Annotated in this window: 124 protein-coding genes, 1 tRNA gene, 1 pseudogene and 1 riboswitch (1 of these 127 running past the window's edge); of the genes and pseudogenes, 64 read left to right on the top strand and 62 right to left on the bottom strand. The window is 68.1% G+C overall.

Going from position 1 to position 110,435, the window contains the following annotated elements:
- From FV560_RS15975 to FV560_RS15960, 4 genes are all read left to right on the top strand, one after another.
- Positions 1-379 carry the 3' end of a phosphoglycerate kinase gene (locus tag FV560_RS15975; protein ID WP_159622554.1) on the top strand. The gene continues 821 nt to the left of window position 1, outside the view, so only the last 379 of its 1,200 coding nucleotides appear in the window; its start codon lies beyond the left edge, outside the window; the stop codon is at positions 377-379.
- A gap of 34 nt (positions 380-413) precedes the next feature.
- Positions 414-1,208, top strand: a complete 795-nt coding sequence (gene tpiA, locus FV560_RS15970) for a triose-phosphate isomerase (protein ID WP_159622553.1) — start codon at positions 414-416, stop codon at positions 1,206-1,208.
- Positions 1,209-1,353: 145 nt separating this feature from the next.
- Positions 1,354-1,599 (top strand): preprotein translocase subunit SecG, encoded by a 246-nt coding sequence (gene secG / locus FV560_RS15965; RefSeq protein WP_159622552.1) that lies wholly within the window; start codon positions 1,354-1,356, stop codon positions 1,597-1,599.
- Between the two features lie 18 nt (positions 1,600-1,617).
- Complete coding sequence (locus tag FV560_RS15960; protein WP_159622551.1) at positions 1,618-1,968, top strand: RNA polymerase-binding protein RbpA; 351 nt, start codon at positions 1,618-1,620, stop codon at positions 1,966-1,968.
- Between the two features lie 218 nt (positions 1,969-2,186).
- Here FV560_RS15960 and FV560_RS15955 read toward each other — a convergent pair whose 3' ends face one another.
- From FV560_RS15955 to tkt, 6 genes are all read right to left on the bottom strand, one after another.
- A complete protein-coding gene (locus tag FV560_RS15955; protein WP_200837742.1) occupies positions 2,187-2,618 on the bottom strand; it encodes an SRPBCC family protein in 432 nt (143 codons plus the stop codon).
- A gap of 8 nt (positions 2,619-2,626) precedes the next feature.
- The gene (gene pgl, locus FV560_RS15950) at positions 2,627-3,394 is read right to left on the bottom strand and encodes a 6-phosphogluconolactonase (RefSeq protein ID WP_159622549.1); all 768 of its coding nucleotides are present in this window, start codon (positions 3,392-3,394) and stop codon (positions 2,627-2,629) included.
- Complete coding sequence (locus tag FV560_RS15945; protein ID WP_235020172.1) at positions 3,391-4,308, bottom strand: glucose-6-phosphate dehydrogenase assembly protein OpcA; 918 nt, start codon at positions 4,306-4,308, stop codon at positions 3,391-3,393. Before FV560_RS15945 ends, pgl begins: the two co-directional genes overlap by 4 nt.
- Positions 4,309-4,316: 8 nt before the next feature.
- Positions 4,317-5,843 carry a glucose-6-phosphate dehydrogenase gene (gene zwf, locus FV560_RS15940; protein ID WP_159622547.1) on the bottom strand — a complete coding sequence of 509 codons (1,527 nt, stop codon included), beginning with the start codon at positions 5,841-5,843 and terminating at the stop codon, positions 4,317-4,319.
- A 10-nt stretch (positions 5,844-5,853) separates the two neighbouring features.
- Positions 5,854-6,996: a transaldolase gene (gene tal, locus FV560_RS15935; RefSeq protein WP_159622546.1), complete on the bottom strand. Its 1,143-nt coding sequence runs from the start codon at positions 6,994-6,996 to the stop codon at positions 5,854-5,856.
- Between the two features lie 84 nt (positions 6,997-7,080).
- Complete coding sequence (gene tkt / locus FV560_RS15930) at positions 7,081-9,207, bottom strand: transketolase (protein WP_235020171.1); 2,127 nt, start codon at positions 9,205-9,207, stop codon at positions 7,081-7,083.
- Between the two features lie 357 nt (positions 9,208-9,564).
- Between tkt and FV560_RS15925 the strand changes: the two genes are divergently transcribed.
- On the top strand, positions 9,565-10,401 hold the full coding sequence (locus tag FV560_RS15925; RefSeq protein WP_420853380.1) for a heme o synthase: 837 nt from the start codon (positions 9,565-9,567) through the stop codon (positions 10,399-10,401).
- A gap of 4 nt (positions 10,402-10,405) precedes the next feature.
- A complete protein-coding gene (xerD, locus tag FV560_RS15920; RefSeq protein ID WP_159622543.1) occupies positions 10,406-11,365 on the top strand; it encodes a site-specific tyrosine recombinase XerD in 960 nt (319 codons plus the stop codon).
- Between the two features lie 68 nt (positions 11,366-11,433).
- Here the strand turns inward: xerD and FV560_RS15915 are convergent, their stop codons facing one another.
- Positions 11,434-12,897: a flotillin family protein gene (locus FV560_RS15915; protein ID WP_159622542.1), complete on the bottom strand. Its 1,464-nt coding sequence runs from the start codon at positions 12,895-12,897 to the stop codon at positions 11,434-11,436.
- Positions 12,898-12,978: 81 nt separating this feature from the next.
- Here FV560_RS15915 and FV560_RS15910 point away from each other — a divergent pair, with 81 nt between their 5' ends.
- The 11 genes from FV560_RS15910 (at position 12,979) to der (ending at position 22,673) form a co-directional block, all read left to right on the top strand.
- Complete coding sequence (locus FV560_RS15910) at positions 12,979-13,263, top strand: Rdx family protein (RefSeq protein ID WP_159622541.1); 285 nt, start codon at positions 12,979-12,981, stop codon at positions 13,261-13,263.
- Between the two features lie 47 nt (positions 13,264-13,310).
- Complete coding sequence (locus FV560_RS15905; RefSeq protein WP_235020169.1) at positions 13,311-14,156, top strand: ParA family protein; 846 nt, start codon at positions 13,311-13,313, stop codon at positions 14,154-14,156.
- On the top strand, positions 14,140-15,060 hold the full coding sequence (locus tag FV560_RS15900; RefSeq protein ID WP_159622540.1) for a segregation and condensation protein A: 921 nt from the start codon (positions 14,140-14,142) through the stop codon (positions 15,058-15,060). The genes FV560_RS15905 and FV560_RS15900 overlap by 17 nt, the downstream gene beginning before the upstream one ends.
- Positions 15,057-15,677: an SMC-Scp complex subunit ScpB gene (gene scpB / locus FV560_RS15895; RefSeq protein ID WP_159622539.1), complete on the top strand. Its 621-nt coding sequence runs from the start codon at positions 15,057-15,059 to the stop codon at positions 15,675-15,677. Before FV560_RS15900 ends, scpB begins: the two co-directional genes overlap by 4 nt.
- Complete coding sequence (locus FV560_RS15890) at positions 15,674-16,450, top strand: pseudouridine synthase (RefSeq protein ID WP_159622538.1); 777 nt, start codon at positions 15,674-15,676, stop codon at positions 16,448-16,450. Before scpB ends, FV560_RS15890 begins: the two co-directional genes overlap by 4 nt.
- A 2-nt stretch (positions 16,451-16,452) precedes the next feature.
- Positions 16,453-17,472: a DUF2332 domain-containing protein gene (locus FV560_RS15885; protein ID WP_159622537.1), complete on the top strand. Its 1,020-nt coding sequence runs from the start codon at positions 16,453-16,455 to the stop codon at positions 17,470-17,472.
- A gap of 58 nt (positions 17,473-17,530) precedes the next feature.
- Positions 17,531-18,376 (top strand): endonuclease/exonuclease/phosphatase family protein, encoded by an 846-nt coding sequence (locus tag FV560_RS15880; protein ID WP_200837741.1) that lies wholly within the window; start codon positions 17,531-17,533, stop codon positions 18,374-18,376.
- Between the two features lie 134 nt (positions 18,377-18,510).
- Positions 18,511-19,635: a prephenate dehydrogenase gene (locus FV560_RS15875; RefSeq protein WP_159622535.1), complete on the top strand. Its 1,125-nt coding sequence runs from the start codon at positions 18,511-18,513 to the stop codon at positions 19,633-19,635.
- On the top strand, positions 19,632-20,366 hold the full coding sequence (gene cmk / locus FV560_RS15870; RefSeq protein ID WP_159622534.1) for a (d)CMP kinase: 735 nt from the start codon (positions 19,632-19,634) through the stop codon (positions 20,364-20,366). Before FV560_RS15875 ends, cmk begins: the two co-directional genes overlap by 4 nt.
- Positions 20,363-21,067 carry a lysophospholipid acyltransferase family protein gene (locus FV560_RS15865; protein WP_159622533.1) on the top strand — a complete coding sequence of 235 codons (705 nt, stop codon included), beginning with the start codon at positions 20,363-20,365 and terminating at the stop codon, positions 21,065-21,067. Before cmk ends, FV560_RS15865 begins: the two co-directional genes overlap by 4 nt.
- Before the next feature lie 55 nt (positions 21,068-21,122).
- Positions 21,123-22,673, top strand: a complete 1,551-nt coding sequence (gene der / locus FV560_RS15860; RefSeq protein ID WP_159622532.1) for a ribosome biogenesis GTPase Der — start codon at positions 21,123-21,125, stop codon at positions 22,671-22,673.
- Between the two features lie 25 nt (positions 22,674-22,698).
- On the opposite strand, the gene FV560_RS15855 is transcribed toward der, so the two are convergent.
- Genes FV560_RS15855 through FV560_RS15845 form a run of 3 tightly spaced genes read right to left on the bottom strand, consistent with a single transcriptional unit; the run spans position 22,699 to position 24,739 of the window.
- The gene (locus FV560_RS15855; protein WP_159622531.1) at positions 22,699-23,082 is read right to left on the bottom strand and encodes a hypothetical protein; all 384 of its coding nucleotides are present in this window, start codon (positions 23,080-23,082) and stop codon (positions 22,699-22,701) included.
- Positions 23,083-23,117: 35 nt separating this feature from the next.
- On the bottom strand, positions 23,118-23,852 hold the full coding sequence (locus FV560_RS15850) for a PIG-L deacetylase family protein (RefSeq protein ID WP_159622530.1): 735 nt from the start codon (positions 23,850-23,852) through the stop codon (positions 23,118-23,120).
- A complete protein-coding gene (locus FV560_RS15845; RefSeq protein WP_235020168.1) occupies positions 23,849-24,739 on the bottom strand; it encodes an oxygenase MpaB family protein in 891 nt (296 codons plus the stop codon). The genes FV560_RS15850 and FV560_RS15845 overlap by 4 nt, the downstream gene beginning before the upstream one ends.
- Positions 24,740-24,838: 99 nt before the next feature.
- Here FV560_RS15845 and FV560_RS15840 point away from each other — a divergent pair.
- Positions 24,839-24,912 (top strand) — tRNA-Pro (locus FV560_RS15840).
- 187 nt (positions 24,913-25,099) lie between these two features.
- The gene (locus tag FV560_RS15835; protein WP_159622529.1) at positions 25,100-25,939 is read left to right on the top strand and encodes a universal stress protein; all 840 of its coding nucleotides are present in this window, start codon (positions 25,100-25,102) and stop codon (positions 25,937-25,939) included.
- Here FV560_RS15835 and FV560_RS15830 read toward each other — a convergent pair.
- The gene (locus tag FV560_RS15830) at positions 25,920-27,845 is read right to left on the bottom strand and encodes a heavy metal translocating P-type ATPase (RefSeq protein ID WP_235020167.1); all 1,926 of its coding nucleotides are present in this window, start codon (positions 27,843-27,845) and stop codon (positions 25,920-25,922) included. The genes FV560_RS15835 and FV560_RS15830 overlap by 20 nt on opposite strands.
- A gap of 268 nt (positions 27,846-28,113) precedes the next feature.
- Here FV560_RS15830 and FV560_RS15825 point away from each other — a divergent pair, with 268 nt between their 5' ends.
- A complete protein-coding gene (locus tag FV560_RS15825) occupies positions 28,114-28,581 on the top strand; it encodes a universal stress protein (RefSeq protein ID WP_159622528.1) in 468 nt (155 codons plus the stop codon).
- 53 nt (positions 28,582-28,634) lie between these two features.
- Here the strand turns inward: FV560_RS15825 and FV560_RS15820 are convergent, their stop codons facing one another.
- Complete coding sequence (locus FV560_RS15820; protein ID WP_159622527.1) at positions 28,635-29,474, bottom strand: universal stress protein; 840 nt, start codon at positions 29,472-29,474, stop codon at positions 28,635-28,637.
- 76 nt (positions 29,475-29,550) lie between these two features.
- Here FV560_RS15820 and FV560_RS15815 point away from each other — a divergent pair, with 76 nt between their 5' ends.
- Both FV560_RS15815 and FV560_RS15810 read left to right on the top strand, forming a co-directional pair.
- Entirely contained in the window at positions 29,551-31,254 is a 1,704-nt protein-coding gene (locus FV560_RS15815) for a GAF domain-containing sensor histidine kinase (protein WP_159622526.1), read from the top strand.
- A complete protein-coding gene (locus FV560_RS15810) occupies positions 31,251-31,910 on the top strand; it encodes a response regulator transcription factor (RefSeq protein WP_159622525.1) in 660 nt (219 codons plus the stop codon). Before FV560_RS15815 ends, FV560_RS15810 begins: the two co-directional genes overlap by 4 nt.
- Before the next feature lie 14 nt (positions 31,911-31,924).
- On the opposite strand, the gene FV560_RS15805 is transcribed toward FV560_RS15810, so the two are convergent.
- Positions 31,925-33,097 (bottom strand): AI-2E family transporter, encoded by a 1,173-nt coding sequence (locus tag FV560_RS15805; RefSeq protein ID WP_159622524.1) that lies wholly within the window; start codon positions 33,095-33,097, stop codon positions 31,925-31,927.
- A 301-nt stretch (positions 33,098-33,398) separates the two neighbouring features.
- Here FV560_RS15805 and FV560_RS15800 point away from each other — a divergent pair, with 301 nt between their 5' ends.
- From FV560_RS15800 to FV560_RS15755, 10 genes are all read left to right on the top strand, one after another.
- Positions 33,399-34,472: an ABC transporter substrate-binding protein gene (locus tag FV560_RS15800; RefSeq protein WP_159622523.1), complete on the top strand. Its 1,074-nt coding sequence runs from the start codon at positions 33,399-33,401 to the stop codon at positions 34,470-34,472.
- On the top strand, positions 34,469-36,289 hold the full coding sequence (locus FV560_RS15795) for an ABC transporter permease (protein WP_159622522.1): 1,821 nt from the start codon (positions 34,469-34,471) through the stop codon (positions 36,287-36,289). The genes FV560_RS15800 and FV560_RS15795 overlap by 4 nt, the downstream gene beginning before the upstream one ends.
- On the top strand, positions 36,286-37,539 hold the full coding sequence (locus tag FV560_RS15790) for an ABC transporter ATP-binding protein (RefSeq protein ID WP_159622521.1): 1,254 nt from the start codon (positions 36,286-36,288) through the stop codon (positions 37,537-37,539). Before FV560_RS15795 ends, FV560_RS15790 begins: the two co-directional genes overlap by 4 nt.
- A complete protein-coding gene (locus FV560_RS15785) occupies positions 37,478-37,999 on the top strand; it encodes a cob(I)yrinic acid a,c-diamide adenosyltransferase (RefSeq protein WP_159622520.1) in 522 nt (173 codons plus the stop codon). The genes FV560_RS15790 and FV560_RS15785 overlap by 62 nt, the downstream gene beginning before the upstream one ends.
- The gene (locus tag FV560_RS15780) at positions 37,996-38,409 is read left to right on the top strand and encodes an NUDIX hydrolase (RefSeq protein WP_159622519.1); all 414 of its coding nucleotides are present in this window, start codon (positions 37,996-37,998) and stop codon (positions 38,407-38,409) included. The genes FV560_RS15785 and FV560_RS15780 overlap by 4 nt, the downstream gene beginning before the upstream one ends.
- A 103-nt stretch (positions 38,410-38,512) precedes the next feature.
- Entirely contained in the window at positions 38,513-38,845 is a 333-nt protein-coding gene (locus FV560_RS15775; protein WP_159622518.1) for a PadR family transcriptional regulator, read from the top strand.
- Positions 38,842-39,204, top strand: a complete 363-nt coding sequence (locus FV560_RS15770) for a DUF1048 domain-containing protein (protein WP_159622517.1) — start codon at positions 38,842-38,844, stop codon at positions 39,202-39,204. Before FV560_RS15775 ends, FV560_RS15770 begins: the two co-directional genes overlap by 4 nt.
- Positions 39,201-40,019 carry an ABC transporter ATP-binding protein gene (locus FV560_RS15765; protein WP_275401912.1) on the top strand — a complete coding sequence of 273 codons (819 nt, stop codon included), beginning with the start codon at positions 39,201-39,203 and terminating at the stop codon, positions 40,017-40,019. Before FV560_RS15770 ends, FV560_RS15765 begins: the two co-directional genes overlap by 4 nt.
- The gene (locus tag FV560_RS15760; RefSeq protein WP_159622516.1) at positions 40,016-40,789 is read left to right on the top strand and encodes an ABC transporter permease; all 774 of its coding nucleotides are present in this window, start codon (positions 40,016-40,018) and stop codon (positions 40,787-40,789) included. The genes FV560_RS15765 and FV560_RS15760 overlap by 4 nt, the downstream gene beginning before the upstream one ends.
- 62 nt (positions 40,790-40,851) lie before the next feature.
- Positions 40,852-41,844: an aldo/keto reductase gene (locus tag FV560_RS15755; RefSeq protein WP_159622515.1), complete on the top strand. Its 993-nt coding sequence runs from the start codon at positions 40,852-40,854 to the stop codon at positions 41,842-41,844.
- Positions 41,845-41,850: 6 nt separating this feature from the next.
- On the opposite strand, the gene FV560_RS15750 is transcribed toward FV560_RS15755, so the two are convergent.
- Complete coding sequence (locus FV560_RS15750) at positions 41,851-42,783, bottom strand: Rossmann-fold NAD(P)-binding domain-containing protein (RefSeq protein ID WP_159622514.1); 933 nt, start codon at positions 42,781-42,783, stop codon at positions 41,851-41,853.
- A 134-nt stretch (positions 42,784-42,917) separates the two neighbouring features.
- Between FV560_RS15750 and FV560_RS15745 the strand changes: the two genes are divergently transcribed.
- Together FV560_RS15745 and FV560_RS15740 are read left to right on the top strand one after the other, a co-directional pair.
- Positions 42,918-43,502, top strand: coding sequence for a TetR/AcrR family transcriptional regulator (locus tag FV560_RS15745; protein ID WP_159622513.1), 585 nt, complete (start codon positions 42,918-42,920; stop codon positions 43,500-43,502).
- Positions 43,503-43,618: 116 nt separating this feature from the next.
- Positions 43,619-44,440 carry a DUF427 domain-containing protein gene (locus FV560_RS15740; protein WP_159622512.1) on the top strand — a complete coding sequence of 274 codons (822 nt, stop codon included), beginning with the start codon at positions 43,619-43,621 and terminating at the stop codon, positions 44,438-44,440.
- Here FV560_RS15740 and FV560_RS15735 read toward each other — a convergent pair.
- Positions 44,423-45,871, bottom strand: coding sequence for a lipase maturation factor family protein (locus FV560_RS15735; protein ID WP_159622511.1), 1,449 nt, complete (start codon positions 45,869-45,871; stop codon positions 44,423-44,425). The two genes, FV560_RS15740 and FV560_RS15735, sit on opposite strands and share 18 nt — an antisense overlap.
- Positions 45,872-46,042: 171 nt before the next feature.
- On the opposite strand from FV560_RS15735, the gene FV560_RS15730 reads away from it, so the two are divergent.
- Genes FV560_RS15730 through FV560_RS15720 form a run of 3 tightly spaced genes read left to right on the top strand, consistent with a single transcriptional unit; the run spans position 46,043 to position 47,891 of the window.
- Complete coding sequence (locus FV560_RS15730; RefSeq protein WP_159622510.1) at positions 46,043-46,702, top strand: hypothetical protein; 660 nt, start codon at positions 46,043-46,045, stop codon at positions 46,700-46,702.
- A complete protein-coding gene (locus FV560_RS15725) occupies positions 46,699-47,175 on the top strand; it encodes a hypothetical protein (protein WP_159622509.1) in 477 nt (158 codons plus the stop codon). The genes FV560_RS15730 and FV560_RS15725 overlap by 4 nt, the downstream gene beginning before the upstream one ends.
- Positions 47,172-47,891 carry a hypothetical protein gene (locus tag FV560_RS15720; protein ID WP_159622508.1) on the top strand — a complete coding sequence of 240 codons (720 nt, stop codon included), beginning with the start codon at positions 47,172-47,174 and terminating at the stop codon, positions 47,889-47,891. The genes FV560_RS15725 and FV560_RS15720 overlap by 4 nt, the downstream gene beginning before the upstream one ends.
- Before the next feature lie 11 nt (positions 47,892-47,902).
- Here the strand turns inward: FV560_RS15720 and FV560_RS15715 are convergent, their stop codons facing one another.
- The 7 genes from FV560_RS15715 to gdhA all read right to left on the bottom strand — a co-directional run bounded on the left by FV560_RS15715 (position 47,903) and on the right by gdhA (position 55,667).
- Positions 47,903-49,213: an alkaline phosphatase family protein gene (locus tag FV560_RS15715; RefSeq protein WP_159622507.1), complete on the bottom strand. Its 1,311-nt coding sequence runs from the start codon at positions 49,211-49,213 to the stop codon at positions 47,903-47,905.
- Between the two features lie 31 nt (positions 49,214-49,244).
- Positions 49,245-49,970 carry a glycerophosphodiester phosphodiesterase gene (locus FV560_RS15710; RefSeq protein WP_159622506.1) on the bottom strand — a complete coding sequence of 242 codons (726 nt, stop codon included), beginning with the start codon at positions 49,968-49,970 and terminating at the stop codon, positions 49,245-49,247.
- Entirely contained in the window at positions 49,970-51,352 is a 1,383-nt protein-coding gene (locus FV560_RS15705; RefSeq protein ID WP_159622505.1) for an extracellular solute-binding protein, read from the bottom strand. The genes FV560_RS15710 and FV560_RS15705 overlap by 1 nt, the downstream gene beginning before the upstream one ends.
- A gap of 125 nt (positions 51,353-51,477) precedes the next feature.
- Complete coding sequence (locus FV560_RS15700) at positions 51,478-52,431, bottom strand: carbohydrate ABC transporter permease (protein ID WP_159622504.1); 954 nt, start codon at positions 52,429-52,431, stop codon at positions 51,478-51,480.
- On the bottom strand, positions 52,428-53,390 hold the full coding sequence (locus FV560_RS15695; RefSeq protein WP_159622503.1) for a carbohydrate ABC transporter permease: 963 nt from the start codon (positions 53,388-53,390) through the stop codon (positions 52,428-52,430). Before FV560_RS15695 ends, FV560_RS15700 begins: the two co-directional genes overlap by 4 nt.
- Positions 53,391-53,683: 293 nt before the next feature.
- Positions 53,684-54,322 (bottom strand): ASCH domain-containing protein, encoded by a 639-nt coding sequence (locus FV560_RS15690; RefSeq protein ID WP_159622502.1) that lies wholly within the window; start codon positions 54,320-54,322, stop codon positions 53,684-53,686.
- A 1-nt stretch (position 54,323) separates the two neighbouring features.
- Positions 54,324-55,667, bottom strand: a complete 1,344-nt coding sequence (gene gdhA, locus FV560_RS15685; RefSeq protein WP_159622501.1) for an NADP-specific glutamate dehydrogenase — start codon at positions 55,665-55,667, stop codon at positions 54,324-54,326.
- Between the two features lie 158 nt (positions 55,668-55,825).
- Here gdhA and FV560_RS20690 point away from each other — a divergent pair.
- A pseudogene (locus tag FV560_RS20690) lies at positions 55,826-55,924 on the top strand (DUF2510 domain-containing protein); the annotation flags it as partial.
- 303 nt (positions 55,925-56,227) lie between these two features.
- The gene (locus tag FV560_RS20415; protein WP_235020166.1) at positions 56,228-57,031 is read left to right on the top strand and encodes a PT domain-containing protein; all 804 of its coding nucleotides are present in this window, start codon (positions 56,228-56,230) and stop codon (positions 57,029-57,031) included.
- A gap of 17 nt (positions 57,032-57,048) precedes the next feature.
- Here FV560_RS20415 and FV560_RS15675 read toward each other — a convergent pair whose 3' ends face one another.
- The 4 genes from FV560_RS15675 to FV560_RS15660 form a co-directional block, all read right to left on the bottom strand.
- Complete coding sequence (locus tag FV560_RS15675) at positions 57,049-58,245, bottom strand: ABC transporter permease (RefSeq protein WP_159622499.1); 1,197 nt, start codon at positions 58,243-58,245, stop codon at positions 57,049-57,051.
- A complete protein-coding gene (locus tag FV560_RS15670; protein WP_159622498.1) occupies positions 58,242-59,126 on the bottom strand; it encodes an ABC transporter ATP-binding protein in 885 nt (294 codons plus the stop codon). Before FV560_RS15670 ends, FV560_RS15675 begins: the two co-directional genes overlap by 4 nt.
- Before the next feature lie 125 nt (positions 59,127-59,251).
- Positions 59,252-59,884 carry a response regulator gene (locus FV560_RS15665; protein WP_159622574.1) on the bottom strand — a complete coding sequence of 211 codons (633 nt, stop codon included), beginning with the start codon at positions 59,882-59,884 and terminating at the stop codon, positions 59,252-59,254.
- Between the two features lie 53 nt (positions 59,885-59,937).
- Positions 59,938-61,332, bottom strand: a complete 1,395-nt coding sequence (locus FV560_RS15660; protein ID WP_159622497.1) for a sensor histidine kinase — start codon at positions 61,330-61,332, stop codon at positions 59,938-59,940.
- Positions 61,333-61,476: 144 nt separating this feature from the next.
- On the opposite strand from FV560_RS15660, the gene FV560_RS15655 reads away from it, so the two are divergent.
- The 5 genes from FV560_RS15655 to FV560_RS15635 all read left to right on the top strand — a co-directional run bounded on the left by FV560_RS15655 (position 61,477) and on the right by FV560_RS15635 (position 65,282).
- On the top strand, positions 61,477-62,463 hold the full coding sequence (locus tag FV560_RS15655; protein WP_159622496.1) for a siderophore-interacting protein: 987 nt from the start codon (positions 61,477-61,479) through the stop codon (positions 62,461-62,463).
- Between the two features lie 194 nt (positions 62,464-62,657).
- Positions 62,658-63,479, top strand: coding sequence for a hypothetical protein (locus FV560_RS15650; RefSeq protein ID WP_159622495.1), 822 nt, complete (start codon positions 62,658-62,660; stop codon positions 63,477-63,479).
- Positions 63,476-64,360, top strand: coding sequence for a hypothetical protein (locus tag FV560_RS15645; protein WP_159622494.1), 885 nt, complete (start codon positions 63,476-63,478; stop codon positions 64,358-64,360). The genes FV560_RS15650 and FV560_RS15645 overlap by 4 nt, the downstream gene beginning before the upstream one ends.
- Before the next feature lie 56 nt (positions 64,361-64,416).
- Positions 64,417-64,839: a thioredoxin family protein gene (locus FV560_RS15640; protein WP_159622493.1), complete on the top strand. Its 423-nt coding sequence runs from the start codon at positions 64,417-64,419 to the stop codon at positions 64,837-64,839.
- Positions 64,836-65,282: a DUF4395 domain-containing protein gene (locus FV560_RS15635; protein ID WP_159622492.1), complete on the top strand. Its 447-nt coding sequence runs from the start codon at positions 64,836-64,838 to the stop codon at positions 65,280-65,282. The genes FV560_RS15640 and FV560_RS15635 overlap by 4 nt, the downstream gene beginning before the upstream one ends.
- A 4-nt stretch (positions 65,283-65,286) precedes the next feature.
- Here FV560_RS15635 and FV560_RS15630 read toward each other — a convergent pair whose 3' ends face one another.
- From FV560_RS15630 to FV560_RS15615, 4 genes are read right to left on the bottom strand one after another with little or no spacing between them, the layout of a single operon-like run.
- Positions 65,287-65,499, bottom strand: coding sequence for a hypothetical protein (locus FV560_RS15630; protein ID WP_159622491.1), 213 nt, complete (start codon positions 65,497-65,499; stop codon positions 65,287-65,289).
- Positions 65,496-66,485 (bottom strand): LLM class F420-dependent oxidoreductase, encoded by a 990-nt coding sequence (locus FV560_RS15625; RefSeq protein WP_159622490.1) that lies wholly within the window; start codon positions 66,483-66,485, stop codon positions 65,496-65,498. Before FV560_RS15625 ends, FV560_RS15630 begins: the two co-directional genes overlap by 4 nt.
- A gap of 10 nt (positions 66,486-66,495) precedes the next feature.
- Entirely contained in the window at positions 66,496-67,071 is a 576-nt protein-coding gene (locus FV560_RS15620) for a DUF4126 domain-containing protein (protein ID WP_159622489.1), read from the bottom strand.
- Positions 67,072-67,074: 3 nt separating this feature from the next.
- Positions 67,075-67,380: an MTH1187 family thiamine-binding protein gene (locus FV560_RS15615; RefSeq protein ID WP_159622488.1), complete on the bottom strand. Its 306-nt coding sequence runs from the start codon at positions 67,378-67,380 to the stop codon at positions 67,075-67,077.
- A gap of 66 nt (positions 67,381-67,446) precedes the next feature.
- Here FV560_RS15615 and FV560_RS15610 point away from each other — a divergent pair, with 66 nt between their 5' ends.
- The 9 genes from FV560_RS15610 (at position 67,447) to FV560_RS15570 (ending at position 73,582) form a co-directional block, all read left to right on the top strand.
- The gene (locus FV560_RS15610; protein WP_235020165.1) at positions 67,447-68,070 is read left to right on the top strand and encodes a CDP-alcohol phosphatidyltransferase family protein; all 624 of its coding nucleotides are present in this window, start codon (positions 67,447-67,449) and stop codon (positions 68,068-68,070) included.
- A gap of 71 nt (positions 68,071-68,141) precedes the next feature.
- Positions 68,142-68,936, top strand: coding sequence for a DUF881 domain-containing protein (locus FV560_RS15605; RefSeq protein ID WP_159622487.1), 795 nt, complete (start codon positions 68,142-68,144; stop codon positions 68,934-68,936).
- Between the two features lie 64 nt (positions 68,937-69,000).
- Positions 69,001-69,333, top strand: a complete 333-nt coding sequence (locus FV560_RS15600) for a small basic family protein (protein WP_159622486.1) — start codon at positions 69,001-69,003, stop codon at positions 69,331-69,333.
- Positions 69,330-70,106 (top strand): DUF881 domain-containing protein, encoded by a 777-nt coding sequence (locus FV560_RS15595; RefSeq protein WP_159622485.1) that lies wholly within the window; start codon positions 69,330-69,332, stop codon positions 70,104-70,106. Before FV560_RS15600 ends, FV560_RS15595 begins: the two co-directional genes overlap by 4 nt.
- 110 nt (positions 70,107-70,216) lie before the next feature.
- A complete protein-coding gene (locus FV560_RS15590; protein ID WP_159622484.1) occupies positions 70,217-70,720 on the top strand; it encodes an FHA domain-containing protein in 504 nt (167 codons plus the stop codon).
- Complete coding sequence (ftsR, locus tag FV560_RS15585) at positions 70,717-71,469, top strand: transcriptional regulator FtsR (protein ID WP_235020164.1); 753 nt, start codon at positions 70,717-70,719, stop codon at positions 71,467-71,469. Before FV560_RS15590 ends, ftsR begins: the two co-directional genes overlap by 4 nt.
- Before the next feature lie 67 nt (positions 71,470-71,536).
- Positions 71,537-72,067 (top strand): bifunctional nuclease family protein, encoded by a 531-nt coding sequence (locus FV560_RS15580; protein ID WP_235020175.1) that lies wholly within the window; start codon positions 71,537-71,539, stop codon positions 72,065-72,067.
- Between the two features lie 252 nt (positions 72,068-72,319).
- Positions 72,320-72,841, top strand: a complete 522-nt coding sequence (locus FV560_RS15575; RefSeq protein WP_235020174.1) for a MerR family transcriptional regulator — start codon at positions 72,320-72,322, stop codon at positions 72,839-72,841.
- 120 nt (positions 72,842-72,961) lie between these two features.
- Positions 72,962-73,582, top strand: coding sequence for an L-threonylcarbamoyladenylate synthase (locus tag FV560_RS15570; RefSeq protein WP_159622481.1), 621 nt, complete (start codon positions 72,962-72,964; stop codon positions 73,580-73,582).
- A 26-nt stretch (positions 73,583-73,608) separates the two neighbouring features.
- Here the strand turns inward: FV560_RS15570 and FV560_RS15565 are convergent, their stop codons facing one another.
- The 3 genes from FV560_RS15565 to FV560_RS15555 form a co-directional block, all read right to left on the bottom strand.
- Complete coding sequence (locus FV560_RS15565; RefSeq protein ID WP_159622480.1) at positions 73,609-74,757, bottom strand: sensor histidine kinase; 1,149 nt, start codon at positions 74,755-74,757, stop codon at positions 73,609-73,611.
- The gene (locus FV560_RS15560) at positions 74,754-75,485 is read right to left on the bottom strand and encodes a response regulator transcription factor (protein ID WP_159622479.1); all 732 of its coding nucleotides are present in this window, start codon (positions 75,483-75,485) and stop codon (positions 74,754-74,756) included. The genes FV560_RS15565 and FV560_RS15560 overlap by 4 nt, the downstream gene beginning before the upstream one ends.
- A 73-nt stretch (positions 75,486-75,558) precedes the next feature.
- The gene (locus FV560_RS15555) at positions 75,559-76,824 is read right to left on the bottom strand and encodes an IS1096 element passenger TnpR family protein (RefSeq protein ID WP_159622478.1); all 1,266 of its coding nucleotides are present in this window, start codon (positions 76,822-76,824) and stop codon (positions 75,559-75,561) included.
- Between the two features lie 89 nt (positions 76,825-76,913).
- Here FV560_RS15555 and FV560_RS15550 point away from each other — a divergent pair, with 89 nt between their 5' ends.
- The 4 genes from FV560_RS15550 (at position 76,914) to FV560_RS15535 (ending at position 79,824) form a co-directional block, all read left to right on the top strand.
- The gene (locus tag FV560_RS15550) at positions 76,914-77,426 is read left to right on the top strand and encodes a GNAT family N-acetyltransferase (RefSeq protein ID WP_159622477.1); all 513 of its coding nucleotides are present in this window, start codon (positions 76,914-76,916) and stop codon (positions 77,424-77,426) included.
- A gap of 174 nt (positions 77,427-77,600) precedes the next feature.
- Complete coding sequence (locus FV560_RS20620; RefSeq protein WP_338049711.1) at positions 77,601-78,578, top strand: phosphotransferase; 978 nt, start codon at positions 77,601-77,603, stop codon at positions 78,576-78,578.
- A gap of 229 nt (positions 78,579-78,807) precedes the next feature.
- The gene (locus FV560_RS15540) at positions 78,808-79,173 is read left to right on the top strand and encodes a hypothetical protein (protein ID WP_159622476.1); all 366 of its coding nucleotides are present in this window, start codon (positions 78,808-78,810) and stop codon (positions 79,171-79,173) included.
- 102 nt (positions 79,174-79,275) lie between these two features.
- Complete coding sequence (locus FV560_RS15535; protein ID WP_159622475.1) at positions 79,276-79,824, top strand: hypothetical protein; 549 nt, start codon at positions 79,276-79,278, stop codon at positions 79,822-79,824.
- A gap of 19 nt (positions 79,825-79,843) precedes the next feature.
- On the opposite strand, the gene FV560_RS15530 is transcribed toward FV560_RS15535, so the two are convergent.
- Both FV560_RS15530 and FV560_RS15525 read right to left on the bottom strand, forming a co-directional pair.
- Positions 79,844-80,245: a VOC family protein gene (locus FV560_RS15530; RefSeq protein ID WP_159622474.1), complete on the bottom strand. Its 402-nt coding sequence runs from the start codon at positions 80,243-80,245 to the stop codon at positions 79,844-79,846.
- Entirely contained in the window at positions 80,242-80,523 is a 282-nt protein-coding gene (locus FV560_RS15525; RefSeq protein ID WP_200837738.1) for an ArsR/SmtB family transcription factor, read from the bottom strand. Before FV560_RS15525 ends, FV560_RS15530 begins: the two co-directional genes overlap by 4 nt.
- Positions 80,524-80,717: 194 nt before the next feature.
- On the opposite strand from FV560_RS15525, the gene FV560_RS15520 reads away from it, so the two are divergent.
- Together FV560_RS15520 and FV560_RS15515 are read left to right on the top strand one after the other, a co-directional pair.
- Positions 80,718-80,927, top strand: coding sequence for a DUF2087 domain-containing protein (locus FV560_RS15520; protein ID WP_159622473.1), 210 nt, complete (start codon positions 80,718-80,720; stop codon positions 80,925-80,927).
- Positions 80,928-81,069: 142 nt separating this feature from the next.
- Positions 81,070-81,963, top strand: coding sequence for a phosphotransferase family protein (locus FV560_RS15515; RefSeq protein WP_159622472.1), 894 nt, complete (start codon positions 81,070-81,072; stop codon positions 81,961-81,963).
- Here the strand turns inward: FV560_RS15515 and FV560_RS15510 are convergent.
- Positions 81,915-82,910, bottom strand: a complete 996-nt coding sequence (locus tag FV560_RS15510) for a helix-turn-helix transcriptional regulator (protein ID WP_159622471.1) — start codon at positions 82,908-82,910, stop codon at positions 81,915-81,917. The two genes, FV560_RS15515 and FV560_RS15510, sit on opposite strands and share 49 nt — an antisense overlap.
- A 61-nt stretch (positions 82,911-82,971) precedes the next feature.
- Between FV560_RS15510 and FV560_RS15505 the strand changes: the two genes are divergently transcribed.
- On the top strand, positions 82,972-83,547 hold the full coding sequence (locus tag FV560_RS15505; RefSeq protein WP_159622470.1) for a DinB family protein: 576 nt from the start codon (positions 82,972-82,974) through the stop codon (positions 83,545-83,547).
- The gene (locus FV560_RS15500) at positions 83,544-84,008 is read left to right on the top strand and encodes a VOC family protein (protein ID WP_159622469.1); all 465 of its coding nucleotides are present in this window, start codon (positions 83,544-83,546) and stop codon (positions 84,006-84,008) included. The genes FV560_RS15505 and FV560_RS15500 overlap by 4 nt, the downstream gene beginning before the upstream one ends.
- A gap of 9 nt (positions 84,009-84,017) precedes the next feature.
- Here the strand turns inward: FV560_RS15500 and FV560_RS15495 are convergent, their stop codons facing one another.
- The 7 genes from FV560_RS15495 to FV560_RS15465 form a co-directional block, all read right to left on the bottom strand.
- The gene (locus tag FV560_RS15495) at positions 84,018-84,476 is read right to left on the bottom strand and encodes a hypothetical protein (RefSeq protein ID WP_159622468.1); all 459 of its coding nucleotides are present in this window, start codon (positions 84,474-84,476) and stop codon (positions 84,018-84,020) included.
- A gap of 50 nt (positions 84,477-84,526) precedes the next feature.
- On the bottom strand, positions 84,527-86,914 hold the full coding sequence (locus tag FV560_RS15490; RefSeq protein ID WP_159622467.1) for an ATP-binding cassette domain-containing protein: 2,388 nt from the start codon (positions 86,912-86,914) through the stop codon (positions 84,527-84,529).
- Positions 86,915-86,995: 81 nt separating this feature from the next.
- Positions 86,996-87,442, bottom strand: coding sequence for a pyridoxamine 5'-phosphate oxidase family protein (locus FV560_RS15485; protein WP_235020163.1), 447 nt, complete (start codon positions 87,440-87,442; stop codon positions 86,996-86,998).
- A 43-nt stretch (positions 87,443-87,485) separates the two neighbouring features.
- Positions 87,486-87,896: a VOC family protein gene (locus tag FV560_RS15480; protein ID WP_159622465.1), complete on the bottom strand. Its 411-nt coding sequence runs from the start codon at positions 87,894-87,896 to the stop codon at positions 87,486-87,488.
- Between the two features lie 23 nt (positions 87,897-87,919).
- Positions 87,920-88,363 carry a helix-turn-helix transcriptional regulator gene (locus FV560_RS15475; RefSeq protein ID WP_159622464.1) on the bottom strand — a complete coding sequence of 148 codons (444 nt, stop codon included), beginning with the start codon at positions 88,361-88,363 and terminating at the stop codon, positions 87,920-87,922.
- An 18-nt stretch (positions 88,364-88,381) separates the two neighbouring features.
- A complete protein-coding gene (locus FV560_RS15470) occupies positions 88,382-89,149 on the bottom strand; it encodes a putative protein N(5)-glutamine methyltransferase (protein WP_159622463.1) in 768 nt (255 codons plus the stop codon).
- Positions 89,146-90,081, bottom strand: a complete 936-nt coding sequence (locus tag FV560_RS15465; protein WP_159622570.1) for an aldo/keto reductase — start codon at positions 90,079-90,081, stop codon at positions 89,146-89,148. The genes FV560_RS15470 and FV560_RS15465 overlap by 4 nt, the downstream gene beginning before the upstream one ends.
- Before the next feature lie 144 nt (positions 90,082-90,225).
- Here FV560_RS15465 and FV560_RS15460 point away from each other — a divergent pair, with 144 nt between their 5' ends.
- Entirely contained in the window at positions 90,226-90,573 is a 348-nt protein-coding gene (locus tag FV560_RS15460) for an RNA polymerase-binding protein RbpA (protein WP_159622462.1), read from the top strand.
- Here FV560_RS15460 and FV560_RS15455 read toward each other — a convergent pair.
- Together FV560_RS15455 and lnt are read right to left on the bottom strand one after the other, a co-directional pair.
- Positions 90,549-91,316 (bottom strand): polyprenol monophosphomannose synthase, encoded by a 768-nt coding sequence (locus FV560_RS15455; protein ID WP_159622461.1) that lies wholly within the window; start codon positions 91,314-91,316, stop codon positions 90,549-90,551. The genes FV560_RS15460 and FV560_RS15455 overlap by 25 nt on opposite strands.
- Entirely contained in the window at positions 91,313-92,935 is a 1,623-nt protein-coding gene (gene lnt, locus FV560_RS15450; RefSeq protein ID WP_235020162.1) for an apolipoprotein N-acyltransferase, read from the bottom strand. The genes FV560_RS15455 and lnt overlap by 4 nt, the downstream gene beginning before the upstream one ends.
- A 383-nt stretch (positions 92,936-93,318) precedes the next feature.
- Between lnt and FV560_RS15445 the strand changes: the two genes are divergently transcribed.
- A complete protein-coding gene (locus tag FV560_RS15445) occupies positions 93,319-94,101 on the top strand; it encodes a DeoR/GlpR family DNA-binding transcription regulator (protein WP_235020161.1) in 783 nt (260 codons plus the stop codon).
- 6 nt (positions 94,102-94,107) lie between these two features.
- Here FV560_RS15445 and FV560_RS15440 read toward each other — a convergent pair whose 3' ends face one another.
- From FV560_RS15440 to FV560_RS15410, 7 genes are read right to left on the bottom strand one after another with little or no spacing between them, the layout of a single operon-like run.
- Positions 94,108-96,894: a DEAD/DEAH box helicase gene (locus tag FV560_RS15440; RefSeq protein WP_159622459.1), complete on the bottom strand. Its 2,787-nt coding sequence runs from the start codon at positions 96,892-96,894 to the stop codon at positions 94,108-94,110.
- Positions 96,895-96,907: 13 nt separating this feature from the next.
- Positions 96,908-97,825, bottom strand: a complete 918-nt coding sequence (locus FV560_RS15435; RefSeq protein WP_235020160.1) for a diacylglycerol/lipid kinase family protein — start codon at positions 97,823-97,825, stop codon at positions 96,908-96,910.
- 25 nt (positions 97,826-97,850) lie between these two features.
- A complete protein-coding gene (gene tatC / locus FV560_RS15430) occupies positions 97,851-98,657 on the bottom strand; it encodes a twin-arginine translocase subunit TatC (protein WP_159622457.1) in 807 nt (268 codons plus the stop codon).
- A gap of 32 nt (positions 98,658-98,689) precedes the next feature.
- Complete coding sequence (locus FV560_RS15425) at positions 98,690-98,950, bottom strand: twin-arginine translocase TatA/TatE family subunit (RefSeq protein ID WP_159622456.1); 261 nt, start codon at positions 98,948-98,950, stop codon at positions 98,690-98,692.
- Between the two features lie 46 nt (positions 98,951-98,996).
- On the bottom strand, positions 98,997-99,326 hold the full coding sequence (locus FV560_RS15420; protein WP_159622455.1) for a hypothetical protein: 330 nt from the start codon (positions 99,324-99,326) through the stop codon (positions 98,997-98,999).
- A gap of 9 nt (positions 99,327-99,335) precedes the next feature.
- Complete coding sequence (locus tag FV560_RS15415; protein WP_159622454.1) at positions 99,336-100,340, bottom strand: helix-turn-helix transcriptional regulator; 1,005 nt, start codon at positions 100,338-100,340, stop codon at positions 99,336-99,338.
- The gene (locus FV560_RS15410; protein WP_159622453.1) at positions 100,340-101,290 is read right to left on the bottom strand and encodes a helix-turn-helix transcriptional regulator; all 951 of its coding nucleotides are present in this window, start codon (positions 101,288-101,290) and stop codon (positions 100,340-100,342) included. Before FV560_RS15410 ends, FV560_RS15415 begins: the two co-directional genes overlap by 1 nt.
- A 32-nt stretch (positions 101,291-101,322) precedes the next feature.
- Here FV560_RS15410 and FV560_RS15405 point away from each other — a divergent pair, with 32 nt between their 5' ends.
- The gene (locus FV560_RS15405; RefSeq protein ID WP_159622452.1) at positions 101,323-102,453 is read left to right on the top strand and encodes a DUF3866 family protein; all 1,131 of its coding nucleotides are present in this window, start codon (positions 101,323-101,325) and stop codon (positions 102,451-102,453) included.
- On the opposite strand, the gene FV560_RS15400 is transcribed toward FV560_RS15405, so the two are convergent.
- From FV560_RS15400 to FV560_RS15355, 10 genes are all read right to left on the bottom strand, one after another.
- Positions 102,382-102,855, bottom strand: coding sequence for a PH domain-containing protein (locus FV560_RS15400; protein ID WP_159622451.1), 474 nt, complete (start codon positions 102,853-102,855; stop codon positions 102,382-102,384). The genes FV560_RS15405 and FV560_RS15400 overlap by 72 nt on opposite strands.
- A 5-nt stretch (positions 102,856-102,860) precedes the next feature.
- Complete coding sequence (hisG, locus tag FV560_RS15395) at positions 102,861-103,709, bottom strand: ATP phosphoribosyltransferase (protein WP_159622450.1); 849 nt, start codon at positions 103,707-103,709, stop codon at positions 102,861-102,863.
- Between the two features lie 52 nt (positions 103,710-103,761).
- Entirely contained in the window at positions 103,762-104,025 is a 264-nt protein-coding gene (locus tag FV560_RS15390) for a phosphoribosyl-ATP diphosphatase (RefSeq protein WP_159622449.1), read from the bottom strand.
- Between the two features lie 10 nt (positions 104,026-104,035).
- Complete coding sequence (locus tag FV560_RS15385) at positions 104,036-105,061, bottom strand: ABC transporter substrate-binding protein (protein ID WP_200837737.1); 1,026 nt, start codon at positions 105,059-105,061, stop codon at positions 104,036-104,038.
- The gene (locus FV560_RS15380) at positions 105,058-105,837 is read right to left on the bottom strand and encodes an ABC transporter permease (protein WP_159622448.1); all 780 of its coding nucleotides are present in this window, start codon (positions 105,835-105,837) and stop codon (positions 105,058-105,060) included. Before FV560_RS15380 ends, FV560_RS15385 begins: the two co-directional genes overlap by 4 nt.
- A gap of 79 nt (positions 105,838-105,916) precedes the next feature.
- Positions 105,917-106,040: riboswitch (FMN riboswitch) on the bottom strand.
- A gap of 37 nt (positions 106,041-106,077) precedes the next feature.
- Positions 106,078-106,749, bottom strand: coding sequence for a ribulose-phosphate 3-epimerase (gene rpe, locus FV560_RS15375; protein ID WP_159622447.1), 672 nt, complete (start codon positions 106,747-106,749; stop codon positions 106,078-106,080).
- Positions 106,750-106,769: 20 nt separating this feature from the next.
- Positions 106,770-108,356, bottom strand: a complete 1,587-nt coding sequence (locus FV560_RS15370; protein ID WP_159622446.1) for an RsmB/NOP family class I SAM-dependent RNA methyltransferase — start codon at positions 108,354-108,356, stop codon at positions 106,770-106,772.
- Entirely contained in the window at positions 108,353-109,327 is a 975-nt protein-coding gene (fmt, locus tag FV560_RS15365; protein ID WP_159622445.1) for a methionyl-tRNA formyltransferase, read from the bottom strand. The genes FV560_RS15370 and fmt overlap by 4 nt, the downstream gene beginning before the upstream one ends.
- A gap of 10 nt (positions 109,328-109,337) precedes the next feature.
- On the bottom strand, positions 109,338-109,616 hold the full coding sequence (locus FV560_RS20410; RefSeq protein ID WP_235020159.1) for an HAD family hydrolase: 279 nt from the start codon (positions 109,614-109,616) through the stop codon (positions 109,338-109,340).
- 295 nt (positions 109,617-109,911) lie between these two features.
- A partial coding sequence (locus FV560_RS15355) for an HNH endonuclease (protein WP_235020158.1) occupies positions 109,912-110,435 on the bottom strand: 524 nt, incomplete at its 5' end.

The following is a 110,435-nucleotide window of genomic DNA, read 5'->3' as shown; positions in this document are numbered from 1 at the left end:
GTTCGCTGCCGACTCCCCGGCAACAGTGGTGGCGGTGGATGCGATCCCCGCCGATCAGATGGGCCTGGACATCGGACCGGACGCCGCCGCTGCCTTTGCTGCCTCGATCGCCGATGCCAAGACGATCGTCTGGAACGGCCCCATGGGTGTCTTCGAGTTCCCCGCTTTCGCAGGCGGCACCAAGGCCGTCGCGCAGGCGATGATCGAGGCGACCGCGGGTGGCGCGTTCTCGATCGTCGGTGGCGGTGACTCAGCGGCAGCTGTGCGCCGGCTCGGCTTCGACGAGTCCGGCTTCAGCCACATCTCGACCGGCGGCGGTGCGTCGCTGGAGTACCTCGAGGGCAAGACGCTCCCCGGCATCGACGTTCTCGCCGACTGACCGGCCGACGACACCTCACGGAAAGGCCAGACACATGGCAGCACGTACCCCGCTGATGGCGGGCAACTGGAAGATGAATCTCGACCACCACGAGGCCACGCACCTGGTGCAGAAGCTTGCCTGGACACTCAAGGACGCCAAGCACGACTTCGCAGGCGTCGAGGTCGTCGTCTGCCCGCCGTTCACGGACCTGCGTTCGGTCCAGACGCTGGTGGACGCCGACAAGCTAGAGATCGGCTACGCTTCGCAGGACATCTCGGCCCACGAGAAGGGCGCCTACACCGGTGAGGTGTCCGCCACCATGCTCAGCAAGCTCGGGGTGAGCTACGCCGTCGTGGGCCACTCGGAGCGCCGGGAGCACCACGCCGAGGACGATGCACTCGTGGGTGCGAAGGCGAAGGCCGCCCTCGCTGGCGGCATCGTGCCGATCATCTGCGTGGGTGAGGGCCTGGACGTGCGGCAGGCCGGTGAGCAGGTGTCCTACACCCTCGCCCAGGTCGACGGCGCCCTTGCCGGCATCTCCGCCGAGGACGCCGCCAAGGTCGTCATCGCCTACGAGCCCGTCTGGGCGATCGGTACCGGTGAGGTCGCGACGCCGGAGGACGCCCAGGAAGTGTGCGCTGCTATCCGTGCCCGGCTCGCGGAACTGTACTCCGGCGACGTGGCCGACGCCGTGCGCGTGCTCTACGGCGGATCGGTCAAGTCCTCCAACGTGGCGTCGATCATGGCCCAGGCTGATGTCGACGGTGCCCTGGTGGGCGGTGCAAGCCTGCAGGCCGAGGAGTTCGCTGCCATCGTGCGCTACCAGTCGCACTCAGTCGGTCTCTGACCATCCGGCGGGCCGGCAGGCTCGCCACGAGGCGTGATCGGTGCGCGGTGACGATCGCCGCGCACCGATCACGTAGACTCGGCCCAGCCGGTCCCGGCGCAGCGGACCGGTGCTGACCCGCCCGACGAGGAAAGAACTCTCACACGTGACCGCACTGACGATCATCTTGCAGGTGCTGCTGGTGCTGACCAGTTTCATGCTGGTGCTCTCCATCCTCATGCACAAGGGAAAGGGAGGCGGGCTCTCCGACATGTTCGGCGGTGGCATCTCCTCGAGCCTGGGGTCCTCAGGCGTGGCGGAGCGCAACCTCAACCGCATCACGATCGGATCGGCGATCGTCTGGGGAATCGTGATCGTTCTCCTCGGTCTGATCCAGCGATTCACGTTCTGAGCAAGGAGTACGTTCTCGATGGCAGGTGGCGGTAGTGCAATCCGGGGCTCGCGCGTAGGCGCGGGCCCGATGGGTGAGGCAGAACGAGGCGAGTCCGCACCACGCGTGTGGGTCTCCTACTGGTGTGCGACGGGGCACGAGACTCGCCCGAGCTTTGCGCAGGAGCAAGGCCTGGCCGTCCCGGAGACGTGGGACTGTCCCCGGTGCGGGCTCCCCGCCGGGCAGGACCGGGAGAACCCTCCCGAGGCCCCCAAGAACGAGCCGTACAAGACGCACCTGGCCTATGTGAAGGAGCGGCGTACCGAGGCGGACGGCGCCGCCCTGCTGGACGAGGCACTGGCCGCTCTCCGCGCACGCCGCGGCGGCTGACCGGAGAACGCAACGGGGGCGGCGCACGCGCTTCGCGGAGGCTGTCTTCGGTGCCCCTAGAGGTCGCGCGGATAGGGCTGCCGTCGCGAGCGACGCAGCCAGTGCGTGCATCGCAAGGCGGAGGAGGGAGGCGTGGCGGAGCCACGTCGACCGAGGACAACGCAGCGAGGTGCGTGCTGGGGCGACGCGTAGCAGGCTTCGCCTATCCGTGCGATCTCTTAGTCCTCAGCGAGGTGCGCCAGCCTGGCGACTGATCTGGCGAGCGCTTCGCTCGTCGTTGCACGAGCCCTCGCCAGCCGAGCAGGGTCAGTGAGAGCCGACCAGTCGTAGGTGTGCCGGACCAGCGTGTGATCGGCCGCCAACGGCATGACCTCCCACCGCCAGAGGTGGCCCGGGCGAGGTGTGCCGATCTCCGCAGGCTGCCACGCGATCACGCGGCCCTCATCGAATTCGACCACATGGTTCTCCCGGACGGCGCCGTTGGTGAGGAGAGTCCGGAAGACGTCCCCGACGCCGCGCACCCGTTGCCCCGGCTCGGCCCGATCGAGATTGTCGTTGCCGTCCCACTCCGGCTGGCGAGCAGGATCGGCGATCAACTCGAAGATGATGTCTGCAGCTGCGCGCACTTCGCGTTCTGCGCTCACGATCATGACGCTGCTCATTGACCTGCCGCCTCGGCGTCCAGCAGCCACAGCGTGACATCGCGCCCTGAGGCTGCAGCTGCCGGAACCTCGTCCGGTTCGGCACCGCCCAATGCTCTCGCGACCGCGTCAGCCTTCGCGGCGCCTGCGGCGACCACCCACACCTGCCGTGCATGCGTGAGGGCCGGCACCGTCAGCGAGATTCGCCGCGGTGGTGGCTTGGGGGAGTCCGATACCCCGATGACACTGCGATCGGTGATGCGCACCGTCCCGTGGCCCGGGAACAGGGAAGCGATATGCCCGTCCGGGCCCATCCCGAGGAGCACGACATCGAACTCAGGCGTCCCGACGGCAGCAGACAGCTCAGCCCGGTCAGGTGAAGCGGCAGCGAACGCAGCCAGCTCAGCGGCATAGTCGGCAGCAGCGGCGTCCGGATCGCTGGCATGGTCGCTGGTGGGCATCCTGTGCACATTCGCGGCAGGGATGTCGAGTTCGCCGAGCAACGCCTCGGTTGCCTGACCCTCGTTGCGGTCCGGGTCGCCGCAAGGGACGAACCGCTCATCGACCCACCACACGTGCAGCCCGGTGAGGTCGACGTTCTCCAGCAGCGGCGACGTCGCTACCTCGGCGAGCACCTGCGTGCCGACGCTCCCGCCCGCGATCGCCAGGTGGACCGGACGCCGCAGCGCCTGGGCATCGGCGAGGGCGAGCAGCAACCGTGCAGCCGTCGCGCGCGCCAGCGCCTGTGCCGTGGGATGGACCAGGACAGCCCGCTGCCCGGTCACGAGGCCACCCGCACACGTGGCAGGCCGTACAGCACCGTACGTTGATAGGTTGCGTCGGGGTCCATACGCCGTAAGTCCTCCATCAGGCAGTCCTGCAAGGGCCGTTTCGGCATGGCTAGCTGGTGATCGGGCTGGCCGGGCTGAGTGATGGACACCACGACCTCTCCCTCGGGGCGGCGCATCGTGATGGTGCCGTCCGCGAGTTCGATGTCCAGTCCCGTGATCACCGTGGCATCCGGCTCCTCCACCAGGGTGACGTCCAGCTCGAACGCTGCCGCCAGCCAGGCGGCGAACAGGTGCGTGGAGGGGCGATGCCCGGCCCCGCGGACCGTCACGGCGCGCACCGGTGAGCTGACGTCGTCCATCGCCGCCGCCGTGATGCCTCGCCACAGGGTCGTTCGAGCCCAGGACAGGTCGGTGTCGCCCGGAGTGTACTTCTCGCCGAGACGCGCCAGCTGGGCGATCGCATCGCTCGACTCACCGACGTCGCTGATCCGCCGCTGAGCCATCCGTCCAAGCGGATCCTCACCGGGGTGCTCGGGCGGCTGTGCCGGCCACCACACCACGATCGGAGCATCTGGCAGCAGCAGCGGAATGACGAGCGTGTCGAGCTCGGCCCGGGCGTCCCCGGTGGGGTGCAGCAGCACCACCTCCGAGGCACCGGCGTCGCCACCGATCCTGATCTCCGCGTCGAGGCCGGCGTCACCGTGCTCGCCGGAGGCGTCGACCACGATCACCCGGCAGGGGTGCTCCTTGCTGGCCTGGTTCGCCGCGTCGATGAGAGCGTCGGTCCCGACCGGGGAGCCGGTGGCGACGATCACGAGCGTGAGCACCCGACCCAGGGCGACGGCCCCGCCCTCTTCTCGCAGGGCCACCAGCCGAGCACCGATCTCGGCCGTGGTCGTCTCGGACATGGTGATGATCAAGGCCGCCTCCAGGTGCGTCCGTCCTGGGCGAGCATCTCATCCGCCGACGCCGGTCCCCAGGTACCGGCGCGGTACTGGTCCGGCTGCCCGAACGTCGACCACGCGTCGATGATGGGATCGAGGATCTCCCAGGAGAGCTCGACCTCCCGCTGGTGAGGGAAGAGCGGCGGATCGCCCAGCAGGACGTCCAGCAGCAGTCGCTCGTAGGCCTCGGGGGAGGATTCGGTGAAGGAGTGCCCGTACCCGAAGTCCATCGTCACGTCGCGGACCTCCATCGCCGTGCCCGGCACCTTGGAGCCGAACCGGATCGTGACACCCTCGTCCGGCTGGACCCGGATCACCAGAGCGTTCTGCCCCAGCTCCTGGGTCTCGTTCAGGTCGAACGGCAGATGCGGCGCACGCTTGAAGACCACGGCAATCTCGGTGACGCGACGCCCGAGGCGCTTACCCGCCCGCAGGTAGAACGGCACGCCTGCCCACCGGCGAGTGTCCAGGTCGAGGCGGATAGCGGCGTAGGTCTCGGTGATCGAGTCGGCCGGCACGCCGTCCTCGGAGAGGTAGCCGCGCACCTGCTCCCCGCCCTGCCACCCGGCCGAGTACTGGCCGCGAGCGGTGTGGCGGCGCAGGTCGTTCGGGAGCCGCACCGAGGACAGCACCTTCTCCTTCTCCGTGCGCAATGCGTCGGCGTGGAAGGAGACCGGCTCTTCCATCGCGGTCAGCGCCAGCAACTGCAGCAGGTGGTTCTGGATCACGTCCCGGGCCGCGCCGATACCGTCGTAGTAACCCGCGCGCGAGCCGATACCGATGTCCTCGGCCATCGTGATCTGCACGTGGTCGACGTAGTTGGCGTTCCAGATCGGTTCGAACAGCTGATTGGCGAAGCGCATCGCCAGCAAGTTCTGCACCGTCTCCTTGCCGAGATAGTGGTCGATCCGGAAGACGGCGTCGGGCGGGAACACCTTCTCGACGACGTCGTTGAGCTCGCGGGCCGATTCCAGGTCGGAGCCGAACGGCTTCTCGATCACCACCCGGCGCCACGTCCCCGGTTGCGGGGTGGACAGGCCGGACTCGGACAACTGCTGGCACACCACCGGGAACTGGCCCGGTGGGATCGACAGGTAGAACGCGTGGTTGCCGCCGGTTCCCCGTTCGGCGTCCAGTTCATTCACTGTGCGTGCCAGGTTTGCGAAGCCCTCGGGATCGTCGAAGGTGCCCTGGACGAAGCGGAAGCCCTTGGCCAGCTGCTCCCAGACGTGCTCGTCGAACGGAGTACGGCAGTGGGCCTCGACGGCCTCCCGTGCGACACCGCGGAAGTGGTCGTGGTCCCAGTCTCGCCGACCGTAGCCGGTCAGTCCGAAACCGGGTGGCAGGAGGCCACGGTTGGCGAGGTCGTAGACGGCGGGGAGGAGCTTCTTACGGGCAAGGTCTCCCGTGACCCCGAAGAGGACCAGGCCACCGGGACCCGCGATACGCGGTAGCCGGCGATCGGCCGGATCCCGCAGCGGGTTCGTTGAGTTCGGCATGCCTCTCCGTTCAGTCCGCGTTGCCGAGGCCGGTGCGCACAGTGTCCAGCAGCTCCGCCCAGCTCTTCTCGAAGGAGGCGACGCCAGCCGTCTCGAGGTCGGCGAGGATCGACTCGTAGGGCACGCCCTGACCCGCGATGGCGTCCAGCACCTGGCGGGAGTCGTCGTAGGTCCCGTGAACGGTGTCGGCACCGGTGGAGCGCGAGTGGTCGTGCACGGCGTCGAGGGTCTTGCGCGGGACTGTGTTGACCACATCGGCCACCACCAGGTCATCGACGTACATCGTGTCCGGGTAGTCCGGATCCTTCGTGCTGGTCGAGGCCCACAGCGGCCGCTGCCGGTGCGCCCCCTCATTGGCCAGAGCCGCGAACCGCGGGGTCGCGAAGATCTCCTCGAACACCTCATAGCACAGGCGCGCACCTGCGATCGCTGCGCGGCCGCGCAGCGCCAGCGCTTCCTCGGTGCCGATCTGCTCGAGCGCGGCATCGACCTTGGAATCGATCCGGGAGAGGAAGACCGAGGCCACCGAACGGATCGTCGTCAGGTCGATACCGGCCCGGTGAGCGCGTTCGAGCCCGTCCACATATGCCTGCGCGACCGCCCGATAACGGTCCACACTAAAGATGAGGGTGACATTGATGCTGATCCCGGCGGCGATCGCCGCCGTGATGGCCGGCAAGCCCTCCTTGGTCGCGGGGATCTTCACACAGAGGTTGGGACGATCGACGGTATTCCACAACCGGTGCGCAGCCTCGACGGTGCCCTCGGTGTCATGAGCCAACCGTGGGTCGACCTCGATCGAGACCCGCCCGTCCTGACCGCCGGTCGCGTCGTAGACCGGGCGGAACACGTCACAGGCTGCCCGGACGTCGTCGGTGGTGAGGGTGAGTACGGCCTCGTCGGCGGAGGCTCCCGCGTCGGCGAGGTCACGCAATTGGATGTCGTAGGCGGAGCCGCTGGTCAGGGCGGCGGCGAAGATCGTGGGGTTCGTCGTCACGCCTACCACGTGACGTTCGGCGATCAGGGTCGCCAGCTCCCCTGTGGAGATCGCCTCTCGCGAGAGGTCATCCAGCCAGATGGACACGCCCGCCTGGCTGATCGCCGCGAGCGGGGACGGGGCCGTGGACGTGTGCTCGGGTCGTGCGTCGGTCATCATGAACTCCCGGTCGGTGCGGGTGGTGACGGGGTGGTTGCGGTGGGGTCGGGAGGGGTGGCCTGCCCGACCCCACCGGAGGTGTCAGGAGGTTGCCGGTGCCGGTGACTGCCGCACAGCCGCCAGCGACTCCTTGGCTGCCGCGACCGTGGCCTCGGCGGTGATCCCGAATTCGGTGAACAGCGTCTTGTAGTCCGCGGAGGCGCCGTAGTGCTCGAGGGAGACCGCACGGCCGGCGTCGCCCAGGTAGCGGTACCAGGGCATGGCGATGCCGGCTTCGACGCTGACGCGGGCCCGCACCGCGGCGGGCAGCACCGACTCGCGGTACTCGGCATCCTGGGCGTCGAACCACTCCAGGCACGGCGCCGAGACGACTCTGGTGCCGATGCCCTCGGCCTCGAGTGCCGTGCGGGCTTCGACAGCCAGCTGGACCTCTGAGCCGGTGCCGATGAGGATCACCTCAGGCACCGCCGTCGAGGATTCCAACAGCACGTAGGCACCCTTGGCGACTCCTGCAGTGTCGGAGAACCCGTCCTCGCCGCGCGGGAACGTCGGTACGCCCTGTCGGGTGAGGACCAGCCCGGCTGGGCCCTCACGACGTTCCAGTACGGCCTGCCACGCCGCGGCGGTCTCGTTGGCGTCGGCGGGGCGGACCACAGCTAGACCCGGGATCGCACGGCACGCCGCGAGGTGTTCGACAGGCTGGTGGGTGGGTCCGTCCTCACCCAGGCCGATCGAGTCGTGGGTCCAGACGAAGATGGACGGCGCCTGCATGACCGCCGAGAGCCGGACGGCGCCGCGCATGTAGTCGCTGAAGGTGAAGAACGTGCCACCGTACGGGCGGGTGAGGCCGTCCAGGGCGATCCCGTTCACGATCGCACCCATGGCATGCTCACGGATGCCGAAGTGCAGCGTCCGGCCATAGGGGTTGCCCTCGAACTCCTCGGTGGAGCGATGGGCCGGGATGAAGGAGGGCTCGCCCTTCATGGTGGTGTTGTTCGAGCCGGCCAGGTCAGCCGAACCACCCCAGAGTTCCGGCAGTACGGGCGCCAGTGCGCCGAGTACCTTGCCCGAGGCGGCGCGGGTGGCGAGCGCCTCGCCGGCCACGAAGGTGGGCAGCCCCTGTTCCCAGCCCTCGGGAAGGGTGTGGGTTCGCAGACGTTCGAGCAGCTGTGCGCGCTCGGGGTTCGCTGCCGCCCAGGTGGCGACCTGCTCGTCCCACTGTGTGTGCGCGGCTGCCCCACGTTCGCCGACCTTGCGGGTGTGGGCAAGCACCTCGGGGTCGACGGCGAAGTCCTGGCCGGGGTCGAATCCGAGGACCTCCTTGAGTGCTCGCACCTCGTCGGTGCCCAGCTTGGCCCCGTGCGAGTCGTGGCTTCCCTGCTTGCCGGGAGAGGGCCAGGCGATGATCGTGCGCAGAGCGATGAACGAGGGGCGATCGGTGACCTGCTTGGCTTCCTCGATCGCGGCAGCGAGAGCGTCGACGTCCTCGACGTAGCCGTCCTCGCCGGTCCAGTCGACCCGCCGAGTATGCCAGCCGTAGGCGTCGTAGCGCTGGACGACGTCCTCGGTGAACGCGACGTCGGTGTCACCTTCGATGGAGATGTGGTTGTCGTCCCAGATGACGACCAGGTTGCCCAGTTCCTGGGTGCCGGCGAGGGACGAGGCCTCGCCGCTGACACCCTCCTGCAGGTCACCGTCGGAGGCGATCACATAGACGTGGTGGTCGAACGGAGACGTCCCGGCGGGAGCGTCCGGGTCGAGCAGGCCACGGACCCGGCGCTGCGCCATCGCCATACCGACTGCTGTCGCCACACCTTGTCCGAGAGGACCGGTCGTGGTCTCCACGCCCTTGGTGTGCCCGACCTCGGGGTGGCCCGGAGTGAGAGAGTTCCACGTGCGCAGCGCGGCGATGTCCTCGAGCTCGAGGCCGTATCCGGCCAGATACAACTGGATGTACAGGGTGAGTGAGGAGTGACCGGCGGAGAGGACGAAGCGATCACGTCCGAGCCAGTCCGGGTCGGCGGGGTCGAGCTTCATGACGTTCTGGTACAGCAGGTACGCGGCGGGGGCCAGCGAGATCGCTGTACCGGGGTGGCCGCTGCCGCACTTCTCAACCGCATCGGCGGCGAGGACGCGGACGGTGTCGACCGCCTTCGCGTCCAGTTCGTTCCAACCGACGGTTCCTGACTGGGGGGCGGGGGCGTTCAACTGGACCTCATCTCTCTCGTCCGCAGTCGGTGCGAACATACTGGGGCGTGGTCTTGCGTCGGTCCGCACGGGGCCGGCTCCATGTCCGAGCGTACTCAATCCGCACCCCGCCCGGGCCGCTCATCCGCCCTCTGGACCACCTGGGGAGACCAAGCGCCTAGACTGGCAGCAGGGCAGTGACCTGCCCGGACCGCGCGCGCCTCGCCCGACCTCGACCGAAAGACCCGCTGCCTCGTGCCCGATGCCCCGTCTCCTGCCGACCTGAGCGCCCCTGACCGACCGAGAGTCGGAAGGGCCGCCGAGGGCAGCCGTGTCCGTGATCGCGTGCGCGCCTATGTTGCGTTGACGAAGCCTCGGGTGATCGAGCTGCTGCTCATCACCACCGTCCCGACCATGATCCTCGCCCAGGGCGGCTTCCCCTCGTGGTGGCTGATCGTCGCCACCCTGGTCGGTGGGAGCGCGGCCGCCGGTTCGGCGAACACACTGAACATGGTCTACGACCGGGACATCGACGCCGTCATGAACCGGACGAAGAACCGACCCCTGGTGACCGGTGAGATCACCCCACGCGCCGGACTGATGTTCGGCCTTGCGCTCGGCGCGTTCTCGGTGGTGTGGCTGTGGCTGACGGTCAACTGGGTCGCCGCTGTCCTCGCATTGGCAGCCAATCTCATGTACACGGTCGGATACACGATGCTGCTCAAGCGGCATACCTCCCAGAACATCGTCTGGGGTGGCGCGGCGGGCTGCATGCCGGTACTGATCGGCTGGGCCGCCGTCACTGGCAGCCTCGACTGGGCGCCGCTGCTGTTGTTCGGGATCATCTTCTTCTGGACTCCGCCGCACTACTGGCCGCTGTCGATGAAGTTCCGGCAGGACTACGCGAGCGCCGGAGTGCCGATGTTGCCCGTGGTGGTGGCCGACACGCGCGTGGCCCGGCAGATGATCGGCTACTGCGTGGCGATGGTCGCGTGCTCGCTCGCGCTGATCCCCGTGGCCGGCATGGGGTGGCTCTACTCGATCGCTGCGGTCGCCTCCGGCGCCTGGTTCGGGGGGGCATGTGTGGCGCTGTATCGGCGTGCGGTGGCCGGCAACGCCCGCAAGCTCGGGGCGATGAAGGTCTTCCACGCCTCGATCACTTACCTGACACTGGTGTTCGTCGCCATCTCGATCGATCCGTTCCTTCCGTTCTGAGACGATGTCCGCATCCCAGCCGTCACGAACTGAGCCTGCTCCGTTCCGGGCTGAGCTGCGGGAGTATCTGGCACACCTGGGTGTGGAGCGCGGGCTGTCCGAGCACACCCTCGCCGCCTACCGTCGGGACTTGACCCGGTACGCGGCGTTCCTGACGTCGCGGCAGCGCCGTCACGTCGCCGAGGTGACCGAGGCGGACGTGACCGACTACGTCGAGGCGTTGCGGACCGGATCCGATGGTGGCCACCCGCTGTCGGCGGCGTCGACGTCCCGAGCGGTCGTGGCCGTCCGCGGCTGGCACCGCTTCGCCACGCTGGAGGGCCGGACCGACCATGACCCGGCCGCGACCGTGCGCCCGCCGTCGGGAGTGAAACGCCTGCCGAAAGCGATCTCGGTGGACGAGGTGGACAAACTGCTGTCCGGTGCGTCGATGGCGGAGGGAGTGCTGGGGCTGCGGGACCGGGCCTTGGTCGAGGTGCTCTACGGCACCGGTGCCCGCATCTCCGAGGCTGTCGGCCTCGACGTCGACGATGTCGACCTCGATCGCTCCACACCCTCGCTGCGGTTGTTCGGCAAGGGGCGCAAGGAGCGCGTCGTGCCGATGGGGCGCTATGCGGTGGAAGCTCTCGAGGCCTACCTCGTCCGGGCGAGGCCGGTTCTGGCACAGTCGGGCCGTGGGTCGGCGAAGGTGTTCCTGAATCAGCGAGGGAATCCCCTCAGCCGCCAGAGTGCATGGGCGGTCCTGCAGGCAGCCGCCGAACGTGGGGGAGTGCAGGCACACATCTCCCCGCACACGCTGCGTCACTCCTACGCCACTCATCTGCTGAATGGTGGAGCGGACGTGCGCGTCGTGCAGGAGCTGCTCGGCCACGCCTCGGTGACCACCACCCAGATCTACACCCTGGTCACGCCTGACACCCTGAGAGAGGTCTACACCGCCAGTCACCCACGCGCGCGGGAGTGAGCCGCGGGTCCGAAAGTCAGGGTCACGGGGGAGAAGGGGTCGAATGTTCGGCCCCTGGGGGAAGGGGCTCAGCGCTCCTGATCGCTCGGCCTGTCATCGGCCGGCGCGCTGGGGGAGTCCGAGCCGCGAGTCCCAGGGTCGTCGTCGCGCGCGGAGTCCTCGGTGTGCGCAGAGTCCCCGGCGTGAGCGCCGTCGGCGAATGCACGGCCCACGGCCCGGCCCTGGATCACCTCGCCGAGATCGACTCCGGTGGCGGCGCGTACGGAGTCGAAGACACCTCGCATCGCCACGGCGCTCTCGTTCGCGAGTACCCCGCTGGCTCCGGAGTCCGATCCGCCATTGCTGACCACCGTCACCTCGCCGATCGTGGCGTAGCCCTTGGCGAACTCCGCCATGAGACCGGGGAGGGCATCCACGACCCGCTGCATCAGCAGCGCCTCCTGGTGCGTGGCCAGTGCCTCGGCCTCGGCACGGATGGACTGCCCGCGAGCCTCACCCTCGAGCCGGGTGGCCTCGGCGTCAGCGTCGGCGCGTACCCGTGTCGCCTCCGCTTCGCGCGCTGCGATGGCGGCCTGTGCCTCGGCCTGCTTGGTGACGCGGTAGGCGTCTGCGTCGGCGTCCTTGGAGGCGCGGTAGAGGTCGGCGTCGGCGACCCGCTTCACCTCGGAGTCCAGCCGTGCCTGGGTGTTCTCGGCCTCCTGCTTGAGCACCTGCTGCTCCGCCTCGGCTTTGGCGAGCGCTTCGGCCTGGAGCGCCTGGGCGTTCGCCCGGCCCACCTCCGACTTGGAGGAAGCGAGGTTCTTGTCGTACTCGGTCTGCTCGACGAGGTTGGCTTCCTCGTTCGTGATCTGCTGCTGCCGGACGGCGCGCTCGGCGTTGGTCTTCGCGATCTCGGCGGCCTGACGTTTCGATTGGATCTCCGGTGCACCCAGCGACTCGATGTAGCCGACATCGTCGGTGATCCCCTTGATCTGGAAGGAGTCGAGGATGAGCCCCTGCTCCTCCAACTCGATCGAGACGTCGGTGGCGATCTGCTCGGAGAACCGCTTGCGGTCCCGCATCAGATCGATCACCGGTAGCTTCGCGACCACGCCGCGCAGCGCACCCTCGAGCTGCTCAGTGGTGAAGACCTCGATGGCGGAGTCCTGGGAGGCGAATCGTTCGGCCGCCCGCTTCACGTAGGCCGGGTCCGAGCCGATCTTCACGATCGCCACGGCCTCCACATCGAGGGTCACGCCGTCCTCCGACTGCGCCTCGGCGTTCATGGTGACCTGCCGTGAGCGCAACGAGATCACCTCGTGGCGTTGCGTCATCGGGTTGACGACGGCTCGTCCGTTGACGACCACGCGCACCGAGCTCGCCGGCTCGCCGTCGGCACCCTTCTGCTTCACACCGGAGACGACGAGAGCCTCGTCCGCACGTGCGACCTTGACCCATGAGCGGAAGACCAGGAGCCCGATCACGAACGCGACAATGACGATGGCGACGATGAAGCCGAGGGTGACGGCTCCGATTCCTGCGACGATCTCCATCGAGTTCCCCCTCCTGTAGCAGAACGTACGAGCGACGCTATCAGCGTGGTGGTCGGGTGCGGTCTCTGCAAGCATGGGCACATGTCCCCACGGATCGTGATCACCTACTGCACCCGGTGCCAGTGGTTGCTGCGCGGGCAGTGGTATGCCGGGGAGCTGCTGACCACCTTCGCTGACGAGATCGGCGAGATGGTGCTGGTGCCGACAACCGGCGGCGTCTTCCGGATCGACGTCGACGGTGAGCACGTCTGGAACCGCAAGCGCGATGGAGGCTTCCCGGACATCGCCGACCTGAAACGGGCCGTCCGGGACCGGATCGCCCCCGGACGGGACCTGGGGCACCTTGACCGCGGGTCCGGTTCCTGACGGCGCGCATAGTTGGTTCTTGCCTGAGCCGGCAGTAGTTTGGCGGGGTGAGTACCGAGGCACCAGAGCTGCGCACCGACCGCGACTTCCCCGTCCCGGAGCCGCTGAACGGACACGGCCCGGCGCGCATCATCGCGATGTGCAATCAGAAGGGCGGCGTCGGCAAGACGACCACGACCATCAATCTGGGTGCGGCTCTGGCCGAATACGGCCGCAAGGTGCTCATCGTCGACTTCGATCCGCAGGGTGCGGCCTCGGCCGGCCTGGGGTTCTCCGCGCACGAGCTCGACCAGACGATCTACACCGAGATCATGGCGGACAAACCGGACATCCGTGAGGTCGTCCAGGAGACGGCCGTCCCCGGACTGGACCTGGTGCCGGCGAACATCGACCTGTCCGCCGCCGAGGTGCAGCTCGTCAACGAGGTGGCCCGGGAGCAGGCGCTGGGGCGAGTGCTGCGACCGGTGACCGATGACTACGACGTGATCCTCATCGACTGTCAGCCCTCGCTCGGCCTGCTGACGGTGAATGCACTGACAGCGGCGCACGGGGTGATCATCCCGCTCGAGACCGAGTTCTTCGCGTTGCGCGGTGTGGCACTGCTCGTGGAGACGATCGACAAGGTCCGCGACCGGCTCAACCCACGGCTGCACACCGACGGCATCCTGGCGACGATGGTGGATGCACGCACGCTGCACTCACGGGAGGTGCTCGCCCGCGTCCGGGAAGCGTTCGGCGACACCGTCTTCGACACTGTCATCACCCGTACGGTGAAGTTCCCCGACGCCTCGGTGGCGACCGAGCCCATCACCACCTACGCCCCGAATCACTCCGGCGCGTACAACTACCGCAAGCTCGCGCGCGAGCTCATCGCACGTGGCGACGTGGCCTGAGGGGGCTCAGACGCTCCCCGACGCCGAGGCGCCATCCGCTGATGGCGTCGCTGCTGCGAGCACCTCTGGCCGTGGCACCTTCGAGGTGCGCCTGGCGAACTTCACCGGCCCCTTCGATCTGCTGCTCTCGCTCATCGCCAAGCACAAGATGGACGTGACCGAGGTGGCGTTGGCGGTGGTCACCGACGACTTCATCGCGCACATCCGGGCTCAGGAGGAGTGGGATCTCTCGCAGGCGAGTGAGTTCCTCGTGATCGCCTCCACCCTGCTCGACCTGAAGGCAGCCCGGTTGTTGCCCCGCGGCACCGTCGAGGACGCCGAGGATCTCGAGCTCCTGGAGGCCCGGGATCTGCTCTTCGCCCGGTTGCTGCAGTACCGCGCCTTCAAGGAAGTCGCAGCGTTCCTGGGCAGCGCTTGGGAACGGGCCGGGCGGTCCCACCCGCGTGAAGCTGTGCTGGAACCACGGTTCGCGGCATTGCTGCCCGAACTCATCATGCAGATCGGTCCGACTGACCTCGCCGTGCTCGCTGCGAAGGCGCTCGCACCCAAGCCGGCTCCAGCAGGTGTGGACATCGCGCACCTGCACAACCCTGCGGTGAGCGTGCGTGAGCAGGCCGCGCACATCGTGGACCGGCTCCGTCGGTCCCGGAGCCTGAGTTTCCGCGCCCTCACCGACGACGCCGACGGCACTTCGGTGGTCGTCGCTCGCTTCCTGGCGCTGCTGGAGCTCTTCCGGGAGGGAGCGGTCGGCTTCGACCAGGCCGGGCCGCTCGGGGACCTGACGGTCCGCTGGACCGGATCCGACGATGGCGAGGTCGACGTCGACGACGACTACGAGGATCCCGAGAACTACGAAGATCTCGAGAACACTGAGCAACCGAACAGCGATGAGGACCGCGGATGACTACTCCTGAGCAGGACGGCCACCCCGGCGCGCTGCCGCCTACCCCGTCCGTCCTGGATGTGCCAGGTGGACTGCCCGCGGCGGTCGAGGCCATCCTGATGGTGGCGGAGGCTCCCGTGCCCGCCGACCGTATCGCCAGCGTCCTGAACGTCCCGACGGCGCAGGTCACCCAGACCCTTGAGACTCTCGTCGCCGAGTACGCGGGAGGCCCCAGGCCGTACGGATTTGAGTTGCGCGAGGTCGGCGGCGGGTGGCGGTTCTACTCCCATCCCGCTTTCAGCGAAGCGGTCGATGCCTTCGTGCTGGACGGGCAGACGGCGCGGCTCACACAGGCGGCGCTGGAGACCCTGGCGGTCATTGCCTACCGCCAGCCTGTCTCCCGCGGCCGGGTCTCGGCGATCCGCGGCGTGAACGTCGATTCCGTCGTGCGGACGCTGCTGACCCGCGGGCTGGTCGAGGAGGCCGGCCGGGACGAGGAAGGTGGGGCGACGTTGTACCGGACGACGTCGTATTTCTTGGAACGCCTCGGCCTGCGTACGCTGGACGATCTGCCCCCGCTGGCGCCCTACCTGCCGGACATCGACGCATTCGACGACATCGACGGAGCCACCTCATGACCGACCGCCGCCGTGACCGGACCCAAGCACGCCAGGACGTCCACGACCCCGACGGCGTCCGCCTGCAGAAGGTGCTGGCCGGTGCGGGATTCGGTTCGCGCCGGGCGTGCGAGGAGTTGATCTCCGCCGGGCGTGTGAGCGTGGACGGCGTGCAGGTCCGCGAGCTCGGTATCCGGGTCCACCCGCAACGTGCGGTGATCCATGTGAATGGCTTGCGGGTGCAGCTGGACGACTCCGTCCTCACCCTCGCGCTGCACAAACCGGCGGGCGTGTACTCCTCGATGGCCGACGAACAGGGACGTCCGGACCTGTCCCAGTTCGTGGCCGACCGCACCGAACGGCTCTTCCACGTCGGACGTCTGGACGCGGAAACGACCGGCCTGATCCTGCTCACCAACGACGGCGAACTCACGCACCGGCTCACGCACCCCTCGTTCGAGGTCCCGAAAACCTATGTGGCCGAGATCGAGGGCCGCGTGGCACGAGGACTGGGGCGTGAGCTCAAGGACGGCATCGAGCTCGACGACGGGCCGGTGCGAGTCGACGAGTTCACCGTGCTGGAGACGACGCCGCAGGCCAGCGTGGTGGAGGTGGTGCTGCACGAGGGGCGCAACCACATCGTCCGCCGACTCCTCGCCCAGGTGGGCCACCCGGTCACCCGGCTCAGCCGCACCGCCATCGGCCCGATCCGCCTCGGTCACCTGAAGGTCGGCCGCACACGCGTGATCGAAGGTCGTGAGCTGGGCCGGTTGATGAGCTCGGTCGGACTGTAGCGGTGCAGACCCAGGCGGCGGACACGGCAGAGTTCTACCGGCGATGGGCGCAGGTGGAGGCCGAGGAGTCCTCACCCCAGTACGCCGCCCTCGCCCGGGCGGTCGCGGACTCGGCTCCCACTCTCGCCTTCCTCGAGGAACTGCCGGTGCACAAGCGGCAGCCGAACCTGCTCTTCGGCGCGCTGCGCTGGATCGGCGCGCCAGTGGACGATCCGACGGCGGCCCTGGCGCTGCTCCACGAGCGGGCCACCGACATCGCTGCGCTCATGCACAGGCGCGCGACCCAGACGAACGAGGCCGCGCGTTGCGCCGTCATGCTGCCCGCACTCGGACTGCTCGATGGACCACTGGCGCTCCTCGAGCTCGGTGCCAGCGCGGGGCTGTGCCTCTTGCCGGACGTGTGGTCGTATGCGTGGACCGACGAGCAGGGACGCACGACGCGCCTCCACGCCCGCGACATGACGGCGGGAGACACGGTGCTGCTGGAGGCGGGCGTTCGTGGGGCGCCACCCTTGCCCAGCGAACATCCCGACGTCGTCGCCCGGCTCGGTCTGGACGCCCACCCCGTGGACGTGAGCGATCCGGACGAGCGCCGCTGGTTGCGGTGCCTCGTATGGCCCGAGCACACCGATCGCGCCGACCGGCTCGCGGCCGCGCTGGAGGTGGCCTCGCGGCACGAGGTGCCGATGCGTGAAGGTTTGTTCCCCGAGGACGTTCCCAACGCCGTGGCCGCGCTGCGGGCGGTCGCGGGCCCGGCGCGCATCGTGGTGACCCACAGCGCGGCTGCCGCGTATCTCGATCGGGAAAGACGCCGTCGGTTCGCCGCGGTGCTCGATGAGCTGGGGGTGCACCGGATCGGACTGGAGGGGCTGCAGGTGAGCCGCGACCTCGGTGTCGACGGTCTCGAGACCTTCGGTGCCGACGATCTCGCGCATCGATTCGTACTCAGCCTGGATGGGCGTGCACTCGGGACGGCTCACCCGCACGGACGCGATCTGGAGTGGTGGGCAACGTCCGCCTGAGCCGGGCGGAACCGGGAGGCGCCGGACCGTTGCTGCGTACTCACCGGCTCCAATAGCCTTGATCGGGTTCGCAGGCTCGTTCGCTCCGGCGTCAGCGGAGCCTCCGACCGCTCCGCCTCCCGTCGAGCTCCGTGCGGTCTCCTACAACATCGCAGCGGGTCGCGATGCGGATGGCGAGTTCAACCTCGACAGCACCATCGCGATCCTGGACGAGCTCGATGCCGATGTGATCGCGCTGCAGGAGGTCGATGTCCACTGGGGTGCAAGAAGCCTCGACCTCGATCTCGCTGCCGAGCTCGCCGATGCGCTGGACATGAATGTCGGCTTCGCACCGATCTACTCCTTCGCCCCGGGCGAGGAGGGTGGGCCCCGTGCCGAGTTTGGCGTGGCCGTCCTCTCGGAGTATCCGATCATCGAGTTCACCAACCACGATCTGACCCGGCTGTCCACGCAGTCAGACACCCCCGAGCCGGCTCCGGCACCGGGCTTCGCCGAGGCAGTCGTGCAGGCCGAAGGAGCACGCGTGCACGTGTACTCCACGCATCTCGACTACCGCGGTGATCCTACGGTGCGCGAGATGCAGGTCGCCGACACGCTGGACATCCTCGCCGACGACGGGTCCGGCGCCACCCAGATCCTGATGGGTGACTTCAATGCCCGGCCGGAGGCGCCTGAGCTCGCACCCCTGTGGACCGTGGTCACCGATGCCTGGGACGAAGCCGGCGACGGCTCCGGCTTCAGCTTCCCGGCGGATGCGCCGGACCGGCGTATCGACTACGTGACGGTCTCCGACGGAGTAACCGTGCTCGACGCGGTGGTCCCGGACACCGCACTCGCCGCCCAGGCCTCCGATCACCGACCCGTGGTGATCGACCTCGCCGTGCCGCGCGGCGTGCAGGAGTAGAGGGGCCGCGCCGGGAGTACTGAGCGACGCTCAGCAGCATTGCCCCCGTGTCACCGTCGATCTGGTGCTCCCCGGGTGTCTGCCCGGGGAGCACGGGGCCAGGTCGCGGCGTGGTGCCGGTAGGGTGTGACGTCGTGACCGCCGACGACCCGACTGCGACCCGTGGCCCGGTGCACATCGTCGGTACCGGGCTCCTGGGAACCAGTATCGGGCTGGCGCTGACCGCTCGTGGCGTCCCTGTCACGCTCGCTGACACCTCGCCATCCATGCTCGCCCTCGCGCGGGACCTGGGCGCCGGCACGATCGAATCCGCACCAGTGCCGGAGTTGGTCGTGGTCGCTGTCCCGCCCGATGTGACCTCGGATGAAGTGGCGGCCGCCCTACGCAGGTTCCCGGACGCCGTCGTGACGGACGTGGCCAGCGTGAAGTCGGTTCTCCTGGCCGAGCTGCGCATCGAGGCACAGGCGGACCCGGCACTGGATCTGAGCCGCTATGTGGGATCTCACCCGATGGCGGGCCGCGAGAAGTCCGGAGCGGCGGCTGCCTCCGCCGACATGTTCACCGGCCGCCCCTGGGTGATCGCCGCCCACTCCGGCAGCGCCGAGCGTGCCGTCCTGGCCGTGCGAGCACTCGCCTCAGATGCCGGGGCAGCCGTGGTCTCCATGGACGCGGGCGAGCATGATGAGGCCGTCGCCTTGATCTCACACGTACCGCAGCTGATGGCGTCGCTGATGGCGGCGCAGCTGGTGGAGGCACCCGACCGAGCCCTCGCGCTCGCCGGGCAAGGGGTGCGCGATGTCACCCGGATCGCTGCCTCCGACCCGCGGTTGTGGTCGGCCATCCTCACCGGCAATGCTCCCGCGGTCAGCGGGCTGCTGCGTACAGTCCGCGCTGAGCTCGACACCCTCCTCGACGCCGTCGAACGCGCCGCCTCCGAGGGGCCGCTCGCGCCGGGAGCCGTCTCCGGGATCTCGCGGCTCATCTCCGCCGGCAACGACGGCGTGGCCAGGGTTCCGGGCAAGCACGGCGGAGCCCGACGGCGCTACGCCGAGGTGATCGTGCTCGTGCCCGACGAACCCGGCGAACTCGGCCGACTCTTCTCCGAGGTGGGGGAGATCGGCGTGAACATCGAGGACTTCCAGATGGAGCACTCCCCGAAGCAGAAGGTGGGTATGGCGATCGTGTCGGTGACCCCGGAGGCGGCCCAGCCCCTGGAGCAGGCGCTGGAGGAGCGCGGCTGGCGGGTGGTGGCGCCATGACCGGCAGCGTGCCCGGGATCGTGGTGGCGATCGACGGCCCGAGCGGGTCGGGCAAGTCGACCATCAGCCGCCGTGTCGCGGCGAGCGAAGGACTGGCCTATCTGGACACCGGCGCGATGTATCGCGCCGCGACCTGGTGGTGCATCCGGCAGGGCGTGGACCTCGCCGACGTTGACGCCGTGGCGGACCTCGTGCGAGAGATGCCACTGGAGATCAGCACCGATCCTGTGAACCCGGCGTTCGTCGTCGGCGGTGAGGACGTCGGCGTGGTGATCCGCAGTACCGAGATCTCCACCCGGGTGAGCGCCGTCGCCACCAACCGGCAGGTGCGTCCAGAGCTGCAGCGCCGGCAGCGTGAGGTGATCGCGGTCGAGAGCGGACGCGGGACCGGTGGGCACGAAGCCCGCAGCGGGGGGCGCGGCGTGATCGCCGAGGGTCGGGACATCACCACCGTGGTGGCACCGGACGCGGACGTGCGGATCCTGCTCCTCGCCTCCGAGGAGGCCCGCCTCGCCAGACGGGCCCAGGAGATCCACGGCACCGCCGACGAGGCAGCCGTGGCTGCCACACGCGATCAGGTGATCCGGCGCGATGCTGACGACTCGACGGTGTCAAACTTCACCACGGCGGCTGACGGAGTGATCACCGTGGACACCTCCGCGCTGACCTTGGAGGAAGCCGTGGCCACCGTGCACCAGATCGTCTCGACCGCGCAGAGGAGCTCGTCATGAGCGAGGATCGACCGGCCTCCCCAGGGCAGAGCATCACCGCCGACCAGATCAAGCGCTGGGGCCCCACCTGGTCGCGCCGCGTCGGCCGGTTCCTGGCGCGGGGCGTCTGGAACACCCGCGTGGTCGGTGCCGACCGGATGCCGCGATCCGGCCGGTTGCTGGTGGCCGCCAACCACACCGGCATCATCGACGGTCCGTTGCTGCACGGTGTGATCCCGCGCGAATCCCACATGATCATCAAAGAGGAGATGTTCTCCGGTGTGATCGGATTCCTGATGCGCGGTGCGGGCCAGATCCCGGTGGACCGCCGCAACGGCCGGGCAGCCTTGCAGACGGCGCTGACCTTGCTGAATGAAGACCGGCTCGTCGGTGTCTTCCCGGAGGGGACGCGCGGCGGTGGCGACGTGAAGCAGACCAAGGCCGGGATCGCGTGGCTCGCGGTCCGTTCCGGCGCGCCGGTGCTGCCGGTGGCGATCCTGGGGACCAGGCCGGCGGGTCAGAAGCCCGGGTACATTCCCGGCTTCCGGAGTCGGCTGGTGGTCGAGTTCGGAGAGCCGTTCCAGGCGGTGGACCCGGGAGTGGGTGTGGGCCGGAGCGCCATCACCGAGGCGATGGGGGAGATCCAGCAGCAGCTGAGCACACACGTGCACGCTGCCTCCGAACGCCACGGTGTGGCGCTGCCGCGCAGCACAGAGATCTGAGGCGATCTGTCGACAGGGTGGGGCGAGTTGGGCAGAACCCGCCCCGGCGGGGAGAATGGCCGACGTGACCGATCAGCCGAACTCCTCCACGCCCCGCGCCAGCGACTCCGGCGAGCCCACTGACCTCGATTGGGTCGAGCGCGTCGTCCCCGACCTCGCCGAGACCGACGAGGACGCCCGCCGTGCCGAGGCGTTGCGCGCCGGTCTGAGCGACTACGACCTCGAAGATGAGGACCTGTCGTTGCTCGAGGCCTCCGAGGAGGAGCGTGCGGGCGAGACTCCTGCCGGGCCGCCTCCCGTACTGGCCGTCGTCGGCCGGCCGAACGTGGGCAAGTCGACCCTGGTCAACCGGATCCTCGGGCGGCGCGAGGCGGTGGTCCAGGACACCCCGGGCGTCACCCGGGACCGCGTCAGCTATCCGGCCGAGTGGGCGGGTCGTGACTTCACCGTGGTCGATACCGGCGGCTGGGAGCGCGACGCCAAGGGGCTGGGCAGCCGTGTGGCCGACCAGGCAGAGATCGCCATCGCACTGGCCGATGCGGTGCTCTTCGTCGTCGACGCCGTGGTCGGGCCGACGGACGAGGACGAGTACGTAGTGCGGATGCTGCGCCGGGCAGGCAAGCCCACGCTGCTGGTGGCCAACAAGGTCGACGACCAGCGGGGCGAGGCGGACGCGGCGCTGTTGTGGTCCCTCGGACTGGGCGAGCCTCATGCCATCTCGGCGCTGCACGGACGGGGCTCGGGTGACCTGCTGGACGCCGCACTCGACCTGATGCCGGCGACCTCCGCCGTCGCGGGCCGGATCCCGGAGGGAGGACCGCGGCGGGTGGCCCTCGTAGGCCGGCCGAACGTAGGCAAGTCCTCGTTGCTGAACGCGATCTCCGGTGGGGAGCGCGTCGTCGTCGACGACGTCGCGGGCACCACGCGCGACCCGGTGGACGAGCTGGTGATGCTGGGAGATCGTCCCTGGTGGTTCATCGACACCGCCGGGATCCGCCGTCGTGTGCACCAGACCTCGGGTGCCGACTTCTACGCCTCACTACGGACGCAGGGGGCGCTGGAGAAGGCGGAGGTCGGTGTGGTCCTCATCGACGCGAGCGTGCCCATGACCGAACAGGACGTCAGGGTGGTGCAGCAGGTGATCGACGCCGGACGCGCCCTGGTGATCGCCTACAACAAGTGGGACATGGTGGACGAGGACCGTCGATCGTTCCTCGAGCGCGAGATCGAGCAGCAGCTCGTCCAGGTGCCATGGGCGCCGCGCGTGAACATCGCGGCACGTACCGGATGGCACACCAACCGACTGGTACGTGCACTCGATGTGGCGCTGTCGTCGTGGGACACCCGCGTCCCCACCGGTCGCCTGAACGCCTTCCTGGGTGAGCTCACTGCCGCCAACCCGCACCCCGTGCGCAGCGGAAAGCAACCGCGTATCCTGTTCGCGACCCAGGCAAGCACCCGGCCACCGCGCTTCGTCCTGTTCACCACCGCGTTCCTTGATCCGGCCTACCGACGGTTCGTCGAGCGACGGCTGCGAGAGACGTTCGGCTTCGAGGGCACACCGATCTCGATCGGCGTCCGGGTGCGGGAGAAGCGGCGGCGCTGAGGGAGTGAACGGGCTCGCTCGTGAACTAGCCGCTGAGCCAGCCGATCAGGCCGATGATCAGCAGCACGAGTCCTGGCACGAGGCCCACGACACTGAGGACGAAGGTGCCACGGCGCCAGCCCGTCGGTGGCCGGAGCCCAGGCCCGGACGTGGGTTGATCCATCGAACCACCGAGTGCGACAGCGCCGAACACGAAGGCAGCGATCCGTAGATCGGTCACCTGGGTGATGAAGGCGCGAAATCCAGCGGGGTCGGCGATCGCGAACGCCGTCGCGCTAACTCCTGCGGCGGCACTGACGATCGCGAGCGTCGTGACCAGCCAACGGGCGCGGATGATGCCGAGCCGGTCTCGCCGACGCGGCGGGCCGGGACGGTCCCTGCTTCCCGACGTGGAACGCTCGCTTGTCATCGGAACGACAGTACCGGGCACCGTGGCCGCCCGTGTCACCCGTCCAGGTCGAGAACCTCGAAGGTCGTGGCGTACTTCACGCCGAGCGCGGGACCGGCGGCGGAGCACAGCTCATCCAGGAAGGCGACCGGATCGAACTCCCAGCTGAGCCCGTCGATGTAGGCGGCGTGCTCCTTCAGGGAGGCGACTCCATCGTCGAACGTCTCGGTCACGTCGACGGCATGGGTCGACTGCGGCGAGATGGCGAGCCAGACCTGCCGGACGCCATTCCATGGCTCGAGGCCGTCACCGAGCTGCTCGTGGAACACCCAGCGGTTCCCGGCGTCACGGACGGCGTCGAGCGTGGCACGCCCGGCCGCCATGTGGTCGGCCTGGTTGAGGAATCCGCCTGGCCAGGTGTCGCGGAAGTTGCCGGTGATGACGATCTCGGGCTGGTGCTTGCGCACCTGGGCTGCGATGGCCCGCCGCAGCGGCAGACCATACTCGAGGACGCCGTCGGGCAATCGGAGGAACTCGACCTCCTCCACACCCACCACGCGGGCCGAGGCGATCTGCTCCTGCTCACGCAGCGGGCCCGCCTCGTCCGGGTGAATGGCGTCGATACCGGCCTCACCCGAGGTCACCATGCAGTAGATGATGCGCTTGCCCTGCGCAGTCCAGCGCGCGATCGCGGCAGCGGTTCCGAACTCGAGGTCGTCAGGGTGGGCGACGACGGCGAGAGCGGTCGTCCAGTTCTCGTCGATCTCGGGAAGGCGGGGTTGATCGGTCATCGGATCTCCTCGGCGGTGGTGTGATTGGTGGGGTCGGGTGTGTGCCTGGGGGCGGCGGTGGTGATCCAGCGGACGGCGGCGGTACCGGCTCGGCCCGCCAGCAGGGAGGAGCGCCGGACCGGCCGGGGTAGCTGCAGCTGCACGCGGGCCCAGTCGGGCAAGCTGACGACGGCGCCACGCGCGAGCAGGGCGTATCCGGGCCGTGCCACGGCCGGTACGGGTGGGCGGTGCAGGAGGAACGCAGCGACCTCCCTGGCCTCCGGCGTGACGGCGAGCTCGGGCCGGTAGCGGTTCAGGGCGCCGGTCAGCTCAGCGACATTACTGGGCACCTCAGTCGCACCGAGGCGGGTGGCCACAGTGCCGGCTTGCCGGACGTACACATCCTGCTGGGCGGGGGAGAGGCGGCGGGCGCCGAACAGTCGATGAGCGGTGAGGAAGGAGTCGATCTCGGCGATGTGCACCCACGTGAGCAGGTGCGGATCGTCGGCGCGGTACGGCCGCCCGTCCGGTGCGATGCCGCGGATGCGGGCATGGACCGCCTGCACGATAGCGATCGCTTGCTCGGCGTGCTCGATTGTGGCGTAGGTGGTGGTGGCGATGTAGGTGGCAGTCCGGGCCAGGCGCCCCCACACGTCGTCGCGGTAACGCGAATGCTGGGCGACGCCCGCCATCGCCAGCGGATGCAGTGCTTGCAGGAGCAGCGCGCGGATGCCCCCGATATACATCGAGGCATCTCCGTGCACGACCCCGATCGGGGAGTCAGGTTCGAACCAGCGTGGACCCGGCGTGGCATGGATACGGTGCTGCGCCGCGGCGGGGTCGGGGCCCGCGACACGTTGCATGAGCGCCGTGTTCATCCGGCGCCGGGCTTCGTGGAGCGGGTGCACGAGACCAGTGTGACCTATGGCGCACCCCCGATGCGTCACCGATTGGGAGGAACAGCCAGGGCTGCGGTAGTGTCGTCTCCGGCTCGCTCAGCGGGCCCTCGGGCTGTGGCGCAGCTTGGTAGCGCACTTGACTGGGGGTCAAGGGGTCGTGGGTTCAAATCCCGCCAGCCCGACCGAGAGAAGTCCCGGAAACTCAACGGTTTCCGGGACTTTTTAGTTGGTGGGATGCGATCCGGTCGTGGAGGACACTACGGTGACCTCTCTGAGCCGCTGCTGCCTCGCGACCGGACTTCCGATCAACACCAGTGGTGCTAGCGGGCGACGGTACGCTCGGTTACAGCGCAGGAGGAAGGACGCGACATGGGCGAGCGGATACTGGTCGGGCTGACAGACGGTTCGGCCGCACGCAGGGCGTCGGAGTGGGCGGTCGAACGTGCCATCCGTCGCGGCGGCAGCATCGAACTGATCTCGATCGTCGGTTCCGCGTCCGGTGCGCTCAGTGAGGCGCCCGTGCTCGAGCACGCCCTCGAGCTCACGGAGGCGTTGCTCGCTCAGGAGGCAGAGCGGATCGGGGCCCGAGGTGTGCCTGTCACGACCCGCCTCGAGCGCGGAGGTTTCGTCGACTGTCTCGTCGACGCCTCTGAGAGTGTCGATCTGCTCGTGATCGGCAGCGACTATCGCGGCCCAGGGGCGCAGTCGCCGCGCGGGCCGTACGGCATTCGCATAGCGAGCGGCGCCCACTGCCCGGTCGTCGTGGTACCGGACATCGACATCACGGGCCGGGCCGGCGTTGTGGTGGGCGTCGACGGCTCCGAGCTCTCTCACAACGCGCTCCGTTTTGCTGCCGCAGAGGCGCACGCGAGTGGTGACCGGCTCACGGCCGTGAGCACCTGGACGACGGTGCCGCTCCCGTTGCACGTACGCTCCTATCCCACCGAGTACCTCGCCGGGATGCAGGAGGCGACTGAAGACCTTCTCACCGAGTCACTGGCACCGGTGCTCGTCGACTATCCGGACCTGGAGGTTCGCCGTCTCGTGCAGCGTGCATCGGCGGGACAGGCCATCAACCGCCTCGCCCAAGGGGCGAGGTTGACCGTGGTCGGATCCCATGGTCGGGGGAGGGTCGCACGGTTCATGCTCGGATCGACGAGCGAGGAGGTGCTCGCCGGCATGGGGACGGTCACGGTCGTCGTGCGCTAGCTTCGCGCGGAGTCGACGGGTGGGCCAGACCCGCGCGCAAGGCCCAGAGGATGGCGACCACGTCGACACCCTCCTGCAACCATGCGCCGATCAGGGCCGGCAGTGCGCCGAACGCCGCGATCATCATCAACGCGGCGCTGAGCGTCATGCCGACCCAGATGCTCTGCAACGCAACCGTGACCGTCTCGCGTGCGATCGTGTGAGCGTCTGCGACGGTGGAGATGTCGTCGCGCAGCAAGACCACATGCGCCGAGTCACCAGCAGCGGTCGATCCGCGCGCTCCCATCGCGATGCCGATGTCCGCGGCGGCGAGGGCGGGCGCGTCATTCACACCGTCGCCCACCATCGCGACCGGACGGTGCGGGAGGTTGGTCACCGCATCCACCTTGTCTGCTGGCAGGCAGTTCGCTCGGATGTCGTCGATCCTCAGTGGCTGGCCTACGTGGTCAGCAGTGAGACGATCATCTCCCGTCAGCATCACGATGTGCTCGACTCCGTGTTCACGCAGTCGCTCGAGCGTGTGCGGGGTTTCGCGCCGCACCTCGTCGCTGAACACGAGCGCTCCCGCGTACGAACGATCGATCGCGACATAGACAGCCATCTCACCCGGCCCGATCGTGGTGCCCTCAAGGGACACCCCCACGGCGTCAGCGACATAGGTGCGCTTTCCGACGACCACTGAGGACCCGTCCACGAGCGCGGTGACACCATGTGCGGGCACCTCCTGCGCGGTCTCGGCCCCCGAGAGGGGTAGTTCACGCGAACGTGCCGCGCCGATCACCGCCGCCGCGAGCACATGGCTGGAGTACTGCTCTGCCGAGGCAGCCAATCGCAGTACCTGATCATCGGTGAGTCCTCCAGCGGCGCGGACCTCGACCAGCGAGGGCGCGCCGCGCGTCAACGTGCCCGTCTTGTCGAAGGCAATGGTTCGCACCCGCCGTAGGCTCTCCAGCGTCGCGCTGCTCTTGACGATGATTCCCCTCCGCGCTGCGCGTCCTGTACCCGCGAGGAATGCGACCGGAGCCGCGATGATGAGCGGGCATGGTGTCGCGACCACGAGCACCTCGGCGAGTCGCGCCGGATCACCCGAGAGAGCCCACGCGCCGAGGGCGATTGCGAGCGCCACGACCGTGAATGGGATCGCTACGCGGTCGGCGAGGCGGACGATCGGAGCCCTGCTCGCGGAGGCATCCTCGACCAACGTGATGATCTGCTGGTACTGGCTGTCCCGGGCAGCGTGCGTGGTGGAGAGCACAACTGCCGTCGAGCCGTTCACCCCGCCACTGAGTACTTCCTGGCCCGCTGTCCGTTCGACTGGGAGGCTCTCTCCCGTGAGAGAGGATTCGTCGAACGTGGCTGATCCGGTCAGAAGAGAGCCGTCAACGGGCACGATCTCGAAGGGCCGCACCAGGACCTGATCACCTGGAGCGATCACGTCAACCGGGACGTCGGTGGTGGTGCCGTCGCTGGTCACCTTGTGAGCCACCCGCGGTACGTGGGACAGGAGTGCGGTCAGATCGCGCCGAGCTCGCGCGGACGCGTAGTCCTCCAATGCCTCGCCTCCGGTGAGCATGAGCACGATGACGAGGGCTGCCCATGCCTCTGCCACCGCGACGGAGGCCACGATCGCCGTGAATGCGAGGATGTCGATCCCGTACGTTCCCCGTCGCAGCTCTCGTATCATTCGCCACGCGGATCGCCCGGCCACCAGAAGGGCGTAGCCGGCGGGCAGTACCCAGGCGTACGCATGCCAGGGCGTCAATTGAGCGAATCCGCCGAGCGCTGCGATTGCGAGCGTGGCAAGGACCCACGGATACCGAACCAGATTCGCCCACCTCGATGAGGTCGAAGTCGGCATCTGCAACTCCGTCGGCCTTGCCTCGACGGCGTCATCTGTCGTGGTCATGTTCCCATCGTGGTCGCTGCCGAAGCCGTGAAGTAGGGCGAAAGTCCCGCGGTGAGGTCAAGGAGGTGCGCCGCGGGTGTGCACTTCGTCACGGGACCAATGGCTCTTCCGCTGCGCTTGCCGTGGGCGTTTCCTGGTCACGACGGCGAAAGGAGCCACCCGTGGATGAGATCCGTCTGATCGAGGCAACTGAGCAACCTGTCGCGGCGGTGCGCGCGCGAGTGCCCGTGGAAGGTTCGTGGGCGCGGACTCCGGAGAGGAGTCGATCATGACCAGCAGTGTGCCTGAGGCTCGTGACGAGGACCGGGCCCGCCGGATCGTGGTGGGTGTCGATGGTTCACGGGCCTCTCACGAGGCTCTGCGTCAGGGTGCGAGGCTCGCGCGCGAACTCGGCTACGACGTCGAAGCGATCGCCGTCTGGGCCTCCACCCCCGTAACACTGGGGGGTGTGTACCTCGATCTTCAGTGGGACCCAGCCGAGGATGCCAGCCGTGCTCTCGACACCGCGGTGGGAGCGGTCTTCCCTGCGGGCCGCCCAGCCTGGTGCAAACTCACCTTGCGCGAGGGGAGGCCGGCAGAGGAACTGGTCGAGGCAGCGCGTGGTGCCGCCATGTTGGTCGTTGGACGACGCGGGCACGGCAGCGGCCTCGCTGCGCTCCTGCTGGGATCGGTCAGTTCGGCGTGTGTCTCGCACGCTCACTGCCCAGTGCTGGTCGTACCGGCTGAGGGGCAGTAGCGACCCGAAGAGAGAGCCACGGCGGCCCGCGCAGAGGCATGGCGCGGGCCGTCTCACGCTCCAGGCACGATGATCACCGGTCCAGCGAGGTTCATGAGCACCTCAATTGCGATCCGTCCAAGCCTCGCCTCTGTCCCCGATCTTTTCCCGATCACCGTCGTGAGAGTGCTGCTCGAGAGCGCGATCAGTAGTTCGGCCGGGTCCTGCTCGGTCCACCGCGTCCGGATCTCGACCTCCGGGGCAACGGCAAGCGCCTGACGGCGCGCGTGCTCGAGCACCCGGTCGCGATCGGCCGGGGGGCTCGAACACACCACGATCAACGGCTCACCGCGCCGGGCGCTCTCGCGAGCAGCGAACGCGATCGCTGAGCCAGCGCCGCCACCCGCGCCCGCGACGACGACGCCGGAGCGGCTCCGCTCTCCGAGTCGGGGTACCACGGCCACCGGAGTCGTGGTTCGCAGGGCAAGCTGCACGCTGCGGGCACCGAGCGCCTTCCCGCGGATGTAGCCGGACTTGTGGGTGCCGACGACCAGCAGCTGCGTCCCTGCCGCCGCATCGGCGAGTCGCGGCATCGGCGCTCCGATCTGCACCCGGGCCGTGATCGTGACAGTGGGTTCGGCCAGGCGAGCCCAGTTCAGCTCGCTCTCCACGCGTGCTGAGACAGTCGAGTGCAGTTGCGTGAACAACTCCTCACTCACAGCCGCCCACTCGGCGTCCACGATGGCGACGAGCGTCAATGCCGCACCCGAGCTGCGTGCTCGTTGCAGCGCCCAGCTCAGCGCGCCACGACTCGAGGCGCTGCCATCGATGCCGACGACGTACATGGCCGGTCCCGCTGCCGTCGCCGCGATGTCGTCATGGGAATTCGAGCTGCCCCCGATGTCGTTCTGCATCACACCATCGTCAGCCGCAGCGGCGCCGGCGAGCGGGGCCTAGGTCCCGTGGTGACGTGTCGCGGGCGGTGGTACCGTGCACACTCCGGAGCCTGAAGATCGGAACGTGCAGGTGCCACCGTTGGACGAACCGTACGGCCAGATCGACCGCTCGAGTACAGACTCGGAGGCGCGCCTGCGCGCGCTGATCCGGGGGACCGACGCGGTCGTCTCCCATCTTGAGTTGCCGGAGGTGCTGCGTCGCCTGACCGAAGTCGCCGTCGAGTTGGTGGACGCTCGCTACGGTGCCCTGGGGGTCCTCGCGCCGGACGGGTGGCTGGAGGAGTTCGTGCATGTGGGCATGGATCCGGGCACAGTGGAGCGGATCGGCCGGCTGCCCGAGGGGCGCGGTGTGCTCGGCGCCCTGATCACGCACCCGGAGCCGATCCGTCTGCAGCACATCGCCGATGATCCGCGTTCGGTGGGATTCCCGGACGGGCATCCGCCGATGGCGAGCTTCCTCGGTGTCCCGATACGTATCCGCGAGGAGGTCTTCGGCAACCTCTATCTGGCCGAGAAGCGTGGTGGTGACTTCACCGATGAGGACGAGGGGCTTGTCACTGCCCTGGCGGCAACGGCTGCGATAGCCGTGGAGAACGCCCGTCTGTACTCCGCCGCACGTGACCGAGAACGATGGGCAGCGATCGCATCCCACGTCTCCGCCGTGCTGACGCAGACCGGCACTGACGGTGTGCCGGCCCTGCTCGCCGACGCCGTGTTCGAGGCGCTGAGCGTCGCCCGCGTCGCCGTACTTGCACCGGGGGAGGAACCGCTCACAGCACGGATCATCGCGGCCAGGGGTACCGATGCGGCTCGATGCGACGGCGGGCTCCTCACCACCCAGGAGACGGCCGCCGTTCTCGTGCTGGAGAGCGGTGAACCAGTGGCTCGTAGCGGTGCGACCACCGCGCTCAGCGATGCAGACGCCCTCGCAGTCCAAGACAGTTCCGGTACGGGGCCGGTGCTTTTCGTCCGGTTCGCGCCCGCTGGGATCGAGCCGCTCGTTCTCGCGGTGGGCAGGCAGCCACGAGGGCGGGCGTTCGGGCGTGCGGAGGTCGATGCCGTGACCGATGCTGCCGGCCGAATCTCTCTGGCCATGGAACTGGCACAGGCGCGTGAGCAGCACCAGCGCATGCTCCTGAGCCAGGACCGGGCCAGGATTGCGCGAGACCTGCATGATCGGGTGATCCAGCAGCTGTTCGGAGCAGGCCTTGAGCTGCACTCACTCGAAGGCTCGGTGCCGACGGCTGAGGCCGAAAGGCTGCGGACTGCCGTCGACGCGATCGACGACGCCATTTCGCAGATCCGCACGATCATCTTCGCGCTCAGGTCGGTCGCTTCGGAGCGCCAGACACTGCGCCATCGGGTGCTGGACCTGGCGATCGAAGTCTCTCGCCACCTGCCTCGGAACGTCGATGTCGAATTTGCCGGACCGGTGGACATCCTCGCTGGCAGTGAGCTGGCTGGTGAGGTCATGGCCGTCGCACGTGAATTGCTCAGCAATGTGGTCCGTCATGCGGCCGCAGAACACGTGCGCGTCGAGGTCCGAGCACGAGGCGACCTGCTGGAACTCGTGGTCGATGACGACGGGGGCGGGATGGACCTCGCGGGGCACCGTAGCGGGCTGGCGAACATCTCGGAGCGAGCGCAGCGGCGCGGTGGTGACCTTGAACTGCGTTCTGGCCCCGATGGCACGACCGCTGCGTGGCGGGTGCCGCTGGCCCCGGGCGGTGCACGATGATCCGCGTCTTCTTGGTGGATGACCACGAGGTCGTCAGGCGAGGGATCGCCGACCTGCTGGGGCGGGAGGACGACATCGAGGTTGTCGGTGAAGCTGCGAAGGTCGCTGACACGCTGCCGCGCGTGCGCGCCGTTCGTCCTGATGTCGCGGTGCTCGACCTGCGACTTCCTGATGGCGATGGGATGGATCTGTGCCGGGATATCCGGTCGGAGTTCCCCGAGACGAAGTGCCTCATCCTGACCGCCTACGACGACGACGAAGCGGCCGTGGCCGCGGTGCTGGCGGGGGCGTCGGCGTACGTCGGCAAGAGCGTCGTCGGCTCGACTCTGGTGCGCGATGTCCGCCTCGTTGCGGGAGGCCGCTCGTTGCTTGACAGACGCGTCGCCGAGCACGTCGCCGAGCACGCCAGACCGGTCACACGTGAGGATCCGCGCTATGACGCGCTCACCCTCCGCGAACGTCAGGTGCTCGCACTCATCACCGAAGGGTTGACGAACCGGCAGATCGGTGCCCGGCTCGGGCTCGCCGAGAAGACGGTCAAGAACTACGCGACGAGTCTGTTCCTCAAACTTGGGTTCGAGCGCCGTACCCAGGCGGTGGCGTTCGGCGTGCAGCAGGGCGAGACCCTGAGGAAGGCGAGGCCGCGAGACCCGTAGGCGTCCGGTGAACTCTAGGCGGGCTCGCGGTCCTTCTTCCGCGCGAACCGCGCTGGTAGATCCGGGCCGTCCCAGACCTGGATAGCGCCCCAGATGGAGGCAGCGATCGGTACCGCCAGCACCGCTCCGGTCAGCCCGGCGAGCACAGTGCCCGCAGTCAGCGCCACGAGGATCACCAGCGGATGCAGGCTCAGCGTCCTTGCCATCACGACCGGCTGGAGGAAGTTGCCCTCGAGCTGGTTGACCAGAACAACGATCCCGACCACCACGAGCGCCTGGATCGGTCCGACCGCCACGAGCGCCACCAGTGCGGCGAGTGCGCCGGCGAGCGTGGCACCCACGAGCGGGATGAAGGCGAGGAGGAACACCAGTACCGCGAGCGGAATCACCAGGGGGACGCCGACGATCGCCAGCCCGATCCCGATGAAGATCGCATCCACCGCGGCGATGATCGCTGTACCCCGGATGTACCCACCCAGTGTGCGCACCGTCGACTCGCCGATGCGCTGGCCCCGCTCGTAGCGCGCACCCTCGAGTGGCCGCAGCATGAACTGCCAGATCTGCGGTCCGTCCTTGAGGAAGAAGAACAGCACCACCACGAAGATGGCGAGACCGGCCACGAAGTCGAACGTCTGCGAGGCTCCGGCGATCGCACCGGATCCGACGGCGTCGGACTGGAGCAGTTCGAGTGCGGACTCCTGCAGCGACTGGATGTGTTCGTCGGTGATCTCGAACGGCAGGCCCTGGATGTACTCCTGCAACTGAGAGAAACCGTCGAGTGCCTGGTCGCGCAGGGTGGGCCATTGGTTGGCGACTGCAACGGTGACCAGCCACACCACTCCCGCCAGTATCGCCACCACGGTGAGCAGGGAGATTGCAGTTGCCACCACCGACGGCATGCCGCGCCGGCGCAGCAGTCCCACCAACGGGGAGATGGCGGCCGCGAGCACCAGCGCGATCAGCACCGGGATGACCACCAGAGTCAGGCGAGTCAGGGCGAACACCGCCACCGACACCAGCGCCAGGATCGCCAGCACCTGCAGTGACCGTGTCCCCACGCGGCCGACGCCGTCAGCCCACAGGGCAGAGGCACCGGCCCGGTGATCGTCGTCGGTGCGTCCCGGTCCTGGCTCCTCGACCTGCGCCAGACGCGATCGCTCGCTGCGCCGACGTGTGAACAGCCCCATGATGCCCCTCCCGTCCGGTGGCCGGTGGTTGAGATCCCCGGTCCATACGGGGGCCAGCCTACCCACGATGGCGATGTCTGGCCGGCTGGTCTGGGCTCGCGCATCGCACCAGAGTGTCGCGCGGGTGACGAGAGCATGAACAGTCGGGTGGCGAGCCCGTCCGCCTTTCTCAGGAGTTCATGTTCGCGGAGAGTGACTGTTACGTGAATGGCGGGTGGCGTTCGGATCCAGGCGCGATCGTCGAGTCACACGCACACGGATCGTGTGCGCCGCTCCAGCCCACTCGAACCGGAGGATCACAGTGACACGGAAGACTCGATACAGTGCCATCGCTCTCGGGAGCGCGGCGGTCCTCACCCTCGGTGCCTGTGGCGCCGGAGCCACCCAGCCCGCCGAAGGAGCAGATGCGGCACCCGAACCGGGCTGCGCAGCCGAGGACGGGCCGTTGCGCGTCTACCTCAACCCATGGGGTCCCGTCCTCAGCGACCAGTTCACCGAAGACACCGGGATCGCGACCGAGATCGCCGACCTCGGTGGCGGCGAGATCCTGGCTCGCATCGCGGCCGAGGCGAACAACCCCCAGTGGGATGTCGTCGTCCTGGACGGGCATGGCAGCCTGCAGGGGCTCGCCGACCGCGGAGAGCTGCTCACCGGCTGGAGCTCCCAGAGCCGCGAGAACCTTGACGACCGCGGTCAGAGCATCGCGCCGGAGGACAACGCATGGCTTCCGATCAGCGAACATGCTGCCGCCGTGATCGCGTACAACACCGACGTGATCGACGCCGCTGAGGCTCCCCGGACCTGGGACGACCTGACCGAGCCCCACTATGCGCCGGTCGGCATCGCTGACCCGGCTGTGGCAGCGCCCGCTTATCCGATCGTGTCCTGGTTCTTCCAGGACCGCGGCACCGAGGGTGCGGAACAGTATTTCGGTGCGCTCATGGAGAACGGACTTAACACCTATCCCAAGAACGGACCCGTCGGCCAGGCCCTGGCCTCCGGCGAGGTGCCCGTTGCCGCCCTGCAGGAGCAGAACGTCTACGAGCTGATCGATGCGGGCGATCCGGTCGACTTCGTCTGGCCCGACGACGGGGCGCCCGGCGTCGTCCGGGGCGTGGCGATCAGTGCTGACACCCCGCGCCCATGTGCCGCTGCTGCGCTCGTCGACTGGCTGCTGACCGCGGAGACCATGGGCTACCTCATGGAACACGGCGAGAACGACGGCATCCTCACCCCGTACGTCACCGGAACGGACACGTCCTCCCTGCCGCAGCAACGCCCGCAGGACGCGCCGCTGCTGATCACTGACGGGCAGTTCGCCGCCGATCAGGAGGCTGAGATCAAGGACTGGTTCGCGAACCAGTCGGTCCGGTGACGTCGTCGGCCGGGCCGGCAACTGGGGCGGCTGCCAGTCGCCCCAGGCTGAGCCTTCCACGCGCGGAGAACGGGCTCGGCTCGGTCCTGGTCGGTGTGCTCGTCGTCCTGGTCGGCCTGCCCCTCCTGTTCGTGCTCGCACAAGGGGTCTTCCCGGGGATCGGCCTCACACCGGACTGGTCGTTCCAGCCCGGGCTGCTCACCGAGATCGGGGAGAGACCGCTGTGGCAGGCGAGCCTGGTGAACTCGCTCACCCTGGCGTCCGGGGCGATGGTCCTCGGCGGAGGCTTCGGTTCCGCGCTTGCGATCCTGCGTCACAGTGTCGCCTACCCAGGGGTAGGGATTCTCGACGGCGCCGCCTGGGTGTTGCTCGTGAGTCCCTCCTTCATCCTCGCGCAGGGCTGGGTGTTGTTCGCCTCACCGAGTGGCGTGGCGGCCAACTCTTTCGGCGCAGACTGGGTCGGCCCCCTGGTGTTCTCGCCTGGTGGGCTGATCGTCATCATGAGCCTGACCCAGTACCCGCTCGCCTACCTGGCGACCTCGGCCGCACTCCGCTGGGACGACAGTTCCTACCGCCAGGCCGCTGCGCTGAGCGGAGCGGGCCCGCTGACCGTCTTGCGGACAGTCCGGCTCCCGCTGCTGGCACCCGCCCTGATTTCTGGTGCGATCCTCGTCTTCGTCGACGTCCTCGGCGACTTCGGGCTGCCCGCTGCGCTGTCCACCTCATACAGCTATCCCACGCTGCCGTACTCGATCTACGCTTCCGTACGGCAGAGCCCGGTCCGGTTCGAGCTCGGAGGGGTGCTGTCCTTCTACCTCATCGTGATCCTTGCGCTCGCCATCATCGTCTACATGCGGATCCTGCGCCGATCCCGCTTTGATTTCCTCACCAACCGCGCCTCGCGGGTGATCGTCCCACGCGCACGCAGGCCATGGGCATGGACCGCGGTGACGGTCCTGGTCGTGCTGCTCGTGCTCGGTATCCCGCTCGGCTCGTCACTGCAGGTCTCGCTCTCACGTTCGGCCGCCGGTGGTCTGGCTCCCGGGAACTTCACGCTCGAACACTACGGTGAGATCTTCGCCCGCGGCAGCGTGATGCTCACCGGTGCCACCAACTCGCTGGCGATCGCTGCGACAGTTGCCATCCTGACCACCGTCCTCGGATTCCTCATCGCAGTCGTGCTCACATTCACCGGGTTCCGCGGGAAGGTCTTCATCGACTTGTCCGGCACGGTCGCCCTCGCTGTGCCGGGCATCGTACTGGCGGTCGGCTATATCTTCCTCTGGAACCAGCCCGTGCTCGCGGGTCTCGGGCTGTCTCTGTACGGCTCACCCGTTCTGTTGGTCTTCGCCGGAGTGGCCACCGCCCTGCCGGTGGCCGTCCGGCTACAGCTCGGTGCGCTCGCGCAGGTTCCTCCGGCCTTCCTGCACGCCGCGGCACTCAGCGGTGCGGGTCTGTTCGTCCGCCTGCGCACGGTGCTGCTGCCGGTCGTGGCCGCCGCGGTCGTCTCGGCGCTGGCGGCCGTGTTCGCCTCGAGTGTGTTCGACCTTGCCGCGACCACCATGCTCGCGCCACCGTCCTTCACCACACTTCCGGTGGAGATCCTCATGGAGTTCGATCGCGGGCACTACGGATACGCCACCGCCGGGGCGCTCTTCACGGCCGTGCTGGTGGTCGTCTGCGCGCTGGTCGCCTCCCGCCTCGGGATGGTGCTGCTGGCCCCCGGGGCCCCTATCGGACCTACCCGGCGAGGCGCCGCCGCTCCCACCGATCACGCATCGCCATCGAGCCGCACGACGAGAGGCCAGCTGCCATGACCACGTTCAGCGAACCCACGACCGCACTCACCGCTCCAGGCGTGCCTCTGGAGATCACCAGTGTGTCCAAGGAGTACGAACGCGGAAGGCGAGCCGTCGACGATCTGAGTGTCACGATCGAGGCGGGCGAGACGCTGTGCGTGCTCGGACCGTCCGGATGCGGCAAATCGACATTGCTCCGGCTCGTAGCGGGGCTCGAGAGCCCGGATGCCGGCGAGATCCGGGTCGGCGATCGCCTGCTCTCCCGACCAGGTCTGCTCGTCCCACCGGACAGACGTGGGATCAACATGGTGTTCCAGGACTACGCACTCTGGCCGCACATGCCGGTACGCGACATCATCGGCTATGGATTGCGGTATGGCGCCCACCGGGTGAACTCGGCCGAACGGGCCGCGCGCGTGGAGGAGCTGATGCGGTTCCTGCAGCTGGACGGGCTGGCGGATCGCCGTCCGGCCGAGATCTCCGGCGGCCAGCAGCAGCGGGTTGCCATCGCGCGGGCACTCGCCACGTCGCCTGAGCTCCTGCTCTTCGACGAACCGTTGTCCAATCTCGACGTGCAGCTGCGTGCCGCCATGCGCGAAGAGCTCGCCACCCTGCTGGCTTCGCTCGGTACCACCACGATCTACGTCACGCACGATGTCAGTGAGGCCCTCGCACTCGCTGATCGCATCCTGGTGCTGCATCAGGGCCGGATCGTGCAGCTCGACTCGCCGCAGGGGCTCTTCACCCGGCCACGGTCGACGTGGGTGGCCAGTCTCGCTGGGTTCTCCTCGACGCTGACCCCCGACGCCGCGTACCGGGACGTACCTGAGACGGCCAGAGCCGTGATCGGGTCGTTCTCGCTGCACGGACGAGACTGCGGCGGCGATGCGTCGGCCCACGACGGGACGGCGGCACCGACAGTCCACGTGCACGCTGACGCCATCCACATGGTGAGCGCGCACGAGAGTGGACCGAACATCGTCAGCGGCCTGGTGCAGTCCTCGGTCTTCGAGGGCAGTGCCTATCGCACCCGGCTCAATGTGGCCCACTCGCCGGGTGAGCACGCGGTCGGCGGCTCACTCGTGTTCGCCAGCGAACACAGGCTCGATCGAGACGAGCCGGTGCACGTGCGGATCGACCCCACCGGGGTGCTGATCTTCGGCGCGCAGGATCGACTCGCCGAGCCGGCGCTGAGAGGATCGATCCGTGAGCGCGAGGAAGGCAGCCCCGCCTGGTCAGGGTGGGATCGTGATGCTGTTCACCGGTGAGGGCTGGGGCAAGAGCGCGGCGGCGATCGGCTATGCCGTGCGCGCCCGGGGTCGCGGCTGGCCAACGACGGTCGTCCAGTTCCTCAAGGGAGGTTCCTGGAACGCCGCGGAGATCTCACAGGCCGGCCCACTCGGCATCCACTGGCCAGTGCTCTCGCCCGACCTCACCTGGGGCTCCCGCGATCCGACGGCGCTGGCCCAGGTGGCCCTGGGCCATGCCCGCGAGGCACTCACCGAGCCGGAGCCGAGCCTCCTCGTACTCGACGAGTTGACGCATGCGATCCACAGCGGGTGGCTCGAGGTGACCGAGGTCGTCGAGACGATTCAGCACCGTCATCCCGGGGTGAGTGTGATCATCACCGGACGGCACAGCGTGGCCGAGTTCTGCGAGCTGGCCGACACAGTCACCCGGTTCGACATGGTCGAGCACGACGGCAAGAAAGGCATCCTCAGCACATGAGTCCGTCGATGGTCATCGCAGCCGGTGGCATCGTGGTGCGCGTGAGGGCGCATGGTCCCGAACTCGTGCTCATCCATCGCCCGAAATACGACGACTGGTCCCTGCCCAAGGGGAAGGTCGACCCGGGGGAGGGCATCGCAGACGCAGCGCTGCGTGAAGTTGAGGAGGAGACGGCACTCCGGTGCGAGCTGGGGGACTACGTCGGCGCCATCGTCTACACCGATGAGACCGACAGTCCGAAGCGCACGCACTACTGGTTGATGAGTGTCGTCGGCGAACGCGACTTCGTGCCGAACCGGGAGATCGACGGCCGCAGGTGGGTCTCGATCGATGACGCCACGGCGCTGCTGCGACGAGCGGAGGACCGCTCCCTGCTCGATGTCATCACCCCTCCCGTCGCACTGCCCTGAGCCGCTCGACCGGAGCCGCCGGCCACTACTCAGTGTTGCTATCTACTGGTACTTAGTGTTACTTTCTACCGGTAGTTAGTGACGCCGAGTAGTGAGGTCATTCGTGGGCAAGCAGATCACCGAGATGCTCAAGGGCACGTTGGACGGCATCGTCCTCGCGCTCCTCGCCGAGAGCCCCGCCTACGGCTACGAGATCACTGCCCGGCTGCGAGAGCAGGGCTTCGCCGAGATCGTCGAAGGCACTGTCTACGCACTGCTCGTGCGACTTGAGCAGAAGGGTTTGGTCGACGTGGAGAAGGTGCCCTCCGAGAAGGGGCCCCCGCGCAAGGTGTACTCCCTCAATGCCCAGGGCAGTGCACACCTGGAAGAGTTCTGGACCACTTGGAGCTTCCTGGTCGAGAGGCTGGAGCAGCTCCGCGAAGGAGAGGCACGATGAACAAGTTCATTGAGAAAGTCGTCGGCGACCTGGGGGACAAGCGCCGCTGGCGGCAGTACAAGGCTCGTGTGAAGGAGTTGCCGGAGCCCTATCGCGCTGCATGCAGCGCCGTCGAACGGTACGCCATGTACTTCTCGGGCATCACCAACGGCAACACCATGATGACGATGCTGGACAACCTGATCGATCTGTTCGAGGAGCACGCCGCCGACGGAACGCCGATCCGGCAGATCGTAGGCGAGGATCCGGTCGAGTTCGCCGAGACGTTCCTGGCCAACTACTCCCAGGATCACTGGATTGCCAAGGAGCGCCGCCGTCTCCAGGAGTCGATCCGCAACGCAGCAGGGGAGACATCGTGAGCGCGCTCGCCCGAGAACCCGCCGCGGATCCCGCCATCGGAATCCAGGGGCTACGCAAGTCCTATGGGGACCTGCAGGTGCTGCGCGGTGTCGACCTGAATGTGGCCCGGGGAAAGATCGTCGCCCTGCTCGGATCCAACGGAGCCGGCAAGACCACCACGGTGAAGATCCTCGCCACTCTCCTCGCGCCCGATGCCGGCACGGCCACGGTCGCTGGAGCCGAGGTCACCACTGACGCTGCGACGGTCCGTGAGCGGATCAGCCTCACCGGGCAGTTCGCGGCAGTCGACGAGATTCTCACCGGCCGGGAGAACCTCACCCTGATCTCCCGGCTGCGCCACCTGCCCAATCCGCGCGAGATTGCCGACGACCTGCTCGCCCGCTTCTCGCTCACCGAGGCCGGCTCCCGCCGCGTGGCCACCTACTCCGGCGGGATGCGCCGGCGATTGGACATCGCGATGAGCCTGGTCGGCGACCCCGAGGTCATCGTCCTGGACGAACCGACCACCGGCCTGGACCCCCAGGGGCGCCGGGAGGTGTGGGACGCCGTCAGGAAGCTCGCCGCAGGCGGAACCACGGTGTTACTCACCACGCAGTACCTGGAGGAGGCCGAGCAACTCGCTGACCGGATCGCGATCCTGCACGAGGGGCGGATCATCGTCGACGGCACGCTCGTCGAGCTCAAGAACCTCCTGCCGCCGGCCGAGGTGGAGTACGTCGAGAAGCAGCCCTCGCTCGAAGACGTCTTCCTCGCCGTGATCGGCCATACGAACCAGACTGACACTGACCAGACTGACCAGAAGGAACGACGATGACCAGCCACGCCGTGAGCGACACGCTCGCCCTCACCGGACGCTCGTTGCGCCACGTCCTCCGCAGCCCCGACACGATCATCACCACCGCGCTGATGCCGATCGCCTTCATGTTGTTGTTCGTCTACGTCTTCGGCGGGGCCATCGACACCGGCCAGGGGGCGGGTGCCGGGTCCTACGTGAACTATCTGCTCCCCGGAATCCTCCTCATCACGATCGCCTCCGGGATCTCCTACACCGCCTACCGGCTGTTCCTGGACGTCCAGGGCGGGATCGTCGAACGGTTCAGCTCGATGCCCATCGGCCGGTCGGCGGTGCCATGGGCCCACGTGCTGACGTCCGTCGTCGCGAACGTAGTCTCCCTCGTGATCGTGGTGGGGGTGGCCTTCCTGCTGGGCTTCCGCACCGGCGCCGGCGTGCTCGCCTGGCTCGCAGTGGCCGGAGTCCTCGTCCTGTTCACCCTGGCGCTCACCTGGGTGGCGGTGATCCCGGGACTCACGGCGAGTTCGGTGGACGGAGCGAGCGCGTTCTCCTACCCGCTGATCTTCCTGCCCTTCCTCAGCTCGGCGTTCGTTCCGACCGAGAGCATGCCCGGCCCGTTGCGGTGGTTCGCCGAGCACCAGCCGGTGACGGCGATCGTGGACACGATCCGTGCCCTGTTCACGGAGCAGGCCGTGGGGTCCCAGTTCTGGGTCGCCCTCGCGTGGACGGTCGCGATCCTGCTGGTGGCCTTCGTGACGGCGAACCTCATCTATCGTCGACGGCTCGCCTGAGTGAGCGGGACCTGTGCGAGGCTGGGGAGCATCACGCCCTGCCTCGAACTCCCGGAGGAATGATGCAGCACCGTCCACTCGGCCTGACCGGCCGCCAGATCTCGGCGATCGGCCTCGGCACCTGGCAGCTCGGTGGCAACTGGGGCGAGGTCAGTGAGTCCGATGCCCGGGCCGTGCTCTCTGCCTCGGCGGACGCGGGAGTGAATCTCTTCGACACGGCCGATGTGTACGGCGATGGCCGCAGTGAGGAGATCATCGGCCGGTTCCTCGCCGACCGTCCCGGCCATGACATCACGGTGGCCACCAAGATGGGCCGCCGCGCCGACCAGGTGCCGGAGAACTACACTCCAGAGAACTTCCGCACCTGGACCGACCGCTCCCGCGCCAATCTCGGCGTCGACACGCTCGACCTGGTGCAGCTGCACTGCCCACCCTCAGCCGTGATCGAGACCGGCACCACCTACGACGCGCTCGATGCCCTGGTGGCCGACGGTACGATCGCCGCCTACGGAGTGTCCGTGGAGACCTGCCAGCAGGCCCTCGACGCCATCGCCCGACCGAACGTGGCCAATGTGCAGATCATCCTCAACCCGTTCCGGCTCAAGCCGCTCGAGGAGGTGCTGCCCGCTGCTGTGGCCGCCGGCGTCGCGATCTTCGCACGGGTGCCCCTGGCCTCCGGGCTGCTCTCCGGCACGTACACCGCGGACACCACCTTCGCCGCGGACGACCACCGCACCTTCAACCGGCACGGGGAAGCCTTCGACAAGGGCGAGACCTTCTCCGGCGTCGACTTCGACCACGGCCTGGCCGCTGCTCAGGAACTCGCCACCGCCCTTCCTGACGGCGTCCCTCTCCCGGCCGCGACCCTCGCCTGGATCGCTTCGCGCCCAGGCGTGACGAGTGTGATCCCCGGTGCACGCAACCCCGCCCAGGCGACCTCGAACGCGCGGGCCGGCACGCTCATCGAGGATGGATTCGACATCGACGCATTCGATGCGGCTGTGCGCGACGTCTATGACCGCCGGATCCGGGCGGCGGTCCATCCCCACTGGTGAGGGCCCTCACGGCAGATCGGCCAGCTCGATACCGGCGATCGTTCGTAGATCGGCAAGGGTCATGACGTCCGCCATCGTCAACACCCCGTGAGCGTTCGAGCGGACGAGTTGTTCAGCCGCGCGCGCCGCCAGCACGCCGGTGGCCTGGGACTGACCCGCCCCTCGCGCCGAGAGTGCCCGGCCTGAGGTGCGATCGAACGCCGCCACGCTCCACGAGTCCGCGCCCAGATGGGGAGCGTGGCGAAGCAGCGTTCGCAGCGCCGGGAATCGGCCCACCAGAGCCAGGGCTGCCGTCGCGGCACGCGAATCCAGCGCCAGATACTCGCGGACGGCGGCTCGCTCGGGCGGGACGAGAACCTGATCGCCGAAATCGGCCCGCAGATGGGTGCGCGAAGCGCCGTGCGCGCTGAACCGCCGACGCTCACGAAGGTTGAGCATGCGCGTGCGTTCCGGAGGCGCATGGATCGCACTGCCTGCGAGCCCCACTGTCCACTCCACGGCCGCCGCACCATGGTGCTCACCGGCTCCGAGGACGATCGCGACATCGACTGCACCTCCGGGGGGCGAGGGGAGCGCCTCGATGAGGACGGTGCTCAGACCGGGAACGAGACCGACGCCACGTAGCACCGTCGCATTCGGTGGAGCGGCATCGGCGAGTTGGGCGAGGTAGGAGCCGGACGCCGAGAGGTCGGCGAGGGCGGTGGTGCCGACTGCTTCCGCGAGAGCGGGAGCCTCGATCCCCGAGGCGTTCACGACGACGTCGTGCTCAGCGCCGACCCGGCGAAGGGCCTGCCACCCGTCCTCGGAGGTGAGGTCGATCGCCACGCCGTGAGGCGGTGGCGTGCGCCCGGCAGGGGTCACGTGGTGGCCGCGTCGCCGCAGTTCCTCGGCCGCGACGCTTCCGGTCGCGCCGCGGGCCCCCAGGACCAGGGCCCTCATCGGGCGACAACGCGGTACGTGTACGGCTGAGACATCAACGACCTCCAGAGTCCAAACAAGTGTTTGGAGGTGACTCTACGGCTCATCGTGGACTATCTGCAAACAGGTGTTTGGGGATGGGTAGGCTAGACGCCATGGCATGGGATACCGAGGCAACGCAGCGCAAGCTACTCGACGCCGGGGCACGACAGTTCGCGGCACACGGCTTCGCGGGCGCCCGGATGGAGACCATCGGTCGCGACGCCGGTGTGAACAAGGAGCGCGTCTACTCCTACTTCGGGGACAAACGCGGCTTCTTCGCGGCGGTTCTCTCCGACCAGCTCGACAGCCTGCTCGAGGACGTGCCCGTGCGCGGGACAGGGCCGGATGCCGTGGGGGGCTTCGCTGGCAGGCTGTTCGATTACTACCAGGCCCGCCCGCTCATCGCTCGACTGCTCGCGTGGGAGAGCCTCGAACTGAGCGAACCTGTCGCCGTGGAACGCCGCACCGCACTCTGCCAGGACCGGGCCGCCGCGATCGGTGCGGCGCTCCACGGCGTCGACGCTGAATGCGGGTCGGACGTGCTGCTGTCGGTGCTGACCTTGGTGACCGGCTGGTGGACACTCTCCGGGCTGACCGCTGTGGTGCTGGACGCTGACGCCGGCGATGCGAGCCGGCGAGCGACGATCGTCGCCCAGGCGAGGCAGCTCGCGACACTGAGAGCAAGCGCGCCTGCCTGAGGTCGATCGGCTCGACCAGGACACCTCGTTCCCCCCCCTCCACCGGCAGCGCTGCTGCCGGGCCGGGCCAGGCATGCCGCGGAGCGAACCGCGCGGGTCAGTGGCACCATCGATTCATGGCCGTTCGATTCTCCGAGTTCGCCCCACCGATCAGCGACGAGACGCGCTACGAGCCGCGGCCACAACGGGTCAGCGTGAGTCTCGACGCGCAGCCGGTGGCCGACACCGAGAGCGCCTGGCTGGTGTGGGAGCCGCGGCGGGTCGTGCCGCGGTACGCGTTGCCCGCGCGCGACTTCGCCGTACCTCTTGAGTCCGGCGGCCACATCTCGCCCGATGTGGCGCAACTACCGCCGGTCGTACCGCCGAACCTCACGACGTACACGCTGCCTGGCACCGAGGTGACCATACTCGTCGACGGGCGCCCGGTGACGGGCGCGGCGTATCGACCCGACGACCCCGATCTTGCCGACCGCGTCGTGCTCGACTTTGCTCCCTTCACGTGGCACGAGGAGGACCAGGAGGTCTTCGGGCACCCGCACGACCCGTTCAAGCGGATCGACACCCTGCGGTCATCACGCCACATCCGGATCGCCCTCGACGGCGTCATGCTGGCCGACTCCACTCGGCCGGTGCTGCTGCTCGAAACCTATCTGCCACAACGGTGGTACCTGCCGCGCGAGGACGTCCGGCTCGACCTGCTCACCCCCAGCGACACCCGCACCACCTGCGCCTACAAGGGCGAAGCGTCCTACCTCAGTCACGAGCCCAGCGGCGAGGCCGGCGCCGCCATCGCCTGGACCTACCTCCACCCGCTGCAGGACGCCGTGCCGGTCAAGGACATGGTCTGCTTCTTCTCCGAACGCTGCGACGTGAGCGTCGACGGCGTCGAGCAGCCGCGCCCGCAGACCCAGTGGTCCACGTCACCCACCGGTACCTGACGCTGCCAGGGTGAGCGGCCCGGCCAGGTTGCCGCTCACAGTGCGCACCCACCAGTGGCCGCTGGCTCGCCACTCGTGCCAGGTGCTGTATCGGTACCGGAAGACCCGAGCGCGGACCCACCGTGGCCGCCGCCCCTCGAACGGGTCACGAGCGAGCAGGCGTAGTGTGCGCCGGTCGGCCTCGAGCAGTCGCCGGAGGAACACCGTGAACCACCGGTGCTGCCCGCCGGACCCGAGCGCCAGGAACCACATGCCCCAATCGAGGCGCAGGTGGTAGGGCGCCACCTGCGCCGGCCAGCGTTTCACCGGTCCAGGCTTGCCGCGGAAGACGTACTCCTGCCAGCCGGTGCGTCCGTCCGGGTCGTTCGTCCCCTCCACTATGACCTCCTCGCGTCGGCGGGTGATCGACCCGAACGCGCCGTAGGCACCACCCAGGTGCCAGCGGTTGTAGGAGGCGTTCATGGCCTGGTTCGCCGAGATCAGATTGAGTGCCGGCCTCACGGCCAGCACCACGGTGACGGCGGCCATCACCCCCACGAGAATCACCCACCACAGTGCCCCGGTCGCCTGTGAGCCGCCGTCCAGGACCGGTCCCAGCGCGGGTACGAGTGCGACCAGCTGATCGTCCCCGACCGCCGCGAATGCCAGCAGCATCGTGAGCCAGTTCAACCAGGCGAAGTTCCCGGAGAGTACCAACCACAATTGCGTGAGGATCATCAGTCCGGCCGCGATCGAGGCGATCGGTTGGGGGAGGAACAGTGCGAACGGCACCACCAGCTGGACTACGTGATTGGCAAGCACCTCGATGCGGTGCAGTGGTCGAGGGAGGTGATGGAAGAACCAGCTCAACGGCCCCGGCATGGGCTGGGTCTCGTGGTGGTAATACAGCGCCGTCAGATCCCGCCACGCACGGTCGCCTCGCATCTTGATCATCCCGGCGCCGAACTCCACCCGGAAGAGCAGCCACCGGAAGGCGAGCAGCACCAGGAGTGGGGGAGCGACGTCGTTCGACCCCAGGAACGCTGCCAGGAAGCCGGCCTCCAGCAGCAGCGATTCCCACCCGAACCCGTAGAACACCTGCCCGACGTTCACCACGGACAAGTACATCAGGTAGAGCAGAGCGAACGTCACCAGCGGGACCCAGGGCGGCCCCTGCTGCGGCAGGCCCACGACCAGGGTGAGAGAGCCCGCGATCCCGGCCCACGCCGTCGCCACCACCAACCGGTCGCTGTAGCGCCACCGGAACAGAGTGGGCCCCGCACGTGAGCCGGCCCGCTCCAGGAAGTCCGGTACCGGCAACAATCCACGTGTGCCGAGCAGCGGGACGAACTGACGCAGCACGGCGACGAACGCGATCAGGTAGAGGGCAGCGATCCCGCGCTGCAACACGAACCGCGCCGCGTCATAGTTGTCGGCCGTGAACCACTCCACCAGCGCCTCCCGGGTACACGCCCATCCCGCTCGCCGTCTCGTGGCCAGTCTGCCGCTCTCCCTGCGCTCGTGCACGAGACCAGGTGTTGCACTGGTGATCAGCGCGTCGCTATGTTCCTTGCGACGGTGCTGCACGTTCCGGTGCGCGCCACCGACCGAGGGAGGACGCCGATGGCTGATCCCAGTACGGCGACTCAGCCGCTCCCACGTGGTTGGCGTACCCGGACCGGTCCACGGCGCCGGGCTTATCTGGCGCCATTCTTGGGATACGTCCTGATCCTGGTAGCCGTGTTCGGGTGGGCCTACGGGGTGCAGGCAGGCCGTGATGCCGCCGCTGCCGACTTGCAGCGTTCCACCAGCGAGGCTCTGACACTCAATGTCGCCGACGCCGGTGCCTGGTCGATCTACCTCGACACTCGCGCCGGAGTCGAACAGTCCGAGGCCCTCGCGCAGGCACTGGCCGGTGACGGTGGGTTCGGCGTCGAGATCGTGCCGGGTGACGGGGCCGAGCCGATGGCGCTGCAGCGGCCCACCGGTGGCACGTACCGGCTCGATGCGGAGACGAACCTGATCGGCCACGGGATCGCCGATGTCGAGCTGACCCCAGGGGAGTACCGCCTGAGCGTGGCCACTGCCGCCGATCCCCCGGAGAGCGCGATCGCGGGCTTCTCCGCCGGCCCAGCGCCTGACCAGCCGTCGGTGCTGGTTCTGCTGGTGGCGATCGGTGGCGCGGTGGTCATGCTGGTCTGGGCGCTGATCATCCGGTCGGGGAGGCGGCGGGCTGCTCGCCGCCTGCTCCGCCCTGTTCTGGGAGACGTGAGGCCAGCATGAGTTATGACTTCATGGACGACAGCGAGGTCAAGAAGCTCTCCCAGCGCGGCGACGCCGGTGCATTCGACTACCTACACAACAAGTCGATCAACGAGTCTCTCGCCCGTCAGGACGCCGGATCGCGCGCCCCGAGCACTCCCTTGCCGATTTGGCCGCTCTTCCTGGCGCTGCCGTTGTGGGTCGTCTCACAGCTCGCAGCTGGACTCGTCAACGGAGTGGAGTGGCTGGGCACCGACTCCTGGTTGGCGCCGCTGTTCCCTGCACCGGGTGAGGGTGTGCTGCGTTACCTGGTCGGGACGGGGATCCTCATGCTGATGCTCCCGGGCGGCTTGGTGGTGCTCGCCGGACTCCTGCGTGATACCCGGGCACGGATCCTCTCCTACCCGCTGGTCGCTCTCGCGGTGATCATGGTGCCGTTGCTGCTGTGGACCACGCAGGTGACCACCACCGCGTCGGTGGCGAGGATCTGGTGAGCGCCCTGATCCGCACGCCGGCGGTGCTGATCGCGGCTGCGGGGAGTGTGGTGCTCGGGGCCGGGTCGCTCCTTCCCTGGGTCGACGCCGAGGGCGCCGTCTTCGGTCGGCACACGGCTGACGGGGTGGACGCGCTCGGCCTGAGGCAGGGTCTCGCCGGTGGTGACGCGTGGGTCACCGTCGTCCTCGCGTGCCTCTCGCTCCTCCTGACCGGGCTGTTCGCCTGGCGTCGAGGGGCACGTGCTCGGCTGCTGCTCGCGGTGAGCGGCACGGTGGGCTTGCTCTGGCCGATCGCCTCGGCCTCCAGCATTCCCGACGGCGTAGGCGTGGGCGTGGGCGTATGGGTCACCGGTGCCGGTGGCCTGCTCGTGCTGGCCGGATCGGCCATGCTTCGGATCGACCCCGACACCCGCTACGATGCCCGGCTTGCACGAGCCCACCGGCTGTGGGAGCGCGGGCGGTTGCCCGATGCCATCGCCGAGCAGCAGAGAGTGGTGGCACAGGACCTGCGGGAGAACGGCTGGTCACGGGAGGCAGGTCTGAACGGGATGATCCTGGCCTCGATGTACGCCGAGGCAGGGGATCGACCCCGCTGCCTGGAGATCATGAACGATGTCGTGGCCCGGTGCACGCCCGTGTTCACCGACGAGGACAAGGCCATGGTCGACCAGCTCTGGGTGGAATCACACCAGCAGCTGGCCGACCGTGGTGCCTGACAGTCAGGCGATCAGGCAGGCGCCACGACGGGCGCGAGCATCTCGGTGACCACGTCGCCCTCGCAGTCGGGCAGGTCGACGCCGAGCAGGTGCGCGAACGTAGCGGCCTCATCCAGCATGCTGCGGCGCCCGGCGTCAGCACCGGGCGCGAAGTCCGGGCCGGAGCCGATGAACACCGGCTGGCCCCCGTGGCGGGGTGCATGACCGTGGCTGCCCTTGAGTGCCGGGAAGTCCTCGTCCCCGGTGCGTACGATCGTGCGCCGATCCCACAGCATGCCCACGATCACACCGGGCTCCGATTCGACCACCCACTCGAACGGACCGTCCAGACCGTAGTCGCGCAGACTTTCCTGCGCCGTCCAGATCTTCTCGATCCGGTACTGCGGCTCCGACTCGATCTCGACCAGCAGCGCCTCGATCTCCCGCCGGCGCTCCACCGGCAGGCCGTCGGCGAGGAAGAGCTGACCCGACAGGCCCGCCCCAAGGCAGAACACATCCCAGTCGAGGAGGTTGCCTTGGTCGTCAAGCCGGATGAAGCCCCGCTCCACGAACAGCGTGTTGAGATTCGTGTGCTGCTCGACGTCCACGTGGCCATGGTCGGAGACGAGCACGATGTTGGTCGACTCCAGGTCACCGGTAGCCTCGAGAACCTCCAGATAGGCACCGAGGGTCGCGTCCACCTCCCGTAGCGCCTCCTCGACATGCGGGCCGTAGGACCCGCCGGCGTGCCGGGCCGTGTCGACCTCCACCAGGTGCACGAACATCACGTCGGGGCGTTCGGCGCGCAGTACCTCGGCCGAGACGTGGTTGACGAAGTCGAAGTACTTGCCCTTGCGCTTGTCGGTGTGGATCAATGACAGATTCGGGCGGATGTAGGTCTCATACGAGTGCTCGTCGGTGGTACGCAGGTACTGGTCCTCCAGCCCGTCGAACACCTGCGGGCAGGCGATCTCCGGAACCAGGTGGTCGACTCCGCGGGCGTTCCCGGTGACCGGCCACTGCACTGCGGCGGTGCTCAGCCCTGCCTGCCGTGCCGCCTCCAGGATGGTGGGTACGCGGATCATCGAGGCGTCCCAGAACCATTCGGACGCGTCGCCCTGCCCGGGCTGGAACTGCAGGTTGTTGAAGATTCCGCTGCGAGCCGGTGGGCAGCCCGTGATCTGGGCGGTGTGGTTCGGGTAGGTCACCGACGGGTAGATGCCGTCGATCTCCGCGACAGCGGCCCGCTCAAGGATGCGTGAGAAGGCGGGCAGGGTGCGCGCGAAGGGGATGTCGTCGGTGTGCATGGCGTCGACGGAGACGACGAGAAGCTTGTTCGGCACGGTTGGATCCTTCATCTGGGCGGGTGGTCGGTCAGTGGCGAAGGTCGGCGAGTGCGGCGCGGCACCACGCCGGGTCGTCGGCGGTGACGAGATCGACGCCCGCCGCGAGGGCAGTACGTAGATCGTCGGAGGTGAGAACCGGCCAGCCGCACACGAGCGCGCCCTCGGCGTGGACCTCCTCGACCACACGGTGGTCGAGATGAGGAACCTGCACGGCGAGAGATACCGCGCTCAGTTCACGGACGGCGTCGCGCGCCTGCGGTGTCGGAGCAGCGGAGATGACGCCGACCCTCACCTCCGGGGCGAACGCTCGCACGTGACGGAGCGCGTCGATGTCGAAACTGGTCATGACTGCGCGGTCGAGCAGGCCTGCTGCACGCACGAGTTCAGTGGCCGGCACAGCGGCGGCGGCTGCCTTGATCTCGACGTGGACTTCCACTCCGATCGCCGCCAGTGCCTGAGCGAGGGAGGGGATGCGTTCACCGTCGGCGAGTTCGACGTCCTGCAGTTGTGCCCAGGTGAGCGCGCTGACCGCTCCGGTGGTGCGGCCCGCGATGGCGGTCCGGTCCACGGTGGCGTCGTGGATCACCGCCAGCTCACCGTCCGCAGTGAGGTGAACGTCGAGCTCGATTGCGTCGGCACCGTCGGCCTCCCCGCGGGCGAAGGCGGTGAGCGTGTTCTCCGCGCTCACCGCCGCCGCGCCGCGGTGCCCGACGATGCCTGGATACCCCTGCTGGGACATGACAGGCGTTGACATCACACGTCCAGGGCCTCAAGGTCCTCGCGGTTGTCCTCGAGCAGGGACTCGTACTCGCCCCGGAGAGTGTCGATCGACTCCTGGACGTCACCGTTGTCACCGGTCACCCGGGCGAAGGCCTCGCTGAGGGAGGCCGTACCGGAGTTGAACCAGTTGACCGGCGCCACCGTCTGGGCGTTTTCGAGCTGCTGGATCGCGACCGTGAAGTTCGGGTCGGTCGCGTGCAGCTCCACGACCTCCGGCTCGTCCTGCGCGGCCTGGACGATCGGGACGTAGCCGGAGTCGATGTGCCACTTGCCGGACATCTCCGGGCGCGCGAGGAATCGCAGCAGTTCTGCGGTCGCGTCCTGACGCTCCTGTGACTCGGTGCGCACCATCGAGAATCCCGAACCACCCGTGGGAACGGTGGGCGGCTGGTTCACCTCGCCGGGCATGAAGGCCGCGCCCAGTTCGAAGTCGACGGCCTCGGTCAGGCCGCGCATCGATGCGGTGGACCCGTGCACGGCGGCCACCACACCGGTCTGGAAGTCAGTGTGCGAGGCCTGCGCCATGTAGGCGTTGCCATCCACGTGCACCCACTCGTTCGCGAAGGTCATCAGCTCACGCACCGTGCCCTCGTCGGGCATGACGTCGAAACCGTCCGACCAGACACCATCGAAGGCCCACAGCCAGGAGTTGGCGAACCAGGCGTCGCCAGCGGAGTAGGCGAACGTCTTGATCGGCTGACCGGCGTTAGAGACGGAGGCGATCTCGGATCCGAACTCGCGCAGCTGGGACCAGGTGTACTGAGTGTCGACGGGGAGACCCAAGTCGTTGAACAGCGACTTGTTGTAATAGAACAGCGGCGTCGAACGGGCGAACGGCACCACGAAGGTCTCCTCACCCGCCTTGCTCTCACCGATGAAGTTCTGCAAGTAGATGTCGAGGTTCCACTCGTCGTCGAAATGCGGGTCGAGCGGGGCGAGGGCACCCGCGAAGTAGAACTGCAGCCACTGCATCTCCGGGAAGCAGACCATATCCGGTACGGCCTTGGCCTGGAGGGCCGCGGTGAAGCTCGTGTTGAGGTCGGCGTAGCTGCCAACCGACTCGATCGCGGCGTAGATGTCGGTCTGAGACTCGTTGAACATCGCGAACTGCTCGGTCATCGCCTCGAACAGACCACCGGTCCAGGGCGCCCAGAAGAGGATGTTGGTCCGGCCGGAGTACTCGGACGGGATCTCACCCAGGGCGGCCTGGCTGAAGTCACTGCGGAGGTTGCTCGCGCCCTCCGATCCGCCGTCCGAGGCCGAGACCGGTCCGGTGCACGCGGCGAGCGCGGCAGCACCGGTGCCCAGGCCCAGGGCGGAGAGCAGGTGGCGGCGGGAGAGAGTCAGGTTGTGCACGAAGTACTCCTTCGGTGGGACGAGTGACGCCGAGATCTCGACGCACGGATGTGTTGCTCGCGGGCACGAGCGTGAAGTTGGCGCCCCCGCCAGGGGTGAGGGGACGCCGTCGACGGGAGTTCAGTTCAGCCCTTCAGGGCTCCGGCGGTGATGCCGCCGATGATCCGGCGCTGCGCGAGGAAGAACACGATGAGCATCGGAGCGGCGACGATCACGGTCCCGGCCATGACCGGTCCCCACGCGTCGTAGCCTTCCTGGCTGCGCAGGAACATCAGGCCGATCGGGAGGGTCCGCATGTCGGAGGTGGAGGTGACGATCAGCGGCCAGACGAAGTCGTTCCACTTGGTGATCAGCACGATGAGGGTCGCGGTGAGGATCATCGGGCGGCAGATCGGGATCACCACCGCGTGCATGCGGCGCATGTGACTCGCGCCGTCCACACGGGCGGCGTCGACGAGTTCCTCGGGTACCTGGCGCATCTGCTGGTAGATCAGGAACATCGCGAAGGCGGAGCCGATGCCCGGCAGGATCAGGCCCTGGTAGGTGTTGAGCCATCCCAGGTTGGAGATGGTGATGTAGTTGACGAGCAGCGTGATGTGGCCCGGCAGCATCAGCGATCCGACCATCAGTGCGAAGACGAGCATCTTGCCGCGGAAGTACACGAACGCGAAGGCATAGGCCGAGAGCAGCGCCACCCCGATCTCCAGGCCAGTGCCCACCACGGTGGTGATGATGGAGTTGCGCAGGAACGCTCCGAACGGAGCGGAGGTCCAGGCCTCGGCGAAGTTGCTCCACTCCAGCGTGCTCGGGATCCACGTGAGCGGATAGGTGTAGATCTCGTGCTCGGGTTTGAGGGCGGAGCTGAACAACCAGTACAGCGGGATCGCGAACAACGCGAACGTTGCGGCGATCAGCACGTACAGCGCCATCGTCGCCGGGAGTGGACGACGCGGTCCCTGACGGCGGCCCTTGCGTTTGCCGTGTCCAGAGCCCTGGTCCCGGGAGCGGGGCGGCTGCTCTGGTGGGGTGGTGTGCGCTGACGTTGCTGGGTCGTCCTTGCGATCGAGGGTGAGGCTCATGAGTAGTGCACCTGCTTGCTCGCGTACTTGGTCTGAACGAGGGTGACCACCAGCAGAAGTACGAACATGACCGTGGCGGTCGCGGCCGAGGTGCCGATGTTGAAGTCCACGAACGCCTGGTCGTAGATCATCCACGGCAGCGTCGTACTCGAGGTGCCGGGCCCACCCATCGTGAGGGTGGCGATGATGTCGAAGGTCTGCGCGGCGGCGATGATGCCGGTCACCGTCAGGAAGAAGGTGACGGGGCTGAGTAGCGGCAGTGTGATGTAGCGGAAGAGCGGCCAGCCGCGGGCCCCGTCGAGGGCAGCCGCCTCGTAGATGTCCTTCGGCAGGTCCAGGATCGCCGTGTAGTAGATGATCGCCACGAAGCCCAGCCGCTGCCAGGCATAGGCGATCGTGATCGACCACAGCGAGAAGTCCGAGGTGGTCGTCCAGTGGGGAGACTCCATGCCGAACATCGAGAACAGCCAGCGGCTCAGGCCGTAGTTCGGGTCGAACATGAACAGCCACAGCACCCCGACTGCCGCACCCGGAAGCATGTGGGGAGCAAACGCAAGGGTGCGCACCAGGCCGGAGAACCGCAGTCGCTGTGCCAGCAAGGCACCGATCGCCATCCCCCCGAACAGGGTGCCGACCACAGCGACGAGCACGAAGATCGCGGTGTTGCGCAAGGCATCCATGAGCATCGAGCCGGATTGGAACAACTCGATGTAGTTGTCCAGGCCCACGACCACCGGCGCCGGTTGTACGAAGTCCCAGTCAGTGAAGCTCAGGACGAAGTTGTAGACGGTCGGGTAGTACCCGAACACCACGATCGCGAGCAGGTTCGGCAGGATCAGCGCCCAGAAGAGCGCGCCTTCGATGAGGCGGCGTCGCCGGAGCTGCGGGGAACTGCGACGGGGTGGGGGAGCGGTACGCGCCTGGGAGGAGCGGCGCACGGGTTGCAGGAGCGTGGTCATCGAACTCGTCTCGTGTGGTGTCGGGGCGCGAGGAGCTGGCCACCAGGAGTGGCGTATCCGGCGGCAGACCACAGTCAATCGAGACAAGATGAGCGCATCCGAAGCACGAGGTGACGAATGCTGAACGAGCGTGCGAACGCTCGTAGGTGAGAGATGGTGCTCGAAACCGGCGTGTTTGCTCAATTCAGGGCAGGTCCGGGTGACCACGAGGTGAACGGATGAGCCACGGGCTGGAGGACGTCAGATCCGTGAACAGGAGAGCCGGCGTGCTACTTCCCAGTCCCGGCCGGTCCTCAGCCCTGTCCGTCCCGTCGGTCCGGGACCTGCGACTGCACCCAGTCGAGATAGGCGCGCCCCCGAGGGGAGATCTCGTATCCGACGTCGTGGCTGATCGTCAGGCCGAGAGCCTTGAGCTTGCGGATGTCAGCCTTCATCGGCAGCACCTCGACTCCACGTTCGGCGGCCAGCACCGTCGAGACCACCCTGGGGTTGGCGCGGATCCATGTCAGGATCCCGGTCGTCCAGGCACCGGTACGCCGCGCGTCGAGACGCCGGAGCTGCGTGGCGATCTCGACCAGGCCCGCCTCGTCCGGAATCTGCTCCCGCAGTGCGATCCGGGGGTCCTCACCGACCCACCGCAGGTGCACACGGTAGACGTAGGCGCCGCCACGTGAACCCCGCTCACCGCGGGGCCGGTCCCGCGGAGCCAATGCGCGGCGCAGTGCGGCAGCGTCCCGCATACCCGCCGCGCGCGCAGCCGTGTCCGTCAGGCGCGAGAGGTCATTGACCCGCGTGACACGCGTGAACTCGACGATCCCGGCCGGGGTGAGTTGTTGTCCGCCTACCCGCACCCGTGGCGCATCCCAGCGGCGGTACTGGGTACGGATCCGGCCGGCACGGATCCCCTCGGCCACGGTGCGGGAGATGAGCACGTCACACCACGCCGAGGTCCAGCATCGCATCTGCCACACGACGGAATCCGGCCACGTTCGCCCCGGTGACGTAGTCGCCGGGGCGCTCGCACTCCTCAGCCGTCTCCAGGCACCGGCGGTGGATCGACTGCATGATCTCGTCGAGCCGGGTCTCGGTATGAGCGAACGACCACGACTCGCGGGCCGCATTCTGCTGCATCTCCAGTGCGCTGGTGGCCACACCGCCGGCGTTGGCGGCCTTTCCGGGGCCGAATGCGACCCCGGCGTCGGCGAAGGCGTCGACGGCCTCCGGTGTGCAGGGCATGTTGGCGCCCTCCGCCACGGCGATTGTGCCGGCTCGGATCAGGCGGCGCGCATCGGCCCCGTCGAGTTCGTTCTGGGTGGCACACGGCAGGGCCACGTCGCACGGAACGTCCCAGATCGTGCCGTCCTCCACGAAGCGGGCGCTGCCCGACCGGGCATCGGCATACTCGTGGATCCGTCCGCGCCGGACCTCCTTGATCTCGCGAAGCAGGTCCAGGTCGATCCCGTCCTGGTCGACGATGTAGCCGGAGGAGTCGGAGGAGGCGACGACAGTCCCGCCGAGCGAGTGCACCTTCTCGATCGCGTGGAGGGCGACGTTGCCGCTACCGGAGACCACTACCCGGCGTCCGTCGAGGTCGGTCCCCGCGGCGTCCAGCATCTCGCGCAGGAAGAACACCAATCCGTACCCAGTTGCCTCCGTGCGAGCCTGGGAACCACCCCAGGTCAAGCCCTTGCCGGTGAGCACACCGGCCTCGAACCGGTTCGTCATGCGCTTGTACTGGCCGAACAGGTAGCCGATCTCCCGGCCACCGACGCCGATATCCCCGGCCGGCACATCCGTGTTCTCACCGATATGCCGTGCGAGCTCGGTCATGAACGACTGGCAGAATCGCATCACCTCGGCGTCCGAGCGTCCCTTCGGGTCGAAATCGGACCCTCCCTTGCCGCCACCGATCGGGAGACCGGTCAGTGCATTCTTGAAGATCTGCTCGAAGCCCAGGAACTTCACGATGCCCAGGTTGACACTGGGGTGAAAGCGAAGACCGCCCTTGTACGGGCCGAGCGCCGAACTGAACTCCACCCGGAAGCCGCGGTTGACGTGCACACGGCCGCGATCGTCGGTCCACGGCACCCGGAAGATGATCTGACGTTCGGGCTCGCACAACCGCGGCAGAATGGCGGCGTCGAGGTACTCGGGGTGGCGACGTACCGCCGGTCCGATGGACTCCAGGACTTCCCGTGCCGCCTGATGGAACTCCGGCTCATGCTGGCTGCGCCCGACGACGTCATCCAGGACGGACTGCAGGGAAGGGTCGAGCATCGGGAGCCTCTCGTCAGGTGATGGTGCCACGAGCGTCGGGCGCTGTGGCGGCCACGCTCCGGTGAAATTTCTCCCCCCGGAGCGGTTCTAGGACGAGGGTACGATCGCCCGTGAATGAACGTCGAATCGTTGCAGTGGTCAATGGACTGGGGGAAGAGATGTCGGTGCCGGCTGGATGGTATCCGGATCCGCAGGACCAGACACAGGTGCGGTACTGGGATGGTGCGACCTGGACGGAGCAGCGCGCACCTGTGCAGCCGCGCCCCGGCGCTCCCGTGAGCCCTCAGAGCGGAGCGCATGGTGCTCCGGCCGGTGCCTATGGTGCTGCACCCGCACCTGGCGCTGGTGAGTACACGTCGCCTTACGCAGGTACGGATGTGCCTGATGTGGCGGCCCCTGGCACGAGCCCGCAGTGGAGTGGCCAGCAAGCGGGGTCTCCCAGCTACGGTGCTGGCGCAGGATGGTCCACCCCAGGTGGAGCGGCTCCGGGAAATGCCGGGGCGTACGGTTCACCGACGCCGCCTCCCTCCCGACATGGAGGGAAAGGGGCACTGATCGTCGTGCTCGGTGTGGCAGCACTGGCCGTCATCGTGGTGGTCGTGCTTGCTGTGCAGTTGATCAGCGGGCTCGGGTCCGACGATCCGGACCCGACCGGAGCTCCGACACAGCCCAGCCCCACGGCAGAACCGACCGACGAGCCGACACAGGAGCCGACCGACAATCCAACAAGCGACGGCGGCACGATCGTCTCCGGCGACGTCGTCGACGTGGATGTGCCGGCCCAGGGCACGGTGACGTTCACCTTTGCCGTCGACGAGCCCGGTGTGTACTGGGTGGACACCTTCTCGGAGGAAGACGTCGATCCCGTGGTCGAGGTCACGGCGGCGAACGGTACGCGCTGGAGGGACGACGACGGGACCGTCGAGTCCTCGAACTCCTATGACGCGAGCCTGACGATGGTGCTCGCCGCCGGTGAGCATGAAGTGGTCGTCGAGGATCTTCGCCACAGCGGAACCACGTTCGAACTGCACGCCGGAGGGGAACCGGCACCGGCGATCGACGCTGGCGAGCAGGAGTTCTCGGTCGACGAAGGCGGAACATGGGCCGGGCAGCTGGACGTCGGCGCCGGGCAGACGCTCACCGTGGATGTCTACGACACCGACGGCGACGCCATCGCGGGTATCGGCCTGGTCGACGGGGCCTACGAGGAGAACGACGACCGGAACAGCGATGCGCCCGACACGGGCGGGAACCTCGATCCGTACCTCTCCGTGGAGTCGACCGAAGACGGGGCCGCGATCGTCCTGATCTGGGGCTATGACGACGAAGCGGTCAGCGGTACGGTCTCGGTCACCGTCGAGTAGCACCTGTGGTGAGCCGTTCAGGCCTCGAGGCGCAGCGCCTGACGCCAGGTGAGTGCAGTGCCTCCCTGCATCACCGCGCGCTGATAGATCCGCTCGCCACCGCGCACCATCAGGTAGGCGGCAAGCGCAGTCAGTCCGAGAGACACTGCGGGTTGCCAGAGCGCGACGTCGCCTTCGAGGAGTCGCACGGGCATGGCCACCGAGGACATGATGGGTACGAAGCTGGCGATGCTGAGCAGGGGTCCGCTGGCGAACAGTCCGACGAACAACACCGCCATGATCGCCACGACAATCGGACCGGTGCTGGACTGGAGATCCTCGGTCCGGCTGGCGAGCGCCCCGAGAACGGCCCACACGGCTGCCAGCGCCAGGAACCCGACGGCGAAGAACGCGATGAACCAGCCTGAGGCGGAGACGATCCATCCGATGTCCTCGGCCAGACCGGCAGCGTTCACGGCGATGAGGCCCACCACCCCGTAGAGCGCGATCTGGGCGAAGGCGAGGATCGAATTGCCGAGCACCTTCCCATAGAGGAGCTGCCGGACGGGGATCGCGGTGGCCAGGATCTCCACCACGCGATTCTGCTTCTCCTCCAGCACGGAGTTCGCGATCGTCATGCCAAACATCAGGGCAGCCATATAGAACAGGAAAGCGAAGACGAATCCGAGGATCTGGGCGGCGACGCCGCGGCCGGCGTTCTCGTCGAGCAGCTCGATGCTCACCTCGCTTCCCGATTCCAGCTCTGCGAGTGTCGAGCCTGCCGCGGCAGCGTTCTCCGCAAGGACAGCATCACGCACCGCTGCTGCGATGGCGCCCTGCAGCGGGCCGGGCACATCATCCGGACCGAGCAGCACGTATCCGTCTCCGGTGCGGATCAGGCCCGCGTCCGCCTCACCGGAGGTGACCTGCTCGCGCACCTGTTGCTCCGTCTCCAGAGTGCTCACCTGCAGCTGGTCACCTGACTCCTCCACCCCGGAGCTCGCGGACTCCGCGACGGTCGTGACTTGCTCAGTGGCGGTTGCGACCGTGTAGGTGGTGGTACGAGCGGAGAAGAAGGCGGAGATGGCAACCGCGCCGATGAGCAGTGCCATGGTCAGGACGGTCGACAGCAGGAAGCTGCGATCGGTGACCTTGACGAGAATCTCGCGAGCGGTCACAGTGCGCCAGGGAGAGCGCACCAGAACCCGATCTGCGGTGGTCGTGGTTGCAGTCATCGGGTCACCTCGCGGTAGATGTCGGCCAGGGTGGGCACCAGGGGTGTCAGTTCCATCAGTCCTCGAGCGGCGGCTCGGGTGACGAGGTCGGCGGTGAGGTCGCCTCGCGGCTCCACGATCGCGGTAGCGCCGTCGACGTCGAGCACGGTCAGTCCCGGTTCCTCCCGCAACCAGCCGGCGTCTGGGGTGGTGGTGATCCGATAGCGTCGCGGCCCGCGGCCGCGGAGGTCGCTGGCCGAGCCGGATGCCATCACGACTCCGTCGGAGAGGACCACGAGGGAGTCGCACAGGCGATCGACCAGATCCAGCTGATGGCTGGAGAAGAGGACCGGAACGCCCTCGCGGAGCTTGTCGTTGAGGAGATCGACCATGGAGTCCACCGCCACCGGGTCGAGACCGGAGAACGGCTCGTCCAGGATCAGCGCGGTAGGGCCGTGCAGTAGTGCGGCAGCCACCTGGACGCGCTGCTGATTGCCCAGCGAGAGCGCCTCCAGCTTGTCCTTGCCACGGTCGGCGAGCTCGAAACGGTCGAGCAGCCGTTGAGCCTGCCGGGCTGCGTCGCCGCGCGACATCCCACGCAACTGCCCGAGATAGCAGAGCTGGTCCAGGATCTGCTGCTTGGGGTACAGGCCCCGCTCCTCAGGCATGTAGCCGAAAGCAGCGCGATCCGCGCGAGTGATGGGGCGCTCATCCCAGAGCACGTCACCGGCGTGGCGGGCAAGAACGCCCATAATCATGCGCATGGTCGAGGTCTTGCCGGCGCCGTTCGCGCCGACAAAACCCGTCATCGTGCCTGGCTCGACAGTGAACGAGACACCGTCGACGGCGACCTTCTCACCGAATCGTCGAGTGAGGTCGCGGACCTCCAGGGCGGCGGGCATCGATACTCCTTCGCGTGAGGGGCGTTACCCGAGAGCCTAGGAAGGATGTGGCTGCGAATCCTCGCCCGCGCGGCGGATATGGGCTGATCCCCCGCGAGGAGGAGGCTTCACGCCTGTGTCGCCGCTCAGGGAGCGGTCAGTCCGGTGCGGTGGGCATAGACGACGGCCTGCACGCGGTCCCGTGCACCGATTTTGGCCAGGACGTGCGAGACGTGGGTCTTGACCGTCGATTCACCGACGAAGAGCCGGCCGGCGATCTCGGCATTCGACATCCCCTCGGCCACGAGTGCCAGCACGTCACGCTCTCGCGCGGTCAGCGGCTCTATCGGAGGAGCGGGTACGGGGTGTCTTGCTGTGCCCTCGCCGTCAGCTCCACCTGCGACGGAGACCTCCGGACGCTGTACCAGGCGCCGGATGACGCGGACCGTCAGCTCCGGTGCGAGTAGCGCGTGCCCGTCCGCCACTGCGTGGATGGCTCCGACGAGGTCGTCCGGGTCGGCGTTCTTCAGCAGGAACCCACTCGCTCCGGCCTCCAGCGCAGCGAACAGGTAGTCGTCGCGGTCGAAGGTCGTCAGGATGATGACCTTCGCCAGGTCCTCGCCGACGACGTGCCGGGTGGCCTCGATGCCATCCATCGCCGGCATCTGAACATCCATCAGCACGACGTCGACACTGGTACGCCGAAGCAGGTCGAGTGCGGCGCTTCCGTCGGCAGCCTGACCGACGACCTCGATATCGGGCTCGACCGAGAGCACCATCGCGAAGCCGGAGCGCACGAGCGCTTGATCGTCGACGAGTGCGACGCGAATGCTCACGCGGACTCTCCCTGGGTAGCAGTAACGGTAGCGGCGCCGCTTGTTCCGTTTCCGGCCGCCTCCCGATAGGGGAACCGTACCCGAACGCGCCAGCCCGGCCCGGGCTCGCGTGGGCCGGCGTCGACCTCGCCGTGATGCAGCGCCGCTCGTTCCCGGATGCCACGCAGACCGAAGCCAGTCCCGGACGTCGCGCCCCGGGGTCGGCCGTCGTCGAGCACCTCCACCTCCAACCACGACGGCGCAGGCCCGCCTCCGGTGCGTAGCGTCACCGAGGCGCGACGAGCCGTGGAGTGGGAACGCACATTGGTGAGCGATTCCTGTACGCACCGGTACACAGACAGCGAGAGCGGTGCAGCGGCCCGATCCAGGTCGCCCGGTTCGGTCTCGACACGCTCGACGGTCACGATCAGGCCGGCCTCACGGTGGGTCCGGGCGAGAGCGTCGATGTCGTGCAGCCCGGGCTCGGGTGCCCGGGAATCGGAGGGCGTCTCGTCGTTGCGCAGGATGTGCAGCAGTGACCGCATCTCCTCGACCGCCTCGCGGCTGGTCGACTCGATCGTCCGCAGCGCCTGCGTGCTGCGCTCGGGATCGACCGGCAGCATGCGACGGGACGCGGCGGCTTGGACACCGATCACGGAGACGTGGTGAGCGACGACATCGTGCAGCTCACGCGCGATCCGTACCCGCTCCTCGAGCACGGCACGGCGTGCGAGCTCGGCAGCCTGCTCGGCGATCTGCTCAGCCTGGGCGCGAACCCTGACCCGGTCCAGCGCAGTACGCCAGGCCGTACGGCCGATCAGGACAGCGCCGCCGAAGTAGGCGGCGTTGAGCAGGGCGGTGTACAGGGCGTAGGCCACCAGCGGCGGCAGCGGTCCGGCACCGTCCTCGAACAGGCCGCTCATCTGACCGGCGGCATTGGTGACGGTCAGCGCGATGGTGATCCACAGAGTCATCGCCACGATCACTCCTGCTGTGAGGATCCACAGCATGCGGCGGTCGCGTGACCATGCGACCGCCGAGTACAGCGCGGCGAAGTAGGCCACCTGGAACGGCACGGAGACCGTCACTTCCGGACTGAGATACGCCAGTGCCACGAACAGAACGGAGGCGACCACGAGCACCGGTAGCGGCCACCGCCGCCGCACACTGAGCGGGAGCACCATCAATGCCACGGCGAGATAGGCCCGCCAGCCGGCCTCGTCCTCGATGCGCAGCCCGTAGGACTTCGTCAGCGCTACGACACCGAGTGCGACCGCGAGGTAGACGAAGGCACCGATGATGTCACGGCGCTGTTGCCCGCTCGTCGGACCCGGCCGCTCCCACCACGGTTCGTCCGGGTCGTTCAACCAGCCGAACAGGCGCCGGCCGCGGGATGAGGGTGTGTCGGACATCGTCGGTGAGCGTATCCGCCTTGGTCATCCGGCGCCTCCGTCCTGAGACGGAGCCGAGTGCTCGGGCCCAGACATCCAGCACGGGGTGGTGGATTACGTCACCTGGTGGTTACACAACTCGCCGTCCCGTGATTGACTAAGGCAATGCTCACCTCACCCGTCGCCGTCGCTGACCTCGTGAAGGACGATCGCCCTGCCTACCGGCCCTACGCCGTCCAGGTACGTGCGCTGCAGCGGCTGACGCCACATTTCGTGCGCGTGACATTCACTGGCCCGCAGCTGCACTGGTTCGGAACTGATGGCGATGATCAGCGCATCAAGTTGATGTTTCCCAGGGCGGACGGGAGCTTGTGTGACGTCGGCGCCGACGATGAGGAGACCTGCCTGGCGGGGACCTGGTATGAGCGGTGGCGTGGTCTGCCCGCCGAGGAGCGCGGTCCCATCCGCACCTACACCGTCCGGGCGGTACGACCGGAGCGGGCCGAGATCGACGTCGACATGGTGTCCCACGGGGACACCGGGCCGGCCTCGCGCTGGATCGCACGTGCCGCCGTCGGGGATGAACTGGTGATCAGTGGCCCCGATGGACGTTCGACCCGTTCGGGCGGCGGGCGCGACTGGGCGCCTGGAGACGCGCGGGACCTGCTGCTCGCTGGGGACGAGACCGCGGCGCCGGCCATCTGCGCGATCCTGGAGCGGCTCGAACCAGGGCGGCGGGCGCGGGCATTCATCGAAGTGCCGAGTACAGCCGACGCACTCGAGACGACTTTGCCCGAGGGTGTGTCGATCACGTGGCTGGGCCGGGAGACCCGCCCACACGGCGACCTGCTTCTGCCTGCGGTCACGGCATGGGTGCGCGAGCACGCCGACCTCGTCGGCCCCGGCAACGGCACGGACGTCGAGGACGTCGACATCGATTCCGCCATCCTGTGGGACTCGCCGGTAATGCGAGCAGCACCGGACACCTGCGGCCGGGGAGAGCGGTGTGGCGCGGCGTTCTACGCCTGGTTCGCAGGAGAAGCCGCCGTGATCAAGGCGCTACGGAAGGTGCTGGTCACCGAGATCGGTGTGTGCCGCCGTCGGGTGGCCTTCATGGGGTACTGGCGCGCGGGGCGTGCCGAAGGGCAATGAGCAGCGCCGCGCAGATCCGGGCGCAGAGGCGCTGCGCGCCGGTAGCATCGGCGTGGACGGTGGACCATGGTGAGGCCGCCTCGCGGGAGTTCTGACGCGTCGGCGGAGAGCAGGTCCCGGCCGTTCGGGGGAGCGGCCGGGACCTGTGTCATGTCACCATCTCCCGACGACGATGACCGCAACCTGGAGGCCCGATGTTCCCGCTGGGATCTGCTGCACCGCCGACGACGGCCCCCGAGCTGGATGAACGGCTCACCGACGGCTTGCACGAGAGGCTGCGCCCGACCTCCGGTCGGGTCACGGTTGCCTCGGCGGTTGACCCTGATGGGCGGATCGGGAGGCTTGATCTGGACCTGACCGGCGTGGAGCTGAGCCGGCCGAGGCATCAGGATCTGCCGGCGCCGGACGGGGAGGCCATCAGCAGTGAGGTGGAGGCGCTGGCACTTCACGCCGAGCCGGTCATCATCGAGGGTGTGCCGGTTCATGCTCGCGCCAGCATCCACGGCCTCGCGATCACGTACCAGCCGCGCGCTGATGGACGATGGTGGCTTGCTCCAGCAGACGAGGCCGGGACTGGGCTGCGCGGCCAGGCCCGTGTCAGTGCGAGCCTGGATGCCATCGAGCCGGTCCTGGTCTCAACCCTCTCCGAGCGTGTCGCGGCGACGGGATTCTCGCTGGTGGGCGCCCACCTGGACGCGACATCCCTGAGCCCCCGGACTGTTCGGCTCGAGGTGGAGGCCACCATTCGCCGGGGGCCGTTGCGCGCGGTGGTCGTCGGCACGGCGACGGCCGAGGTGGGCACGGATATGGTCCTTACTCTGCGGGATCTGGGAGTGCGCAGTGCAAGTCCCCTGGTCGGGATCGCACTGGCGGCGGTCCGCGGGCGCCTGACGCAGTGGGAGGGCCACCAGGTCGACCTCAGCGCGTTGACGTTCGGTGGCGCCGCCGTCCGGGACGTCGAACTCACGGTCACCGGACGCACGGTGATCCTTGAGGCCGAGATCGGCCAGCGGTGACCGATCCGCTGGTGGATGCTGCGGCAGCCGTGTACCGCGCGACGCCGGCCGCATTCGTCCAGGTACGCCGGGAACAGGCGGACGCGCTGGCCCGCGATGCGCCGGATGCGGCCGCTCGCCTGCGAGAGCTGCCGAAACCGGTGCGCGCCGCATGGGCCGTCAACATGGTCGTCTGGCAGCTGCCGGAACGCCTGGCTCAGCTCCTCGAACTCGGAGAGGCACTACGGAGGGCGCACGCTCGTGCCGACGCTGCCGAACTGCGGACCCTGACACGGGAGAGGCGCAGTCTTGTCGCCACCATCGGAGGCGAGGTGGCCGCTCTCTGCGCCGAGCTCGACGCACCGTTGAGCACGAGCACTCTCGATCAGGTGAACGAGACACTCGTCACGGCGCTGGGAGACGAGGTTGCAGAGGAGGCGATTGTCACGGGCAGGCTGGTGCGCCCATTGAGCCCTGGAATCGATCCGCGTTCGGTGACCGCACTGGCAGAGGTGCCGGGCAGCCGGCCGCTGCCGCTGCGGCCAGGGTCGCCCCTGGTTCCGGTCCCGTCGGGACGGCCGGCGCCCACCGGGACGGCGCGATCGTCGCGAGGGCGCGCCGAGCGTGCCGCGGAGATCCGCGCCGCCGAGCGGCGCGTGGCACGCCTGGAGAGCACGCTCGAGCGAGCGACCGGGCAGGTTGCCGAGTACGACACGGCCATGACCTCGCTACGTACCCGGGTCGATGAGACACGCAAGCAGTGGGAAGAGCTGGAACGAGAGCTCGAGCAGGCGGTCCGCCAGCGCCAGCGCGCCGTGCGTACCCGCGATCAGGCGCGTACCGCGCTGGCCCAAGCCGTCGACCTGCTGACGGCAGCAGAGCGTGATGCCAGGTCTCACTGAGCGAGACGTCGGTGGCGTCGCCGCGGCAGGCAGCCAGGCCCGCATATCGTGACATGATGACCGACCTCTGGATCAGACTCGCCGCGGTGGTGGCGCTCCTGGGAGTTGCCACGCTGGGCTGGCTCGTGTTGCAGCACAGGCGGCGTCCGCGTCCGGTTGAGCACGGCAGCGGGCTGGAGGTCATTGCGGCCAGAGTGCCCGTACCGGCCGCCGATGGGCAGGTCGTCGTGCAGTTCTCCGGGACGCACTGCTCCGCCTGCGGCCCGAGTGCACGGGTCTGGCGTAGCGTGACGTCGGCGCCAGACGCATTCGTCGAAGTGGACGTGACCGAGCACCTGGAGCTGGCGACCGCCTTCGGCGTCCTCAGCACACCCACCAGTCTGGTGTTCGACAGTGCCGGCAGGTTGCGTGCCCGTGTGGGTGGTGCGCCCTCGCCGACACGTGCGCGCGAGGCACTGTCATTGGTGGCAGTTCGATGACCGGGACCACTGAAACGGGAATTGACCCACGCGGGCCGCGAGTCGGAGCCGGTATCACGAGTGTGCTTCTTATCGCCGTGATCCTGCTGGGCGGCGCCGCGGGGCTGGTCGTTCTCGCGGTGGTCGTCGCTTCGTTTGCACTTGGTGCGGCTGCAGGAGTGGGGCGCACCTGGCAGGGGGCGCTCTACCGGAGCGTGATCCAGCCCCGTCTCGGTCCTCCGGCCGATCTGGAAGATCCGGCACCACCGCGATTCGCACAGGCGGTCGGTCTGCTCATCACGGCTGCCGGACTGGTGCTTGGACTGCTCGGGGTGACCTGGGCGCCGCCGGTGTTCGCCGGTGTGGCTCTGGTGGCCGCATTCCTGAACGCCGTCTTCGGCTTCTGTCTCGGATGCGAGATGTACCTGCTGCTCCGGCGCCTGAGCCGTCCCACGGTGGCCTGAACCGTTACCGGCGCCGCCTATGCCACCAGGTCGCGACGAATGGCCACGAGAACGCGATCAGTGCGCAGAGCACGAGCGTCCCTCCCCAGCCGAGCCCGAGCCGGTAGGCGATGAGGTTGATCAGCAGGATCACTGCCAGCGTGATCAGCATCTGCTTCGTGCCGAGCCGCCACAGTCGGCGGTCGCGGTGGACACGCGGACGCTGGGGGCTGCTCATCGGGTGAGCTCCGGGAGGACCTGCTGCTCGAACAGCTCGATACCGGAGCGGTCGTAGGCAGCCTCCGGGAAGTACAGGATCGCGTAGGTCATCCCGGCCTCCTTCATCGCGCTCAACCGTTCCACGACCTGCTCCGGCGTTCCCGTCGTCAGCGACGCGCGGTATCCGGCGACGATCTGCGCGGCCCGGTCCGCCCCGACAGCAGCGGTCATCCGATCCTCCAGCTGCGACAGCCGATCGGCGACTTCGGCCTCGCTCGACCCGATCGCTGTGTTGTAGTTGGAGGATCGGACGATGGCGTCGAAGTCGGTGCCGACCTGATCGCAGTGCTCACGCAGTATCTGACTCTTGTGGGCGAAACCGTCTGGCGATCCGTCGAAATTCGTGTGGGTGGCATAGCGTGCTGCGATCTTCAGCGTCACCTTCTCACCACCGCCGGCGATCCACAGTGGTAGCCCACCGTCTTGCAGTGGGCGAGGCTGCACGATCGCGCCATCGACCTGATAATGCGTCCCGTCGAGCGTCGCCACGCCGTCGGTCCAGGCCTGGCGCATGATCTGCACGCCTTCGTCGAGCATGCCGAGGCGGTGCCCGGCGCGCGGGAAGCCATAGCCGTACGCGCGCCATTCGTGCTCGTACCACCCGCCGCCGATCCCCATCTGCGCGCGCCCACCGGAGATGATGTCCACGGTCGCAGCGACCTTCGCCAGATAGGCAGGATTTCGATAGGCCATGCATGTACACATCTGGCCCAGCTTGACGCTGGAGGTGGAGGCGGCAAAGGCGGACATCAGCGACCATGCCTCGTGAGTGGCCTCCTCACTCGGAACCGGGGTCGTGTGGAAGTGGTCATAGACCCAGATCGAGTCCCAGGCGCCGGCGTCGGCAACCTGGGCCAGTCCGTTCATCACGTTCCAGTGGTCGACCGGGTCGATGCCCACCAGATCGAAGCGCCATCCCTGCGGGATGAAGAAGCCGAATTTCATAGTGCACAACCTACGCTGCTCTGGTCCGTCGTCGCTGCAGTCGCCACACGACGACAGCCGCTGCCGCTATGAGGACGAGTACGAGCACCGGCAGCAGCAGCGCGACGATCGTGAGCGCGACGGCGGTGATGTCCTCGACCGTCGAGGCAACCGGCGCGCCGACACCGGCCGTGGACAGATTGACCCCGGCGCGCACGCCCGCCTTGGCGATGTGGGTGATCAGGGCGAGCACCACGCCGCACGCGAAGGGAAGTACGGCTGCGCTCGTGAGGAACTCACCAGGGTCGGTCGTCGCCGGAGTCACCGCACCCGATCCTGCTGCGAACACGATTCCGCCCGCCGTCGGGCGCACCACCGTCTGCAGAATGTCGTTCACATGGTCCACGGCCGGGACCTTGTCCGCGACCACCTCGACGGCGAGCAGCACCCCGAGTACGACGAGAACCCACCCGTTGGTGATCCACGCCCACTCCGGCGGAAGGTGCACCAGAGTCGTATATCGACTGAGTAGACCGATCAACAGCATCGGGACATAGGCGTTCAGTCCGGATGCGAGGGCAAGGCCGCTGCCGGTCAGCAGCTCCACCGGTCAGGTGTCCTGCCGCTGGGCCAGTGCTCTCTCGACCCGTGCGACCTTTGCGTCCAGCTCACCGGTACGGCCGGGTCGGATGTCGGCCTTCATCACCAAGGAGATGCGATGGCCATGAGCGGCGACCGCATCGGTCGCATCGCGGACGACGGCGAAGACCTCGTCCCATTCGCCCTCGATGGTCGTGAACATGGCATCGGTACGGTGCGGCAATCCGCTCGCACGCACGATGGCGACCGCATCGGCGACGGCGTCGGTGACCGAGTCACCGGCACCGAGCGGTGCCACAGAGAAAGCCAGGAGCATGGCACCAGTGTGGCAGAACGCCCGCTGCGAGCGATGGTGGGATCGACGATCGCATAGCATCGTGGCGTGAGCGCGTCAGAGGGTCCCCGCCGGTCTGAGCACGGCCCTGACGACAGCCCGGCAACGAGTGACCGGATCCTCACCGTCCCGAACGTCATCAGCCTCCTGCGGTTGCTGATGGTGCCGGTGGTCGGCGTTCTCATCTTCAGCGGCCACATGGTGGCTGCCTTCTTCGTCCTGGTGGCAGCCGGACTCAGCGACTGGTTGGACGGCGTGATCGCCCGCCGGTTCGATCAGACATCGCGTCTGGGCACGTTTCTCGATCCGTCAGCTGATCGCCTCTTCATCCTGGTGACAATCACCGGGCTCGCCTATCAGGGGACGATTCCGTGGTGGTTGGTCGCGGCGATCGTGGCGCGGGAGGTCGCCGTGGGCCTCTGCCTGCCGGCCATGGCCCGGCGCGGGTACGCAGGCTTCCCGGTGCACATGGCAGGCAAGGCAGGAACGTTCGCTCTCATGTACGCATTCCCGCTGCTGTTGCTCGCGCACGTGGAGGGCACTGTCGGTGAGGTGGCATGGGTGGTCGGATGGGCCGCCGCGCTCTGGGGCGTGTTCTTGTACTGGGCCGCCGGGCTGGTCTACCTGAAGCAGTTCCGTGAGGTGCTGACCGGGCGGGCGGTGCCGGCGTGACGCGATACCCGGCACCGCGGCAACCTGGGCGTGCGCCCGGCGAGGCGAATGCCCGTCGGCCGGACGCATCGATGACACTGCTGAACGAGGTGCTCGAACGTCCCCTGGACCTTGGCTACGCAGCTGCCAGCGAAGCGCGTAGGCAGGGGACGGCACGGCCCGTCACTCCGGTGCGTCGAGGTCTGACCTTTCTGCTGGCACTCGTTCTGGGTCTGACGGCCGTCTGGGCCGCGCGCGAGCTGCGTACCCCCGCCGGTGTCGAGACGGCCTCGGACGTCCTGGTCCAGCAGATCCGGGAACGATCCGCGACCGGGGAGGAGCTGGTGGCTCAGAACAGCGCACTGCGTGCAGAGATCGCCGACCTGCAGGAGCAGGCCCTGGGCGCCGAGGCTGAGGAACTGCTCGAGCTGACCCAGCGGATCGGGAGTGGTGCCGGCATCTCGGCCGTCCATGGGCCCGGTATGAGCGTCACGCTGACCGACGCAGCGACTGCGGACAGCGGCGAGCCGCGCGATGCGGACGGTCGCGTGCAGGACGGCGACCTGCAGCTCGTGGTGAACGGGCTGTGGGCCTCCGGGGCCGAGGCGATCGCGGTCAACGGGCATCGCTTGACCGCGCAGACCGCCATTCGGAGCGCCGGGGACGCGATCCTCGTGGACCTGCAGCCGATGATCTCCCCCTATCAGATCGAGGCGATCGGCGATCCGGATGGGATGCGCGCAGCGTTCGCGCGGACCCAGGCCGCAGGGCTTCTGAACCTGCTCGCGGCCCAGTACTCGATCACCTCGTCGGTCGAGCGCGTAGACGAGCTGCGTCTTCCCGGCGGCACGTCTCTGAATCCGGCCCTCGTGACCGAATCGTCATGAGAGGTGTCCACGGGTACCGCGGCTGGCGTGTCAGACTGATGCGCGACGGCGAAGGGAGGTTGCGATGATCGCCGTTGCCGGCCTCATCGTCGGAGTCGTGTTCGGGCTCATCCTGCAGCCGTCCGTCCCTGCTGAGTTGCAGCCCTATCTGCCCATCGCCGTCGTAGCCGCGCTGGATGCCCTCTTCGGCGCCGTACGGGCGCGACTGGAGGAGGTTTTCGACGAGCGGGTCTTTGTCACGTCTTTCCTGTTCAACGTGCTCATCGCGGCCTTCCTGGTCTTCCTCGGCGATCAGCTCGGCGTGGGCTCCCAGCTCAGCACCGCAGTGGTGGTGGTGCTCGGAATCCGGATCTTCTCCAACGCCGCGTCGATCCGGCGGCATGTCTTCAAAGCATGACCCACCACAGCGGCGCTCACCGCGCAGAGGACGGCGACGGGCCCGCGAACGGGCCGGAGGGTGTGGCACCTTCCGCGAAGGCGCCCCGGCCCGACGGGCGTGGTCGCTCCATTCGGTCCCAGCTGCTGATCGGCGCGATGTGCGTGCTGCTCGGATTCGCGATCGTGGCCCAGGTGCGCCAGACGCAGGGCGACGAGTTCTCTGCCCTGCGAGAAGACGACCTCATCCGGTTGCTGGACGAGGTGACCCAGCGCAACGAGGAACTCTCCGACCAGAGTGAGCAGTTGGCGAGGCAGCGCGACAGCCTGCTCTCAGGCTCGGACGGACGCGCGGCGCAGGATCAGCTCGATCTGCTGAACATCCTGGCTGGGACTGTTCCCGTGGAAGGTCCCGGCGTGGTGGTGACGGTGGAGGACCCAGGCGACCAGGTCGGCGCGCAGCAGATGGTGCACATGCTCGAGGAGATGCGAAACGCCGGTGCAGAAGCGATTGCCGTCTCCGGGCAGCGGCTGACCGTCTCATCGGCGTTCGTGGACGCTCCTGACGGTGGGATGACAGTCAACGGCAACGTGATCGAGTCACCGTACGAGTGGCGCGTGATCGGCGATGCCGAGACGATCGCCGTGGCCCTGGACATCCCCGGCGGCGCATTCACGACCATGCGGAACGCGGGAGCGAGCGTCGAGATCTCTGAACGTGAACTCGTCCAGATCACGGCGGTACGTGACATTCCTGACCCGGAGTTCGCCGAACCGGTCGAGAATGACTCCTGACGTTCCCGCCCAACGCCCTGGCGAACTAGAGTGGTGCAGGTAGAGTCTGCGACCACGCGCACCCGCCCACCCCGGCGGGAGCGAATGCCAGGTACCGGGGAGGCACGAGGATGACCGAGCAGCAGAACGGGCAGGGCGGCGAGGACGCCGACCAGGGACCCGCGCCGCACACCACGGCTGCGCTCGGCCGAGTCGTGCCGGCCGACGCCGGCGAACAGGTCCCGGGATCGATCGACGCCTCGGACCGTGCGGCGGTGGAAGCCCTTCCCCCTTCCTCGGCGCTGCTCATCGTGCAGCACGGCCCGAACGCCGGTGCGCGGTTCCTGCTCGATGCCGAGCGAGTGACCGCCGGTCGCGACACCTCGGCCGACATCTTCCTGGACGATGTGACGGTTTCGCGTAAGCATGCAGAGTTCCTCGGCGATGCCGGTGATTTCACAGTCCGGGATGTGGGCAGCCTGAACGGGACCTACGTGAACCGTACGCGCATCGATGAGGCCGTGCTCCAAGCAGGGGACGAGGTCCAGATCGGCAAGTACCGATTGACCTTTCATCCGAGCCCGCGACGCCCAGTGGCGGGACAGGACGAGCACACGGGCGACCTGGGCCAGTGAGTTCAGCTGCCGCCCGCGAGGAGGACGCCCCGAGTTGGCCGTTCGGTGTGTCGCGCACACCGACGATGAACATCAGCGGCGCACTGTCGGCGCTCAAGCGTGAGTTCCCGGCGATCTCGGTGTCGAAGGTCCGATTCCTCGAAGATCAAGGCTTGGTGAGTCCGCACCGTACTCCGTCCGGCTACCGGCGCTACTCTCTGGCCGACGTGGAACGGTTACGGTTCGCCCTGGCGGCGCAGCGGGACTCCTTCCTGCCCTGGAAGGTGATCCGGGAACGACTTGCTGACCTCGACGCCGGGGGAGCAGACGTCCCAGCGCCCGGTGCACGTGTGGTGACCGAGGACGGAGACCTCGTTGCCGACCCCGCGCCTCACGGGCGGCTGACAGCCGAGCAGGTGGCTGAGCAGGCTGGGTGCAGTGTGGACCGGATTGCCGCGCTCACCGCGACCGGTCTGCTGGTGGCCGATGCTGCTGGGAAGTATCCCGGCGGCGCGGTCGAGATCGTCCGGCTCGCCGACGAGCTCGCCGCTCATGGCATCGACGATCGGCATCTGCGGACGCTACGTAGCGCGGCCGAACGCCAGCTCGACCTGGTGGAGCAGATCGTCGCCCCTGTGCGTTCCCAGCGCACGGGACCCTCAGCGAGCGGTTCGCGGGCCAAGTCGCACGCTATGGCGACAGAGCTCGCCCGCACGATGACCTCGTTGCACACGGCGCTCCTGGGCGCCGGTGTGGATCGGATGGAATGACCGGGCCACCCGCCGGGGGAGGTTCGCACGTGAGGCATGTGCGGCGTAGCGTGGTGGCGTGCGACAGATGGAAGTTCTCGGAGTGCGGGTGCGGTTGAATGCGCCTGAGCACGAGGTTCTCGTGTTGCTCAACGAGCATGAGGGGCCGCGTTCGCTACCCATCGTCATCGGACCGCACGAGGCCGTCGCCATCGCGACAGTGCAGGCTGGGATGCCGATGCCGCGGCCGGGAACCCATGACCTGCTTCTTGCGTGCGTGGAGGCCACCGGCACAAAGGTTGAACGGGTGGCGATCACCGAGCTGCGCGAGGGCACCTTCATCGCCGAGATTCTGCTGAGCAACGGTAGCCGGGTGGACTCGCGTGCCTCAGATGCGATTGCAGTCGGATTGCGGGCCGGAGTCGAGGTTTGGTGCGCCGATGCTGTGCTTGAGGAAGCGGCAGTGGTGCTCGACGTCGACGAGGACGACCGCGAGCACGTCCACCTCACCGGGACCCTCGGTACCGATGAGGCCGAGGAGCGGGTTGCGGAGTTCCGATCGTTCCTCGACTCGGTCGATCCCGAGGACTTCTCCGACGGCGGCGACGACCGATCGTGACCAACTCTTAAGCTGAACTCGAGGGTAAGACTCGCCGCGTCCGACACGCCGACACGCTTCGGGGCGCATGTCGTTGACCCTGACCTCCCATACCAATAGCGTCGTCTTCGGAAGGTCGATCTGACCTCAGACCACCGTCGTCGGGCGCCACGGAGTACAGTGGTGTAAGTCCGGTATGAGAATGGAGAAGGCGTGAGCGGCAGCGACGCACAGGCGGACGCCACCCCAGGCATCCCGCAGCGGGCCCAGGGGATGCTGTTCGGCGACACCCTGCCGGACCTGGACACCACGACCGGCTATCGTGGCCCGACCGCGTGCCGTGCCGCGGGGATCACCTACCGGCAGTTGGACTACTGGGCACGGACTGGTCTGGTTCAACCCAGCATCCGGCCGGCGACGGGCTCAGGGACCCACCGGCTGTACAGTTTCCGGGACATTCTTGTCATCAAGGTCATCAAGCGATTGCTGGACACTGGTGTGTCGCTGCAGCAGATTCGCTCGGCCGTCGAGCATCTGCGCGAACGTGGCGTGGACGACCTCGCCCAGATCACGCTCATGAGTGATGGCGCCTCGGTCTACGAGTGCACGTCCGCCGATGAGGTGTTCGATCTGGTGCAGGGTGGTCAGGGCGTCTTCGGTATCGCCGTCGGCCGCGTGTGGCGCGAAGTTGAGGGAAGCCTCGCCGAGTTGCCCACCGAGAAGGCGGAGGACGAGGCTCAGGCCTCGGTCGACGACGAGCTTGCGAAGCGTCGCGCCGCCCGTCGCATCGGCTGAGTCTGCCCCGCTGCCACCCGCACTGGAGTGCGCGCTTCGATCAAGAATGGTGCGGGCGTGCGACAGGACGTGCCCGTTGTCGGTCGAGCGAATACCGCCGCGGGATGCTTAAGGTGGAGTATGGCGCGATACTTCGATGTTCACCCGGTCAACCCGCAGCCCCGGTCGATCCGCCAGGTGGCGGAGATCATCCGAGACGGCGGCTTGGTGGCCTATCCGACCGACTCGGGCTACGCCGTCGGCGCTCAGCTCGGCAATCCCCAGGCCAAGCAGCGAATCCTGGATCTACGTCGGCTCGACGAACGGCACCATTTCACACTCGTGTGTGCCGATTTCGCTCAGCTCGGCAAGTTCGTGCACGTGGACAATGCCGTCTTTCGTGCGGTGAAGGCCGCCACACCGGGCCGCTACACGTTCATCCTGCCGGCCACCAAAGATGTACCGCGACGGTTGCTGCATCCGAAGAAGAAGACCGTGGGTGTGCGCATACCGGATCACACAGTGGTGCATGCGTTGCTGGCCGAGATCGGTGAGCCGCTTCTGTCCAGCACCCTCCTGCTGCCTGACCAGGAGCGGCCCTTGACCGACGGTTGGCAGATCAAGGAGGACCTCGACAACAGCCTGGACGCCGTGATCGATGCGGGGGAGTGTGACGACGAGCCGACCACCGTCGTCGATCTGTCAGACGGCGTCGCGGAGATTCTCCGTTATGGGGCGGGAGATCCGGCACTGTTCGAATAGGGCGTCGCGGGGTCGCTTCCGAGGCGTCAGTGACGGGGCTGTGGCGGCAGCCGGACCTCGAAACGGGCACCTCGCGCGACGTTGGTGGCGCGAACCTGACCGTGGTGTGCTTCCACGATCCCGCGCACGATGGCCAGCCCGAGTCCTGCGCCGGCGCTGTGACCCCAGCTGTGCTGGGGCGTTCGTGACTCGGTGCCTTTCCAGCCGGTTCGGAAGACGTGCTCCAGATCTGTCTCCGGGATGCCGGCACCGGCGTCGGTGACGCTCAGGACGGCGTGGGTGCCGCCGTCGAGAGTGGTTTCGACACGCACCTGAGATTCGGTCGGGGAGTGCTGGATGGCATTCATCAGCAGGTTCTTCACCACCCGGGAGAGTTCTCGCGGGTCGGCGAGTACCACTGGGCCGGAACCACCGTGGGCATGAAGGGTGACCGCGTGTGCGTCAGCGACGGGCCTGAGGTCTGCGACGGCGTCAGAGGCAAGGTCGTACAGGTCCACCTGCTCGGTCTGCAGGCGGAGGGTGCCGGATTCGATCGTGGCCAGCTCGAACAGATCGTCCACCATTCCCGAGAGCTGGTCGACCTGCGACCGGATCTGCCGGTGGTACCTGCCGGGATCTGCGACCATCCCATCCTCGAGTGCCTCAGCCATCGCCCGCAGCCCGGCCAACGGGGTGCGCAGATCGTGGGAGATCCAGGCAAACAGCTCTCGTCGCGAAGCGTCGACGGCGACCAACTCGGCCTTCGCCTCATCAAGTCTGCGGCTGGTCTCGGTGAGATCGTCAGCGAGGCGAGCGAGCTCGGAGTGATCGCCCGGGCGGCCGGCCCGTTCAACGCGCTCGCCCGAACCGATCGCCCGTGCCATACGGCGCAGGTCGGCTGCCTCCCTTGCGAAGAGCCTGCTGAGGGCATAGGCCACCCCGAACGAGCTGAGGGCTGCCGTGAGCGCAACCCAGAGCAGTACGGTGAGATCGTGCTCGGAGATGTACATGCCCTGGGCGATCGCCACCATCCCCGCGACGACCGAGAGCACGCCGGTGGCGGCTACGATCATCAGCCGCACCCCCATCGGGGCGCGGCGGGCGAGGCGCAGGGCGACCAGACCCAGGAGGCCGACGCAGGCCGAGCAGGCGAGGCAGACGGCAACGATGACCGCGAGTTCGGGCAACGGGATCATGGTGTCTTCTCTTCAGAGATGTCGAGGCGGTAGCCCACGCCCCAGACCGTGACGAGGATGGTGGGGGAGGCGGGGTCGTTCTCGATCTTCTCCCGCAGACGGCGGACGGTCACCGTGATCGTGGAGAGGTCGCCGAACTCCCAACCCCAGACGGCGCGGAGCAGCTGATCGCGCCCGAACGCCTGGTGGGGGTGCTTGAGGAGGTAGGCGAGCAGGTCGAACTCGCGCGTGGACAGGGCCAGGTCCGTTCCGTTCTTGCTCACCGTGCGTGCAGCGACATCCAGGTGGAACGGTCCGGCATCGAACGGCACCTCGGGAGTGTCCTCGTTGATCGTGCGACGCAGGATGGATCGCACCCGCAGCACGAGTTCCCGCGGGGAGAACGGTTTGGCGAGATAGTCGTCGGCCCCTGCTTCGAGGCCGTCGATCCGGTCGTCGGTGGTGCCGAGGGCAGTGAGCATGAGTACGGGCGTTCGAGAGATTGACCGAATGCGCCTGCTGACCTCAAGCCCGTCGATCCCGGGAAGCATCCGATCCAGGATGATCAGATCGGGGTGGCACTCTTCGGCGCGCTGTACCGCGGCGATGCCGTCGGTCGCCTGGTCCACGAGGAATCCTGCTGCCTCAAGGTAGGTGGTGACGATCTCCAGCACGGTGGGGTCGTCCTCGACCACCAGGACGCGCCGGTCGATGAGACCGGCGTCCTCGTCGTGGGCGGTCGGCTGCATCTGTTCAGCATACGGAGCCGGCGATCGTCAGGTCGCGCGTAGGGGAGTGGAGCGCGTGGTTGTCCGCAGTTCGTCACATGTGGCTGCTCTTCGCTGATGGCAGCACACGGATCCCATGGTCGGCGAGCAGCGCGCGGCACCGTCCGATACGACGGTCGGCGGAGTACGCCCGCCACTGCTCGGCAAGGGCTTCCTCCTCGACAACATCCCGGAATCTGCCGAACGCACCCGTGCCTTCGATTGCTCGTTGGAGGCGATCGCGCAGGTCGGTCGTCCGCTGACGTTCGGCGAAGGCCTGCATGTCCGCCCAGCCGGAACGGGAACCGGGGTTGTCGATCCGGAGCCAGCGGTCGGGCTCGATGTCGACGTCGATGGCGGCGTCGTCCCCGACCATCGCGGCATCGGTCAGGCTCTCGCTGACGACCTCGCCGCTGTCGAGGTCGAGATAGCAACCAGTGGAGGAATCGGGTGACTGCTCGAGCTCGCTGCTGAGCATGTCCAGGTCGACGGGAACGGAGCGTCCGGTCGGCTCTTCGTGCCGCAGCAGGGCGAGGAGGTCAGCCGCGAGCACATCGTCTCCGGTACTGCCGCGCCAGGAGAGCCGGTTGATCACCGAGAGCGTGATGGGCTCAGCGTCCGATGGGTGCTCGCGGAGCGCGAGGGGGAGACCGGCAGCAATCTGCTGGAGCGCGTCGTCGATCTCGCGACCGGAGATGGCCGCGAGGAACGTGGTGGTGTCCGCTCGTGCGATGGCTCCACGAACCTCGCGCAGGTTGAGTTCGGGCAGTTGGTGCTCGGCCGGCCAGGCACCACGAAGCATCGGATGCGGCTGGGAGGGGCGTGGGGGAGTCGGGGACTGTCCGTCGTCGTCGGCTGTGCGGCGGCCGTACTGGTCCGGGATCTGGCCCCAGCCCCAGAAGGGGAGCGGGAGGCGTGGGGTGAGGCCCAGTTCCTCCCGCGGATCGATGCGGTCTGCCGCGATGACGCATCGGTGCGTCCAGTCGTCTCCGAGGTCGAAGGTGAACTGGAACTCCTCGCCCGGGGAGAGGACATCAGCGAGCCTTGTTGTCCCGATATCGAGCGGTGAGAGCAATGGACCGCCGATCCCGCTGGCGAGCTCCGCACCGGTTTCGGAGTCTGTCACGATCCGCCCGTCGGCGCAGGTGAACAAGGACAGGTGAGACCGGTCCCAGCGTGCGAATGCGTCGTTGACGGAGTCTGCAAACTGCACGAAGGTGTGCGTCGGTCTGACGGCGAAGATTCGCCCGGGTGGCGGCCACAATTCCTCAGCGCGGCCTCCGAGCAGTTCTACAGTGATGGACCACCAGGTTCGTGCCATAGTCCGAGCATGACATGCCTCGCTGACATACCGGAGGCACCGAGGTGGACGGAGCGGGGGAGACAGTGACTGCACCCTTCCCGTCGGGGATGAACAGCATAACGACCGAGCGGCTCATTCTGCGGCGGCAGCGAGTCGACGACGCATCGGTGTTCCGCCGACTATGGACCGAGCGCGATCCGCGCGTACCAGCACATCGGCGACTGAGCCCGGACGGGCGTCCGGGCATTGCGGACATCGAAGCTCAGATCCGGGCTACGGCTACGACCGATGCTCAACAGCGTCTCTTGGCAGTGGTGCGCAAGGACGGGGGAGACGCTATCGGCTATTGCGGCCTTCTGATGGACGAGGGCGCACCCGAGGATCCCGAGTTGGCGTTCGAGCTGCTCCAAGCGGTGCACAACCGTGGCTATGCCACGGAGGCAGCTCAGGCGGTCGTGGCGTGGGCGAGCGGGTCGGGCTATCGACGGTTGCGTGCAACGGTCTGGGACTGGAACGTTGCCTCACGACGAGTGCTGGAGAAGCTAGGGTTCCGGTCCGCAGGACCCTCCGGTGCCGAGAGCACGCACGGGAAGAGCCTGCTGATGGTGCGGCCCTTGTAGGTAGCCGGTTGACACAGACTCGTGTACTGCCAACGAGGTCTCGTGCCGTCTCAGGGTGGGGTCGGGTAGGGGGCAGGTGCGACTCATCCAGTACTGGAGCAGCCAGAGCAGGATGACATAATGTACATTATCGGCGAGGCGGAGAAGTCTCTGGGTCTGTGCTGAGATGGCGCCATGGAACGCCACCGGGGACCCCGGCTGGAGATGCTGTGGGAATCCTGTGACCCGGAGCAGACGTTGGCGCAGCGATTCGGGTTCGCGGATGCCGACGCGGTCGATGGTTGGCTGCGCGTCACGCTGGCGACGTACTGGGACGTGATCATTGAGTCTTGCGACCGCGTCGTGATGAGCGACCACAACGCGCTGGCTTGGCTGACGACCACCTCGGGTGCGCTCATCGCCAAGTGGTCGGCCGCGTCGAAGCTGTTCCCGCGCTTGTCCCGGGTCGCGCGTCTCACGCAGTGGCTCGATGGCGAAGGTCTGCCGGTCTCCGCACCGGTGCACTGCGCCATGGCGCAGTGCAGGTCGAGTTGGATGGCGTGTCGATGGCCCTGCAGCATGTCATCGACGGGACGATGCTCGATGTCGCCCATCCTGAGCAGGTCCGCGCCGCAGGGGCGACGCTGGCTGAACTGCATCGTGCGCTCCGTCGATCCCCCGATGTCGAATACTCCCTTGCGCAGAGCGAAACTCTCGTGCCGGTTGCGTCACGAATGGCATGCTGGCTGGAGTCGGAGAAGCCGCATGTGCCCAAGCCTCCCCAGCAGGCGGCTGCGCAGGCTCGTAGCCTCCGCGCGCGTTCTCGACGACGTCCCTCAACTCGTGCATGGAGACTTCCGTTCCGCGAACGTCCTGTGCTCAGGCTCGTCCGTCGTCGGTGTACTCGATTTCGAAGAGATCCGGCGCGATCATTGCGTCGACGAACTAGCACGATCGGCCGTGCTGCTCGGAACGCGATTCCACGACTGGGGACCAGTCTCGCCGGAGGTGCACGCACAGTTCCTCGCGGGTTACGAAACGGTGCGGCGTCTGAGCCCGCCTGAGAAGCACTGGTGGGATGTGCTCGTGCTCTGGTACACGCTGGCGTTCGTACCTGTCGGTCACGACCCGGGGTGGGCGGATTCAGCAGAGACCCTCGCGGCTGCGCGCTGAGGAGAGCCATCGCTCGACGGCGTCCGTCCAGATGCGCGGCAAATGAACGCCCAGTAACGTCGAGAGCCCATCTCGACACTGGAGTCAGATCATGGCGCTTCACGCACGGGCATGGACGCCCGTTGCCTCGCAACGCAGATCGCTGGAGTCCTCCCGCGTTGTTGCGCCCAGTTTGCGACGTGCCGGCGCGGCGACGTTCACCTGTGCTGCGGCAGTTGCTGTCGACGCCATGACGCGGGCAGATGCGGCATTGGAGCCTGCGCTTCTCGCCGGTTACTCGGTGACGATCTGGGTCATCCTGCCCGCCACGCTCGCCCTCTGTGTGGTGGCAGGTGTTGCCGCCAGTCGGCGTGCGGTGCTGTCGTTCTGGAGCGCGTCCCTGCTGGTGTCGCTCACGACAGCCGGATGGATCGCATGGGGTGTCGGCAACACCGAAGGGACGTTGTACGGGGCCTTCCTGGGTATCGGTGCCTTCGTCGCCGGCCTTTCCTCGGGCCAGCCGTGGCCGATGCACCTCAGGATCACGACCGTCCTGCTGATTGCGCTAGCCACGGCGGTCGTGTTGGCCCGCGGCGTACCTGCCCTGGCCGGGTGAACCTGCGAGTCATATCCGTCACTTCTCGGCGTGGGCGGGTGACCGGCAGGTGAACGCGGGGTAACGTCTCCGGTCCAGGGGAGGCGACGAAGGAGCCTGATCATGACGATGTACGACCACGCACTGGCGTCGCGGCCGGTAGCGTCGCGGGGTACTGCTCGCCGTGACTCAGTAGTTGCCACGAGCCTGCACAATATGGTTCCGGCGGTTCTCGCCGGCGCTGCCATCATCGGCATCGACTCTCTCTTCAGCTCGAGCGCCGCTGTGCACCAGTGGATTCTGGTTGCCTACTCCGTCGCGTTGTGGGTGCTGGTGCCTGCCATCGCTGCGGCCGGTGTGGTGGTCGGCGTGTCCGCGCACCGTCGTACCTCGATCACTCCCCTGCACTCTGCTCTGATCTTCGGCATCGCAGCGGTGCTGTGGATGATGCTCGGTGTGAGCAACGTCGAGGGGTCGCTCTACGGCATCGTGCTCGGAGCCGGTGCCATCATCGCCAGTACGGTGTTCGGGCGACGCGACCACCGACGCCAGGCGACGGCAGCTGCGGCCGTGGTGGTCGCCGTCGGGGCCATGATGCTCAACGTGGCGGTTCCACTGCTCTCGCCGCCGGTTGAGAGTCTCCTCCTCGGTCTGGGGTTGCCGGTCGCGTGATCGGCTGAAGACGGAGGCGTCACTCCCCCGCCGACTCCTTGGTCGCTACCAACTGAATCAGGTTGCCGCAGGTGTCGTCGAAGACGGCGATCACGGCCGTCCTGATATCCGTGGGGCTCTGGGTGAACTGGACGTTCAGCCCGGTCAGCCGCTCGTGCTCGGCGGCGACATCCTCGACCTGAAACTGAGCCAGTGGGATACCGTCTTCCATCAGCGCATCACGGTAGGGCTTGACCGCTGGGTGCCCGGAAGGTTCGAGGAGTAACTCAGTTCCCTCGGGATCCTCCGGTGAGACGACGGTCAGCCACGACGCCTCCCCCAGTGGAATGTCGTGCTTGATCTGAAAGCCGAGCACTTCGGTGTAGAAGCGGCGGGCGTGCGGCTGGTCGTCCACGAAGACGCTGGTGAGTCCGATCTTCATGATGGGGTCCTCTCGTGCGGCCACCGCCGCTGAATCTCGGCGAGCGGCTCCGGTGTGAAGTAGTGGAACTTGGAGCGGCCGCGCCGCTCGGTCGTGACCAGGCCCGCCTCCTCCAGTACCGCGAGATGCTGGGAGACGGCCTGCCGGCTCATGCTGAGCCCGTGCTGCATGGTCAGAGCACCGCACAGCTCGAACAACGTCTTGCCCTCCCCTGCCGCGAGCTCGTCGAGCAGCACCCGGCGGGTCGCGTCGGCGAGTGCGCGGTAGATGTCGGCCATGGCGACCACAATAGGCAAGTGCCATCTTGCATGTCAATGGAAGTGTGCTCACTCCCCCGAAATCCTCGTGCACGTGATTCGCTGCAACGTTCGCTGCGGCTCTTGAGGAAGTCCGGACCGAGATGACATACCGCCACCACCTGGTGGGCCAAGCGCGCGCCCCGCACGACCTACCCTTTCGACACGGTCGCCTCGTGGAAGTGCCTGTCAACAGCGAGCAGCTCAGGACCTTGATGGATTGGATCGCCGGCGAGTATCTGGGTTCGAGTACCTACAAAGAGGCGGACCTGAACACGCAGCTCGGACAGGTCGCGGACGACTATGCACTCCTGCGACGCATCTTGGTGGACTTCGGCTACTTCACCCGCGATCCGCATACATCCCTCTACGTGCGAACAGTCTGACAGTTGTCACTCGCCGGCACGTCCTGAGGGCCACCCTCACGCCATGGGTCGCCATGGGTCTGCCAAAAAGTCCTGCAAGAATCTCTGCGCAGTCACCAGGTCGGTCAGCCTGAGCACGTCGGACCCACGTAGTCTGCACAGCGTGACCTCAGCCACCTCAGATCCAGGTGCAGCCGCACGGGAATGGGCTCAGATCGCATGGCCGGAGCGCCCGTGGAATCTCGCGACCGTGACGAACGGCGCGTTCCACCAGGTGCTCATCCTTGCCGGAGACGCAGTGGCCCGTATCAGCGCTGGTACAGCGACAAGCTCTCGCACGCATCGGGAATCGGTGACACACCGCACCATCTCTTCGCTCCGACTGCCATGGTCCACGCCCGAGCCGATCGGTGACGTACACGCTGCGTGCGGTCGAAGCGGTCAACGCCTGAGCTACATCGCCGGCGAGATCAGGCAGGTGAGTTGGAGCGATGTCGGTCGTCAACTCGTTGAGGCGCTTGCGGCCTTGCGGGAGGCACCGCCACGCTCGTTGACCTCGTTGTCGCCGCCGCGGCAATGGTGCGGCGGTCATGAGTGGCCCCAGATCGTCCAGCAGCGGCTCGCTCCGCAACTTCCGCCCTCGGCCCAACTCCTCGCCCGTGACGGCGTTGAAGATCTCCTCGCTGCCGAGGAGACTGCGCCGACCCACCTGGTGCACGGCGACTTCGGACTGCACAACCTGCTCTGGCGTGGCAACGACCTGGTTGGAGTGATCGACTGGGACCACGCAGCCTGTGGCGATCCGGCGATCGACGTGGCTCCGTTGATCGGCGCCTTTGGTGCGCGCGCACTGCGATCGGCGTTCGATCCCACCATCATGGATCGTGCGTTCCTTCATCGGGCAACCCTCCCGCTTCAGGTAGCTGCCGCAGCAGCGCTCGTCGGCGACGAAGCGCTGCAAGATCACGCTCTTCGCAACTTCTCTGCGCGTTGCGAAACGAGCACTCTCTACGATCCGGGAGGCTTCGTACCACCGGCCGCACGTCCCATCCGCTGAGCGAGCTCGGCGGCGCGGTCGGCCAGGTCCGGCGGTTCCAGCACCTCGAACTCGTGCCCCAGTAGCGCCACGTGCAGCAGTACGAAGTCGAGATCGTCAGACCCGGCCCGCACCTCACACTGTTGCCCCCGTTCGAGCACGACGGCGGCGCTTGCCGGGATCTGCCGACGCACCACGGCCATGGGTGCGTCCACCAGGAACCTCGCCTGGCGCCGGTACACCCGATTCGTGACGCCCTCTTGTACATGGCCCGCCGCGTCCGGTGCCGGCCGTGGGGTGAACCGCCACGTCCGGGCCATGACCTCCGTCATCCGGTCCGCCCGGAACGTGCGCCAGTCGTCCCGATCGAGGTCGTAGGCGAACAAGTACCAGCGCCGGTCCGAGGTCACCAGCCGGTATGGCTCCACCCGGCGCTGCGCCGAATCGTCAACGGACCCGAACCGGCCCGGATACATGAAGCCCACCTGTACCGCATCCCGGCACGCCCGGGCCAGGACCATGAGCACTGCTGCATCGATCGGGTCTCGTCCACTGGTGAAGGACTCCACCGATCGGCTCAACGCCTGCAGTTCCTGCCGGAGCCGTGCCGGCAAGACCCGATCGAGCTTGGTCAACGCGCCGAGGGCGGCATCATCGGACCCGCGAACCCCCGCACCGGCCCCCGCGAGTAACGAGACTGCGATCGCGATCGCCTCCGAGTCATCGAGCATCAAGGGTGGCAGTTCCTGGCCCGGCAGCAGCCGGTAGCCGCCACCGACCCCCTGGGCGGAGTCCACCCGGTATCCGAGCTCGCGCAGTCGCTCCACATCCCGCCGCACCGTCCGGGTGGTCACGGCCAACCGCTCCGCCAGCTCCGGACCGCTCCAGACCTGACGCCGCTGCAGCAGCCCGAGCAGGCTGAGCACCCGCTCGGTGGTCCCCCGCTCCTCCGCGCTTGCATCGGCCATGGAGTCACTCTGCCAGAATTAGCGGACCTATTCTGTCCGCTATAGCGGCCACGCTGGTCTCATGACAACCAACGACCTCGACTGGAACCACCACCTGCGCGAACAGATCGAATGGCACTGGGCGCACCATCTGGCACCCCGCTTCGCCGACCTCACCGACCACGAGTACTTCTGGTCCCCGGTCCCGGACGCCTGGAGCGTCCGAGAACGCGGCACGTCCTCGGCCCCCATCCAGGGCGGTTCGGGTGCGTTCACCATCGACTTCGCCTTCCCCGAGCCCGCACCATCGCCGTTCACCACGATCGCTTGGCGTCTTGGACACGTGATCGTGGGCGTCCTGGCGATGCGCAATGCGGCGCATTTCGGTGCACCGCCGGCCACCTACGAGTCGTGGGAGTACGCCGGGACCGCCGCCGAGGCACTCGAGCAACTGCAGACCCAGCTCGATACCTGGCTCACCGGCGTGCGCAGTCTCAGCGCGCACGACCTCACCGTTCCCGTGGGTGAGAAGGAACCCTTCCCTGAGCTCCCCATGGCAGATCTGATCCTGCACATCCACCGGGAGCTGATCCATCATCTATCCGAGGTCTGCCTGCTGCGCGACCTGTACCGCCACACCGAAGGAGCATCCCGATGAGCCGCGAGTTCCAAGTCACCTTCGACGCCCACGACCCGGTCGCCCTCTCCTATTTCTGGCGCGAGGCTCTCCCCGGATACGTCCACCCCGCTCCCCCGGGTCGGGAGATCCCGGATGGTGTGGACCCATTCAGCGTCTGGGAGCAGTTCCTGGCCGAGATCGGCGTCCCCGAGTCCGAGCGCCGCTCCAGCTCCGCCCTTGAGGACGCCGAAGGCACCGGGCCGCGCATCTTCTTCCAGCAGGTCCCTGAGGACAAGGTCGCCAAGAACCGGATCCATCTTGATCTACGGGCCGCCCCCGGCCTCGAGGGCGACGAACGCATGGCCGCCCTCGAGACCGAGTGCGAACGACTGCTCGCCCAGGGCGCCACTCGGGTGGAACGGTTCGAACCGGACCCGCCCATGAGCGGCGGCTTCATCGTGATGACGGACCCGGAGGGCAACGAGTTCTGCCTCGACTGACCGCTGCGCTCACGGCGTCCAACGCACCGGGTCCTCGCAGTGCGACGTCCCGACGGCGTCCCCTTCCAGGCAGGCACCGTCCACCAGGTCTCGTTCTCCCAGTGATTCGTCGAGCATCACCGTGGCCGGCTCCACCGGATTGCTCTGGCAGGTGTGCGCGTCGCCCGTGAGCGGCTCCACGTCGATCGTCACCACTACCCGGTGGTCCTCGTAGACCACCTGCGCCGGCAACGGCTCCCCGGTGAACCCGGAGGCACAGTCCAACCGCGTGACGCCCAGGACGAGAACCCGATCCTCGGACTCCACACCAGCGGGATGCGTCAGATCCCATACACCGATGTCGCCGCTACCGCTGGATCCGGAGGCACTGCTCAGGGTGGCGCACCCGCCCAGGAGCAATGCGCTGCCGAGCAGCGCGAGAACTGGACCAGCACGTACGGCCGGCCGGACTTCGTCTGCAGCGTCCATGTCCGGATTGTGTCGCGATCGCGGCGGGTGTTGCAGTGCCGTCGTGAGTCTCAGGCACCCACATACTCGGCCAGGTGCTGACCGGTGAGCGTCTCCTTTCCGGCCACAAGCTCGGCGGGTGTGCCCTCGAAGACCACGCGGCCGCCGTCATGCCCTGCTCCCGGTCCCATGTCGATGATCCAGTCGGCATGGGCCATGACGGCCTGGTGGTGCTCGATCACGATCACCGACTTGCCGGAGTCCACCAGCCGGTCCAGCAGCCCCAAGAGTTGTTCCACATCCGCCAGGTGCAGACCGGTGGTCGGTTCGTCGAGGATGTACGTCCCACCCTTGGCGCCCATGTGCGTGGCGAGTTTGAGCCGCTGCCGCTCTCCCCCGCTCAGCGTGGTCAACGGCTGCCCCACCTTGAGGTAACCGAGCCCCACGTCGTCCATGCGTTCCAGGATCGTGTGCGCCGCTGCCACTTTCGCTGCGCCGGCGGAGAAGAAGTCCTTCGCCTCGGCCACCGACATCTCCAGCACCTCACTGATGTCCTTCCCACCCTCACCGCGCTCGCCGCCCAGGGTGTACTCGAGCACCGCCGCCTGGAACCGCTTGCCCTCACACTCCTCGCACGGGGACTCCACCGTGTCCATGAAACCCAGCTCGGTGTAGATCACCCCGGCACCCTTGCAGGCCGGGCAGGCGCCCTCGGAGTTGGCGCTGAACAGGGCCGGCTTGACTCCGTTCGCCTTCGCGAACGCTTTCCGGATCGGGTCCAGCAGGCCGGTGTACGTCGCCGGGTTGGACCGGCGCGAACCCTTGATGGCGCCCTGGTCGATGGCCACCACACCGTCTCGTGGCGCCACTGAGCCGTGGATGAGGGAGCTCTTCCCGGAACCGGCCACACCGGTCACCACCACGAGCACGCCGGCCGGGATGTCGACGTCCACATCCTGCAGGTTGTGCGATTTTGCCCCCCGTACCTCAATCATCCCCGACGGCGTCCTCACCTCCTCCTTCAGGTGCACCTTGTCGTCCAGGTGCGTGCCGGTGAGGGATCCGCTGGACCGCAGCCCGTCCAGGGAACCCTCGAACACGATCTGACCGCCCGCCGAACCGGCATGGGGGCCGAGGTCGACGATGTGGTCGGCGATGGCGATCGCCTCGGGCTTGTGCTCGACCACCAGCACCGTGTTGCCCTTGTCCCGCAGCCGCAGCAGCAGCTCGTTCATCCGTGCGATGTCGTGCGGATGCAGGCCGATCGTGGGTTCGTCGAAGACGTACGTGACGTCCGTCAAGGAGGAACCCAGGTGCCGGATCATCTTCGTGCGCTGGGCTTCACCGCCGGAGAGAGTGCCGGCCGGGCGATCCAAAGACAGGTATCCCAGTCCGATCTGCACGAACGAGTCCAGGAGGTGCCGCAGCCCCGTCAGCAACGGCGCAGCCGAGGGCTTGTCGAGGCCGCGGATCCACTCGGCGAGATCGCTGATCTGCATCGCGCACGCCTCGGCGATGTTGACACCGTCGATCCGCGAGGAGCGCGCCGTCTCGTTCAACCGGGTGCCGTCGCAGTCCGGGCAGGTCTGGAACACGATCGTGCGTTCCACGAACGCCCGGATGTGCGGCTGCATCGCCTCGACGTCCTTGCTCAGCATGGACTTCTGGATCTTTGGGATCAGGCCCTCGTAGGTGACGTTGATCCCGTCCACCTTGATCTTGGTCGGTGGCTTGTGCAGCAGAGCATCGCGCTCCTTCGTGGTGAAGTCCTTGATCGGCTTGTCCGGGTCGAAGAACCCGCAGCCACGGAAGATGCGCCCGTACCAGCCCTCCATCGTGTAACCCGGGATGGTCAAGGCGCCCTCGTTCAGGGACTTCGTCTCGTCGTAGAGCTGGCTCAGGTCGAAGTCGCTCACCGAGCCACGGCCCTCGCAGCGCGGGCACATCCCACCCTGGATCGCGAAGTCACGGCGCTCCTTGATCTTCTCCCCGCCTCGCTCGATCTCCACCGCTCCGGCCCCACTGATCGAGGCGACGTTGAAGCTGAACGCCTGCGGGGAGCCGATGTGAGGATCGCCCAGCCGGGAGAACAAGATCCGCAGCATGGCGTTCGCATCCGTGGCCGTGCCCACGGTCGAACGCGGGTTGGCTCCCATCCGCTCCTGGTCCACGATGATCGCCGTCGTCAAGCCGTCGAGCACATCCACCTCGGGGCGGTTCAACGTGGGCATGAAACCCTGCACGAACGCGCTGTAGGTCTCGTTGATCATCCGCTGGGACTCGGCAGCGATGGTGCCGAACACCAGCGAGCTCTTCCCGGACCCGGACACACCCGTGAACACGGTGAGCCGGCGCTTCGGGATCTCGACGTGGACGTCCTTGAGGTTGTTCACCCGGGCGCCCTGCACCCGGATCAGGTCGTGGGTGTCGGCCGGATGCGGTTCGGTGGTGGTGACCATCGCTTGCTCTGTGCTCCTCGGGGTCCGGTGGCCGCGATGTGCGGCCGGGTCATGTCTACCTGATGGCGGGGACATTCGGGCTCATACCGTCCAGGTGCCGTCCTGCATGAGGGTGCGGCCGACCGCTTCATCGACCTCGCGCCACGCCTGAATCCGTTCCGGGCGCAGCACGAGATTGACGTACCCCTCGTCCTCGCGCGGGTCCCAGTCCGCCTGGCCCGCGTAGGCCTGGGCCAGCTCCTCGTCAGTGCCGACATCGACCACTCGCTCCACGACCACGTCGATCATCACCACGTCCCGGGTGGGGCCGAGCCCCACGCGGGCGCGCGGAGAGGCGGCGAGGTTACGGGCGGTGCGGGAGGCGCCGTCAATGGCGATGACCACGCACCCATCCGCCCAGACGATCGACAACGGCACCAGGTACGGGACGCCGTCGGGCGAGGCCGTAGCCACCCAGCCGTCCAGGGCGGGCGTGCGCAGTAGCGCGAGCGTGTCCTCCCGCCGCTGTAGCGGCGGCCGGGGCGTCACACGGCTGTGTCCGGTGAAGCCGGAGCTGCACATACGAGTGCCGTCACTCCGACTGCTGCATGCGGACCATGTTCCCGGCCGGGTCGCGGAACGCGCAGTCCCGCTTGCCCCACGGCTGGTCGGTGGGCTCGGCCACCACCTCGACGTTGTGCGACTGGATGCGCTCGAACGCGGCGTCCACATCCGGGGTGGCCAGCATGATCGAGGCGAACGTGCCCTTGGCGATCATCTCGGTGACGACCCGGCCCTCGTCCTCGGTGATACCGGGGTCGGCGGTGGGCGGGTACAGCACGATATTGACGTCCGGCTGCCTCGGTGGACCGACGGTGATCCACCGCATGTCCTGGTAGCCGACGTCTTGACGTACTTCGAAGCCGAAAACGTCGCGATAGAAGGCGAGACTCGCTTCGGCTTCGGTGTGCGGGAGGAAGCTGGTGTGAATGGTGATGTCCATGCCGCCGACACTACGCACGCAGGTCACTGCCCTGCTTCTTGATTCCTGATCGATTGCCGGATCGGTCTCGCGACCTGTTTCACGATGCACGTGGGCAGGTCGAGGTCACCGTCGGTGGCCCGGTGGCGGTACTCGCTCGGCGGGATGCCCACCAGCTCGGTGAACCGTGTGCTGAACGTGCCCAGCGAGGAGCTCCCGACGGCGAAGCACACCTCGGTCACGGAGAGGTCACCTCGGCGTAGCAGTGCCATGGCACGTTCCACCCGGCGGGTCATGAGGTAGGAGTAGGGCGACTCCCCGAACGCGCGCTTGAACTCCCGGCTCAGGTGCCCGGCCGACATACCGACCCCGGCCGCCAGGGCGGGCACGTCCAGTGGTTCGGCGAAGTCACGGTCGATCCGGTCCCGCACACGTCGCAGCAGGCGCAGGTCACGCAGGTGCTGGGCGAACGCCGGATCGGTGGCCATGTCCTCGATCGTGCCACGTCAGGCTGTCGCCACCACCGCGGCACTCCCCCACCGCTGTGAGGGCCACAACCGGACGGTCCAACCGGCCTTCTGGAACACCGCTCGTGCCGTTGCCTCCTGATCCGCGGCGATCTCGGTGAGTACAGTGGCACCTGGCGCCACCCAGGTCCGTGCCTGCTCGGCAAGCCGACGCTGGACATCCAGCCCGTCGCTGCCGCCGTCAAGAGCGGCGGCCGGCTCGTACTCACGTGCTTCCCGGGGCATGGCGTCCAACTCATCCGTGGGCACGTACGGGGTGTTGGCCACCACCATGTCGAGGCGTCCACGCTCGGTTGCAGGCAGAGCCTCGAGCAAGTCACCGGTCACGACGTCGATTCCTGGCAGATTGTGCCGGGCTGCGGACGTGGCGGCCGGGTCCACGTCGCAGGCGATGAGTCGTAGATCGGGGCGGCGGCGTCCGAGTGCCGCGGCCACGGCGCCGATCCCGCAGCACACATCTGCCACCAACCCGCCTGTGGGTGCCAGCGCCGCAGCAACCTCCACCAGGTGCTGTGTCCGTGCGCGCGGGACGAAGACGCCGGCCGCAGTGCGCAGGCGTACCCCGTCGAAGTCGACCCACCCAAGTACCAGTTCCAGCGGTTCCCCTGCCGTGCGCCGGGCAACCAGCCGCTCGAGCTCCACCGGATCATCAGCGGCCGTCTCCAGCAGCGCAGCCTCGTCCTCGGCGAAGACGCACCCGGCCGCGCGCAGCTGCCGGACGAGCTCGAGACCTCGCTCGTGCCTCACGCAGGAGCGATCTCGTCCAGTTCGACGAGGTCGGCCGCCGTCGGCTCCCACGCCCCGGCCGTCACATTCGCCTGGACCTGCTCGGGCCGGGAGGCACCGGCGATGACCGACGCGACCGCGGGCTGGGCAGCCAACCAGCCGATCGCCACTGTCAGCAACGGCAGGTCGCGGGCCTGGGCGAATGCTTCGAGCGCCTCGATCCGGTCGAAGTCGGCTGCCTCGATCCGTTCCGGTCGCCGCTCCAGCCGGCTCCCCGCCGGCGCTGCCTGGCCGCGACGGTACTTGCCCGTCAGCAACCCGGAGGCGATCGGGTAGTACGGCAGGATCCCGGCGCCGACGTGCTCGACGGCAGGGACCAGCTCGGCCTCGATCCCCCGATCGAGCAGGTTGTACGGGTTCTGCGCCGAGATCATCGGCGTGTAGCCGCCCCCACGGGCCGTCCAGTCCGCGTCCACGACCTGCCACGCCGCGAAGTTCGACGAACCGATGTAGCGCACCTTGCCCTCGACCACCAGCTCATGCAGAGCGGCGAGCGTCTCCTCGATCGGTGTCCGAGGATCCGGAGCGTGCATCTGGTACAGGTCGATGTAGTCGGTCCCCAGCCGGCGCAGCGAACTCTCGACGGCCTTGCGGATGTACCGGCGTGATCCGCGCACTCCCCAGTCCGGGCCGTTGAGGCCACCGGCGTCCATCCCGAACTTGGTCGCGACCACCACATCCTCGCGCACGTCACGCAGAGCGGCACCGAGCAGCTCCTCGCTGCGGCCGCGCGTGTAGACGTCGGCGGTGTCGAAGAGTGTGATTCCCGCCTCAAGCGCGGACCTGACCACCACCGGGACCTCCTCGTCCGGTACGGTCGCGCCGAGCGTGTTACAGCCCAGGCCGATGGTCGAGACGGTGAGCCCGGACGAGCCGAGCTGGCGAAAAGTCATCTCTGGTGTGCTCACGGTGCTACTCAATCACGTGATGGGTACGTGAGTTTCACATCACCTTCACACCTGGTCTGGAACACCGCGAGTGTCTCACCCGTTGGAATGGGTGGAGACGACCACAAGTCATGGACAGGAGGAGTCGCGATGGCTGAACGAGCACTGCGCGGCACGAGGATCGGTGCCAACAGCATGGAGACCGAAGAGGGCGTCGAGTTCGCCCCCCGGGTGGAGGCCGTCTACGACTGCCCCGACGGCAGGGTCATCGTCATCCCGTTCTCAGCTGAGGCCGAGATCCCCCCGGTATGGGAGGCTCCCGGCGGCGGTGAGGCGCTCCTGCGGAATGCGACCCGGCCCGAGCCGAAGTCTGGCAAGCCGGTGCGTACCCACTGGGACATGCTGCTCGAACGACGTACGGTCGCAGAGCTGGAGGATCTGCTCAACGAACGTCTGCAGCTCCTACGCAGCGGTCAGTTGCGCCGCCGTAGCGCCTGAGGACCCGTTCCTACGAACTGACGCCACTGCCTGGTGCGCCGCTCGGCGCCCCAGGCAGTGGTGCGCCAGAGGGCCTCGAACACGATGGCCCGACTCATCTTTGACACCCCTTCGACGCGTTCGGTGAAGGTGATGGGGATCTCGACGATCGTCCCACCGGCCACTCGAACGCGCCTGGTCATGTCGACCTGGAAGCAGTATCCCTGCGAGGTGATCTCTGCCAGCGGCATCAGCCGGAGCATCTCGGTCCTGAACACGCGGAATCCGGCCGTGGCATCACGCACGCCCAACCCGATGATCACGTTCGCGTAGGCGTTCGCCGAACGGCTCAGCAACTCCCGGTACCACGGCCAGTTGGCTGTGCGTCCACCCGGCACCCAGCGGGACCCGATCGCCAGATCCGCACCGGACTCCAGCGCCCTGAGCAAGCGCGGCAGATCCTCCGGATGATGCGAGCCATCGGCGTCCATCTCCACGACGAGGTCGTACCCACGCGCCAGCGCCCACTGGAATCCGGCCACATAGGCGCGGCCTAGGCCGGCCTTGCCGGGACGGTGCAGCACGTGTACCCCAGGATCCTCGGCGGCCCGATCCTGCACCCACTCACCGGTCCCGTCCGGGCTGGCGTCATCCACGACCAGCACGTCCACCTCGGGGGCGGCGGCGCGTGCGCGCGCGAGCGTCTCGGGAAGGGCATCCCTCTCGTTGTAGGTCGGGATGATGACCAGCGCGCGCTGCCTCATGCGCCTGCCCGCGGCTTGCGGCCCGTCACCACACCGACGGCGAACGCCAGCACGACGAGAACGGTCGCCACCCCGATGGGCCAGTCGCCGAGCCGATCCGCGACCGTCAGCGACGTACGCAGCGGAAGCTCCGCCGTCATGGTGGCCGGGGTGAACAGCTCGGTACGTTCGAGCACGGTGCCGTCGGCGGCGATCACCCCGCTGACGCCGACGGTCGAGATCTGCACCGTGGCGCGCCCGTGTTCGACGGCGCGCAGCCGTGACATGGCCAGCTGCTGCTCGCTCTCTGCGGTGTAGCCGAACGAGGCGTTGTTCGTGGGCACCACCAACAGCTCGGCGCCACCGAGCGCGGCTTCGCGGATCAAGGCGTCGTAGGCGACCTCGAAGCAGATGACGGTGCCGAGAGGCACCGGACGACCCAACCGTTCCACCGGGACCGGGACCACGGCGATCTCCTGTCCCGGTGCCATATCGGTGCGGACGAGGTCCACCGCCGGGGAGAACATGCGCGCCACATCCCGGATCGGGATGTACTCGGCGAACGCGGCCGGGATCTGCTTGGAGTAGGAGAACGTCGCTCCCTCCCCCTGGATCCACAGGACCATGTCGTTGAAGCGCGCGTCCTCACCGTCGGTGTCCTGCCCGTAGGAGTCGGTCCCGAAGAGGATGGGCGCACCGGCCGCGGACGCGGCCTCGTCCAGCAGGGCGGCGGCGTCAGCATCAGCCCGCGGGTTGATATCGGATGAGTTCTCCGGCCACAGCACGACATCGAGGGCGTCGCTGCCTTCCTGCTCGGCGAGAGCGATGGTGCCGTCGACGTGGTTGTTCAGCACCTCCCGGGCATTGGCGAACGCTCCCAGACCCGGTTCGGAGACGTTCCCCTGGACGGCCGCCACTCGCAGGCTCCCCGACTCGGCTGCGGTCGGCGTCGGTACCAGCAATCCGCCGGCGAGCACGGCCACGATCATGACCGCGGGCGGCGCTGCGGTGCGCAGGCGGGTGGTGGCTGTACCGGACCGGGCGAGCGCCGTGACCAGGTGGGCGAGCAGGAAGGCGCAGAACGCCGTGGCGAAGGAGACGGCGGGTGCACCGGCGATGGCCGCGAACGGTAGCAGTGGGCCGTCCGTCTGAGAGAACGCCAGGCGTCCCCACGGGAAGCCGCCGAACGGCCACACCTGCCGGACCTGCTCGGCGACCACCCACACGAGAGCGAAGCCGATACCCAGCAGCAACGGCCGGTGGCGCCACCAGCGCGCCCGGCGAGACCACGTCCACACCGCGGCGCCCGCTGCGATGATGCCCGCCTCGGCCACGCTCAGAGCGAGCCAGGGGATGACGCCGACGGCCGCGTTCGCCCACCAGATGTGAGGCAGAAAGAACGCCAGGCCCCACAACCACGCCACGAGCGCGTTCCACCGCGCCGAGTCACGCCCGAGAGCGAGCACCAGCAACCCGACACCGACGAACGCGAGGGGCCACCAGGATCGCTGCGGGAACGCCGTATCGGTCAGCAGACCACCGACCACGGCGAGGACGAGCGTCAGGCTCCGGGTGGGCTGGAGCAATCCCGCACTCCTCGAGGGAGCCACGGGGGTACGGGCAGCGAGTGCAGCAGACACCACTGCAGAATACGGCCCGTACGCCCGCGTCCGGCACTCGGACCCACCGACCGGCTCGCGCGTCCTTCGGTCCGGAACCCCTGCGCGGTCAGCCCCGTTTTCTATGGAACGCGCGAGCCCGGTCGGTGACTGCTTCCCGAAATAAGGAGCAGTACGAGAAGTGAACATACCTGCCAGCGAGGCTCCCGCCAAGGTCGTGTTTGACCAGGTCACAGACGTACGCGCAGGTCAGAGCCACCATGATCGAGGGCAAGAATCTTGGCCCTCACGGCGTGTCGCGGCGCCACCCACCCGGACTGTCGTGCTGGCGGCTGTACCCGTTCGTCACACCAGTCCCTCTACTATCGTGGTCGGATGCTCGGAGACGAGGTTATGGAGACGCAGTGCTGGTAGCCGAACGGCGAGCCCGGGTGCTGGAGTCGGTGCTAACACAGGGCGCGGTGAGCGTCACCCAACTCGCCAGCGACCTGCAGGTCAGTGCGATGACGATCCGTCGGGACCTGGAGGCGCTGGCACGAGACGGACTGCTGGACAAGGTGCACGGTGGCGCCACGGCCCGGCGTAGCCCGAGCGCCGAGGAGGTCGGATTCGAGGCCAAGGCGAGTCGTGAGCAGGCCGAGAAGGAAGCCATCGCGGCCGTGGCCGCGGATCTGGTGGAGCCCGGTATGTCCGTCGGCCTGTCAGCCGGCACCACCACGTGGGCCCTCGCCCGTCAGCTCCGGCGAGTCCCGCGCCTGACCGTGGTGACCAATTCCCTCCCCATCGCCGATCTCCTGCACACACCGCCTCTGCCCGGGGAGTGCGAACCCGCCGGCGTCGTTCTCACCGGTGGCGTGCGGACCGCCTCGGACGCCCTAGTCGGGCCGGTCGCCGTCGCTGCCCTCGCCCAGCTGCACTGCGACCTGGTGTTCCTCGGCGTGCACGGGATGGACCCGGATGCCGGGCTGACCACCCCGAACCTGCTGGAGGCAGAGACCGACCGAGCCCTCATCACCTCGGGACGTTCCGCCGTCGTGGTGGCCGACCACACGAAGTGGGGCACGATCGGGCTGATCACGATCGTGCCGCTCGAGCAGGTCGATCACGTGGTCACCGATCGTGGCATGACCGGGGAGGCGTTGCGGGTCTTGCGTGAGCGCGTTCCCGAGGTGCACGTCGCACCCTGAGCGTCATCAGGTGCCGTGTGCGACGATGCCACGCCGGACGGCGGAGATCGCTTCGCGAGCCGTCTCACGTAGCCGCGGAGTCGGCGCCGCGATAGCGACCTGGTCCAGCAGGTCGAGCACCTGCCGGCTCCAGCGGACGAAGTCTCCGGCCGCGATCGGTGCGGTATCCAGCACTGCGGCGAGGGAGCCGCCGCGGGCCCAGGTGTACATCGGACGGACCAGCCCGAGGTCCACGGCACCGGAGGGCGACAAGCGGTGCTCTCGTTCGAGGTTCTCCAGTCGGCGGGAGGTGCGCACGGTCTCCCGGACGGCCACCGCGAGCGGACCGTCAGGCGCCCCCGGTGGCGTCGGTGGCACGGCTGGTTCCTCACCGCGTGACTGGTAGAGCACGATGGAGGCCACCGCTGCCAGACCCGCTGCGTCAATCTCGTCCCAGGCCCCCGAGCGCAGGCACTCGGCCAGCACCAGGTCTCGCTCGCAGTACAACCTGCGCAGCCAGCGTCCCTGGTCGGTCACCGCGGATTCCGGCCCCTCTCCTTCCAGGTACCCCAGCGTCATGAGCACCTGGCAGACCTTGTCGAAGTCACGGGCGATGGACGCCGTCCGGCCCTCGATCCGCCGCAGGAGCGCCTGGTGCTCACCCTCCAGGGTGGAGCGTCGCTTCGCCCAGCGGGCGTGCTCCTCCCGGTCGGCGCACCCGTGGCACGGGTGGTGGCGCAACTTCTCGCGCAGCTGGTTGAGCGTGCTGTCGGTGGCGGCTGCCGAGGGCGGCTTCGCGCGGGCCGGAGGTTCGTGTGCGAGGGCACCGAGCGCGTTGCGCATGGTGGAGGCCAGGTCGCGCCGCTGGTCGGGCCGGCGGCCGTTGAAGTGCTTCGGGATCGTGATGCGGGTGATGGCCTCGGTTCCGTAGGGCACCTCGGAAACGGGCATCCGGACCAGTCGCGGCTCGGCTGTGAGTAGGCTCAGCGGTGGTGCGTCGAGCCCGCCGGGTGCGGGCTTCTCGAGCACCACGGCGAAGCCGGCCCGGCGCCCGGCCGGGATCTGCAGCACGTCGCCGCGGCGCAGGCTGCCGACGAGGGACTCGGTCGCCTCGCGGGCGCTACGGGACCGGCTCCGGGACAGCTCGCGCTCGCGGTCACTGATCGCCTGGCGCAGGCCCAGGTACTCCTCGACATCGCCGAGGTGGCACGACATCGCCTCGGAGTAGCCCTCCAGTGCCTCGCTCATCGACCGGGCCTGTCTCGCCAGCCCCACGACGCCACGGTCGGCCTGGAACTGTGCGAAGGACGTCTCCAACGTCTCGCGCGCCCGCGTCCAGCCTGTGGCCGAGATCAGGTTGACGGCCATGTTGTAGGTCGGGCGGAAGCTCGAGCGCAGCGGGTAGGTGCGCCGGCCCGCCAATCCGGCCACCGAGACCGGGTCGACGCCGGAGGCGTAGAGCACGACGGCGTGGCCCTCCACGTCGATCCCGCGGCGCCCCGCCCTCCCGGTGAGCTGGGTGTACTCCCCCGCTGTGATGTCGGCGTGCCCGGTCCCATCCCACTTGCTCAGCTTCTCCAGCACGACCGAGCGAGCGGGCATGTTGATCCCGAGTGCCAGCGTCTCGGTGGCGAAGACGACCTTGACCAGGCCGGCGGCGAAGAGCGCCTCGACGGTCTCCTTGAACACCGGAAGCAGTCCGGCGTGGTGGGCCGCCACGCCGGAGAGCAGTGCCTGCCGCCACGCCCAGTAGTCCAGCACCTGCAGGTCATCGGGTGGGAGGTTGCCGCAGTGGCGTTCGATCTCGGCGTCGATCAGCTCTCGCTCGGCAGGTGTGGTGAGCGCGATGCCCGACGCGGCGACCTGGTGCACGGCTGCCTCGCAACCGGCGCGGGAGAAGATGAAGACGATCGCCGGCAGCAGACCGGCACGGTCGAGCTGGTCGACCACGAGGAAGCGTGGCGGTACCCGCACGGTCCGTGGACGCTCCCAGGTGTTCCTACCGCCGCGGCCGCGTCCGCGGCCTTTGCGGCGACCGCTGCCCCGCGAGGGCCCGGAACGCTCCACGGCCCGGATGGCCTCGGTCAGGTCCGGGCTGATCGGCGGGTCCACTCCCGGGTTTGTCGGGTCGACATGGGAGCTGTAGAGGTCGTGGATGTCCTTGCCGACCATCACGTGCTGCCACAACGGCACCGGCCGGATCTCGGAGACGACCACGTCGGTGTGGCCGCGGACCTCGGTGAGCCACTGCCCGAATTCCTCGGCGTTGGAGACGGTCGCTGAGAGGGAGGCGATCTGCACCGAGTCCGGCAGGTGCAGGATCACCTCTTCCCAGACGGGCCCCCGGAACCGGTCGGCGAGGTAGTGCACCTCGTCCATGACCACGAAGCCCAGCCCGGCGAGGGCCGGGGAGTCGTTGTAGAGCATGTTGCGCAGCACCTCGGTGGTCATCACCACCACCGGAGCGCCGGAATTGATCGAGGTGTCACCTGTGAGCAGCCCGACGGCGTCGTCGCCGTGGCGGGCGCGCAGGTCCTGGAACTTCTGGTTGCTGAGCGCCTTGATCGGCGTGGTGTAGAAGGTCTTGCGGCCCTGCTCCAGTCCCAGTGCGACCGCAAACTCGCCGACGACCGTCTTACCCGCTCCCGTGGGGGCCGCGACGAGAACGCCTCGACCCTCCTGGAGAGCCTGGCAGCCCTCGATCTGGAAGTCGTCGAGCTCGAAGTCCACGGTGCGTCGGAATTGCGCCAGCGGAGTCTCGTCCTCGGCCTGTCGCTGCCGGAATGCCGCGTAACGCTCGGCAGGGCTCGTCATGCAGCCAGGCTACCTATGGCGAGAGCAGGTGGAGACCCGCCGGGCGGATGCGCGCCCGGATGGGCAGCGAGCCGAGAAGTTCCCCATCGGCGTACACCGGTGGCGGTGCGGGGTGCCCGGGCAACGCCTCCAGGACGACCTCCCGGGCGCGGACGATCTCCACCCGGTCCGAGGCGACGTGACGGCCCGAGTACACCCGCGGGAACAGGCGCAGCAGCGCCGCGCGCCCCATGGCATGGCCGATGACCACGTCGATCAGCCCGTCATCGGGCCGGGCGTCCGGGGCGATCCGCATGCCGCCGCCGAAGGAGGTGGCGTTGGCGAGGGCCACGAGCGTGGCCGGCAGCTCCCGGGTGGTGCCGTCGATCGTGATCCGGTATCCGTAGGGGCGGAACGCGGCGAGCTCACCGAGGACTCCGCGTACATACCGGCCGCCACCACGTGGCCACCGGTAACTGTTCGCGCGATGGTTGACGGCGGCGTCGAAGCCGGCAGAGAGCACGCAGGCTGTCCACTCCAGCGCGGTCTCGTCCGTCTCCGTCTCGCCGCCGGGGACGTGCACCTGGCTGCCGATCACGTCCAACAGCCGGGGCGGGTGGTCCAGTGCGGTCAGGACGTCTGCGACGGCGCGGGAGACATCGTGCACGGCCAGGCCCAGGTTCCGCGCGAGGTCGTTGCCGCTACCCACCGGAACCAGCCCGAGCGGCGTGGTGGTACCGGCGACCGCGTTCACGCCGAGGTGCGCCATCCCGTCACCGCCGACTGCGACGACGGCGTCCAGCTCCCACAGCGCGCCGCGCACGCGACGGAGTGCATCGGCAGCGTCGTGTCCGGACAGATCGAGAATCTCATGACCGCTGCGGCCCAGCAGCCCCAGCACTTCGGGTCCGCTACTCGCTCCCCGGCCGTGACCCGCCGTCGGGTTGACCAAGACCCCCAGCCTGCTCACGGCCGGCTTACGACTCGGTGTCGGACGAGGAACCGCCGCTGGACGGTCCATCGGCGAGTGCCGCGTCCAACTCGGCGTCCTCCTTGGCGGCCCGCTTGGCCCGACGCCGGTCGTTGAGCATACAGATGCCCACGGCAAGGAAGTAGAGGGCGATGATGGGCAGGGCCATCATGATGAAGGTCACCGCATCCGCGGTCGGCGTGGCGAGTGCGGCGAGAACGAAGATGACGATGACCGCCCACCGCCAGCCCTTCAGCCAGGTGATGCCCTTCACGACGCCGAGGAAGTTCAGCACCACGAGGATCAGTGGGAGGAGGAACGCAATCCCGAAGACGAGCAAGAACTGGATGACGAACTTGAAATACGTTCCGACATCGATCAGTGCAGAGGACGTCTGCCCCTCCGGAACGAACTGTGTCAGGAGCAGGAAGGTGTTGGGCAGGGCGATCCACGCCATGTAGATGCCACCTGCGAACAGTGGCACCCCGGCCCCGATCACGCCGAGAGCCCAACGACGCTCGTTCTTCTTCAGCCCAGGTGAGAGGAACGCCCAGAGCTGGTAGATCCACCATGGGCTTGAAACCAAAAGGCCCACGAAGGCGGCCATGCGCAGCGCAACGTCGAAGCTGGTGCCAACGCCGGAGAAGTTCAGGCTGGTATTGATGCCTCGGGCTTGGAGGTCGGCAACAGGCTGCTGCAACAACTCGTAGATCGGCAGATAGAGGAACCAACCACCAATTGCGCCCACGACGATGCCGGCACAAGCCAAGATGATCCGCTTGCGCAGTTCACGCAGATGGTCCCCGAGAGGCATCCGCCCCTCGGGGTTTTCCCGAGCAGTCACTGTCAGGTGGTGGTGTTCTCGTCGGTTCGCCGCTGCTCGGTGCTCTGCGGGGAGCCGGTTGTGTCGGTCGAGCCCGTGGAACCGGAGTCGGAGGACTTGTCATCGATGGAGATGTCGGTGTCGTCCTGCAGCTCCTTGATCTCCTTCTTGAAGACCTTGAGCGACTTGCCGACGTTGCCCGCGATGTCCGGCAGCCGGCTGGCGCCGAACAGCAGCAGCACCAGGGCGATGATCGCGATCCAGAAGACGGGGTTCTTCAGCATGTGCGGTTCCTTCGTCGGAATGTTCGAGGCGGTCGGTGGTCGGTGGTCATAGGGGCATCCCGATCGCCCGCCATCTGTCCAGGGTACGCCTTCGGCGCACCCGCAGCCGCTCGGCACGGGCAGCGACGTTCTCGGCGCGGGTGGTACGCCAGTGTTCGCGCTGTTCCTCGGTAGCAGCGAGGTGCGGCCCGAAGCCGTGCCTCGCCTGCTGCTCGTCGAGGTCGGCGACCAGCTGGTTGAGCCGCCCCATGACCTCGGCACTGCGCCCGGCCTCAGCGGTGAGGGCCTTGAAGGAACGCCACAACCGACGCCCGATCAGGAACAGCACGACGAACGCTCCGAGCACGAGCGTTGTCCATACGGCCGACCAGATCACACGGACAGCCTAGAGCACCGGGCCCGGCAGATCCTCCACCAGTCCCGCCTGAGCGTAAGCCTCCAGCGCACTGCGGGCACGCACGCGCAGCCCTTCGGCCACGTCCGGCGGTTCGACGGCGAGCACGTCGGGGCCCAGCCCGAGCACGAGGTTGTGCAACCAGGCCAGATCCACCACGTCCAGCTCGACGGCGAAGCGCCCCTCCTCCAGGTCCGTCACCGTGGCCACGGGGTACTGCTCGGCGACCCACCGCGCCCGCGGTGCGAGGACGAGCCGCACATGCCACGGTGCCGACTTCAGCTCCGGCTGGGCCGAGCCGGGCAGTGCGACGTCCGGATGGTCGTCGATCCTCGCTTCCAGCATGGTCGCGTCGAGCATCCGGTCGAGGCGGAACTGCCGCAGTCCCGCGGCGCGATGGCACCAGGCCAGCAGGAACCACCGATGGGAGTCAGTCAGAAGTTGCAGCGGATCCACGACTCGCTCGCTCGTGGTGTCGGACGCCGACACATACCTGAGGGCGAGCTGACGTCCCTTCTTCACCGCACGACGGACCGTGGGCAGGTGGGTGGCGGTATCGGCCCCCGAGCTGCTGGGCGCCTCGACGTCGACAGCCTCGGCAGCCTGGGCCGCCTGCCCAGCGGCGCCGGCGAGCTTCTCGGTGGTGGATGCCAGCACGGCGTCGTCGGTCAGACCGGGGCTGGCCTGTAACGAACGCAACGCCGTCAGCAGAGCGAGCGCTTCGTGCGGGCCCAGCCGGAGGGGGCGGTCCATCCCGCGCGCATCGGTCAGGGTGAGGATGTGGTGTTCGCGATCGTCGGCGGCGAAGTCGATCAGGTCTCCGTGCAGGTACCCGGGCGTACCGGAGACCCAGAGCGTGTCCACATCCTGAAGTACCTGCCCGGTGCTGACACCGAAATGTTCGGCCACCTGCTCCACCGGAACGCCGCGATTCTTCTCCAAGTAGGCGATCAGGGCGAGCATGCGCACCATCCGGTCGCCGGCGTTCTCGGCCATCAGTTCTCCCCCCACGCGGTGGCCGCCCGTAGACGCGCCAGTACTGCAGAGCGCAGTTCCGCCGGCTCCAGCACCAGCACGCTGTCGGCGTAGCCGGCGACCTGCTCCGCGAACCGGTCGATATCGGTGACCGTCAATCGGACCACGTCCCGGTCGCTCGGCGCGGCGTGATGTTCGGAAGGCTCGGCCCGAGCGCGCAGTGCCGAGGCACGTTCGGGGACGAGTGCCAGCACCACCTCGGTTGTGGTCACCGGCGGCACCTCGATGCGGGACGGAATCTGCACCGCACCTCGTTCGCCGATGCGCCGCACCTTGGTCGTGATCCGGGAGAGACGGAAGGAACGCTGGGCCTGGCGGTCGCGATCGAACCCGATCAGGTACCAGCCCCGGTCCTTGGCGACCAGGCGCCACGGCTCGACCGTGCGCTGTGCACTCGTGCCGGTCCGGGCGGTGCGGTAGGTGAACTCCACGGCGATCCGGTCGGTAATGGCCTCCAGCAGCTCGGCGAAGGCCGCATCCGGTCCCCGCACCCGAAGTGCCAGCCCAGCGTGCTCACCCGGGTCGCTGAGATCACTGACGGCGCGCAGCTTCGTCAGCCCACGCCGGGACTCCGCGGCGAAGGAGGAGTCCTGCCAGACTTGTGCGGCCAGCGAGAGCACACCGACCTCGGCCGGTGTGAAGTCGACCGGAGGCAAGGTGTACTCGGTGGTGTCGATCCGGTAGCCGACGTCGTCCTCGTGTGCGGAGTCGGTGAGCGTGACGATCGGGATGCCGAGCGCCCGCAGCTGGTCCTTGTCACGCTCGAACATGCGGTCGAACGACTCAGTGGATGCGGCATCGGCATAGCCGTTCACCTGACGCCGGATCTCTCCCTTGGTCATCCGGTGGCGGGTGTGGCTGAGCGCGATCACCAGGTCGAGGAGGCGTTCGGCGGCCGGGACACGGTCCATACATCCCAGGCTAGCCGCGATACCTTGCGTTGGTGATGACATGGCGAGACGGCGTGGTGCGAGGAGTGGGAGCGCGATGGTCCGGGGCGCTCGAACTCGATGTGGAGATCGACGAACCTGGCGGAACCGGTCTCGTGCGGGCACTGGCCTATCCCGATCTGGTGGGTGAGCCCTCCGAGGGCACACGGGTGCTGCTGTCCATGTCCGCGCTGAGCAGAGGCTTGGGAACGGGCGGCTATGCCTTCGTCGTGGCGTGCCCCGACGACTTGCCGCCGGACCCGCCCGCCCGTGCCGGGCACCTCGTCAAGGCACGCTATACGCCGTTGCAGACGATGGTGCTGGGCGCGGACGAGCAGGAGGCTGACAGCCACGCCCTGCTCGCCGACGCCGACGACCTCGACGGCCTGCCGGTCGTCGTCGCTGACCTGCATTCGGCACTACCGGCGATCGTGGCGGGCGCACGCCGCGAGACCGAGCGCGCGGGACGTCCAGCACCGCGCGTGGTGTACCTGATGACCGATGGTGGCGCCCTGCCTGCCTGGTTCTCGCGCACCGTGGCCACGCTGCGCGAGCGGGAGTGGCTGACCGCCACTGTCACCGTGGGTCAGGCTTTCGGTGGCGACCTGGAGGCCGTCACCGTGCACTCCGGGCTGCTGGCGGCCCGGCTTGTGGCACGCGCAGACCTGGTGGTTCTCGCGCAGGGTCCAGGCAATCTCGGCACCGGCACCCGCTGGGGCTTCTCCGGGGTCAGCGCTGGGGAGGCGATCAACGCGACCGGTGTGCTCGGTGGGCGCCCGGTGGCGAGCCTGCGGGTCTCCGGAGCCGATCGGCGGCAGCGGCACCAGGGTGTCTCCCACCACAGCCTCACGGCGTATGGGCGCGTGGCGATGCACCCCTGCGACGTGGTCGTCCCCGAGTTGACCGGGTCCCTCACTGACCTCGGCGCGATGGTGCGAGCACAGGCGCAGCCGCTTGCCGCGCGGCACCGACTGGTTACCGTGGCCACCGACGGGTTGGACGACGCGCTGGCCTCCTGCCCGGTCCGGTTGTCGACCATGGGCCGTGGCCTGGCCGAGGACCCTGGCGCGTTCCTAGCCGCCGCCGCCGCGGGCGTCCATGCCGCCCGGCTCGTGCCGCGCGACGAGGGCCGCCAGCCGACGTGAGTCGGCGCGGGCGCGATGGCCGTCCACGCGTTGGATGGCCATCACCGCCCACACGGATCCGTCGTCCAGATCGAGTTGCACCCAGTCCCGCTCACCGAATCGCACGGTGACGATTTGCTCCCACGCCAGCCGACGCCGTCGGAAGACGTTCCGAACCACCAATCCCTGCGGGTCAGGAACAGCGGCCACGCTGGCCTGCAACCACAGGAACAGCACCACGGCGGCGGCCAGCACCCCGGCAGCGACGTGGAGCCCGAGGTGCGATCCCGGCAGCCGAGCCGTCAGGATCACGAAGAGCACATAGCCGCCGACGATCCAGCCGATGATCGACAGGCTCACCCAGCGGGTGGCACGCGGGCGGAACGGAGCGTAGAGATCCGCCTCGCCCGCGTGCTCGGTCATGAGCCCTACAGTCGGCTCGCGTGGATCCCGGTGACGATGATCGCTCGCGCCCCGAGCTCGTACAGCTCGTCCATGATCCGGTTCGTCTGCTTCCGGGGCACCATCGCGCGGACCGCCTTCCAGCGGTCGTCATGCAGCGGCGAGACCGTCGGCGACTCCAGACCGGGGGTGACGGCCACGCAGGCCTCCACCCGATCCACCGGGCAGTCGTAGTCCATGAGCACGTACTGACGAGCGACGAGCACACCATGGAGACGGCGGTCCAGGGTGGCCAGCCCCGCCTTGGGCTCCTCCCCCGCGTTCGGGCGGATCAGCACCGCCTCCGAGCGCAGGATCGGCTCACCGAAGACGTGCAGGCCGGCTGCGCGCAACGTGCCACCGGTCTCGACGACATCCGCAACGACATCGGCGACCCCGAGCCGGATAGTTGACTCGATCGCGCCGTCCAGACGCACGACGTGCGCGTCGATATCCCGTTCGGCCAGGTACGTGCCGACCAGGTGGGCGTAGCTGGTGGCGACGCGCTTGCCGTGGATGTCAGCCAGTGAGGTGACGTGGTCGGGGGGCCCGGCGAAGTGGAACGTCGAGCCGGCGAAGCCGAGTGCGCGATGCTCGATGGCGTCCACACCCGAGTCCAGCAGCAGGTCACGGCCGGTGATTCCGGCGTCGACAACGCCTTCGCCGACGTAGACGGCGATGTCACGCGGTCGCAGGAAGAAGAACTCGACATCGTTCTCGGTGTCGGGCAATACCAGTTCGCGGCCGTCGCGGCGCTGCCGGTAGCCGGCTTCCCGCAGCATCTGGCTGGCGGGCTCGGAGAGGGAGCCCTTGTTGGGCACGGCAATTCTGAGCACGGGGGTCCTTCGGTTCACAGGTGGGTGGCGGGCATGTCACGTAGGGCGGTGCTCACAGATGCTGGTAGACGTCCTCGAGTGTGAGACCGCGGGCGAGCATCATCACCTGCAGGTGGTAGAGCAGCTGAGAGATCTCCTCGGCGGCCTCGTCCTCGCTCTGGTACTCGGCGGCCATCCACACCTCGGCGGCCTCCTCGACGATCTTCTTGCCGATGGCATGGACGCCGGAGTCCAGCTCGGCGACGGTCCCGGAACCCTCCGGGCGGGTCTGGGCCTTGTGCTGGAGCTCAGCGAAGAGGTCGTCGAAGGTTTTCACGCCGCAGAGCCTACTGGTCTTCGGCGAAGGCGTCCGTATACGCCTCCTGGGGTGGGACGGGCGACGAGGTCAGCCCGACCGAGTCGAGGAACGTCGACATCTCCTGCCACGGGCCGCGGTGCACGCCCCACCCGGGACCGGTGGTGCCGTACAACGGCACCGTCGACTCCATCGTGGCGGTCATGATCGCCTCCTGCTCGGCATCGACGGTGCCCGGGATCGCCTCGATCGCGGCGTCCACCCCGGCTCGGGGGTCGGCGGCGATGTCGGCGAGGGCACGCCCGACTGCGCCGATCACCGCCCGCAGCGCCTCGGGTTCGGTCTGGGTGAGCTCATCGGTGGTGCCGAGTCCGATGCCCACGAGCGGTACCTCACCCAGGGGCACGGCCCGCACATCGAGCCCGGTGGCGGCGAACTGCGGCACATCGTTGTTCTGGTAGCCCATGACGGCGTCCACGTGGCCCTCGGCGAGTGCGCTCTGCTGCGTGAAGCCGATGTGCTCGATCTGCACGTCATCCTCGGTCAACCCGGCCTGCTCGAGCATGGCGAGCAGGCCGTACCAGGTCTCCCCGAACGGACCGGGCACACCTACGGTGCGGCCGGCCAGGTCGGCCGGCGTGGCGACGTCGGAGTCGGCCGGGACGATGAGCGCCACCGGATAGGACTCGTACAGGGTGGCGATGCTCCGGACTGGAACACCCGCGTCACGCGCCACCATGATCTCGTCGCCACCGGCCACGACCACCTGCTCGGTGCCCTCCGCCAGGGCTCCGAACAGGTCCTCTGACTCGCCGTGGTGACGCAGGGTGACGTCGACGCCCGCCTCATCGAAGTAGCCCTGCTGCTCGGCCAGGTAGAACGGGGCGAACTGGACGTTCGGGACGTAGGTGAGGCCGATCGTCAGTGAGTGCTGCGGATCGGTACCGGTACTCGGCGAGGAGGAGGCGCCGTCGTCGGTGGAGGGGGCGCACCCCGCGGCTGCGGCGAGGGTGAGGGTGAGGGCAGCCAGCAGGCTGCGGCGGCGGAGGGTAGTCACCAGCGGACCTTTCTTTCCCAGGCTCTGACGAGCACGTAGAACCCGACCGCTCCGGCGGCCAGGACGATGAGAGTCGCGAACATGCCGGTCGTGTCGGAGCGGTCGCGGTAGACCGACAGCAGCAGCCCGAGGCCCTGTCCGCCCATGACGAACTCGCCGACCACGGCGCCGGTGATGGAGAGCACGAAACCGTTGCGGACACCCGCGAGGACGGCGGGAAGGGCCAGGGGGGCTTCGATGTGGAGCAGCAGACGCCAGCGGCCGGCGCCGTCGAGGCGTGCGGCACCGAGCACCTCGTCGTCGAGCGTGGTGAGGCCGAGGGCGGTGTTGACCACGATCGGGAAGAAGACCAGCAGCGCACACAGCAGCGCGATCGGCAGCAGGCCGTAGCCGAACCAGAGCACGATCAGAGGGGCGAGGGCAACGGCGGGGATGGCCTGGGTGGCAGCCAGGTAGGGGCCTAGCGCGGCGGATGCGAGGCGGGACCGGGCCAGCAGATAGCCGATTGGGAGGGCCACTGCCAGGCCGATGAGACCGCCGAGCAGGCTCTCGCTGGCCGTGGTGGCGGCGTAGCGCAGGATGTCGCCTTCGGAGACCTCGGTGACGAGCCGCGTGGCCAGTGCACTGGGGGCAGGAAGGATCCGCGAGGGCGTCAGGCCGGCGACGATCTCCCACAACAGCAGGCCGGCCGCTCCGATCACGAGCGGCGCCAGAACCGAGGAGCCGACGAGATCGGCTGCATCAGCCGGTCGTGGCTGCGTCGACCTGCGTGACATGCTCTCTCGTCCTCTCCCCAAGCGTTACCCGGGGTGGACGACGGCGCGGCGCACGTCGACCGACGACGTCACATGACGTCGCGTGCTTCCTCCCATCCGGACTTTCACCGTCGGTCCTGGAGTTCCACCAGGTCAACCGATCTTGCGATCGGGTCGCGGACTGTCACCGCCGGCTCGGACTTTCACCGACCCCGGAGCACGTTGATCGCGCCCATTCTCTCACACCCGCGGCGGTGAGCCTCAGGGTCGGAACGCGTCCGTGGCCTTGGCGCGCAGGATGGCGATCTCCTCGGCGGGGTCGGCGGCGGAGTAGACCGCAGACCCGGCGACGAAGACGTTCGCTCCTGCGGCTCCGGCGTCGGCGATGGTCTCGCGGGAGACGCCACCATCGACCTGGATCCACACATCGGCGCCCGAGCGGGTGATGGCGTCGCGGGTACGGCGGATCTTCGGCAAAGTCCCGGTGATGAAGGACTGGCCACCGAAGCCGGGTTCAACGGTCATCGCCAGGACCATGTCGAACTCCGGTAGCAGGTCCAGGTAGTTCTCGATCCCGGTGGCTGGGCGGAGCGCGAGACTGGCCCTGGCACCTTTCGCGCGGAGTTCCCGGGCGAGCCGCACCGGTGCCCGGGCCGCCTCGGCATGGAACGTGACGGACGCGGCCCCGGCCTCCGCATAGGCAGGTGCCCATGTGTCCGGGTCATCGATCATCAGGTGCACATCGGCGGGAACGGCCGTGGTGGCGAGGATGCGTTCGACCACCGGGAGGCCGAATGTCATGTTCGGCACGAAGTGGTTGTCCATGACGTCCAGGTGCACGTAGTCGGCGCTGGCGATGCGCCCGATCTCCCCGGTGAGGTTCGCCAGGTCCGCGTTCAGCACGCTCGGTGAGATCAGGATCGGTGCCGTCATGGTGGTCAGGGTATCGGTGCTCACCGGCGGATGAGCGCGAGGAACATTGCGTCGGTCCCGTGCCGGTGAGGCCACAGCTGCACGTAGGGTCCCTGCTGGCCGGGCAGCGGGGCGCCGATCACATGCTCGGCGATCTGGACGGCGTCCAGCACCTCCGCGTGCTCGGCTCGCTTCAGCACGTCGGTCACGACGGCGTGGGTCTCGGCCAGGTGCGGGGAGCAGGTCACATAGGCCACCACTCCCCCGGGGCGGGCGGCGTTCAGAGCGGAGGTGAGCAGCTGGCGCTGCAGCGGGCCGAGGGAGGCCAGATCGGACAGCGACCGGCGCCAGCGGGATTCCGGACGACGGCGCAGCGCACCCAGTCCTGTGCACGGGACATCCACCAGGACACGATCGAAGGCACCGGGCTGCTCCTCCCCGATCTCCCGGCCGTCACCGGTCCGGATACTCAGGCCAGGCAGGACCGTCCGGAGGGCCGCGGTGGACTGGTCCACGAGTCTGGCCCGGTGCGTCGACACTTCGTTGGCCAGCAGGACGCCGTCCGGGGATCGTTCCGCGAGGAGGGCGCCGAACAGGGCAGCCTTGCCTCCGGGACCCGCGCACAGGTCGAGCCATGTGGCGTCGGGCCCGTCGACGGGCGCGGCAGCGGCGATCAGGGTGACGAGCTGACTTCCTTCGTCTTGGACCCCGGCGCGGGCGGAGCGGACTGCTTCCAGCGCCCCTGGATCGCCGTGAGTGAGAGTACGGGCGGTCGGGGCCCATCGGGTGGGCTGGCTGTCGGGTGCATCCTCGTCCGTCGCGAGCCCTGGGCGTAGGACGAGCGTGACCGCGGGCGCGGTGTTGTCGGCTTCCAGCAGCGCGGGCAGGTCGTCCGAGCCTTCGGCCGTGGTGGACAGGCTCTGCCGCATCGAGCGAACGATCCATGCCGGGTGCGAGCTGGACACAGCCAGGCGGTCGGTCTCCTCGGGCAGCTCGGCGGTGATGATGTCCAACCATTCCGGAAGCTCACGCTCGGCGATGCGCCGCAGGATCGCGTTGACGAACTGAGCGGACCCGGCTCCGACGGCACTGCGGGCCAGCCCCACCGTCGCGGAGACGGCGGCGTGATCGGGTACCCGCATGGCGAGCAGCTGGTGGGCACCGAGCCGCAGGACGTCGAGTACCGGTGGGTCGAGCTGCTCGAGGCGACGGTCGGCGACGGTGCCGATGATCGCGTCATAGCGGCCCTGATAGCGCAGCGTGCCGTATGCGAGCTCGGTCGCGAACGCGGCATCACGGCCGGCGATACGGCGCTCGCGCAGCATCGGTGGCAGGGTCAGGTTCGCGTAGGAATCGGAGTCGGCGACTGTGCGGAGCGTGTCGTAGGCGGCGCGGCGCGCTGGATCGGCGTCCTTGGCGCGCTCGCGTGGTGCCCGGGTCGTGCGGGAGCGGTCGTCGGCACTGTCGCGACGAGTGGCGCCACGTCGGGTCCCTTGTCGGCCGTGCTCCCGCCCGCCCGGTTGATCGCCTCCATGCCTCGATCGGGGGCCGCGCGCTGGCCGGCCGTCCCGATCGTGGCGGCCGCGGCGTTCGCGGTCATTGCCGCCGTTGCGGTGATCGTCGTTCATGCCTGCGTGTCCTGACTGGAGTGGTGGCCGGCTGCCACATCGGCGGTGTCGAATCCATCGGCGTCACCCAGCCGCGCGCCTCGTGCCCAGTCGGCCGCCGCCATCCAGGACTTCCCGGGTGGGGCGATCTGGTCGAGACGCACCGGCTCGGTCCCGGTGCCGACAAGGACGCCGTCTGCTGTGGCGGCGAGCTGGCCCGGCGCGAGCACGGTGGCACTCTGGACCGGGCGTACCGGTCCTAGTTTGACGCGGTGGCCCTCCCGGGTGGTCCATGCTCCCGGGGCCGGGGTGCAGCCACGGATCTGCCTGTCGATCGCGGCCGCGGGGCGTCGCCAGTCGACGTGCCCGTGTTCGGCTGTCAGGCGGGGGGCGTGACTCACGCCGTCGGGAGGCTGCGGTTGCGGCTGCGCGCTGCCGTCGGCCAGTGCGTCCAGAGACGAGACGAGAAGGGCCGGCCCTGCCTCCGCCAGCCGGTCCAGCAGGTCACCGCTCGTATCCCACGGGCGCACCGTCTCAGTCATCGTGCCGATGACAGGACCGGTGTCGAGACCTGCTTCGATGCGGAACGTGCTCGCCCCGGTCACGTCGTCGCCGGCCATGATCGCGTGCTGCACGGGTGCGGCGCCTCGCCATGCGGGCAGCAGTGAGAAGTGCAGGTTGATCCAGCCGTGCGCCGGCAACGAGAGGGCGGGTTCACGCAGCAGCGCACCATAGGCGACGACGGCGCACGCGTCCGGTGCGAGTGCGCGCAGGCGCTCATAGGTGCCGGGTTCGTGCGGTTTGTCGGAGGTGATCACCGGGATTCCTGCCGCCTCCGCCGCCTCATGAACCGGACTCGGAGTCAGGACGCGTTTGCGCCCGACAGGGGCGGGAGGCCGCGTGAGAACGGCGACTACCTCGTGGGCTGAGGCGAGGATCGCGTGGAGGGAGGGCACGGCAACGGCGGGCGTGCCCGCAAACACAACACGCATGCGTGCCAGTCTAGGCGTACCCGCCCGTCCGGTTGGATGACCTCGTGTGCTGCAGCCAGTTGGCCAGCTCCCGCAACGAACTGATCCGGATGTCGGCGCGGCGTGCGTCGGGCAGTCTGGCGTGGTGGATTCCCCATGGTCCCCGGCGCAGGTGTGCCGTCCGCATTCCTGAGGCGTGGGCCGGCAGGATGTCGTTGTCGAGCCGATCGCTGACGTACAGGATCCGCTCTGGGGCAAGTGAGAGCTCGGCACTGACGCGGTCGAAGAACGCGGCCGCTGGTTTGGCCACAGCCCACTCGGTGGACGTCCAACCGGCTCCACAGGTGCCGATGATCGACACCCTCCGCGATGAGGGCTCCCAACGTTGCCATGACCGTGAATGGACTGAGGTTCACCGCGTGCGCATGCTGAGTCCAGGCGCGAGATTCGTCGACAAGCGTCTCACCGACGTCGAACACGACAGCATCCAGATCAACTGCTCTCAGGGGAGCTTCTAGCGCCATGGAAGTGGTGTAGCAGGAGAACTCCGGGCACGCCAAGGCCCCCGTCGACGGTGGGTGTCGGCGGGGTTCGGGGCGGGGTGGTCAGAAGGGTGGTGGGTCGGTGTTGCCTGGTCTGGGCGTCGTGGCGGGGCTCGCGGGCACCTCAGCCTCGCTCACAGGCAGCTCAACGTCGTGGACGGGCGGGCGCCCACCGCGCTCGTGGTGCACGCGCCGGTCACGGTCGAAACCAGCGTCGGGCCCTGGATCGGTGCCAGAACCGGTGCCGGGACTGGTGCCGGGACTGGTGCCGGGAGGCGGCTGTCCTGCCGCTGGCCGCGCCTGGCGGTGGCGGCGGGTGGGCATAGCCCGGGCGTTGGCTCGCATCGAGGCGATGGCGACGCGGCGGGTCTTGATGATCGGCTGACCCGGGGTATTGATGACACCGGGGAGTACGAACGTGCCCTCCGGGGCCACCAGATACGCCACCCGGTCGGGCCCGGTCCAGTAATACATCCCCGGGCTGAGCAGCTCATACGACCAGTCGGTGTGGGTCTTCACCCGATGGTGCCGCCGGCACAACACCGCCAGATTCCGTGAGGTCGTGGCACCACCCTGCTCGTGCGGGG

It is taken from the genome of Ruania rhizosphaerae (assembly GCF_009805705.1).
GTDB classification, from domain to species: domain Bacteria; phylum Actinomycetota; class Actinomycetes; order Actinomycetales; family Beutenbergiaceae; genus Ruania; species Ruania rhizosphaerae.
Note: the sequence above shows the minus strand (reverse complement) of the source record. Positions and strands in the feature narration are given on the sequence as shown.

Excerpts from the sequence above, each read along its gene's own strand:
- FV560_RS15595 (WP_159622485.1), top strand. The coding sequence starts at position 69,330 with ATGACCCACCACAGCGGCGCTCACCGCGCAGAGGACGGCGACGGGCCC.
- FV560_RS15465 (WP_159622570.1), bottom strand. The coding sequence starts at position 90,081 with ATGACTTTTCGCCAGCTCGGCTCGTCCGGGCTCACCGTCTCGACCATC.
- FV560_RS20620 (WP_338049711.1), top strand. The coding sequence starts at position 77,601 with ATGGAACGCCACCGGGGACCCCGGCTGGAGATGCTGTGGGAATCCTGT.
- FV560_RS15640 (WP_159622493.1), top strand. The coding sequence starts at position 64,417 with ATGACCGACCTCTGGATCAGACTCGCCGCGGTGGTGGCGCTCCTGGGA.
- FV560_RS15635 (WP_159622492.1), top strand. The coding sequence starts at position 64,836 with ATGACCGGGACCACTGAAACGGGAATTGACCCACGCGGGCCGCGAGTC.
- FV560_RS15865 (WP_159622533.1), top strand. The coding sequence starts at position 20,363 with ATGAGCGAGGATCGACCGGCCTCCCCAGGGCAGAGCATCACCGCCGAC.
- FV560_RS15455 (WP_159622461.1), bottom strand. The coding sequence starts at position 91,316 with ATGAGGCAGCGCGCGCTGGTCATCATCCCGACCTACAACGAGAGGGAT.
- FV560_RS15700 (WP_159622504.1), bottom strand. The coding sequence starts at position 52,431 with ATGAGCCTCACCCTCGATCGCAAGGACGACCCAGCAACGTCAGCGCAC.
- FV560_RS15525 (WP_200837738.1), bottom strand. The coding sequence starts at position 80,523 with ATGGCCGACATCTACCGCGCACTCGCCGACGCGACCCGCCGGGTGCTG.
- FV560_RS15500 (WP_159622469.1), top strand. The coding sequence starts at position 83,544 with ATGAGCCGCGAGTTCCAAGTCACCTTCGACGCCCACGACCCGGTCGCC.
- FV560_RS15830 (WP_235020167.1), bottom strand. The coding sequence starts at position 27,845 with ATGACCACGACAGATGACGCCGTCGAGGCAAGGCCGACGGAGTTGCAG.
- FV560_RS15655 (WP_159622496.1), top strand. The coding sequence starts at position 61,477 with ATGCTCACCTCACCCGTCGCCGTCGCTGACCTCGTGAAGGACGATCGC.
- xerD (WP_159622543.1), top strand. The coding sequence starts at position 10,406 with ATGTCCGCATCCCAGCCGTCACGAACTGAGCCTGCTCCGTTCCGGGCT.
- FV560_RS15425 (WP_159622456.1), bottom strand. The coding sequence starts at position 98,950 with ATGCTGAAGAACCCCGTCTTCTGGATCGCGATCATCGCCCTGGTGCTG.
- FV560_RS15670 (WP_159622498.1), bottom strand. The coding sequence starts at position 59,126 with ATGCCCGCCGCCCTGGAGGTCCGCGACCTCACTCGACGATTCGGTGAG.
- FV560_RS15495 (WP_159622468.1), bottom strand. The coding sequence starts at position 84,476 with ATGGACGCTGCAGACGAAGTCCGGCCGGCCGTACGTGCTGGTCCAGTT.
- FV560_RS15550 (WP_159622477.1), top strand. The coding sequence starts at position 76,914 with ATGAACAGCATAACGACCGAGCGGCTCATTCTGCGGCGGCAGCGAGTC.
- FV560_RS15440 (WP_159622459.1), bottom strand. The coding sequence starts at position 96,894 with ATGACGAGCCCTGCCGAGCGTTACGCGGCATTCCGGCAGCGACAGGCC.
- tal (WP_159622546.1), bottom strand. The coding sequence starts at position 6,996 with ATGACCGACGCACGACCCGAGCACACGTCCACGGCCCCGTCCCCGCTC.
- FV560_RS15915 (WP_159622542.1), bottom strand. The coding sequence starts at position 12,897 with ATGGAGATCGTCGCAGGAATCGGAGCCGTCACCCTCGGCTTCATCGTC.
- FV560_RS15825 (WP_159622528.1), top strand. The coding sequence starts at position 28,114 with ATGACCAGCAGTGTGCCTGAGGCTCGTGACGAGGACCGGGCCCGCCGG.
- FV560_RS15730 (WP_159622510.1), top strand. The coding sequence starts at position 46,043 with ATGGCTGATCCCAGTACGGCGACTCAGCCGCTCCCACGTGGTTGGCGT.
- FV560_RS15400 (WP_159622451.1), bottom strand. The coding sequence starts at position 102,855 with ATGACCGAGCACGCGGGCGAGGCGGATCTCTACGCTCCGTTCCGCCCG.
- FV560_RS15665 (WP_159622574.1), bottom strand. The coding sequence starts at position 59,884 with ATGGTGCTCTCGGTCGAGCCCGATATCGAGGTCGTCGGTCAGGCTGCC.
- FV560_RS15615 (WP_159622488.1), bottom strand. The coding sequence starts at position 67,380 with ATGCTCCTGGCTTTCTCTGTGGCACCGCTCGGTGCCGGTGACTCGGTC.
- FV560_RS15890 (WP_159622538.1), top strand. The coding sequence starts at position 15,674 with ATGACCGACCGCCGCCGTGACCGGACCCAAGCACGCCAGGACGTCCAC.
- FV560_RS15535 (WP_159622475.1), top strand. The coding sequence starts at position 79,276 with ATGACGATGTACGACCACGCACTGGCGTCGCGGCCGGTAGCGTCGCGG.
- FV560_RS15760 (WP_159622516.1), top strand. The coding sequence starts at position 40,016 with ATGACCAGCCACGCCGTGAGCGACACGCTCGCCCTCACCGGACGCTCG.
- FV560_RS15380 (WP_159622448.1), bottom strand. The coding sequence starts at position 105,837 with ATGTCACGCAGGTCGACGCAGCCACGACCGGCTGATGCAGCCGATCTC.
- FV560_RS15505 (WP_159622470.1), top strand. The coding sequence starts at position 82,972 with ATGACAACCAACGACCTCGACTGGAACCACCACCTGCGCGAACAGATC.
- FV560_RS15625 (WP_159622490.1), bottom strand. The coding sequence starts at position 66,485 with ATGAAATTCGGCTTCTTCATCCCGCAGGGATGGCGCTTCGATCTGGTG.
- FV560_RS15695 (WP_159622503.1), bottom strand. The coding sequence starts at position 53,390 with ATGACCACGCTCCTGCAACCCGTGCGCCGCTCCTCCCAGGCGCGTACC.
- gdhA (WP_159622501.1), bottom strand. The coding sequence starts at position 55,667 with ATGCTCGACCCTTCCCTGCAGTCCGTCCTGGATGACGTCGTCGGGCGC.
- FV560_RS15560 (WP_159622479.1), bottom strand. The coding sequence starts at position 75,485 with ATGCAGCCGACCGCCCACGACGAGGACGCCGGTCTCATCGACCGGCGC.
- FV560_RS15590 (WP_159622484.1), top strand. The coding sequence starts at position 70,217 with ATGACCGAGCAGCAGAACGGGCAGGGCGGCGAGGACGCCGACCAGGGA.
- FV560_RS15835 (WP_159622529.1), top strand. The coding sequence starts at position 25,100 with ATGGGCGAGCGGATACTGGTCGGGCTGACAGACGGTTCGGCCGCACGC.
- FV560_RS15555 (WP_159622478.1), bottom strand. The coding sequence starts at position 76,824 with ATGGCACGAACCTGGTGGTCCATCACTGTAGAACTGCTCGGAGGCCGC.
- FV560_RS15805 (WP_159622524.1), bottom strand. The coding sequence starts at position 33,097 with ATGGGGCTGTTCACACGTCGGCGCAGCGAGCGATCGCGTCTGGCGCAG.
- tpiA (WP_159622553.1), top strand. The coding sequence starts at position 414 with ATGGCAGCACGTACCCCGCTGATGGCGGGCAACTGGAAGATGAATCTC.
- FV560_RS15370 (WP_159622446.1), bottom strand. The coding sequence starts at position 108,356 with ATGAACGACGATCACCGCAACGGCGGCAATGACCGCGAACGCCGCGGC.
- FV560_RS15490 (WP_159622467.1), bottom strand. The coding sequence starts at position 86,914 with ATGGTCACCACCACCGAACCGCATCCGGCCGACACCCACGACCTGATC.
- FV560_RS15740 (WP_159622512.1), top strand. The coding sequence starts at position 43,619 with ATGGCCGTTCGATTCTCCGAGTTCGCCCCACCGATCAGCGACGAGACG.
- FV560_RS15565 (WP_159622480.1), bottom strand. The coding sequence starts at position 74,757 with ATGATCCCGTTGCCCGAACTCGCGGTCATCGTTGCCGTCTGCCTCGCC.
- FV560_RS15910 (WP_159622541.1), top strand. The coding sequence starts at position 12,979 with ATGTCCCCACGGATCGTGATCACCTACTGCACCCGGTGCCAGTGGTTG.
- rpe (WP_159622447.1), bottom strand. The coding sequence starts at position 106,749 with ATGACGGCACCGATCCTGATCTCACCGAGCGTGCTGAACGCGGACCTG.
- der (WP_159622532.1), top strand. The coding sequence starts at position 21,123 with ATGGCCGACGTGACCGATCAGCCGAACTCCTCCACGCCCCGCGCCAGC.
- FV560_RS15600 (WP_159622486.1), top strand. The coding sequence starts at position 69,001 with ATGATCGCCGTTGCCGGCCTCATCGTCGGAGTCGTGTTCGGGCTCATC.
- FV560_RS15790 (WP_159622521.1), top strand. The coding sequence starts at position 36,286 with ATGACCACGTTCAGCGAACCCACGACCGCACTCACCGCTCCAGGCGTG.
- FV560_RS15540 (WP_159622476.1), top strand. The coding sequence starts at position 78,808 with ATGACGCGGGCAGATGCGGCATTGGAGCCTGCGCTTCTCGCCGGTTAC.
- FV560_RS15755 (WP_159622515.1), top strand. The coding sequence starts at position 40,852 with ATGCAGCACCGTCCACTCGGCCTGACCGGCCGCCAGATCTCGGCGATC.
- FV560_RS15710 (WP_159622506.1), bottom strand. The coding sequence starts at position 49,970 with ATGTCAACGCCTGTCATGTCCCAGCAGGGGTATCCAGGCATCGTCGGG.
- FV560_RS15580 (WP_235020175.1), top strand. The coding sequence starts at position 71,537 with ATGGAAGTTCTCGGAGTGCGGGTGCGGTTGAATGCGCCTGAGCACGAG.
- FV560_RS15780 (WP_159622519.1), top strand. The coding sequence starts at position 37,996 with ATGAGTCCGTCGATGGTCATCGCAGCCGGTGGCATCGTGGTGCGCGTG.
- FV560_RS15725 (WP_159622509.1), top strand. The coding sequence starts at position 46,699 with ATGAGTTATGACTTCATGGACGACAGCGAGGTCAAGAAGCTCTCCCAG.
- FV560_RS15810 (WP_159622525.1), top strand. The coding sequence starts at position 31,251 with ATGATCCGCGTCTTCTTGGTGGATGACCACGAGGTCGTCAGGCGAGGG.
- FV560_RS15820 (WP_159622527.1), bottom strand. The coding sequence starts at position 29,474 with ATGCAGAACGACATCGGGGGCAGCTCGAATTCCCATGACGACATCGCG.
- FV560_RS15630 (WP_159622491.1), bottom strand. The coding sequence starts at position 65,499 with ATGAGCAGCCCCCAGCGTCCGCGTGTCCACCGCGACCGCCGACTGTGG.
- FV560_RS15660 (WP_159622497.1), bottom strand. The coding sequence starts at position 61,332 with ATGTCCGACACACCCTCATCCCGCGGCCGGCGCCTGTTCGGCTGGTTG.
- FV560_RS15460 (WP_159622462.1), top strand. The coding sequence starts at position 90,226 with ATGGCTGAACGAGCACTGCGCGGCACGAGGATCGGTGCCAACAGCATG.
- FV560_RS15410 (WP_159622453.1), bottom strand. The coding sequence starts at position 101,290 with ATGGACCGTGTCCCGGCCGCCGAACGCCTCCTCGACCTGGTGATCGCG.
- FV560_RS15945 (WP_235020172.1), bottom strand. The coding sequence starts at position 4,308 with ATGTCCGAGACGACCACGGCCGAGATCGGTGCTCGGCTGGTGGCCCTG.
- FV560_RS15855 (WP_159622531.1), bottom strand. The coding sequence starts at position 23,082 with ATGACAAGCGAGCGTTCCACGTCGGGAAGCAGGGACCGTCCCGGCCCG.
- FV560_RS15530 (WP_159622474.1), bottom strand. The coding sequence starts at position 80,245 with ATGAAGATCGGACTCACCAGCGTCTTCGTGGACGACCAGCCGCACGCC.
- FV560_RS15415 (WP_159622454.1), bottom strand. The coding sequence starts at position 100,340 with ATGGCCGAGAACGCCGGCGACCGGATGGTGCGCATGCTCGCCCTGATC.
- cmk (WP_159622534.1), top strand. The coding sequence starts at position 19,632 with ATGACCGGCAGCGTGCCCGGGATCGTGGTGGCGATCGACGGCCCGAGC.
- FV560_RS15675 (WP_159622499.1), bottom strand. The coding sequence starts at position 58,245 with ATGACTGCAACCACGACCACCGCAGATCGGGTTCTGGTGCGCTCTCCC.
- FV560_RS15770 (WP_159622517.1), top strand. The coding sequence starts at position 38,842 with ATGAACAAGTTCATTGAGAAAGTCGTCGGCGACCTGGGGGACAAGCGC.
- FV560_RS15605 (WP_159622487.1), top strand. The coding sequence starts at position 68,142 with ATGACACTGCTGAACGAGGTGCTCGAACGTCCCCTGGACCTTGGCTAC.
- FV560_RS15570 (WP_159622481.1), top strand. The coding sequence starts at position 72,962 with ATGGCGCGATACTTCGATGTTCACCCGGTCAACCCGCAGCCCCGGTCG.
- FV560_RS15475 (WP_159622464.1), bottom strand. The coding sequence starts at position 88,363 with ATGGCCACCGATCCGGCGTTCGCCCAGCACCTGCGTGACCTGCGCCTG.
- zwf (WP_159622547.1), bottom strand. The coding sequence starts at position 5,843 with ATGCCGAACTCAACGAACCCGCTGCGGGATCCGGCCGATCGCCGGCTA.
- FV560_RS15510 (WP_159622471.1), bottom strand. The coding sequence starts at position 82,910 with ATGGCCGATGCAAGCGCGGAGGAGCGGGGGACCACCGAGCGGGTGCTC.
- fmt (WP_159622445.1), bottom strand. The coding sequence starts at position 109,327 with ATGCGTGTTGTGTTTGCGGGCACGCCCGCCGTTGCCGTGCCCTCCCTC.
- FV560_RS15960 (WP_159622551.1), top strand. The coding sequence starts at position 1,618 with ATGGCAGGTGGCGGTAGTGCAATCCGGGGCTCGCGCGTAGGCGCGGGC.
- tatC (WP_159622457.1), bottom strand. The coding sequence starts at position 98,657 with ATGCCTCTCGGGGACCATCTGCGTGAACTGCGCAAGCGGATCATCTTG.
- FV560_RS15955 (WP_200837742.1), bottom strand. The coding sequence starts at position 2,618 with ATGATCGTGAGCGCAGAACGCGAAGTGCGCGCAGCTGCAGACATCATC.
- FV560_RS15850 (WP_159622530.1), bottom strand. The coding sequence starts at position 23,852 with ATGACCGATCAACCCCGCCTTCCCGAGATCGACGAGAACTGGACGACC.
- FV560_RS15480 (WP_159622465.1), bottom strand. The coding sequence starts at position 87,896 with ATGGACATCACCATTCACACCAGCTTCCTCCCGCACACCGAAGCCGAA.
- scpB (WP_159622539.1), top strand. The coding sequence starts at position 15,057 with ATGACTACTCCTGAGCAGGACGGCCACCCCGGCGCGCTGCCGCCTACC.
- FV560_RS15650 (WP_159622495.1), top strand. The coding sequence starts at position 62,658 with ATGTTCCCGCTGGGATCTGCTGCACCGCCGACGACGGCCCCCGAGCTG.
- FV560_RS15575 (WP_235020174.1), top strand. The coding sequence starts at position 72,320 with ATGCTGTTCGGCGACACCCTGCCGGACCTGGACACCACGACCGGCTAT.
- FV560_RS15750 (WP_159622514.1), bottom strand. The coding sequence starts at position 42,783 with ATGAGGGCCCTGGTCCTGGGGGCCCGCGGCGCGACCGGAAGCGTCGCG.
- FV560_RS15745 (WP_159622513.1), top strand. The coding sequence starts at position 42,918 with ATGGCATGGGATACCGAGGCAACGCAGCGCAAGCTACTCGACGCCGGG.